The sequence below is a fragment of the Devosia sp. Z11_6 genome, from assembly GCF_058133665.1.
On sequence record NZ_JBYUNQ010000001.1, the window covers coordinates 167,975 to 281,979 of the forward strand.

The 114,005-nt window shown below is 62.7% G+C and carries 99 protein-coding genes and 3 pseudogenes (2 of these 102 running past the window's edge); 60 read left to right on the forward strand and 42 right to left on the reverse strand.

Annotated elements, in window-relative coordinates; translation table 11 throughout:
- The 6 genes in view from AC3YMN_RS00825 to AC3YMN_RS00850 are tightly spaced (at most 57 nt apart) and all read right to left on the reverse strand, a layout consistent with a single transcriptional unit that may run on beyond the window.
- Window positions 1-171: the start of an amidohydrolase gene (locus AC3YMN_RS00825; RefSeq protein WP_489888563.1), read on the reverse strand. The gene continues 1,257 nt to the left of window position 1, outside the view; the window shows 171 of its 1,428 coding nt (coding positions 1-171); its start codon is at window positions 169-171; its stop codon lies beyond the left edge, outside the window.
- 11 nt (window positions 172-182) lie between these two features.
- On the reverse strand, window positions 183-908 hold the full coding sequence (locus AC3YMN_RS00830; protein WP_489888564.1) for a copper homeostasis protein CutC: 726 nt from the start codon (window positions 906-908) through the stop codon (window positions 183-185).
- A 4-nt stretch (window positions 909-912) separates the two neighbouring features.
- The gene (locus AC3YMN_RS00835; protein ID WP_489888565.1) at window positions 913-1,887 is read right to left on the reverse strand and encodes an ROK family protein; all 975 of its coding nucleotides are present in this window, start codon (window positions 1,885-1,887) and stop codon (window positions 913-915) included.
- Window positions 1,884-2,750: an ABC transporter permease gene (locus tag AC3YMN_RS00840; RefSeq protein ID WP_489888566.1), complete on the reverse strand. Its 867-nt coding sequence runs from the start codon at window positions 2,748-2,750 to the stop codon at window positions 1,884-1,886. The genes AC3YMN_RS00835 and AC3YMN_RS00840 overlap by 4 nt, the downstream gene beginning before the upstream one ends.
- Window positions 2,751-3,671 (reverse strand): ABC transporter permease, encoded by a 921-nt coding sequence (locus tag AC3YMN_RS00845; RefSeq protein WP_127754138.1) that lies wholly within the window; start codon window positions 3,669-3,671, stop codon window positions 2,751-2,753.
- 57 nt (window positions 3,672-3,728) lie between these two features.
- Window positions 3,729-5,270 (reverse strand): ABC transporter substrate-binding protein, encoded by a 1,542-nt coding sequence (locus AC3YMN_RS00850; protein WP_489888567.1) that lies wholly within the window; start codon window positions 5,268-5,270, stop codon window positions 3,729-3,731.
- 104 nt (window positions 5,271-5,374) lie between these two features.
- Between AC3YMN_RS00850 and AC3YMN_RS00855 the strand changes: the two genes are divergently transcribed.
- The 5 genes from AC3YMN_RS00855 (at window position 5,375) to denD (ending at window position 11,730) form a co-directional block, all read left to right on the forward strand.
- Entirely contained in the window at window positions 5,375-6,496 is a 1,122-nt protein-coding gene (locus AC3YMN_RS00855) for an ROK family protein (RefSeq protein ID WP_489888568.1), read from the forward strand.
- Between the two features lie 14 nt (window positions 6,497-6,510).
- Entirely contained in the window at window positions 6,511-7,956 is a 1,446-nt protein-coding gene (locus tag AC3YMN_RS00860) for a M81 family metallopeptidase (RefSeq protein ID WP_489888569.1), read from the forward strand.
- Between the two features lie 21 nt (window positions 7,957-7,977).
- Complete coding sequence (locus tag AC3YMN_RS00865; protein WP_489888570.1) at window positions 7,978-9,789, forward strand: ABC transporter ATP-binding protein; 1,812 nt, start codon at window positions 7,978-7,980, stop codon at window positions 9,787-9,789.
- 109 nt (window positions 9,790-9,898) lie between these two features.
- Window positions 9,899-10,654 carry a glucosamine-6-phosphate deaminase gene (locus AC3YMN_RS00870; RefSeq protein ID WP_489888571.1) on the forward strand — a complete coding sequence of 252 codons (756 nt, stop codon included), beginning with the start codon at window positions 9,899-9,901 and terminating at the stop codon, window positions 10,652-10,654.
- An 89-nt stretch (window positions 10,655-10,743) separates the two neighbouring features.
- Window positions 10,744-11,730: a D-erythronate dehydrogenase gene (gene denD / locus AC3YMN_RS00875; protein ID WP_489888572.1), complete on the forward strand. Its 987-nt coding sequence runs from the start codon at window positions 10,744-10,746 to the stop codon at window positions 11,728-11,730.
- A gap of 12 nt (window positions 11,731-11,742) precedes the next feature.
- Here denD and AC3YMN_RS00880 read toward each other — a convergent pair whose 3' ends face one another.
- Window positions 11,743-12,000, reverse strand: coding sequence for a hypothetical protein (locus AC3YMN_RS00880; protein ID WP_489888573.1), 258 nt, complete (start codon window positions 11,998-12,000; stop codon window positions 11,743-11,745).
- Between the two features lie 70 nt (window positions 12,001-12,070).
- Here AC3YMN_RS00880 and guaD point away from each other — a divergent pair, with 70 nt between their 5' ends.
- Entirely contained in the window at window positions 12,071-13,471 is a 1,401-nt protein-coding gene (guaD, locus tag AC3YMN_RS00885; protein WP_489888574.1) for a guanine deaminase, read from the forward strand.
- A gap of 89 nt (window positions 13,472-13,560) precedes the next feature.
- Window positions 13,561-14,487 (forward strand): non-homologous end joining protein Ku, encoded by a 927-nt coding sequence (gene ku / locus AC3YMN_RS00890; RefSeq protein ID WP_489888575.1) that lies wholly within the window; start codon window positions 13,561-13,563, stop codon window positions 14,485-14,487.
- A gap of 42 nt (window positions 14,488-14,529) precedes the next feature.
- Here the strand turns inward: ku (AC3YMN_RS00890) and AC3YMN_RS00895 are convergent, their stop codons facing one another.
- The gene (locus AC3YMN_RS00895; protein ID WP_489888576.1) at window positions 14,530-15,516 is read right to left on the reverse strand and encodes an MDR/zinc-dependent alcohol dehydrogenase-like family protein; all 987 of its coding nucleotides are present in this window, start codon (window positions 15,514-15,516) and stop codon (window positions 14,530-14,532) included.
- An 818-nt stretch (window positions 15,517-16,334) separates the two neighbouring features.
- On the opposite strand from AC3YMN_RS00895, the gene AC3YMN_RS00900 reads away from it, so the two are divergent.
- From AC3YMN_RS00900 to AC3YMN_RS00955, 12 genes and pseudogenes are all read left to right on the forward strand, one after another.
- Window positions 16,335-17,441 (forward strand): NAD-dependent epimerase/dehydratase family protein, encoded by a 1,107-nt coding sequence (locus tag AC3YMN_RS00900; protein WP_489888577.1) that lies wholly within the window; start codon window positions 16,335-16,337, stop codon window positions 17,439-17,441.
- Between the two features lie 38 nt (window positions 17,442-17,479).
- A pseudogene (locus tag AC3YMN_RS00905) lies at window positions 17,480-18,547 on the forward strand (NAD-dependent epimerase/dehydratase family protein); the annotation flags it as partial.
- A gap of 62 nt (window positions 18,548-18,609) precedes the next feature.
- The gene (locus AC3YMN_RS00910; protein WP_489889180.1) at window positions 18,610-19,680 is read left to right on the forward strand and encodes a glycosyltransferase family 4 protein; all 1,071 of its coding nucleotides are present in this window, start codon (window positions 18,610-18,612) and stop codon (window positions 19,678-19,680) included.
- Between the two features lie 9 nt (window positions 19,681-19,689).
- Window positions 19,690-20,820, forward strand: coding sequence for a CgeB family protein (locus AC3YMN_RS00915; protein ID WP_489888578.1), 1,131 nt, complete (start codon window positions 19,690-19,692; stop codon window positions 20,818-20,820).
- On the forward strand, window positions 20,817-21,908 hold the full coding sequence (locus AC3YMN_RS00920) for a CgeB family protein (protein ID WP_489888579.1): 1,092 nt from the start codon (window positions 20,817-20,819) through the stop codon (window positions 21,906-21,908). Before AC3YMN_RS00915 ends, AC3YMN_RS00920 begins: the two co-directional genes overlap by 4 nt.
- Window positions 21,905-22,972: a CgeB family protein gene (locus AC3YMN_RS00925; protein ID WP_172124372.1), complete on the forward strand. Its 1,068-nt coding sequence runs from the start codon at window positions 21,905-21,907 to the stop codon at window positions 22,970-22,972. Before AC3YMN_RS00920 ends, AC3YMN_RS00925 begins: the two co-directional genes overlap by 4 nt.
- Before the next feature lie 186 nt (window positions 22,973-23,158).
- The gene (locus tag AC3YMN_RS00930; RefSeq protein WP_489888580.1) at window positions 23,159-24,766 is read left to right on the forward strand and encodes an OpgD/OpgG family glucan biosynthesis protein; all 1,608 of its coding nucleotides are present in this window, start codon (window positions 23,159-23,161) and stop codon (window positions 24,764-24,766) included.
- Window positions 24,756-24,893: a hypothetical protein gene (locus tag AC3YMN_RS00935; RefSeq protein ID WP_164854880.1), complete on the forward strand. Its 138-nt coding sequence runs from the start codon at window positions 24,756-24,758 to the stop codon at window positions 24,891-24,893. The genes AC3YMN_RS00930 and AC3YMN_RS00935 overlap by 11 nt, the downstream gene beginning before the upstream one ends.
- Before the next feature lie 41 nt (window positions 24,894-24,934).
- Window positions 24,935-26,692, forward strand: a complete 1,758-nt coding sequence (gene mdoH, locus AC3YMN_RS00940; RefSeq protein WP_489888581.1) for a glucans biosynthesis glucosyltransferase MdoH — start codon at window positions 24,935-24,937, stop codon at window positions 26,690-26,692.
- Entirely contained in the window at window positions 26,679-27,908 is a 1,230-nt protein-coding gene (locus tag AC3YMN_RS00945; RefSeq protein WP_489888582.1) for an OpgC family protein, read from the forward strand. Before mdoH ends, AC3YMN_RS00945 begins: the two co-directional genes overlap by 14 nt.
- A 177-nt stretch (window positions 27,909-28,085) precedes the next feature.
- Window positions 28,086-28,862 carry an SDR family oxidoreductase gene (locus AC3YMN_RS00950; RefSeq protein ID WP_489888583.1) on the forward strand — a complete coding sequence of 259 codons (777 nt, stop codon included), beginning with the start codon at window positions 28,086-28,088 and terminating at the stop codon, window positions 28,860-28,862.
- 236 nt (window positions 28,863-29,098) lie between these two features.
- Window positions 29,099-30,952: a polysaccharide biosynthesis protein gene (locus AC3YMN_RS00955; RefSeq protein ID WP_489888584.1), complete on the forward strand. Its 1,854-nt coding sequence runs from the start codon at window positions 29,099-29,101 to the stop codon at window positions 30,950-30,952.
- On the opposite strand, the gene AC3YMN_RS00960 is transcribed toward AC3YMN_RS00955, so the two are convergent.
- From AC3YMN_RS00960 to rfbA, 8 genes are all read right to left on the reverse strand, one after another.
- The gene (locus tag AC3YMN_RS00960; RefSeq protein ID WP_489888585.1) at window positions 30,949-31,989 is read right to left on the reverse strand and encodes an MraY family glycosyltransferase; all 1,041 of its coding nucleotides are present in this window, start codon (window positions 31,987-31,989) and stop codon (window positions 30,949-30,951) included. The genes AC3YMN_RS00955 and AC3YMN_RS00960 overlap by 4 nt on opposite strands.
- A 232-nt stretch (window positions 31,990-32,221) precedes the next feature.
- Window positions 32,222-34,120, reverse strand: coding sequence for a sulfate adenylyltransferase subunit CysN (gene cysN, locus AC3YMN_RS00965; RefSeq protein WP_489888586.1), 1,899 nt, complete (start codon window positions 34,118-34,120; stop codon window positions 32,222-32,224).
- On the reverse strand, window positions 34,120-34,971 hold the full coding sequence (gene cysD, locus AC3YMN_RS00970; protein WP_489889181.1) for a sulfate adenylyltransferase subunit CysD: 852 nt from the start codon (window positions 34,969-34,971) through the stop codon (window positions 34,120-34,122). Before cysD ends, cysN begins: the two co-directional genes overlap by 1 nt.
- 85 nt (window positions 34,972-35,056) lie before the next feature.
- Window positions 35,057-35,881, reverse strand: coding sequence for a 3'(2'),5'-bisphosphate nucleotidase CysQ (gene cysQ / locus AC3YMN_RS00975; RefSeq protein WP_489888587.1), 825 nt, complete (start codon window positions 35,879-35,881; stop codon window positions 35,057-35,059).
- Between the two features lie 325 nt (window positions 35,882-36,206).
- Window positions 36,207-37,088 carry a dTDP-4-dehydrorhamnose reductase gene (gene rfbD, locus AC3YMN_RS00980; RefSeq protein WP_489888588.1) on the reverse strand — a complete coding sequence of 294 codons (882 nt, stop codon included), beginning with the start codon at window positions 37,086-37,088 and terminating at the stop codon, window positions 36,207-36,209.
- Between the two features lie 3 nt (window positions 37,089-37,091).
- Complete coding sequence (rfbB, locus tag AC3YMN_RS00985; protein ID WP_489888589.1) at window positions 37,092-38,150, reverse strand: dTDP-glucose 4,6-dehydratase; 1,059 nt, start codon at window positions 38,148-38,150, stop codon at window positions 37,092-37,094.
- Between the two features lie 29 nt (window positions 38,151-38,179).
- Entirely contained in the window at window positions 38,180-38,731 is a 552-nt protein-coding gene (gene rfbC, locus AC3YMN_RS00990) for a dTDP-4-dehydrorhamnose 3,5-epimerase (protein ID WP_489888590.1), read from the reverse strand.
- Window positions 38,732-38,742: 11 nt separating this feature from the next.
- Entirely contained in the window at window positions 38,743-39,615 is an 873-nt protein-coding gene (gene rfbA, locus AC3YMN_RS00995; protein ID WP_489888591.1) for a glucose-1-phosphate thymidylyltransferase RfbA, read from the reverse strand.
- Window positions 39,616-39,774: 159 nt separating this feature from the next.
- On the opposite strand from rfbA, the pseudogene AC3YMN_RS01000 reads away from it, so the two are divergent.
- Together AC3YMN_RS01000 and AC3YMN_RS01005 are read left to right on the forward strand one after the other, a co-directional pair.
- A pseudogene (locus AC3YMN_RS01000) lies at window positions 39,775-39,991 on the forward strand (hypothetical protein); the annotation flags it as partial.
- A gap of 122 nt (window positions 39,992-40,113) precedes the next feature.
- Entirely contained in the window at window positions 40,114-40,293 is a 180-nt protein-coding gene (locus tag AC3YMN_RS01005; RefSeq protein ID WP_489888592.1) for a hypothetical protein, read from the forward strand.
- 4 nt (window positions 40,294-40,297) lie between these two features.
- On the opposite strand, the gene AC3YMN_RS01010 is transcribed toward AC3YMN_RS01005, so the two are convergent.
- The gene (locus tag AC3YMN_RS01010; RefSeq protein ID WP_489888593.1) at window positions 40,298-41,278 is read right to left on the reverse strand and encodes an MraY family glycosyltransferase; all 981 of its coding nucleotides are present in this window, start codon (window positions 41,276-41,278) and stop codon (window positions 40,298-40,300) included.
- 228 nt (window positions 41,279-41,506) lie between these two features.
- Between AC3YMN_RS01010 and AC3YMN_RS01015 the strand changes: the two genes are divergently transcribed.
- The 7 genes from AC3YMN_RS01015 to AC3YMN_RS01045 are packed head-to-tail and all read left to right on the forward strand — an operon-like array spanning window position 41,507 to window position 48,781.
- Window positions 41,507-41,959: a GtrA family protein gene (locus AC3YMN_RS01015; protein WP_489888594.1), complete on the forward strand. Its 453-nt coding sequence runs from the start codon at window positions 41,507-41,509 to the stop codon at window positions 41,957-41,959.
- A gap of 58 nt (window positions 41,960-42,017) precedes the next feature.
- The gene (locus AC3YMN_RS01020; RefSeq protein WP_489888595.1) at window positions 42,018-42,878 is read left to right on the forward strand and encodes a glycosyltransferase family 2 protein; all 861 of its coding nucleotides are present in this window, start codon (window positions 42,018-42,020) and stop codon (window positions 42,876-42,878) included.
- Complete coding sequence (locus AC3YMN_RS01025; RefSeq protein ID WP_489888596.1) at window positions 42,875-43,885, forward strand: NAD-dependent epimerase/dehydratase family protein; 1,011 nt, start codon at window positions 42,875-42,877, stop codon at window positions 43,883-43,885. Before AC3YMN_RS01020 ends, AC3YMN_RS01025 begins: the two co-directional genes overlap by 4 nt.
- Before the next feature lie 39 nt (window positions 43,886-43,924).
- Window positions 43,925-44,677: an NTP transferase domain-containing protein gene (locus AC3YMN_RS01030; RefSeq protein ID WP_489888597.1), complete on the forward strand. Its 753-nt coding sequence runs from the start codon at window positions 43,925-43,927 to the stop codon at window positions 44,675-44,677.
- A complete protein-coding gene (locus AC3YMN_RS01035) occupies window positions 44,677-46,590 on the forward strand; it encodes a lysylphosphatidylglycerol synthase domain-containing protein (protein WP_489888598.1) in 1,914 nt (637 codons plus the stop codon). Before AC3YMN_RS01030 ends, AC3YMN_RS01035 begins: the two co-directional genes overlap by 1 nt.
- Window positions 46,587-47,153: an HAD family hydrolase gene (locus AC3YMN_RS01040; RefSeq protein ID WP_489888599.1), complete on the forward strand. Its 567-nt coding sequence runs from the start codon at window positions 46,587-46,589 to the stop codon at window positions 47,151-47,153. Before AC3YMN_RS01035 ends, AC3YMN_RS01040 begins: the two co-directional genes overlap by 4 nt.
- 38 nt (window positions 47,154-47,191) lie before the next feature.
- On the forward strand, window positions 47,192-48,781 hold the full coding sequence (locus AC3YMN_RS01045; protein WP_489888600.1) for a hypothetical protein: 1,590 nt from the start codon (window positions 47,192-47,194) through the stop codon (window positions 48,779-48,781).
- On the opposite strand, the gene AC3YMN_RS01050 is transcribed toward AC3YMN_RS01045, so the two are convergent.
- Window positions 48,778-51,000, reverse strand: a complete 2,223-nt coding sequence (locus tag AC3YMN_RS01050; RefSeq protein WP_489888601.1) for a hypothetical protein — start codon at window positions 50,998-51,000, stop codon at window positions 48,778-48,780. The genes AC3YMN_RS01045 and AC3YMN_RS01050 overlap by 4 nt on opposite strands.
- Window positions 51,001-52,303: 1,303 nt before the next feature.
- On the opposite strand from AC3YMN_RS01050, the pseudogene AC3YMN_RS01055 reads away from it, so the two are divergent.
- Window positions 52,304-52,510, forward strand: a pseudogene (locus AC3YMN_RS01055) (hypothetical protein); the annotation flags it as partial.
- Window positions 52,511-52,745: 235 nt separating this feature from the next.
- Here AC3YMN_RS01055 and AC3YMN_RS01060 read toward each other — a convergent pair.
- From AC3YMN_RS01060 to AC3YMN_RS01070, 3 genes are read right to left on the reverse strand one after another with little or no spacing between them, the layout of a single operon-like run.
- Window positions 52,746-53,684: an NAD-dependent epimerase/dehydratase family protein gene (locus AC3YMN_RS01060; protein WP_489888602.1), complete on the reverse strand. Its 939-nt coding sequence runs from the start codon at window positions 53,682-53,684 to the stop codon at window positions 52,746-52,748.
- The gene (locus tag AC3YMN_RS01065; RefSeq protein ID WP_206524632.1) at window positions 53,681-54,445 is read right to left on the reverse strand and encodes an ABC transporter ATP-binding protein; all 765 of its coding nucleotides are present in this window, start codon (window positions 54,443-54,445) and stop codon (window positions 53,681-53,683) included. The genes AC3YMN_RS01060 and AC3YMN_RS01065 overlap by 4 nt, the downstream gene beginning before the upstream one ends.
- A complete protein-coding gene (locus AC3YMN_RS01070) occupies window positions 54,442-55,227 on the reverse strand; it encodes an ABC transporter permease (RefSeq protein ID WP_489888603.1) in 786 nt (261 codons plus the stop codon). Before AC3YMN_RS01070 ends, AC3YMN_RS01065 begins: the two co-directional genes overlap by 4 nt.
- 244 nt (window positions 55,228-55,471) lie before the next feature.
- Here AC3YMN_RS01070 and AC3YMN_RS01075 point away from each other — a divergent pair, with 244 nt between their 5' ends.
- From AC3YMN_RS01075 to AC3YMN_RS01090, 4 genes are all read left to right on the forward strand, one after another.
- Entirely contained in the window at window positions 55,472-57,244 is a 1,773-nt protein-coding gene (locus AC3YMN_RS01075) for a type I secretion system permease/ATPase (protein WP_489888604.1), read from the forward strand.
- Window positions 57,245-57,267: 23 nt separating this feature from the next.
- Window positions 57,268-58,596, forward strand: a complete 1,329-nt coding sequence (locus AC3YMN_RS01080) for an HlyD family type I secretion periplasmic adaptor subunit (protein WP_489888605.1) — start codon at window positions 57,268-57,270, stop codon at window positions 58,594-58,596.
- A 319-nt stretch (window positions 58,597-58,915) separates the two neighbouring features.
- Complete coding sequence (locus AC3YMN_RS01085; RefSeq protein ID WP_489888606.1) at window positions 58,916-61,258, forward strand: hypothetical protein; 2,343 nt, start codon at window positions 58,916-58,918, stop codon at window positions 61,256-61,258.
- A 68-nt stretch (window positions 61,259-61,326) separates the two neighbouring features.
- A complete protein-coding gene (locus AC3YMN_RS01090; RefSeq protein WP_489888607.1) occupies window positions 61,327-62,175 on the forward strand; it encodes an alkaline phosphatase family protein in 849 nt (282 codons plus the stop codon).
- A gap of 30 nt (window positions 62,176-62,205) precedes the next feature.
- Here the strand turns inward: AC3YMN_RS01090 and AC3YMN_RS01095 are convergent, their stop codons facing one another.
- A complete protein-coding gene (locus AC3YMN_RS01095) occupies window positions 62,206-63,405 on the reverse strand; it encodes a glycosyltransferase (RefSeq protein WP_489888608.1) in 1,200 nt (399 codons plus the stop codon).
- 69 nt (window positions 63,406-63,474) lie between these two features.
- Between AC3YMN_RS01095 and AC3YMN_RS01100 the strand changes: the two genes are divergently transcribed.
- Complete coding sequence (locus AC3YMN_RS01100) at window positions 63,475-64,692, forward strand: glycosyltransferase family 4 protein (protein ID WP_489888609.1); 1,218 nt, start codon at window positions 63,475-63,477, stop codon at window positions 64,690-64,692.
- Here the strand turns inward: AC3YMN_RS01100 and AC3YMN_RS01105 are convergent.
- Entirely contained in the window at window positions 64,689-65,633 is a 945-nt protein-coding gene (locus AC3YMN_RS01105) for a glycosyltransferase (protein ID WP_489888610.1), read from the reverse strand. The two genes, AC3YMN_RS01100 and AC3YMN_RS01105, sit on opposite strands and share 4 nt — an antisense overlap.
- A gap of 91 nt (window positions 65,634-65,724) precedes the next feature.
- On the opposite strand from AC3YMN_RS01105, the gene AC3YMN_RS01110 reads away from it, so the two are divergent.
- A complete protein-coding gene (locus tag AC3YMN_RS01110) occupies window positions 65,725-67,407 on the forward strand; it encodes a glycosyltransferase (protein ID WP_489889182.1) in 1,683 nt (560 codons plus the stop codon).
- A complete protein-coding gene (locus AC3YMN_RS01115) occupies window positions 67,391-69,169 on the forward strand; it encodes a glycosyltransferase family 2 protein (RefSeq protein WP_489888611.1) in 1,779 nt (592 codons plus the stop codon). Before AC3YMN_RS01110 ends, AC3YMN_RS01115 begins: the two co-directional genes overlap by 17 nt.
- A gap of 11 nt (window positions 69,170-69,180) precedes the next feature.
- On the opposite strand, the gene glf is transcribed toward AC3YMN_RS01115, so the two are convergent.
- Window positions 69,181-70,332, reverse strand: a complete 1,152-nt coding sequence (gene glf, locus AC3YMN_RS01120; RefSeq protein WP_489888612.1) for a UDP-galactopyranose mutase — start codon at window positions 70,330-70,332, stop codon at window positions 69,181-69,183.
- Between the two features lie 210 nt (window positions 70,333-70,542).
- Between glf and AC3YMN_RS01125 the strand changes: the two genes are divergently transcribed.
- A complete protein-coding gene (locus AC3YMN_RS01125) occupies window positions 70,543-71,523 on the forward strand; it encodes a glycosyltransferase family 2 protein (protein WP_489888613.1) in 981 nt (326 codons plus the stop codon).
- Here the strand turns inward: AC3YMN_RS01125 and AC3YMN_RS01130 are convergent.
- The 4 genes from AC3YMN_RS01130 to AC3YMN_RS01145 form a co-directional block, all read right to left on the reverse strand.
- The gene (locus AC3YMN_RS01130) at window positions 71,474-72,916 is read right to left on the reverse strand and encodes a hypothetical protein (protein WP_489888614.1); all 1,443 of its coding nucleotides are present in this window, start codon (window positions 72,914-72,916) and stop codon (window positions 71,474-71,476) included. The two genes, AC3YMN_RS01125 and AC3YMN_RS01130, sit on opposite strands and share 50 nt — an antisense overlap.
- Complete coding sequence (locus AC3YMN_RS01135) at window positions 72,913-74,076, reverse strand: glycosyltransferase family 2 protein (protein WP_489888615.1); 1,164 nt, start codon at window positions 74,074-74,076, stop codon at window positions 72,913-72,915. The genes AC3YMN_RS01130 and AC3YMN_RS01135 overlap by 4 nt, the downstream gene beginning before the upstream one ends.
- The gene (locus AC3YMN_RS01140; RefSeq protein ID WP_489888616.1) at window positions 74,076-76,082 is read right to left on the reverse strand and encodes a sulfotransferase; all 2,007 of its coding nucleotides are present in this window, start codon (window positions 76,080-76,082) and stop codon (window positions 74,076-74,078) included. The genes AC3YMN_RS01135 and AC3YMN_RS01140 overlap by 1 nt, the downstream gene beginning before the upstream one ends.
- A gap of 180 nt (window positions 76,083-76,262) precedes the next feature.
- A complete protein-coding gene (locus AC3YMN_RS01145) occupies window positions 76,263-77,057 on the reverse strand; it encodes a metallophosphoesterase family protein (RefSeq protein WP_489888617.1) in 795 nt (264 codons plus the stop codon).
- Window positions 77,058-77,375: 318 nt separating this feature from the next.
- Between AC3YMN_RS01145 and AC3YMN_RS01150 the strand changes: the two genes are divergently transcribed.
- The 6 genes from AC3YMN_RS01150 to AC3YMN_RS01175 all read left to right on the forward strand — a co-directional run bounded on the left by AC3YMN_RS01150 (window position 77,376) and on the right by AC3YMN_RS01175 (window position 83,355).
- The gene (locus AC3YMN_RS01150) at window positions 77,376-78,164 is read left to right on the forward strand and encodes a sugar transferase (protein ID WP_489888618.1); all 789 of its coding nucleotides are present in this window, start codon (window positions 77,376-77,378) and stop codon (window positions 78,162-78,164) included.
- 183 nt (window positions 78,165-78,347) lie between these two features.
- Complete coding sequence (locus AC3YMN_RS01155; RefSeq protein WP_172124306.1) at window positions 78,348-79,373, forward strand: sulfate ABC transporter substrate-binding protein; 1,026 nt, start codon at window positions 78,348-78,350, stop codon at window positions 79,371-79,373.
- 298 nt (window positions 79,374-79,671) lie between these two features.
- Window positions 79,672-80,598, forward strand: coding sequence for a polyprenyl synthetase family protein (locus tag AC3YMN_RS01160; RefSeq protein ID WP_489888619.1), 927 nt, complete (start codon window positions 79,672-79,674; stop codon window positions 80,596-80,598).
- Window positions 80,595-81,551 (forward strand): ABC transporter ATP-binding protein, encoded by a 957-nt coding sequence (locus AC3YMN_RS01165; RefSeq protein WP_489888620.1) that lies wholly within the window; start codon window positions 80,595-80,597, stop codon window positions 81,549-81,551. Before AC3YMN_RS01160 ends, AC3YMN_RS01165 begins: the two co-directional genes overlap by 4 nt.
- The gene (locus tag AC3YMN_RS01170) at window positions 81,548-82,750 is read left to right on the forward strand and encodes an ABC transporter permease (RefSeq protein ID WP_489888621.1); all 1,203 of its coding nucleotides are present in this window, start codon (window positions 81,548-81,550) and stop codon (window positions 82,748-82,750) included. The genes AC3YMN_RS01165 and AC3YMN_RS01170 overlap by 4 nt, the downstream gene beginning before the upstream one ends.
- Window positions 82,751-82,830: 80 nt before the next feature.
- Window positions 82,831-83,355 (forward strand): sterol desaturase family protein, encoded by a 525-nt coding sequence (locus AC3YMN_RS01175; protein WP_127754078.1) that lies wholly within the window; start codon window positions 82,831-82,833, stop codon window positions 83,353-83,355.
- On the opposite strand, the gene AC3YMN_RS01180 is transcribed toward AC3YMN_RS01175, so the two are convergent.
- The 3 genes from AC3YMN_RS01180 to crtY are packed head-to-tail and all read right to left on the reverse strand — an operon-like array spanning window position 83,352 to window position 86,946.
- Entirely contained in the window at window positions 83,352-84,275 is a 924-nt protein-coding gene (locus tag AC3YMN_RS01180; RefSeq protein WP_489888622.1) for a phytoene/squalene synthase family protein, read from the reverse strand. The genes AC3YMN_RS01175 and AC3YMN_RS01180 overlap by 4 nt on opposite strands.
- Window positions 84,272-85,768 (reverse strand): phytoene desaturase, encoded by a 1,497-nt coding sequence (locus AC3YMN_RS01185; RefSeq protein ID WP_489888623.1) that lies wholly within the window; start codon window positions 85,766-85,768, stop codon window positions 84,272-84,274. The genes AC3YMN_RS01180 and AC3YMN_RS01185 overlap by 4 nt, the downstream gene beginning before the upstream one ends.
- Window positions 85,765-86,946: a lycopene beta-cyclase CrtY gene (crtY, locus tag AC3YMN_RS01190; RefSeq protein ID WP_489888624.1), complete on the reverse strand. Its 1,182-nt coding sequence runs from the start codon at window positions 86,944-86,946 to the stop codon at window positions 85,765-85,767. The genes AC3YMN_RS01185 and crtY overlap by 4 nt, the downstream gene beginning before the upstream one ends.
- Window positions 86,947-87,188: 242 nt before the next feature.
- Here crtY and AC3YMN_RS01195 point away from each other — a divergent pair, with 242 nt between their 5' ends.
- Both AC3YMN_RS01195 and AC3YMN_RS01200 read left to right on the forward strand, forming a co-directional pair.
- Entirely contained in the window at window positions 87,189-87,809 is a 621-nt protein-coding gene (locus AC3YMN_RS01195) for an alpha/beta hydrolase (RefSeq protein WP_489888625.1), read from the forward strand.
- Window positions 87,810-87,906: 97 nt separating this feature from the next.
- A complete protein-coding gene (locus AC3YMN_RS01200) occupies window positions 87,907-88,947 on the forward strand; it encodes a DUF3298 domain-containing protein (RefSeq protein WP_489888626.1) in 1,041 nt (346 codons plus the stop codon).
- 3 nt (window positions 88,948-88,950) lie between these two features.
- Here AC3YMN_RS01200 and AC3YMN_RS01205 read toward each other — a convergent pair whose 3' ends face one another.
- The gene (locus AC3YMN_RS01205; protein ID WP_248305123.1) at window positions 88,951-89,247 is read right to left on the reverse strand and encodes a GNAT family N-acetyltransferase; all 297 of its coding nucleotides are present in this window, start codon (window positions 89,245-89,247) and stop codon (window positions 88,951-88,953) included.
- Between the two features lie 117 nt (window positions 89,248-89,364).
- On the opposite strand from AC3YMN_RS01205, the gene AC3YMN_RS01210 reads away from it, so the two are divergent.
- On the forward strand, window positions 89,365-89,739 hold the full coding sequence (locus tag AC3YMN_RS01210) for a RidA family protein (RefSeq protein WP_127755291.1): 375 nt from the start codon (window positions 89,365-89,367) through the stop codon (window positions 89,737-89,739).
- A gap of 110 nt (window positions 89,740-89,849) precedes the next feature.
- Here AC3YMN_RS01210 and AC3YMN_RS01215 read toward each other — a convergent pair whose 3' ends face one another.
- Window positions 89,850-90,698 carry a fumarylacetoacetate hydrolase family protein gene (locus tag AC3YMN_RS01215; protein WP_489888627.1) on the reverse strand — a complete coding sequence of 283 codons (849 nt, stop codon included), beginning with the start codon at window positions 90,696-90,698 and terminating at the stop codon, window positions 89,850-89,852.
- A gap of 42 nt (window positions 90,699-90,740) precedes the next feature.
- Window positions 90,741-91,490, reverse strand: a complete 750-nt coding sequence (locus AC3YMN_RS01220; RefSeq protein WP_489888628.1) for a GntR family transcriptional regulator — start codon at window positions 91,488-91,490, stop codon at window positions 90,741-90,743.
- A gap of 124 nt (window positions 91,491-91,614) precedes the next feature.
- Between AC3YMN_RS01220 and AC3YMN_RS01225 the strand changes: the two genes are divergently transcribed.
- Both AC3YMN_RS01225 and AC3YMN_RS01230 read left to right on the forward strand, forming a co-directional pair.
- Window positions 91,615-93,165, forward strand: a complete 1,551-nt coding sequence (locus AC3YMN_RS01225; RefSeq protein ID WP_489888629.1) for a UxaA family hydrolase — start codon at window positions 91,615-91,617, stop codon at window positions 93,163-93,165.
- A gap of 104 nt (window positions 93,166-93,269) precedes the next feature.
- Window positions 93,270-94,457, forward strand: coding sequence for an alpha-hydroxy acid oxidase (locus AC3YMN_RS01230; RefSeq protein WP_489888630.1), 1,188 nt, complete (start codon window positions 93,270-93,272; stop codon window positions 94,455-94,457).
- Between the two features lie 5 nt (window positions 94,458-94,462).
- Here AC3YMN_RS01230 and AC3YMN_RS01235 read toward each other — a convergent pair whose 3' ends face one another.
- The 3 genes from AC3YMN_RS01235 to AC3YMN_RS01245 are packed head-to-tail and all read right to left on the reverse strand — an operon-like array spanning window position 94,463 to window position 96,177.
- A complete protein-coding gene (locus AC3YMN_RS01235; protein WP_489888631.1) occupies window positions 94,463-95,263 on the reverse strand; it encodes an anti-sigma factor family protein in 801 nt (266 codons plus the stop codon).
- Window positions 95,260-95,766 (reverse strand): sigma-70 family RNA polymerase sigma factor, encoded by a 507-nt coding sequence (locus tag AC3YMN_RS01240; RefSeq protein ID WP_489888632.1) that lies wholly within the window; start codon window positions 95,764-95,766, stop codon window positions 95,260-95,262. The genes AC3YMN_RS01235 and AC3YMN_RS01240 overlap by 4 nt, the downstream gene beginning before the upstream one ends.
- 18 nt (window positions 95,767-95,784) lie before the next feature.
- Window positions 95,785-96,177 carry a COG4315 family predicted lipoprotein gene (locus tag AC3YMN_RS01245; protein WP_489888633.1) on the reverse strand — a complete coding sequence of 131 codons (393 nt, stop codon included), beginning with the start codon at window positions 96,175-96,177 and terminating at the stop codon, window positions 95,785-95,787.
- Between the two features lie 250 nt (window positions 96,178-96,427).
- On the opposite strand from AC3YMN_RS01245, the gene AC3YMN_RS01250 reads away from it, so the two are divergent.
- Window positions 96,428-97,528 (forward strand): TRAP transporter substrate-binding protein, encoded by a 1,101-nt coding sequence (locus AC3YMN_RS01250; protein ID WP_127754066.1) that lies wholly within the window; start codon window positions 96,428-96,430, stop codon window positions 97,526-97,528.
- A 77-nt stretch (window positions 97,529-97,605) separates the two neighbouring features.
- Here AC3YMN_RS01250 and AC3YMN_RS01255 read toward each other — a convergent pair whose 3' ends face one another.
- Window positions 97,606-98,994: a TRAP transporter large permease gene (locus AC3YMN_RS01255; RefSeq protein WP_489888634.1), complete on the reverse strand. Its 1,389-nt coding sequence runs from the start codon at window positions 98,992-98,994 to the stop codon at window positions 97,606-97,608.
- Window positions 98,994-99,557, reverse strand: coding sequence for a TRAP transporter small permease subunit (locus tag AC3YMN_RS01260; RefSeq protein WP_489888636.1), 564 nt, complete (start codon window positions 99,555-99,557; stop codon window positions 98,994-98,996). Before AC3YMN_RS01260 ends, AC3YMN_RS01255 begins: the two co-directional genes overlap by 1 nt.
- 222 nt (window positions 99,558-99,779) lie before the next feature.
- Here AC3YMN_RS01260 and AC3YMN_RS01265 point away from each other — a divergent pair, with 222 nt between their 5' ends.
- The 5 genes from AC3YMN_RS01265 (at window position 99,780) to modB (ending at window position 103,489) form a co-directional block, all read left to right on the forward strand.
- A complete protein-coding gene (locus tag AC3YMN_RS01265) occupies window positions 99,780-100,739 on the forward strand; it encodes a carbohydrate kinase family protein (protein WP_489888637.1) in 960 nt (319 codons plus the stop codon).
- Window positions 100,740-100,803: 64 nt separating this feature from the next.
- Window positions 100,804-101,310, forward strand: a complete 507-nt coding sequence (locus tag AC3YMN_RS01270; RefSeq protein ID WP_489888638.1) for a hypothetical protein — start codon at window positions 100,804-100,806, stop codon at window positions 101,308-101,310.
- A 93-nt stretch (window positions 101,311-101,403) separates the two neighbouring features.
- A complete protein-coding gene (eda, locus tag AC3YMN_RS01275; protein WP_489888639.1) occupies window positions 101,404-102,039 on the forward strand; it encodes a bifunctional 4-hydroxy-2-oxoglutarate aldolase/2-dehydro-3-deoxy-phosphogluconate aldolase in 636 nt (211 codons plus the stop codon).
- Window positions 102,040-102,066: 27 nt separating this feature from the next.
- Complete coding sequence (modA, locus tag AC3YMN_RS01280; protein ID WP_489888640.1) at window positions 102,067-102,801, forward strand: molybdate ABC transporter substrate-binding protein; 735 nt, start codon at window positions 102,067-102,069, stop codon at window positions 102,799-102,801.
- A 7-nt stretch (window positions 102,802-102,808) separates the two neighbouring features.
- The gene (gene modB / locus AC3YMN_RS01285) at window positions 102,809-103,489 is read left to right on the forward strand and encodes a molybdate ABC transporter permease subunit (RefSeq protein WP_489888641.1); all 681 of its coding nucleotides are present in this window, start codon (window positions 102,809-102,811) and stop codon (window positions 103,487-103,489) included.
- Here the strand turns inward: modB and ligD are convergent.
- A complete protein-coding gene (gene ligD, locus AC3YMN_RS01290; RefSeq protein WP_489888642.1) occupies window positions 103,486-106,170 on the reverse strand; it encodes a DNA ligase D in 2,685 nt (894 codons plus the stop codon). The genes modB and ligD overlap by 4 nt on opposite strands.
- Before the next feature lie 3 nt (window positions 106,171-106,173).
- Complete coding sequence (gene ku / locus AC3YMN_RS01295) at window positions 106,174-107,079, reverse strand: non-homologous end joining protein Ku (protein ID WP_489888643.1); 906 nt, start codon at window positions 107,077-107,079, stop codon at window positions 106,174-106,176.
- Between the two features lie 135 nt (window positions 107,080-107,214).
- On the opposite strand from ku (AC3YMN_RS01295), the gene AC3YMN_RS01300 reads away from it, so the two are divergent.
- The 3 genes from AC3YMN_RS01300 (at window position 107,215) to AC3YMN_RS01310 (ending at window position 110,083) form a co-directional block, all read left to right on the forward strand.
- On the forward strand, window positions 107,215-108,192 hold the full coding sequence (locus AC3YMN_RS01300) for an SPFH domain-containing protein (RefSeq protein ID WP_127754056.1): 978 nt from the start codon (window positions 107,215-107,217) through the stop codon (window positions 108,190-108,192).
- A 10-nt stretch (window positions 108,193-108,202) separates the two neighbouring features.
- On the forward strand, window positions 108,203-108,679 hold the full coding sequence (locus tag AC3YMN_RS01305; protein WP_489888644.1) for an NfeD family protein: 477 nt from the start codon (window positions 108,203-108,205) through the stop codon (window positions 108,677-108,679).
- 198 nt (window positions 108,680-108,877) lie between these two features.
- Entirely contained in the window at window positions 108,878-110,083 is a 1,206-nt protein-coding gene (locus AC3YMN_RS01310) for an outer membrane beta-barrel protein (protein ID WP_489888645.1), read from the forward strand.
- 3 nt (window positions 110,084-110,086) lie between these two features.
- Here AC3YMN_RS01310 and galU read toward each other — a convergent pair whose 3' ends face one another.
- On the reverse strand, window positions 110,087-111,016 hold the full coding sequence (gene galU / locus AC3YMN_RS01315; protein ID WP_127754053.1) for a UTP--glucose-1-phosphate uridylyltransferase GalU: 930 nt from the start codon (window positions 111,014-111,016) through the stop codon (window positions 110,087-110,089).
- 52 nt (window positions 111,017-111,068) lie between these two features.
- Between galU and galE the strand changes: the two genes are divergently transcribed.
- The 3 genes in view from galE to AC3YMN_RS01330 are tightly spaced (at most 47 nt apart) and all read left to right on the forward strand, a layout consistent with a single transcriptional unit that may run on beyond the window.
- Window positions 111,069-112,055 (forward strand): UDP-glucose 4-epimerase GalE, encoded by a 987-nt coding sequence (galE, locus tag AC3YMN_RS01320; protein WP_489888646.1) that lies wholly within the window; start codon window positions 111,069-111,071, stop codon window positions 112,053-112,055.
- Window positions 112,056-112,068: 13 nt separating this feature from the next.
- Window positions 112,069-113,280: a lytic murein transglycosylase gene (locus AC3YMN_RS01325; RefSeq protein WP_489888647.1), complete on the forward strand. Its 1,212-nt coding sequence runs from the start codon at window positions 112,069-112,071 to the stop codon at window positions 113,278-113,280.
- Window positions 113,281-113,327: 47 nt separating this feature from the next.
- Window positions 113,328-114,005: the 5' portion of an SGNH/GDSL hydrolase family protein gene (locus AC3YMN_RS01330; protein ID WP_489888648.1), read on the forward strand. Its footprint extends 564 nt past the window's final position; only the first 678 of its 1,242 coding nucleotides appear in the window; the start codon lies at window positions 113,328-113,330; its stop codon lies beyond the right edge, outside the window.

Consider the following 114,005-nt stretch of genomic DNA (forward strand, 5'->3'; position numbering starts at 1 on the left):
GAGGCCCGTGCGAACCGAAAAGCCGTGCTCGCGCAGCGCCGCTTCATGGGCCGCGGCGGAGCGCGTTTCCATGTAGCAGGTTTCGGGCGTTGCCCAGACGGTGTCGGCCAACGTGACAAAGGAAGCGCGGTGCTGGTCGACCAGGTCCCAGATGGCTTGGGTGTTTTTCATTTTGTGGTTCCTCAGGCCGAGTGTTGGGAAAGAATGGCGCGCATGCGCTCCACAAGCACTGGGTCGGTTTCGCCTTCGTCGGCGGGCTGGAAGCCGAACTGGACGGGCAGCGATTGCGGATCGAGCCCGAGCGGGCTGCGGCAGGAGGCGTGGATCTCGTTGATGCCAGGCACGGCCAGCATCTGCTCGACATTGGCCGGCTTGATGCCACCGCCGGGCATGACGGTGATGCGGCCGCTGGCCTGCGCCAGCAACTGGGCAATGGTGGGGGCCGCATCGAGCACCGAGCGCTGGCCGCCCGAGGTCAGTACCCGATCAAAGCCCAGCTCGATTGCCGTTTCCAGCGCCGCCGGTTGATCCGGCGTCAGGTCAAAGGCGCGGTGCAGCGTCGTGCCCATGCCCTGCGCGCGGGCGATGAGACGCGCCAGCAGGTCGACATCGAGCGTGCCATCGGGGCGATTGGCGCCGAGCACAACGCCGGCAATGCCGTGGGCGCGCAGCTGGTGGATCTCGGCCAGCATGGCGGCTTCGTCCGCGGCATCGAAGATGAAATCGCCGGGGCGGGGGCGCACCATGGCGTAGACCGGGACCGCCGCCTTGCTCGCGAGCGCAACCAAACCCGGATTTGGCGAGAGGCCGCCGAGCGCCAGGGCCGAGCAGAGTTCGATGCGATCGGCACCCGCCTCGACCGCGCTATGCAGACCGCGGGGACTATCGACGCAAACTTCGAGGATCATGGATTCAAGCCCTTGGGGTTTGTTGGACCAGCACCGACATGCCGATGAGACCGCCATTGTCGAGGAACTGACCCGGACGGACCAGCGGTTCGGCAAAGCTGTTGAGGGTGCGGGTGCGCACCTGTGCGTCGAGCGCCGCGATCAGCGCGGTGCGGGCGGCAAGGCCCCCGCCAACGGGCACCACCGAAGCGCCGGTGATGTTGACGGCAAAGGCCAGAGGTTCGCTCAGCAGCGCCAGGTAGACCTCGACAGTGCGGGCGGCAGTCGCGTCGCCGGCTTCCCAACCGTCGAGGATTTCGTGGCTGGTCTGTTCTTGCCCGTGCAAATGGGAATGCAGCCGTTCGATGCCGCGCGCGCCCCCGATCGTATCGGTGCAGCCGATCTGGCCGCAACCGCAGGCAAAGCGGGGGATGGTCAGGGTTTCGCCCGAAGCCAAGGTCAGCTGGGTCTGGGTGATGGGGCCGTGGCCCCATTCGCCCGTGACGCCGCGATGCCCACGCACGGTGCGGCCATCGACCACGAGGGCGCCGCCGACGCCGGTGCCGAGAATGGCGCAAAACACCACGTCATGGCCGCGGCCGATGCCGAGATTGGCTTCGGCCAGCGCAAAGGTATCGGCGTCGTTGGCGATCACGACCGGACGGTCGAGGGCTGCGGCAAGCTCGCCCGCTACGTCATGGCCCTTAAAGGCCGGGATATTGGCGGCGTTGACGGTGCCGTTGCGGTGATCAAAGAGGCCGGTGGTTGATATGGCCAGCGGCACCGCGGCGCCGGCGCCGTTCCAGCGCGTGGAGAGCCCGGTGAGGGCTTCGACGAGAGCCGGCCAGTTGTCGGCCGGCGTTGGCACTTCGTCGACCCGCTGCACTTGGCCGGGCCCGAAGGCCTGGCCGAACTTGATGAAGGAGCCACCGATATCGGCGCAAAGCGCGGTGGCTGGCGCAGCCGGATCGCGCAGGAAGACGCTTGTTGGTGTGCTCATTTGCGCGGATCCAGCAGGTCGCGCAGGCCATCGCCGAGGATGTTGAAGCCCAGAACGGTCAGCATGATCGCGAGGCCCGGGAACAGCGACATGTAGATGTTGACGCCGAGATAGTTGCGGCCAACGCTCATCATCGCGCCCCATTCAGGCGTTGGCGGCTGGGCGCCAAGCCCGAGAAAGGACAGACTCGCCGCGGACAGGATCACGGTGCCGGCGGTGAGCGTCGACTGCACGATGATGGGGCCGATGGCATTACGCAGAATGTAGTGCACCAGAATGCGGTGCTGCGGGATGCCGAGGGCCTGGGCCGCCTCGATGAACTCCATGCGCTTGAGGCCAAGGGTCAGATTGCGGCTGAGGCGGGCGTAAACCGGCACGGAAAAGATGGCGATGGCGATCAACAGGTTGATGAGGCTGGGCCCGAGCACACTGACGATGAGGATTGCGAGCACGATGCCGGGAAAGGCAAAGAGCACGTCCATGATCCACATGATGGTCTGATCGAGCACGCGACCGCCCATGCCGGCAATGATGCCGAGGGGGACGCCGGTGCAAACGGCAAGAGCGACGGCGAGCACCACTTCAAGCAGGGTGATGCGGGCGCCATAGATGACGCGCGCAAAGATATCGCGGCCATTGTCATCGGTGCCGAAGGGATGCTCCCAGGAGGGAGGCAGGAGGGTCGAGAGCAGGTTCTGTGCATAAGGATCGGCCGGGGCGATCCACGGGGCGAAGATGGCGGCGATGACGATGAGGCCGACGAGGACCCCGCCGATCACGAGGTTGGCGTTGCCGGCAATCCAGCTCAAGGCCCGCGCCGTCCCGTTGGGGCGACGAGCCGGTGATGTCATGGGAGCGGACATCTATTCGAACCTTATTCTGGGATTGAGAACAGCGATCAGCATTTCGGCGAGGAAATTGACGATCACGACGCCGAAAACGGCAACGAGCGCCACGCCCTGGATCACGGGGTAATCGCGGTAGCGCACGGAATCGACCATCAGGCGCCCAAGGCCAGGCCAGTTGAACACGGACTCGGTGACCACGGCGCCGCCGATGAGGCTGCCGAAATTGAGCCCCACAATGGTGACGATGGGAATGAGCGCATTGCGCAGGGCATGGCTCCAATAGACCTGGCGGGCGGGCAGGCCCTTGGCGCGGGCGGTACGGACATAATCCTGGCCCAGCACCTCGATCATGCTCGAGCGCGTCATGCGGGCGATCACGGCGGTGGGCAAAACGGCAAGGGTGACGGCGGGCAGGATATAGCTTTGCCAGGAGGTGGCGCCGAGCAGGGGCAGCCAGCCGAGCTCGACGGAAAAATAGTTCATCGCCATCAGCGCCAGCCAGAAATTGGCAATGGAGGCGCCGCCAATAGCCAGGATCATCACGAGGTAATCGGGCCAGCGGTTGCGGTTCATGGCGCCGGCCATGCCGGCGGGAACGCCCACGGCTACCGCCAGAAGATAGGCGAGCGCGGCAAGGGACAGCGTATAGGGCAGGCGGTCGGCGATTTCCTGCACCACGGGGAGATTGGAGCGGATGGAATTGCCGAAATTGCCCTGCAGCGCATTGGTGGCAAACAGCAGATATTGCTCGGGGATGGAGCGATCGAGCCCCAGCCTGACGGTCATGGCGTCCACCGCTTCCTGGGTGGCTTCAGGCCCGGCCAGCACACGGGCGGGCTCGCCCGGCAGGGCGCGGATGGCGATAAACACCAGCAGCGACACGCCGATCAGGATCAGCGGCAAGGATGCCAGCTTGCGCAGGAAATAGGATTGCATTGGGCTCTCGAGGCAAGGGCCGGGCGAGTGAAATGCTCGCCCGGCCGGAGACGGTTGTTAGTCCTTGGTCGCGGTTTCGACGCGCACGAAACCACCCGGCACCATCCAGGCGCCCGACACGCCGTCGCGGGTCGCATAGAGGTCCTGGTTCACATAGAGGAGGACGTGAGGCGCCTCGTCATTGATGAGCTTTTGGGCTTCCACATAGACTTCGTTGCGGGCCGCTTCGTCGGTGGTGGCAGCAGCCTTGTCGAGCAGGGCGTCGAAGTCGTCGTTCTTGAAGAAGCCGAGATTGGCGCCGCCGGGCGAGAAGCTCGAGGAGTGGTAGAGCGGGCGCAGCTGCAGGTCAGCGCCGTTGACGCCCGAAGACCATGACGCGATCACGGCGTCGACATTCTGGTCGGCCTTCTGGGCGACATCGCCAAAGGCGGCCTGGGACCAGACGCCGCTTTCCATGCGCTGCACGTTGAGCTTGACGCCCAGCGGCGCCCACATGGCCTGGAGCACTTCGCCGATGCGCGCTTCGGGTTCCTGGACCACGACATCGATCTCGAAGCCGTCGGCAACGCCGGCTTCGGCAAGGAGCCCCTTGGCGCGCTCGAGGTCGAGCGGATAGGGGTTGAGCGAGGGATCAAAGCCGGGTGTGATAGTGGCCAGGGGCGACGTCGCCGGAATAGCGTAGCCGGCCATGATCGCCTGGACGAGACCGTTCTTATCGGTGGCGAAGTTCAGCGCCTGGCGGACGCGCACGTCGCTGAGGGGCTCGGACTCGGTGTTGAGCGCGACCCAGAACACGGCCGAGCCGTCCGAGACATTGAGCGCGAGCTCGGGATTGCCCTCGATCTGGCGGGCAAAGGCGGCCGGAACGGGGTTGATGATGTCGGCGTCGCCGGTCTGGAGCGCCATGTTGAGCACGGAGGTTTCGCTCGACCAGGTCCAGCGGATCTGGTCTTCCCCGGCTTCCTTGTCGCCCCAATAGTCAGCGAACTTTTCCTGCAGGACATAATCGCCCGAGCGGTATTCGGCGAGGCGATAGGGGCCGGTGCCTACCGAGGAGGACCCGAGATTGCCGGCTTCGTCGGCAGCCGGGCTGACCTGCCAGCCGGCCTGGGTGGTCAGGAGGGCCAGAAAGGCCGGGTAGGGCGACTTGAGGGTGATTTCGAGGGTGTATTCATCAACGGCGCGCACGCCTGCCATGAAGGTGCGCAGACGGCCGCTGGCGGCAAGACCGCGCTCGGTGTCGAGGTGGCGGTTGAAGTTGTAGGCGGCAGCTTCGGCATTGAATGGGGTGCCGTCATGAAAGACAACGCCTTCACGCAGCTTGAAGGTCCAGACCAGGCCCGCTTCGTCCGAAGTCCATTCGGTGGCGAGCTTGGGCACGATCTGCTGGTTGGCGTCGCGATCGGTCAGCCCTTCGAACATCGGGCGGAGCAGCGCATTGGTGAAGGTCGCGCTTTGATCGCCCGGATCCATGGAGCGGGGGGCTTCGCTCTGCATAACGTTGAGAACGTCAGCCATGGCGAGGCTGGGGGTAAAGGCAAGCACGCCGGCAAGGGCAATGCGAGCCATGAGGCTGCGGGTAGTAGGCACAAACTTCATCCAACGCGCTCCGGGGTCGACCTGTGAAAGTTTTGTTAGTGAGTGAACTAACCTGGCTTGAGTAGTTCACTCATAGGACTTAGTGTCAAGGGATAGAGGTTCATTTGCTCACACCCACCCACCATCGCATTCTGCGCAGCCTGAATTCCTCGGGTCCGCTCACCCGGGCGGAGCTGGGCAGTCAACTCGCGCTCAGCAAGGCGGCGATGAGCGGGCTAACGCGCGAGCTGATCGAGGGCGCGCTGGTGGAGGAAACCACGAGCGTGCAGCGCCAGGGGCGGCCGGCCGTGTTGCTCGACCTGCGGGCGGACGGGGCTTATTTCATCGGCATTTCGCTGTTGAGCCGGCCCGCGCAGATCGCGCTGACCGACCTCAAGGGCAATATCTTTGCTCGGGCGGCGCTGCAGTTCGATCCCGACCCCGAGCGATTCGCCGATAATGTTGCGGCCGCGTTGCCGGGGTTGATCGATGGCATCGCGCGCGAGCGGCTGGCCGGGATCGGGGTGGCGCTGTCGGGCCTCGTGGATGAAGAGCAGGCGCGCTGCATCAAGTCGACGCTCCTGGGCTGGCAGGATGTGCCGCTGGCGCAGCTGATCGGCAAGCGCGTCGGGGTGCCCACATTTGTCGAGAACGACGCCAAAGCGCTGGCGATCAGCGAAAAGCATTTCGGGGAAGCGCGCGAGTTCAACAATTTCAGCGTCATCTCGCTGGGTGGCGGGATCGGCTCAGCCCATTTTATCCATGGGCGGCTGTATCGCGGGGCGCATGGCGGGGCGGGGGAAATTGCCCATTGCACTATCGAGCTGCAGGGGCGGCCGTGCCGGTGCGGCAAGGTGGGGTGCCTCGACACCGTGGCCTCGCTCAATGCGCTGGCCGAACTGGCGCGCGAGGACGGGCTGCAGATTTCCTCGCTGAGCGAGCTTGAGCACGAGGCGACCAATGGGTCATCGGCCGCCATCCGGATCCTGCATCGCGCGGGCTCGGCGCTGGGGCTGGCGATCGCCACTGTGATCCAGATCAACGATCCGCAGATGATCCTGATCGCGCATCAGGAAAAGAGCTTTTCGGGGCTGTTTGCCACGGTGATGCAGCAGGCGATCGAGGCCAATGTGCTGCCGCGCCTGTCGGGCCGTACCCCCATCCGCACCGAGCGGGTGGACAATGATGTGTGGAGCCGGGGTGCCGCGAGCGTGGTGGCCGAAAGCTTCTTGAATGGTCTTATTTAATGGAAGGAAGATGCATGCGCATTGCCGTTGCCGGTCTGCATGTCGAATGTAGCACATATAATCCCGTTCTGGCGCGCGAGGCCGATTTCCGCGTGCTGCGCGGGCCTTCGATGATCAAGGACGGCTATTTCGAGTTCCTGACCCATTTCCCGGCCGAGTTCATCACCGTGCTGCATGCCCGCGCTATCGCGGGCGGCCCGGTGGAAGGGGCGATCTATGCGACCTGGAAGGCTGAGATCCTCGAGGGCATTCGCGCGGCGCTGCCGCTCGATGGCGTTTATCTCGCCATGCATGGCGCGATGTTTGTCGAGGGTCTGCAGGATGCCGAGGGCGACCTGATCAGCGCGGTGCGCGAACTGGTGGGGCCCGATGTGCTGATTTCGGCGAGCTATGACCTGCATGGCAATGTCAGCCAGCGCATCATCGACAGCCTCGACATGTTCTCGACCTATCGCACTGCCCCACATATCGATGTGGCCGACACGATGCGCCGGGCGGTGACCATGCTGGTGCGCGCGCTGTCGAGCGGCGAGCGGCCGCACCTCGTCTGGTCGCCGGTGCCGGTGCTGCTGCCCGGCGAGCGGACCAGCACGCAGGACGAGCCCGCCAAGACCTTTTATGCACAGATGCAGGCGGTGGAAGACCCCACGGGCATCTGGGATGCGTCGTTCCAGGTGGGCTATGTCTGGGCCGACGAGCCGCGCGCTACGGCCTGCGCGGTGGTGACGGGCGTCAATCGTCCCGCAATGGAAGAAGCGGCCAAGCATCTGGCGCAGGACTATTGGGATGTCCGCGAAGAGTTCCGCTTCGGCCCCAAGACCGGCAGCATCGATGAATGCGTCGACTGGGCGGTGAGTTCGCCCACGGCGCCGGTGGTGCTGGCCGAGGCGGGGGACAACCCCACCGGCGGCGGCGTCGGCGATCGCGCCGAAGTGCTGGCGGCGCTGATCGGGCGCAACGCCCAAGGCGTAGTGTTTGCCGGGATCACCGACAAGGCGGCGACCGATGCCGCCTATGCGGCGGGGATCGGCGCCAAGCTGCATCTTCGCATCGGGGCGAGCCTTGATGTGTCGAGCACGCCGGTCGAGGCCGAGGTCGAGGTGGTCAATCTGCTGGAAGTCGAGCAGGAGCGGCTGCGGGAAGCGGTGGTGCGGATCGGTGGGATCGAGCTGGTGCTGACCGCGCGCCGGCGGCCCTTTCACTATATCGCTGACTTCACCAAGCTCGGGCTTAATCCCGTGGCGGCCAAGATCGTGGTGGTCAAATCGGGCTATCTCTCGCCCGAGTTGAGCCCGATCGCCAATCCCAATTTGATGGCCCTGTCGCCGGGGGTGGTGGACCAGTTCGTGGAGCGCCTCGAGCGCAACCACAAGCCGCACCCCACCTATCCGTTCGACAAGGATTTCTCGTTCGTGCCGGAAGCCGTGCCTTCCGCCCGCGCCGAGCGCGCCAAGCGCTAAGCAATTCGGAGCTATTTGCCCATGACTACGCCCGCGCCCGTCCTGTCCGTTCGCAACCTCTCCACCTCCTTCCGCACTGGCGGGGAGTGGAACAGCGTTGTGCGCAATGTATCCTTTGACGTCATGCCCGGGGAAACCGTGGCCATTGTCGGGGAGTCGGGGTCGGGCAAGAGCGTGACCTCGCTGTCGGTGATGCGGTTGCTGCCCCCGGGCAGCAGCCGGATCGAGGGCGAAATCCTGCTCAATGGCCGCTCGCTGCTGGCATTGAGCGAAGAAGACATGCGGCGGGTGCGCGGCAACGAGATCTCGATGATCTTCCAGGAGCCGATGACGTCGCTCAACCCGGTGTTCACGGTGGGGCGGCAGATCGCCGAAGCCCTGACTTGCCACAATCCGATGAGCGCGGCCGAAGCGCGGGCGGAAACCATTCGCCTGCTCGAGCGGGTGCGCATTCCCAATGCCGCGGGGCGCCTCAAGGAATATCCGCACCAGTTTTCGGGGGGGATGCGGCAGCGCGTGATGATCGCCATGGCGCTCGCAAGCCGCCCCAAACTGCTGATCGCGGACGAGCCGACCACGGCGCTCGACGTGACCATCCAGGGGCAGATCCTCGACCTGATCAAGGCGCTGCAGGAAGAAGAAGGGATGTCGGTCCTCTTCATCACGCACGATATGGGCGTGGTGGCCGAGATCGCCGACCGCACCGTCGTGATGTATCGGGGCGATGCGGTGGAAACCGGCGCCACGGCCGACCTGTTCCGAGGCGCGCAGCATCCCTATACGCGCGCGCTGCTGGCGGCCGTTCCACAATTGGGCGCGATGAAGGATGAGCCCAAGCCGCGCCGCTTCGCCATTATCGACCCGCAAACGGGCGCAGCCAGCGAGCCGGCTCCGACCACGCGGGAAGTGGACCGCACGGCCCCAATCCTCAAGGTCAAGAATCTCGTCACCCGCTATGATCTCAGCGGCCGGTTCCTGCGCGGACCTGGGGGCGCGGTGCATGCGGTGGAGGATGTGAGCTTTGAGCTTTATCCCGGCGAAACCCTCTCGCTGGTGGGGGAATCGGGCTGCGGCAAGTCAACGATCGGCCGCTCCATCACCCGCCTCACCACACCCCGCAGCGGGGAAGTGGATGTGGAAGGGCGCGATATCCTCAGCCTCTCCGGCAGCAATCTGCGCGAGCTGCGCCAGACCGTGCAGATGATTTTCCAGGACCCGTTTGCCAGCCTCAATCCGCGCATGCGGATCGGGGAAGCGCTGATGGAGCCCTTCCTCGCCCATAAGCTGGGCACCCGGGCCGAGGCGCGCGACAAGGCGTTGCACCTGCTCGAGGAAGTGGGGCTATCGCCCGAAATGGCCAAGCGCTTTCCCCACGAGTTTTCCGGCGGGCAGCGCCAGCGGCTCTGCATTGCTCGGGCACTGACGCTCGATCCCAAGGTGATCGTGGCCGATGAAGCGGTGTCGGCGCTCGATGTGTCGATCAAGGCGCAGGTGATCAACCTGATGCTCGACCTGCAGGAGCGGCTGAACCTTTCCTATCTCTTCATTTCGCATGATATGGCGGTAGTGGAGCGGGTGAGCCACCGCGTGGCGGTGATGTATCTGGGCGAGATCGTCGAGATCGGGCCGCGGCAGGCGATCTTTGCCAATCCCCAGCACGCCTATACCCGCAAGCTGATGGCGGCGGTGCCGGTGCCCGACCCGGCGCGCCGGCAGGTGCGGCGGCCCGTTTCCAATGACGAATTGCCCAGCCCGGTTCGTCCGGCCGGCTTTGTGCCGCCCAAGCGGCGCTACGAGGAAGTGGCGCCGGGTCATGTGGTGCAGGTCGCCTAGGGACGGCGAATAATTTGTTGGGTCTGCCTCTCCGGCTGGCCTAACCAGCTTGATTTGCCGCGCGAAAGGCTTTCCAAGCGCGGGACGACCAGATTTTGGAGACAATGCAGTGAGCAGTTCGACCCCGATGCCGGAAATTCGTGTGTTCCCGACAGCGGAGGAAGCCGAGATCAGTGTTGCAGCGGAGCTCGGGGCGCAGCTGCGGGCGGCTCCGGCGAGCGTTTTGGGCCTCGCCACGGGCAATTCCATGATCGGGGTTTATCGTGAGCTCGTGCGGCTGCACCGCGACGAAGGTTTGTCCTTTGCGGGGATGACGAGCTTCAATCTCGATGAATATTGCGGGCTGGCAGCGGACGATCCGTCGAGCTTTGCCGCCTATATGCACCGGCACCTGTTCGACCTGGTTGATGCCGATGCGAGCAAGCTGCACCTGCCCGATGGCAACTCGGCCGATGCCGGGGCGGCCTATGAGGTCTCCATCACGGCGGCCGGCGGGATCGAGTTGCAGCTGCTGGGCATTGGTCGCAATGGTCATATCGGGTTCAACGAGCCCGGCTCGCCGCAGAATTCGCGCACGCGGATCGTTGAGCTGGCGCAGCGCACCCGCGAGGTCAATGCGGCCGATTTCCCGCCCGGCGCCGAGGTGCCCCACCACGCGGTGACCATGGGTATCGCCACCATTCTCGACTCGCGCCGCATCATCCTGTTGGCAACGGGCGCGGCCAAGGCGGAAGCACTGGCCGATGCGATGACGGGAGCTGTGCGGGCCGAAAACCCAGCCTCGTTCCTGCAGACCCATCCGCGCGTCACCCTGGTCTGTGACGAGGCGGCAGCGGCGCTGTTGCCGGCCCAGTTGCGCGGCTAGCCTCAACCGGGGCCAGCCGGTGCAGGAAGCCCGTGACAGGGCGCCACAATATCGCTAGCCAATAGCCTCTTACCGGAGGAGGCTTAGGCATGCGGGTATTGGTGATTGGCGCGGCGGGGATGGTCGGTCGCAAGCTGACGGAGCAATTGGTGCGCTCCGGCAAGGTGGGCGAGCAGGCGATCGAGCAGCTGACCCTGGTGGATGTGATCGAGCCGGCGCGTCCCGAGGGGCTGGCGGTGGAGTTGCGTGCAGCGGACCTGTCGGACCCCGGGGTGGCCGAAGAGCTGATTGCTGGCCGGCCGGACCTGATCTTTCACCTCGCCGCCATTGTTTCGGGGGAAGCGGAAGCGGATTTCGAGAAGGGCTATCGCATCAATCTCGATGGCACGCGGGCGCTGCTGGAGGCGATCCGGCTAGCGGGCGCGGGTGGCGGTTACTGCCCGCGGGTGGTGTTCACCTCCTCGATTGCCGTATTTGGCATGCCATTCCCCGATGTGATCGGGGACGAGCAGATGCTGACCCCGCTCACGAGCTATGGCGTGCAAAAGGCCATCTGCGAATTGCTGCTGGCCGACTATTCGCGGCGCGGTTTTCTCGATGGGGTCGGCATTCGCCTGCCCACGATCGTGGTACGGCCGGGCAAGCCCAACAAGGCGGCGTCCGGGTTCTTTTCGGGGATTTTGCGCGAGCCGCTCAATGGGCAGGAAGCCGTGTTGCCGGTGGATGAAAGCGTGCGCCACTGGTTCGCGAGCCCGCGTTCGGCAGTGGGGTTCCTGCTGCATGCCGCGACCATGGATACGGCGCCCTTGGGCAATCGGCGCTCGCTCAACATGCCGGGCGTGAGTGCCACGGTAGCCGAGGAAATCGCGGCGCTGCAACGGGTGGCGGGGGATGAGGCGGTCGCGCTGATCCGCCGCGAGCCCGATCCGACTGTAGCCGGCATGGTCAGCGGCTGGGCGCGCAATTTCGATCCGCAGCGGGCAAAGGCGTTGGGGTTCCGGGCCGAAAGCTCGTTCGACGAGATCGTTCAGGTGTTCATCGAGGACGAGATGGGCGGCAAGCCGAAGCTCGGCTAACCGCCTGTTACGTCAGGGTTCTTCGCCAAAGGTGGTCTTGGTGTCGTCCAGCACATGGGCGGCCGGGACCGCCGCTTCGTTGGTCTCGACGGTTTCGCCGGGCTCCTGAGGGATGGGCATATAGCCCTGGGCCATGAGCCAATCCTGGACCACGACATTGACCGCTTCCTCGCGGGACAAGCGCGGGGTGGGGGGCTCGTCGGACTTGTCGATGAAGCGATCAAGGGCGGCGAGAGTCTCGGCGTCGAGGAAGGCGAGGTCGTTGGTCATGGGTGTAGGTTCTCGGGGGCAATGCGCTAGCATAGCGGCCTCCTAGGCGGCGGCAAAGCGGGGATGGGTGATGACAATGGATGTGCGGGGCGGTGCGGTGTTGGGGACTTTCCTGCATGCGCCGGGGCCGGAGCGGCTCGACGTGCTGGCCGATACGATGATTTGCGTGGACGAGGCGGGGGTGATCAGCGCCGTTCTGCCCCAATCCAGCCATGAAGGTGAACGGGTTCTGAACGAATTGGGCGAGCGCGTCATTCGGCTGCCGGACGGGCATTATGGTTTGCCCGGTCTGGTCGACCTGCATGTGCATGCGCCGCAATATCCGCAGCTGGGATTGGCGCTCGACGAGCCGCTCGAAGTGTGGCTGCAAAAATATACCTTCCCGCTCGAGGCGCAGTATCGCGACCTCGATTTTGCTCGCGAGCGCTATAGCGTGCTGGTGGATGATCTCCTGGCGGGTGGGACGACCACGGCGCTGTATTTCGCCACGCAGGATCGGGCGGCGACGGAAGTGCTGGCCGATCTTTGCATCGAAGCGGGGCAGCGGGCGCTGATCGGCAAGGTGGCAATGGACGATCCGGCGGCGTGCCCGCCCGATTACCGCGACGAGAGTGCGGAAGCGGCGGTGCGCGATACCCGCGCGGTGATCGACTATATCCGCGGGCATGCCGAGAATGGCGAGGGGCGGGTGCTGCCGGTGGTGACGCCGCGCTTTGTGCCCTCCTGCACCGATGCGGCGCTCGAGGGGCTGGGGCAGCTGGCGCGCGATTGCGATTGCCATGTGCAGACCCATTGCTCGGAAAGCGACTGGGCGCACCAATATGCCTTTGAGCGGTTCGGCATCAGCGATGCGGCTGTCTTGGACCGGTTCGGGTTGCTGGGGCGGCGATCCGTGGTGGCGCATGCGCCTTTCCTATCGGAAGCGGATATGGACCTGCTGGTCGAGCGGGGATCGGCGGTGGCCCATTGCGCGCTCTCCAATATCTATTTCGCCAACAGCGTCTTTCCGCTGCGCCAGGCGCTGGAAAAGCAGCTGCATGTGGGGCTGGGGACCGATATTTCGGGTGGGCCCAGTGCCTCGATGTGGGAGGCGTGCCGCACAACGGTGCAGGTGTCGCGCATGCTCGAAGAAGGGGTGGACCCGGCGCTGCCGGCGGCCGAGCGCGGGCGTGGCACGGGACGGGTGGATCTCGTCACCGCCTTTCACCTGGCAACGGCCGGGGGCGGGGTGGCGCTCGACTTGCCGATCGGGGTGTTTGCGGAGGGCTACCGGTTCGATGCACTCGCCATCGACACCGGGGCGGTGGATGGCGGAATACGCCTCTTCGGGCAAACCGAGCCCGCGGCAGTGTTCGAAAAGATCGTTTATGGCGCCAATCGCAGCAATGTTGCTGGCGTCTGGGTGGACGGGATTTGCCGCCTTAACCGGGGCCAGCGGGAGGGTGCCGGGAGCGGCGGCAATCACGCCTAAACCATTGGGCGCAGATTCATTTTTGGAGGCGGAACGAATCACCGGGCGCGGGATTGAGTCGGCCTGTTAGTGATTCGAGAGTACCCGCCATGCCTGCTTCGCGCCCGGCCTGGAGGGGCCAGATCCGCCTCTCCCTGGTCTCGATTGCCGTCGAGCTTTATCCGGCCCAAACCGAAGCACGCACCCGATTCCGAATGATCCACCAGCCGACGATGCAGCCGGTCCACTATGAAAAAGTGGTGGACGGGATCGGCGCGGTCGAGCCCGAAACCATCATCAAGGGTTTTGAATATGAAAAGGGCGAGCATGTGCTGCTGAGCGAAGACGAGCTCGACGCGGTCAAGCTCGAAACCAAGCGCACGCTCGAGTTGTCGCAGTTCGTTGAACTGAGCGAAATCGATCCGGTGTATTTCAGCAAGGCCTATTACGTGCAGCCGGCGGACGATCTGGCCGAGGATGCCTATGTGGTGATCCGGGACGCGTTGCAGCAAGGGCAGAAAGTTGGGATCGGGCAGATCACCATGAATGGCAAGGAGCATCTGGCAGCGTTGCAGGCTTCGGGCGAGGGGCTGGTGCTCAATACGCTGCACTATAAGGAAGAGCTCAAGGATGAGCGCGAGTTCTTTGGCCGCATCGACGCGGCGCCCGCCGACGAGGCGGCCGTCAAGATGGCGATGGCGCTGATGGAACGGCAAACCGAAAAATTCGATATCGCCGCCTTCCACAATCATTACGAGGACAGCGTCAAGGAGCTGATCACGGCCAAGCTCAAGACGCATACCAAGCGCAGCAAGCCCAAGGCGGAGCCGGCCGAACCCATCAAGGGCAGCAGCAATGTGATCGATTTGATGGCTTCACTCAAACGCTCGATCGAGCAGGCGCCGGCCGCTGAAGCCAAGCCGAGCGCACCGCGGCGGGCGGCGGCGGCGAAGGCACCCAAGGCGCCTTCCACATCGAGCGAGGCGCCCGCCAAGCGCGCCCCTGCCAAACGCGCGCCGGCCAAAAAGGCGGGCTAGCGTTCAGCGGGTCAGCAGTGCCCGGCTGGCACAGAAACTGGCTCAGCCAAAGCGGATCAGCGCCTTGAGGAAGCCATCGGGACGATCCCGAGTGGTGTCGAGGGCGGTGTCGAGCTCTTCGAGCGCAAAATCATGGGTGTAAAGGCTCGAGGGATCGAGCTTGCCAGCCATGATGGCGTCGGCGGCGTCGCGGATGCCCTGAATATAGATCCTGGGGTCGCGCTCATGGGCGTTGATCACGTCGAGCCCGCGCCAGTTCCAGAGCTGCATGTTGATCTGGCGGGGGCCGTCCTGGTGATAGCCGGCAACGATCAGCTTGCCGCGCTCGCGAGTCAGCTCGGCCGCCAGATCAAGCGGCCATTGCTTGCCCACCGCTTCAATGACGCGATCGCAGAACTGGCCATCGGTCAGCGCCTTGACCTGCTCGATGATCTGCCAGTGATCGTTCATCGGGATCACTTCGGCGGCGCCCATGGACTTGGCGATATCGAGGGAATAGGGGCGGCGCGAAATGGCGATGACCCGGGCGCCGGCGCGGGACGCGAGTTGGGTGAGGAGCGCGCCCAGAAAACCGATACCAACAATGGCAACGGTCTGGCCGGGCTGGATGTCGCTGCGCTTGAAGATGTTCATGGCGCAGCCCAGCGGCTCGCCGGGGAACGGCTGGTTGTCGAGAGCGGCGGGCAGCTTGACCACGGCATCGGCCTCGGCCACGTCGTGGGTAGCATAGCTATGATAGGAAAGCGCGGCCACGCGGTCGCCGACCGCCAGGCCAGTCACGCCTTGGCCCAGCGCATCGATGCGCCCCCAGCCTTCATGGCCAAGCCCGCCGGGCTCGGTGGGGAACTGCATCCATTCGGGGCCCGCCCAAGGGGTGAGATTGGACGCACAAACGCCGCAGCCTTCGAGCGCCACGCGGACCTGGCCGGGGCCGGGCTGGGGCGCTGACTGGCGATCAATGCGAATGGTGCCGGGGCCGGTAACCACTGCGGCCGCCATCTCGGGTGCTGCTGCCTCGATCTCGCTCATGACCTGCCTTTCGGTTGAGTTTCAGGGCGCCCAAAGGGGCGCAATCAGGGGTGTCTTGGTAGCGCAAGGCGGGGCGGTTGTCCGCAAGTTTTGCTGCGGGGGAGCTGCGTCAGATGGGGCCAGGGGAGGAGGGCCGCTCTTGGGTGGGTGGTTGGCGGAGGGACCCCCTCCCTAGCCCTCCCCTCAAGGGGGAGGGGACGATAGTGCCGGGCTTCGGGGCGAACTGAGGTGGATGGGGATGAAGTGGCTAATTATGGACCATGCGGGCTTAGCGTCTTGACCTTCTTGCTTCAAAGCGCTCCACCGGAGCGGTTTGCCCTGCGGTGGGCTCAAAGCCCCACAAGGGGACGAGCCGCGTGTCTGCTGTGGGGGCCGGGTGTATTGAAGGGCCTGAACCCCACCCTAGCCCTCCCCTCAAGGGGGAGGGGACTGGATCCGGGCTGACGACAATTCAGCTTAACGGCAGGACAATGTGAAGAAAGAATCAGGGGAGCGGAGGAGAGGTCGCGCCGGGGCCAAAGAGCATAAATGCGCGTCGGTATTATTTGGTTCCACCACGCGGTAAACAAAATAGGTTATAAGTAACTTGGGTTAATTGGACTGCCTCAAGGGGTGCGGAGCGGGCTGGTGTGCTTGACCTGAAAGCATCATCTAAGTACATGAAGCTGAGGCAGCTTTGCTGCTGCGCTGGTTTCCTTGGTGGCGATTTTCCGGTTCATGCAGCCCCTAGGGTTGCCCGGTTGCCGCAATCGGGGGAAACTGGCTTTGGTTGTTCTTTTCTGCCGAAATCTCGGCAGATCTTCAAGCGTCAGGTGCACATGACTCACGTTCTTATCACTGGTGGTTGCGGCTTTATCGGCCGGTATGTGGCGCAGGAATTGCTGGCCAATAATTACCAGGTGCGCGTTCTGGACGCGATGATCGACCAGGTGCACGGGGATGCCGCAGCGCCAACCCCCGCCGGGGTCGAGGTGATCCGCGCCGATGTGCGCGACAAGGATGCGGTGAACGCGGCGCTCGAGGGTATCGACAGCGTCATCCACCTGGCCGCCGAAGTGGGCGTGGGCCAATCCATGTATGAAATCGCCCGCTATGTCGGGGGCAATGACCTCGGCACCGCGGTGCTGCTGGAAGCCATGATCGATCGCCCGATCAAGCGCATCGTCGTGGCCTCCTCGATGAGTGTTTATGGCGAAGGCGTTTATGTCGGCCCCGAGGGGCAGCGCTTCGAAAGCATTCGCCGCCGCGCCGCCAGCGTCAAGACCGGCGCCTGGAACCCCACGGGCCCTAATGGCGAAACCCTGACGCCCGCGCCCACCGACGAGCAAAAGCCGGTGGACCTGGCCTCGATCTACGCGCTGACCAAATACTCCCAGGAACGGCAGGTGCTGATCTTTGGCGAGGCCTATGGGGTCGACGCCGTGGCGCTGCGCTTGTTCAACGTGTTTGGCCCGGGCCAGGCGCTGTCCAATCCTTATACCGGCGTTCTGGCCAATTTCGCGTCGCGCCTGACCAATGGGCAGCCGCCCATGATCTTTGAGGATGGCGAGCAGCGCCGCGACTTCGTGCATGTGCGCGACGTGGCCCGCGCGTTCCGCCTGGCGCTGGAAGGGGCGGAAGCCCCCGGCCATGTGATCAATGTGGGCAGCGGCAATGCCTATACGATCACCCAGGTCGCAACGCTCCTCGCCGAAGCGATGGGCGTGCCCCAGATCGCCCCAGACATCATGGGCAAGGCGCGCTCGGGCGATATCCGCAACTGCTTTGCCGATATCTCCAAGGCACGCGAGCTGCTCGGCTTTGAGCCGCAGCATCGCCTCGAGGATTCGCTGGGCGAGCTGGCGGACTGGGTGCGCGAGGCGCAGGCGATCGATCGGGGCGCCGAGATGAAGCGCCAGTTGGAGGAGCGGGGTTTGGTTTCGTGACAGCGGGCAAACCACTCAGCGCCAACCCAATGAGCAAGGCCCCCGCTGCCGGCACCATTGTGGTGGTGGGCGGGAGCGGCTTTGTTGGCTCCAATCTCGCCGACAGCTTTTTGCGCGATGGCGAACAGGTGGTGGTGCTCGACAATCTCAGCCGCCCCGGCGTCGAGCAGAACCTGGCCTGGCTCAAGCAGAACCATGGCGAGCGCGTGCAGCTGGCACGCGCCGATATCCGCGACCTGGCGGCCATCAAGCCGGTGTTTGCCGAGGCCAAGGCGGTGTTTCACCTGGCCGCGCAAACTGCGGTGACGACGAGTCTCCTCGATCCGCTCGATGACTTCGAGGTCAATGCGCGCGGCACGATCAATGTGCTCGAGGCCGTGCGTGCGGCCGGGCGCAATGCCCCGGTGGTGTTTTCGAGCACCAACAAGGTTTATGGCGGTCTCGAGGACATGGCCATGGCCGAAAGCGATGGGCGCTATCTGCCTGTCGACGAGGTGATGCGGGCCCGCGGCGTGTCGGAAGACCGCAAGCTCGATTTCTGCACGCCCTATGGCTGCTCCAAGGGCGTGGCGGACCAATATGTGCTCGATTATGCCAAGAGCTTTGGCTTGCCCACGGCGGTGCTGCGCATGAGCTGCATCTATGGGCCGCGCCAGTTCGGCACCGAGGACCAGGGGTGGGTCGCCCATTTCCTGATCCGGGCGCTCAAGGGCGAGCCGATTACGCTTTATGGCGACGGCAAGCAGGTGCGCGATGTGCTCCATGTCAGCGATGCCGTGGCCGCTTATCGCAGCGTGCTGAGTAATATCGGCAAGGTTTCGGGCCGGGCCTTCAACCTGGGCGGGGGGCCGCGCAATGCGGTCAGCCTCAACATGGTGCTGGCCGAGATCGAGCAGCTGGTCGGGCGCAAGGTCGAGATCGGCTTTGGCGACTGGCGGGCGGGCGACCAGCTGTATTTCGTCGCCGATACCGGCCGGCTCGAAGCGGAACTGGGCTGGAGCGCGCGGATGGGCTGGCGCGACGGGATAGTGGATCTGTGCAATTGGCTCGCGCCACAGCACGCCATTGCGGTGCCCAAGGCCAGCCAGCAGCGGGTGCGGGCATAATGGCCGAGGCAATCGGGGCCGCCAATGGCAACAGCGCCGGGCCGCAGCCGCGGCGGGTGCTGATGTCGCTGGATGCCGTGGGCGGGGTGTGGCGCTATGCCATGGACCTGGCTTCGGCACTGCGCGAGCAGGGCTTCAGCTTTGTGTTTGCCGGGTTTGGGCCGGGGCCTTCGGTGGCTCAGGTCGAGGAAGCCCAGCGGCTGGGCACGCTGGTGTGGCTCGAAGCGCCGCTGGACTGGACCGCCCAAAACGAGGCGGCGCTGGATGGCGTGCCCGGGCTGATCGCTGCGTTGGCCGAAGAGCATCAGGTGGATCTGGTGCATCTCAACCTGCCCTCGCAAGCCTATGGACTCAAGCTGGATGTGCCGGTGCTGGTGGTGAGCCATTCCTGCGTCGTCACCTGGTTTGCGGCAGTGCGCAATGGGCCGGTGCCGCTGGACTGGCACTGGCAGCAGCGGCTCAACCGGGGCGGGTTCGACCATGCCGATGCGGTGGTGGCGCCCAGCGAAACCCATGCCGACATGCTGCGCCGCAGCTATGGCCCGATCAAGGGGCTGCAGGTGATCTATAATGGCGCCCATCCGAGGCCGTCCGAGATCGACAAGGCCGAACTGGTGTTTGCCGCCGGGCGCTGGTGGGATGATGGCAAGAATGGCCGGGTGCTGGACCAGGCGGCTGAGCACACGGTGTGGCCAGTGGTGATGGCGGGGGCCAATAGCGGGCCCAATGGGCAGTTCCTGGCCATCGAGCATGCCGATCATCGCGGCGAGCTGACCCATGGCGGGGTCAAGGCGCTGATGGCGGAAGCCGCCATTGTCGCGTCGCCCTCGCTTTATGAGCCATTCGGGCTGGCGCCGCTGGAAGCGGCGGGGGCCCGGGCGGCGCTGGTGCTGGCCGATATCCCGACCTATCGCGAACTCTGGGATGGGGTGGCGCTGTTTGCCGGCCCGCATGACCCCAAAGCCTTTGCCGACCGCATCAACCAGTTGGCGGGCGATCCCGCGCTGCGGGCGGAACTGGCGGCCAAGGGGCAGGAGCGCGCCCAACGCTTCAGCGTTGCCGCGCAAGCGGGCGCGATGGGCGAGCTGTATCGCCAGCTGTTGTCGGCCGGTGCCGTTGCGGGCCGTGCCTAAGGATTTCTGATGCGTTTTGTTTTTTATACCCACTCGCTGGTTTCCGATTGGAACCACGGCAATGCCCACTTCCTGCGCGGGGTGATGCGCGACCTGGTCCGGCGCGGCCATGAGGCGCTAGCGCTCGAACCCGAGGGTGCCTGGAGCCGGCAGAACCTGCTGGCCCAACAAGGGCCGGGGGCGGTCGAGCGCTTTGCCAGCGATTTCCCGATGCTGCGCTCCGAGCAATATGGGGCCGGGTTCGACCACGAAGCGGCGCTGGCCGAGGCCGATGTGGTGGTGGTGCATGAATGGACCGAGCCGGCGCTGGTGGCGCGGATCGGGGAGTTGCGGCGCGATGGTGCGCCCTGGACGCTGTTGTTCCATGACACCCATCACCGCGCGGTTTCCGCCGAAGGCGATATTGCCGGGCTCGAGCTCGAGCATTACGACGCGATCCTCGCCTTTGGCGAAACGCTGCGCGAGCGCTATTTGCGGGCGGGCTGGGGCAAGCAGGTGTTCACCTGGCACGAAGCGGCGGACGATGCGCTGTTCCACCCCATGCCCGAGATCGAGCGGACGCGCGACCTGATCTGGATCGGCAATTGGGGCGACGATGAGCGCACTGCCGAGATCGCCAGTTTCCTTGTCGAGCCAGCGCGGCAGCTCAAGTTGACGGGCACGGTGCGCGGCGTGCGCTATCCGGAATCGGCGCTCGCGGCGCTCAAGGCGGCCGGGCTCGATTATGGCGGCTGGATCGCCAATGCCGATGCACCGCGCGCTTTTGCGCAGCACCGCGTCACCGTCCATATTCCGCGCCGCCCTTATGTGCAGAACCTGCCGGGCATCCCGACCATTCGCATGTTCGAGGCGCTGGCCTGCGGCATTCCGCTGATCTCGGCGCCCTGGAGCGATGCTGAAGGGTTGTTCCGGGCAGGCACGGATTTCCTGTTTGCCCGCGATGGCGCGGACATGCAGCGCCTGCTGGCGCAAGTGCTGGCCGATCCCGACCGGGCGGCGGCGCTGGCCGCGGCGGGCCTCGAAACCATTCAGGCGCGCCATACCTGCCGGCACCGGGTCGACGAATTGCTGGCCATCCTGGGCCAGCACGGCACGGCCCGCGTTTCCAACCAACTTGCCCCCGGGGAGGCCGCCTCTTGAAGATCGCATTTTATGGCTCGAGCCTGCTGTCCGCCTACTGGAACGGCGCCGCCACCTATTATCGCGGCCTGCTACGGGCGCTGGCGGCGCGCGGCTATGACATCACGTTCTACGAACCCGATGTGTATGACCGCCAGAAGAACCGCGACATCGATCCACCGGAATGGTGCAAGGTCGTCGTTTATGACGGCACGATCGAGGCGCTGAAAAAAGCGGCCGCCCATGCGGTGGAAGCCGATATCGTGGTCAAGGCCAGCGGCGTTGGCTACGAGGACGATCTGCTGCTCGATGAAGTGCTCAAGGCCTCGCGGCCGGGCGCGCTCAAGATTTTCTGGGATGTGGATGCGCCGGCGACCCTCGCCGAGTTGCGCGCCGCGCCCGAACACCCGCTGCGCCGGGCGCTGGAGCAGATCGATCTGGTGCTGACTTATGGCGGCGGCGACCCGGTGGTTGCGGCCTATAAGGCGGTGGGCGCCAAGGAGTGCATCCCGGTTTATAATGCGCTCGATCCGCAGACCCATCATCCGGTGGCGCCCAATCCGCGCTTCACCGCCGATCTGGGATTTCTGGGCAATCGCCTGCCGGACCGCGAAGCCCGGGTGGAACACTTCTTCCTTGAGCCGGCGGCCCGCACGCCCGGCCAGCGCTTCATGCTGGGTGGCTCGGGCTGGCACGACAAGCCGATGGCCGGCAATATCAACTATATCGGCCATGTGCCGACGGGCGAGCACAATGCGTTCAATGTGACGCCCAAGGCCGTGCTCAATATTTCGCGCGAAAGCATGGCCAGCAATGGCTTTTCGCCGGCAACGCGCGTGTTCGAGGCGGCAGGCGCCGGAGCGTGCCTGATCACTGACTTCTGGGAAGGAATCGAGTTGTTCCTCGAACCCGAGACCGAGGTGCTGGTGGCGCGCGACGGGCAGGACGTGGCCGAGATCATGGCAGCCCTATCTCCCGAGCGGGCGCAGGCGATCGGGCAGGCGGCGCTGGCGCGGGTGCTGCGCGAGCACACCTATGATCATCGGGCGGTGGAAGCGGACCGGATCTTCCGGGAGTATAGCGAGCGGGTCGGAGAGGCCGCCCAATGACCGAGCATTTCGATCTGGTCGTTGTCGGGCTGTCTCTGAGCTCGTCGTGGGGCAATGGGCATGCGACGACCTTTCGGGCACTGTTGCGCGGCGTTGCCGCAGAGGGCAAGCGCGTGCTGTTCCTGGAGCGCGACGTGCCCTGGTACGCCAATAACCGCGACCTGCCGGACCCCGACTTTTGCGAACTGGCTTATTACAGCAGCGTCGATGACCTGCTCGCGCGCTTTGGCGCGACGCTGCAGGCAGCCGATGCGGTGCTGGTGGGCTCTTATGTGCCTGAGGGCGTTGCCGCCATCGATGCGCTGTCGAGCCTGGGGCTGACGCGGTTCTGTTTTTACGACATCGACACGCCCGTGACCCTGGCCAAGCTCGACCGGGGCGACGAGGAATATCTGGCGCGCCGGCAGATCCCGCTGTTTGACATCTATTTCTCGTTTTCGGGCGGGCCGGTGCTGACGCGCCTTGAAACCGAATATGGCGCGAAGCGCGCCGAGGCGCTGTATTGCTCGGTGGACAGCAAGCGCTATGGGCCCACTGGCTCGGCGATCCGCTGGGACCTGGGTTATCTCGGCACCTATAGCCCGGATCGGCAGCCGACGCTGGAGCGGCTGCTGATGGAGCCGGCGCGGCAATTGCCGGAGCGGCGCTTTGTGGTGGCAGGGCCGCAATACCCGGCCGAGATCGACTGGCCGGCCAATGTGGAGCGGATCGAGCATTTGCCACCGGCCGAACATGCCGCATTTTACAGCGCGCAACGCTTTACCCTCAATGTGACGCGCGCCGACATGATTGCGGCGGGTTGGTCGCCCAGCGTGCGCTTGTTCGAGGCGGCGGCGTGCCGCACGCCGATCATCAGCGATATCTGGCCGGGCCTGACCGAATTGTTGCCGGAAGGGGAAGCCATCGTGCTCGCCCGCACGAGCGACGATGTGATCGATGCGCTGGAATCGCTGAGTGAAGCGCAGCGCGAAGCCATGGCGGCGAAGGCCCAGAGCCTAGTGCTGGCGGGTCATACCGGAGAAGCGCGGGCGCGCGAATTGCTGGCGGCGCTGGCCTCACTCTAGCGGGCAGGGCAGCGCTTGGCTCACGAACCTGTGTCCTTCTTGCCACAGATTGGGGCTTGCAAACGGGTGTGACGGGTCCGCCCAAGTTATGCCGATGTTGCATATCATCCATGCGTCAACTTTTACGGCTATGCGCCATTCGGAATTTGCCGAAAGAGCATAGAGCCAAACCTATTGGGTACTGAGTTGACGCGTTCACGCCTTGAGCTGCCGAATCGACGCCATTTTCTGCACATCATGGGCGCCGGCCTGGCGCTCCTGTCGACGACTTCGCTTTCGAGCACGGCTTATGCCGCACTCGAGGAGCGGCAGGAATTTGCCTTTGATTTCGACGCGTTCAGCGCGCGCATGAAGGATATCGGCGCAGCCCCTTACCAGAAGCCGGTGTTCAACCTGCCGGAAAGCTTTACCGGGCTGGATTACGACGCCTATCGGCGCATCCAATATCGTGGCGAGCGCGCCAAGTGGGCCGGCGATGACCACGGCTACCAGGTGCATGGCTTCCATCTGGGCTGGTTGTTTGCCGAGCCGATCCGCATTTACGAGATTGAAGGCGGGGTGGCGCACCCCATGGAATTCAGCGCCGACGATTTTGAGTATCACGATACCGAAGTGGATGCCGCCGCCCACGCCCAGCCATTTCCCGGCATTGCGGGCTTTCGCCTCAACTATCCACTCAACCGCCCCGAAGCATGGGACGAGCTGATTTCGTTTCTGGGCGCGAGCTATTTCCGCGCGCTGGGGCGGGACAATGTGTATGGGCTGAGCGCACGCGGTGTGGTGCTTAATTCCTGGGTCGAGGGGCCAGAGGAGTTTCCGCGCTTTTCTGAATTCTACCTGCAAAAGCCACAAGGCGACGAGCCGCTGGTGGTTTATGCCGCGCTCGAGGGCCCGAGCCTTGCCGGCGCTTACCGCTTTGTGTTCACCCCGGGCAGCGACACCAACCAGGCCACGGCCATGGATGTGACGGCGCGGCTTTATTTCCGCGAGGACGTCAAGGAACTCGGTATAGCGCCGCTGACCTCGATGTTCCTTTATGCCGAAGCCAATCGCGCCGGCTTTGACGATTACCGGCCGCAAGTGCATGACAGCAATGGCTTGCTGATTGAGCGCGAGAACGGCGAAGTGCTGTGGCGCGCGCTCAGCAATACCGATGCGCTGGGCAATTCCTATCTTTGGGAAAACAATCCACGTGCGTTCGGTCTTTATCAGCGCGGCCGCGATTTCGAGACTTACCAGGATGCCGGCGCCCATTACGAGCGCCGCCCTTCGGTGCGCATCGAGCCAATTGGCAATTGGGGCGAAGGGACGGTCAGGTTGATCGAAATTCCTTCGACACTCGAGGTGGACGACAACATCGTTTCGTTCTGGATCCCCACCGAGCCCGTTGTGGCGGGGTCGGAACGCGAATTCAGCTACAAGCTGATCTGGGGCGATCTTGATCCGAGCGAAGACGCGCCAATTGCCTATGTCGCCGAAACCCGGGCCGGGCAGGGCGGGGTCTCGGGCGTCGCCAATGCCGCAAATCTGCGCAAATTCGTCGTCGACTTCAAAGGCGGTGAACTCGCCGGCATGCCCGAGGACGCCCGCATCGATGTGCTGGCGACAGTCTCGAGCGGCGTGGTGCGCCATTCAGCGCTTTCCAAAGTGCCGGCCAATGGCACATGGCGGCTGGTGCTCGATATCGAGGCGGACGCTTTGAACCCGATGGAAATCATGGCCTATCTTGTGGGCTCCGGCCGCAAGCTGACCGAAACCTGGCTGTATCAGTGGAGGCCAACCCATGAAGTATGATGGCGACCTCTTCTTTGCCAGTGCCTTGCCTGACGCTCCCCTCCCCATGCCCAAGCAGCAGCTGGAGCGGCGCCGCTCCTTGTTCCAGGCTCTCCGCAATGCCATAACTGCCTTCTCGTGGCTCTGAGGGGAACTGGCGCCAACCATGCGGTTCATGGCTTACCTGCGATGATGAGGCCAGTCCTGGTGCGGGGTCTGGCGCTCCTGGTTGCTGCCGGCTCCAGCTTGTGGGGCGGCTATCTTTTTCTCCAGTATACGGGCGCGGACGGCATTTCGGTGCTCGATCTGGTGCGCGTGGCGCTGGTGGGGCTGAGCGGGTTCTGGCTGGTCTGGGGCGCGACGGCGGCGGTGCTGGGCGTGTTCACGCCGGCGCGGCGGCCCGCATTTGATGCGCGCGCCAAGCCCAAGGGGCTGACCGCAATCCTGGTGCCGATCTATAACGAGGACCCCGTGGCGGTGTTCGCGCGCATTGCCGCGATGAACCGCAGCCTTGTGGCGCTGGGCATCGCGGACCGCTTCCATATCGCCGTGCTCAGCGACAGCAATTCGCTGGAAGCTGCGACGCAAGAAGCGGTGTGGTTCGAGCAGTTGATCCGCGAGCCTGGGGCGGCTGGGCGGATTTTCTATCGGCGGCGCCAAAACAATGTCGGCAAGAAAGCCGGCAATATCGAGGACTTCATTTCCCGCTCGGGCGCGGCCTATGACTATGCGCTGATCCTGGATGCCGATAGCCTGATGGAAGGGGAAACCATTGGCGAGCTGGCGCGGCGCATGGATGCGGACGCGAGCCTAGGGCTGCTGCAGACCGTGCCGCGCGTCATCAATGCCAGGACCCTGTTCGGGCGTTGCATGCAGTTTTCGGCCGGCTATCTGTCGCCCGCTTTTGCGCGTGGCGCGGCTCTGATGCAGGGCCGCGAAGGGCCCTATTGGGGGCACAATGCCATTGTGCGGGTGAGCGCCTTTGCCGCCAATTGCGGGCTGCCGGTGCTGTCGGGCAAGCCGCCGCTGGGCGGGCACATCCTGAGCCACGATTATGTGGAAGCCGCGCTGCTGTCGCGCGGCGGCTGGACCGTGATGGTCGATCCTGCGCTCGAGGGCTCCTATGAAGAGGGGCCGGAAAACCTCATCGAATATGCCAAGCGCGACCGTCGCTGGTGCCAGGGCAATCTGCAGCATTGGCGGCTGCTGGCGGCGCCAGGGCTGAAATGGTGGAGCCGGTTCACCTTTGTGCAGGGGGTCATGGCTTACATGGCTTCCCCGTTCTGGCTGCTGCTGCTGGCGGCAAGCATTATTGCAGCGGTGTTTCCGCGCCAGCCGATCGTGTTGCCGGCGCTGCCGCAGGCGACGGGCGGCATCTGGGGGCTGGGGCTTGCCGTGGCGCTGGTGCTGGTGTTGCCCAAGCTGCTGATCCTGTTGCGCGGGATGGTCGACGGGCAGAACCGGCGCGTTGGCGGCACGGGCGCGGCCCTGCTGTCGGTGCTGGGCGAGATCGTCTTTTCCACGGTGCTGGCGCCGGTGATGCTGCTGTTGCAGAGCCGGGCAGTGGTGCAGGTGCTGCTGGGGATCGATGGCGGCTGGCCCGCCACGCACCGGGCGCAAACCGGGTTGACGCTGCGGCAGGCCTGGTCCGCAAGCTGGTGGATCGTGCTGACGGGCGTGGTGACGCTGGGGCTGACCCTCGCCCTCGCGCCCGGGGCGGCGCTCTGGCTGGCGCCGGCGATGCTGCCCGCGATCCTTGCGCCGGTGTTGATTGCCGCGAGTTCGCATGCCTCGAGGAAATCGAAACTGCCAAGGCTGTTCCGCACGCCGACCGAGCAGTGCATCACCCCTGTGATGAAGGAGCATGTGGCCATCATGGAGCAATGGCAGGGCAAGCCGGAAACGGACCTGACAGCGAGCAAGATCGGCCAGCATGTCCACGCTTGAGCCGGCGGTCAGCCGGAGCCAGGCAGGGCACACCTTAAGGACCAGGGGCACTGCGAGCGGAGCGCCGGCGCGGGAGGCGAGTGCCCCCGCCAGCCGGCGCGATCCCCGGCTCGACATGTTCCGCGGCCTGGCGCTGGTGATGATCTTCATCAACCATGTGCCGGGCACGATCTACGAGAATTTCACCAGCCGCAATTTCGGCTTTTCCGACGCGGCGGAAGCCTTTGTGTTCATGTCGGGTTTGGCGGCGGGGCTGGCCTATTCCAATAGTTTTCGCACCGGCTCGTTCTGGGCGGGGCTGGCCAAGGTTTGGGCGCGGGCGCGCCAGCTTTATCTCGTGCACCTGACCATGACGGTGGTGACGCTCGCGATCTTTGCCGCCGGCGCCTTGTGCTTCGGGCTGCCCAATATGTTGCTCACCAACAATGTGGCGGCATTGTTCAAGCAGCCGCTCGGGGTGATGATCGGCATTCCGCTGCTGAGCCACCAGTTGGGCTATCTCAATATCTTGCCCCTATATTTTGTGCTGCTCCTGGCGACGCCGGCGCTGCTTTGGGCCGGGCTGCGCAAGCCGCTCTGGGTGATGGCGGGCTCGGTGCTGGTCTGGATAGTGGCGGGGCAGTTCCGGCTCAATTTCCCCAGCTATCCCGCCCCAGGCGGCTGGTTCCTGGGACCGCTGTCCTGGCAGATCCTTTTTGTTGTCGGCTTGCTTTCGGGCGCGGCAATGAAAGCGGGGGAAAGCTTGGTGCCGGCCAACAAGACCTTGTTCCGGGTGGCGCTTGGCTTTGTGCTGTTCGTGCTGCTGTGGGCGCGCATTCCGGCGCTGGCGGAAGCGGGGCGGGGGGTATTGGGGGCGCTGAGCCGGGCCGGGCTGCCGTTCTACATCACCTGGTTCGACAAGACCTATCTGGCGCTGCCACGGCTGCTGCATGCCCTGGCGCTGTTTTATGTCTTTGCCTGCCTGCCCTGGACCCGACAGATCGCGGGGTCACCCTATGCCGCGCCCTTGCGCTGGATGGGCCAGCAGGGTCTTGCGGTTTTTGCCACCGGCACATTGATCAGCATGGCGCTGCAAACGATCAAGACCGGGGTTTCGCCCGATCCGCTGCTGGATGGGGCCATGTTGCTGGCGGGCCTGGCCATGCAATTGCTGCTGGCCTGGACGCTGGTGCAAACAGCCAAGCTGCGGCGTCGGGCATCACCTGCTCCCGCCTGAGTTCTTGGCGAAAGCCGCCGCCGCAGCCTGAGCTCTTGCGCAGCGAATTTCTCGCGGCGGGTGCAAAAGACGCTTTCACGCTCCCTGATCGGCCGTATATCACCGCGCGTGCAGAACGTTGATTGCACCGGCACCTATGGCCGCCGGTTTCGCGCAGACCAGATGGAGATGGCAGGGATGACGCAGGCTTTCTTGGGGCTTGGGGGCAAGACGGTGCTGATTTCGGGCGCTGGCGGCGGCATTGGCCGGGTACTGGTGGAAAAATTCGCTGCAGCGGGCGCGCAGGTGGTTGGCGCCGATCGCGACCTGGGCATGCTGGAAGGCCTGCCGCTCGCCGCTCGCATCCTCTTTGACCAGACCGATTCCGCGGGCACGCGCCAAGCCGTCCAGGCGCACCTGGCGACCAATGGCGTGCCCGATGCGGTGATCGCCAATGCCGGCTACACCCGCGCCGAGCATTTCGGCCAGCTCGATGATGCGGTTTGGGCCAGCGAAATGGCCATCAACCTCAATGGCGCTTATGCACTGGTTGACCCCATCGCTGCTGGCATGGCCGAGCGGGGCGCGGGCAATGTGGTGTTGATTTCCTCGGTCAACGGGCTGCAGCATTTCGGCAACCCGGCCTATGCCGCGGCCAAGGCCGGGCTAATCGCCTATGGCAAGGCCATCGCAGTGGAACTGGGTGCGCGCGGTGTGCGCGCCAATGTGGTGGCGCCGGGCTCGGTGCGAACGGCTGCCTGGGACCATCGCCTCCAAGCCAACCCGCATCTGCTCGACAAGGTGCTGCCGCATTACCCGATGGGCCGCATGGTGGTGCCCGAAGAAGTGGCCAATGCCGTGCTGTTCTTGGCTTCGGACGCCGCGTCAGGCATCACCGGCGTCACCATCCCCGTGGATGGGGGCCTGACTGCCGGCCACTATCGCTTCATCAAGGACGTGCTCAATACGCCATAAAGCCAGGGGCCGGTGCCCGCCCTGACTAGCTCTTTTGACGCAGGTTCAGCGCTTCCACCGCGGCATTGAGAGGGGGCTGCGTCCTATTTAAGCCCAGGTGTGTGCCGCATACACTTCTCCTGGACGCCCCGTCGGGGTAACTAATGGCCAGGTGGTGCGTCGGCGGCTTGGCGTATGCATGGGAATTTGAGTTGATCTTGGCGCTTTTGGAACGGTTCAGAACGGCCCTAGGTGCCATGCCTCGTCCGGCAAAGCGGGTCCTGCTGATCGGCTTTGACGCCGTGGTTCTGGCCGGCGCGGTTTGGGTGAGCTATTCGCTGCGCTACAGCGCCCCCTTTGTGCCCACGCCCGCGCAATGGCTGCTGATTGCGGCTGCGCCACTGGTGGCCATTCCCATCTTTATCCGGCACGGCCTTTATCGCGCCGTGATCCGCTACCTGCCCGAGCGGGCAATCTGGACCATGCTGCAGGCCATGACCCTGGCGGCCCTGGCTTGGGTGGCGGTGGTGTTCGTAACCGAAATGGCCGGCAATGGCATTGTGCCGCGCTCGGTGCCGTTTTTTTACTGGATGATCGGGCTGCTGTTCATCGCTGGCAGCCGCTTTGCCGCCAAGCAGTTCATCTGGGCGCCGCGCGACGACCAGCTGAAATCGGGGCAGATCCTGATCTATGGCGCGGGGGAAGCCGGCTCGCAGCTGGCCATGGCATTGCGCTCGCAAGGGCGGCGCTTGATCGCCGGGTTTCTGGACGATAGCCGCGCGCTGCAGGGACGTGACGTAGCGGGGCTGCGGGTTTATTCGCCGGACTATCTGCCCCAGCTGATCGCCAATTTCGGCATTCGGGAAGTGATCCTGTCCATGCCTTCGGTGACTTCGGCCGAGCGGCAGCGCATCGTGGCCGATCTGACGCGCCACCCCATCAAGATCCGCACGCTGCCCCATATCGCCGATCTGCTGGCGGGCAAATATCTGGTCAACCAGATCCGCGAGATCGACATCGATGAGCTGCTGGGGCGCTCCTCGGTGCCGGCCGATGCAGAGCTTTTGGGGGAGATGATCCGTGGGCGCTCCATTCTTGTCACCGGGGCGGGCGGCTCGATCGGCTCGGAATTGTGCCGGCTGGTGGCGCGCTGGTCACCGCAAAGGCTGGTGCTGCTGGAGCAGAACGAATTTGCGCTTTACAACATCCACCGCGAACTGATCGAGCAGACCGATGCCGAGATCGTGCCGGTGCTGGCTTCGGTCACTGACGAAGCCGCGGTGCGCCGCGCGCTGAACTGCGCCCGGATCGATGTGCTGTTCCATGCCGCCGCGCACAAGCATGTGCCGCTGGTGGAAGCCAATGCGCTCGAAGGCATGCGCAACAATGTGTTCGGCTCGCTTTGCATCACCCGCGCCGCCTTTGAGGCGGGGGTGCAGCAATTCGTGCTGATTTCCTCGGACAAGGCGGTGCGGCCCACCAATGTGATGGGCGCCACCAAGCGCTGGGCCGAGCTGATCATGCGCCATTATGCGGGGCTGGCGGAAGCTGCCGGCACCGGGCAGCGCTTTTGTGCGGTGCGCTTTGGCAATGTGCTGGGCTCCAACGGCTCGGTAGTGCCGCTGTTTCGCGAGCAGATCGCCAAGGGCGGGCCGGTGACGCTGACCGATCCGGCGATGACGCGCTATTTCATGTCCATCCACGAGGCGGCCGAGCTGATCGTGCAGGCCGGGGCGCTTTCCGACGGCGGCGACGTGTTCTTGCTGGAAATGGGGGCGCCGGTCAAAATCTCGGACCTGGCGCGCAACATGATCCAGCTCGCCGGTCAAACGGTGCGCGACGGCGACAATCCGGGGGGCAGCATCGAGATCGTCACTGTCGGCAGCCGGCCGGGCGAAAAGATGTTCGAAGAACTGTTCTACGACGCCAGCAGCGCCCACCCGACGCGCCACCCCAAGATCCTGCGCGCCACGCTGCGCAACGGCGCCCATGAAGTGCCCGACGCCCTCGAAGCGCTGCAAGCCGCCATCAAACGCGGCGACGAGGCCGCGGCGCGCACAGAGCTGTTTGGGCGGATCACGGAGACTGCGCCCATCCGGATGATCGCCTAGGCCACCCGGAGCGACGTTTCTGCGGCGCTACCGGCACCGGCTGCGGTGGCAACTACGATCAGGGGAGCATAAGCCAGCAGCGCCAGTGGCCATTGCCATGCGGGGAGCATAGCCGCCGCTGCCGCAAGGGGGACGGTCCATAACGCGGTCAGAGCGGCAAACAGGAGCGTCACCGTTTGGTGGCCCCAGCGCCGGGCCAGTTGTTGGTAAGCGTGGCGGCGGTGTGCCTGCCACGGCTTTTCCCCGCGCGCCAGCCGGCGCAACAGGGTAACGGTCGCATCTGTTACCGTGGCTGCGGGCAGGATCAGCCAGCTGGCATAGGGCAGGGCTCCGTCCGCAATGGTGAGCAGGGCAATGGCGAACACGAGGAAGGCCAGCCCGTAGGAGCCGGCATCGCCCATGAAAATGCGGGCCGGTGGCCAGTTGCGCTGCAAAAACCCGGCCGCCGCCGCCGCGATTGCGAGAGACACCCAGAACACCGCGGATGGCGCCGTCGCGTCGGCCGTCAGGCACCAGATGCAAGCTGCCCCCAGCAGCACCAGAATGGCCTGGCTTGCCGCTATTCCGTCAATGCCATCGATGAAGTTGAAGAGATTGAGCCACCAGACGCCCATCAGGACGACCAGAATGGCCAGCAGAGCGCCGGCAAGGATCCAATGGGGGCCGAGGGCCAGTGCGGGTAAGGGTGAAACAAGGACGTATAACAGGGCAAATAGCGCGATCTGCAGCGGAAAGCGCAGGGCAGGCGAAAGATCCAACAGATCGTCGGCAAAACCCAGCGCCGCCGCCGCGGCAGCTAGAGCTGCTACAGGCACTAGCAGCGGGGTGCCGCCAAGGCCAAAGGTCAACCCGGCAACAACCGCCGCGACGGCTATGGCAATACCCCCGCCGCGTGGCGTCGGCAGGGCATGGGACGAGCGGACATTTGGGGCCTGGACAAGGCCCCAGCGGCTGGCATGGCGTTCCACCAAGCGGGTGCCAAGCCATGAAGCGATGCCAGAGGCTAAAACGACAAGGAAGGAGAGAATCGTGTGCAATGGCGGGTTTTCTGCTGCGGGGAAGCCGTCTCTTTAGCCCATCCGTCAAAACGGCTCAAATCTGGTCCTCCATAACCGTAGGGTTCCTATTGTCGCACGGGCCAGCCACACGACGGGGCAGTGGCTATTTGTGGATGGCGGCTATACGCACCTCGACTGGGCCTTGATGTATCAAGGACTTAGCTGGAATACGAAGGGGGGCGGCTCCGAGTGGCCCGCCCCCTTTGTTCGGTCAGTCCAGATAGCCTCTGGCTTGCAGATGGGCGACGACTTCTTCGGCGAGGTCGCTGGGGTCGCGCGTGCCGCCGGCGAGCACCAGTTCGGGGTTCTCCGGCGCCTCATAGGGGCTGTCGATGCCGGTGAAGTTCTTGATCAGGCCGGCGCGGGCGCGGCCGTAAAGGCCTTTGGGGTCACGCTTTTCTGCCACTTCCAGCGGGGTGTCGACAAAGATTTCGATGAACTCGCCCGGCTCGAGCGCCTCGCGGGCCATGTTGCGCTCGGCGCGGAAGGGGGAGATGAAGGAGGCGAGGACGACGAGGCCGGCGTCGACCATGAGTTTGGCGGTTTCGGCGACGCGGCGGATGTTTTCCACCCGGTCGGCTTCGGTGAAGCCGAGATCGCGGTTGAGGCCGTGGCGGACATTGTCGCCGTCGAGCAGGTAGGTGTGCTTGCCCAGGGAGGCGAGGCGCTTTTCGACGAGGTTGGCGATGGTGGATTTGCCAGCACCGGAGAGGCCGGTGAACCACAGCACCACCGGCTTTTGGCCCTTGGCGGAAGCGCGAAGTTCCTTCGACACATCAAGGGCTTGCCAATGGATATTGGTGGCGCGGCGCAGGCCGAATTCGATCATCCCCGCGCCGACCGTCAGGTTGGATAGCCGGTCGATGACGATGAAGCCGCCCATGGTTTTGTTGAGGGCGTAGGGCTCGAAGGCGATGGGCTCCTGAGTCGAGAGATTGACGAGGCCGACTTCATTGAGCTCAAGGGTTTTGGCGGCTAACTTGCTGAAATTGTTGACGCCTATCTTGTGCTTGATTTCGGTGAAGCTGGCGGCAACCGTCTTGGTGCCGATTTTGATCCAGTAGGAGCGGCCGGGATTGAGTTGCTCGTCACTCATCCAGATGACGTGGGCGGCAAATTGATCAGAGATTTCAGGGCGTTGGGTGGCATCTGCCAGCACGTCGCCGCGGGAGATATCGACCTCGTCTTCAAGGGTCAGGGTGACGGCGGAGCCCGCAGAGGCACTGGGCAACTCGCCATTGGCAGTGACGATCGAGCGGATGCGGGAGGTGCGACCACTGCCACAAACCACAATCTCGCCATTTTGATGAACGGTACCTGAACAGATCGTGCCGGCAAAACCGCGGAAGTTGAGATTGGGCCGATTGACCCACTGCACCGGCATGCGGAAGGGCGCGTCTGCGGCGGCCGTACTCACCGGTACACTTTCCAGATGCTCCACCAGTGTAGGGCCGGTGTACCAGCCAAGATTGGCGCTGCGCGTCAGGACATTGTCGCCAAAGCGGGCGGAGAGCGGGATCGGGACAATGGAGGCGAAGTTGAGCCCGGCCGCGAAGCTCTGATAGTCGGCGACGATGCGGTTGAAGACGTCCTGTGAGTAATCGACCAGATCGATCTTGTTGACGGCCAGGACGATGTTGCGGATGCCGAGCAGAGACGCGATGAAGGAATGGCGGCGGGTTTGGGTGAGAACGCCCTTGCGCGCATCGATCAGGATCACGGCCAGATCGGCGGTGGACGCGCCCGTTGCCATGTTGCGGGTATATTGCTCGTGGCCGGGGGTGTCGGCGACAATGAACTTGCGCTTGTCGGTGGCAAAGAACCGGTAGGCCACATCGATGGTGATGCCTTGTTCGCGCTCGGCTTCGAGCCCATCGACGAGGAGGGCGAAGTCTATGTCCTCGCCGACGGTGCCATGCTTGCGCGAGTCGCGCTCGAGAGTGGCAAGCTGGTCTTCCATCAGGAGCTTGGTGTCAAAGAGCAGGCGGCCGATCAGGGTCGACTTGCCGTCATCAACGCTGCCGCAGGTCAAAAAGCGCAGCAGGTCCTTTTCCTCGTGGCGGGTGAGGTATTGCGCGAAATCGCTGCCGGGGGCTGCAAGCTCGTTCATCAGAAATAGCCCTCGCGCTTCTTTTTTTCCATCGAGCCGGATTCGTCATGGTCGATCAGCCGGCCGGAGCGCTCCGAGGTGCGCGCGACCAGCATTTCCTCGACGATTTCGGGGAGGGTGGTGGCGTCGGATTCCATGGCGGCGGTCAGGGGGTAGCAGCCAAGGGTGCGGAAGCGGACGCGCTTGAGCTGGGGCTGTTCGCCGGCGCCGAGCGGCAGGCGCTCGTCATCGACCATGATCCATTGGCCGCCCCGCTCCACCACCGGGCGCTCGGCCGCGAAATAAAGCGGCACGATGGGGATGGCTTCCTTGAGGATGTATTGCCAGATGTCGAGCTCGGTCCAGTTCGAGAGCGGGAACACCCGGATCGATTCACCAGGCTTGATCTGGGCATTGAAGAGGTTCCAGAGCTCGGGGCGCTGGTTCTTGGGATCCCAGCCGTGGTTTTCGGTGCGGAAGGAAAAGATGCGCTCCTTGGCGCGGCTTTTCTCTTCGTCGCGGCGGGCGCCGCCAAAGGCCGCGTCGAATTTGTGCAGCGTCAGTGCCTGCTTGAGCGCGTCAGTCTTCATCACCCCGGTATATTGCGAGGAGCCGTGAGTGAACGGGGTAATCCCCTGGGCGAGGCCATCCTGATTGGTGTGGACGATAAGCTTCATGCCGGCGCGGGCGGCCGCTTCGTCGCGGAAGCGGATCATTTCGCGGAACTTCCAGGTCGTATCGACATGGAGCAGAGGAAATGGGGGCGGGGAAGGAAAGAAGGCCTTCTGCGCCAGATGCAGCATGACCGAGGAGTCCTTGCCGATCGAATACAGCATCACCGGGTTGGCGAACTCGGCCGCCACCTCGCGCATGATGTGGATGGACTCGTCTTCGAGCCGCTTGAGATGGGTCACTTTGGGGTCGGACACGTAAAAGCTCCGGGGCGGGTGGCGCCGATCACTGACCCAAAGGGGCCAGGGCCGATCGGGCAACAAGTTTGGGATCGCCAAAGGCGATGAAAGGGCAATTGGCGAAATCGACGTCATCGGCCTGATTGCGCTTGTTGTACAAAAAAGGGCTGCCATCGGGGCGGGTGACGATGCCGCCCGCGGCGCGCAGCACGGCGTCACCCGCTGCAGTGTCCCATTCCATGGTGCGCCCGAAGCGCGGATAGATGTCGGCTTCGCCGGCGGCCAGCATGCAGAATTTGAGCGAGGAGCCGCGGGTGACATAGGAGGCCACATCATGGCCGGCCAGCCATCGGTCGGTTTCGGGTGTCGCATGCGAGCGACTGGCCACGGCAATGGCGGGACCACTGGCCGGGCGCACCCGGATGGGGTGGCGCTCGGCGATGGTGAAATCAACCACCGTTCCGGCGATCGCCTCGGCATGGGCGCCGCCGTAAATGAGCCCGAGCGCCGGTGCGAACACCACGCCCAGGACGGGTATGCCCCGTTCGATCAGGGCGATATTGACGGTGAACTCGCCATTTCGGGCGATGAACTCCCTGGTGCCATCCAGCGGATCGACCAGAAAGAACTTTTCGCCCGTGGGTGGGATGCGACCGGCAGAGGCTTCTTCCTCCGCGACTACGGGAATGGAAGGCGCCAGACGCTTGAGCCCGGCAAGGATCACGGCTTCGGCGCGCTTGTCCGCTTCGGTGACGGGCGTGCCATCGGGCTTGCCGGCAACCGCAATCGGGCCGTCGCCATAAACGGCCATGATCTCGCGCCCGGCGGCCAGGGCAAGATCGAGCAGGGCATCAAGGCTGGGTTTAGTCATGGCGCAATCGTTGATCCCTCAAGGGGGCAGGAGTGGGGCGGCAGCTGGTGGTCGCAAGGCAGGTTCGTGACCGCATCAAGACCTGCCCCGCGGGGCTGTCAAGTTGACGGAGCAGCGCCAAGCCCTGGTTTGCCACTCCGGCGCGGCATGGAATTTCGGCGACCGGGCGAGCGGCGCACTGGGCCTGAACAATGGGTGCGCGGCCGAGGCCGGTTGTGCCTCTCCCCGGCGCCAGCTGTAGAAACTTGTCCCCATTTGGTGCGGAGCGCGGATTGGGGTCGCGGTGGCGCCGCGCTGCAACAATGGCGGGATGAGCAGGAATGGTTCAGGCACGAAGGAGCCGCTCAACGGTGTGCTGGGTGGATTGCTGCCAGGGGGGCATGACAACGCCGTGCGTCGCGCGCAGCTTGCTGCAATCGAGACGCGAATTGGCGGGACGGGGCGCCGGGGTCGGATAGGCGCTGGTTGGGATCGGGTGGATGGTGGCGGCGGGGCCGCCCAGGCCTTCCGAGATGGCCATGATTTCAGTCGCGAAATCGGCCCAGCTGGCATCGCCCGTGCCGGCGCAATGAAAAATCCCGCGCAGTGCCTCATCAGGGCTGGCGACGAGATTGCCCGCGACCCGGAGAATGGCATCAGCCAGATCGAGCGCGGCGGTAGGATTGCCCAACTGGTCGGCGACAACATTGATTTCGGGGCGCTCGGCGGCGAGCCGGAGCATGGTCTTGAGGAAATTGGCGCCAAAAGGGGAATAAACCCAGGCCGTGCGCAAGATGGCGTGATTTGGGGTCGCGGCGGCCACGGCGTGTTCGCCGGCCAGCTTGGAAGCACCATAAATGCCGAGCGGCGCCGTGGCGTCAGTTTCGCGATAGGGACGGGGCGAGGCGCCGTTGAAGACGTAGTCGGTGGAGATGTGGATCACGGGGACGTCCAGCTGCGCGGCGGCCGCGGCGACCGCCCCGGCACCGGTGGCATTAACGGCAAAGGCCAGCTCGCGCTCGCTTTGCGCCTTGTCAACCGCGGTATAGGCCGCGGCCGAGATGATGGCATCGGGTTTTGCCGCGGCGATCGCGGGCGCGATGGTGGTGGGGTCGGCGAGGTCGAGCTGAGGACGCCCGACGGGGATAATCTCGACCCCGGCGGCGGCGCCGCGCTCGAGCAGGGCCGTGACCAGCTGGCCTTTGCTTCCGGTGACAAGGAGGCGCATGGCTCAGGCCTTGCCGCCGGCGATGACGCCCAGGCGTTGGCCGGCATAGCGGTTTCCGAGGGGCTGCCACCACCAGCTGTTGTCGAGATACCAGCGCACGGTTTTTTCTATCCCGCTGTCGAAGGTCTCCTCTGCCCGCCAACCCAGTTCGGTTTCGAGCTTGCTGGCATCAATGGCATAGCGCTGGTCGTGGCCGGGGCGATCCACGACGAACTGAATCAACTCGGCATGGGGTGCGGTTTCGGGGCGCAGCGTGTCGAGCACCGCGCAGATGCGCGTGACGACATCGATATTGCGCCGCTCATTGCGCCCGCCGACATTATAGGTCTGGCCCGGCCGGCCGCGCTCGGCAATGAGATCGAGGGCGCGGGCATGGTCCTCCACGTAAAGCCAGTCGCGCACATTCTCGCCCTTGCCATAGACCGGCAGGGGCTCGCCGCGCAGCGCCTTGAGGATGGTCAGGGGAATGAGTTTTTCGGGGAAGTGGAAGGGGCCGTAATTGTTGGAGCAGTTGGAAACGACGACTGGCAAGCCATAGGTGCTATGCCAGGCATGGGCCAGATGATCGGAAGCAGCTTTCGACGCCGAATATGGGGAGGAGGGATCATAGGGCGTGGTTTCGCTGAACAGGCCCTCGGGTCCGAGCGAGCCATAAACCTCGTCGGTCGAGACATGGAGGAAGCGGAATTTTTCTCTGTCTTCGCCCTCAAGGCCTGACCAGTATGCCCGCGCCGCTTCGAGCAGCGCAAAGGTGCCCATGACATTGGTGTGCATGAAATCGGCGGCCCCGGTGATGGAGCGATCGACATGGGTTTCGGCGGCCAGGTGCATGACGCGGTTGGGCGCAAAGCTCGTGAAGGCGTCAGCCATGGCGGCGTGGTCGGCAATATCGGCGCGCAACAGGCGATAGCCGGGGTGGTCCTCGACGGCGCGGAGGGAGCTCAGATTGCCGGCATAGGTGAGCTTGTCGACATTGAGCACCTCATATCCGCGATCGAGCACCAGATGGCGCACCACGGCCGAGCCGATAAAGCCCGCTCCTCCCGTTACCAGAACCCGCATGGTCTTGCCTCCTTCGCGCCCGCGGCGCCCTAGAACGGATTGCCGATTTGCGTCAGGGTCGGTTGCGCCCGATCCTTGGCCGACAGCACCGCCGCCTCGGGCGCGACGGGCCAGGCGATGCCCAGCGCCGCATCGTTCCACAACAAGCCCTTGTCATGCTCGCGCGAATAGGGCGCGCTGACCTTGTAGAGGATTTCGGTATCGGGCTCGAGCGTGGCAAAGCCATGGGCAAAGCCGATGGGCACAAGGATCTGGTTGCCCTCGGCAGCGGTGAGAACAGCGCTCACATGCTGGCCGAAAGTGGGGGAGGCACGCCGCAGATCCACCGCCACATCGATGATGGCGCCGCGCAGCACCCGGACGAGCTTGGCCTGGGCAAAGGGGGCGGTCTGGAAATGCAGGCCCCGCACCGTGCCCTGGGGGACTGAGAGGGACTGGTTGTCCTGCACAAACGGGATATCGATGCCGTGGGCGAGGAGCGCGGCCCTGTTATAAACTTCCGAGAAGAAGCCGCGCTCATCGGCATGGCGCACGGGCGTGATGATCTTGACGTCTGGGATGGCGAGGCTCTGGATCTGCATGGGATGCGGCCTCAGCTGTCTTCGGCCAGGATCTTGAACAGGTAGCGGCCGTAGTCGCTTTTCCCCAGCGCTTGGGCGCGCCGTTCAAGGCCGCAGCGATCGATATAGCCCATGCGAAAGGCCACTTCCTCAGGGCAGGAAATCTTGACGCCCTGGCGCTTTTCCAGCGTGCCGACGAATTGGGAGGCATCGAGGAGGCTATCGGGGGTGCCGGTATCGAGCCAGGCATAGCCGCGGCCCATCAGCTCGACGGCGAGCTGGCCGCGCTCGAGATAGGCGCGGTTGACATCGGTGATCTCGAGCTCGCCCCGGGGCGAGGGCTGGAGATTGGCGGCAATGTCGACCACCTGGCTGTCGTAGAAGTAGAGCCCGGTCACGGCCCAGTTGGATTTGGGCAGGCGCGGCTTTTCCTCGATGGAAAGGGCCTGCATGGCGCCATCGAATTCCACCACACCGTAACGCTCGGGATCGGCCACATGATAGGCAAAGACGGTAGCGCCAGTTGGCCGCGACACGGCGGAGCGCAGCAATTCGGGCAGGCCGTGGCCGTAGAACACGTTGTCGCCCAACACGAGGGCCGAAGGGCCGCCGGCCAGGAACTGGGCGCCAATCACAAAGGCTTCGGCCAGGCCATTGGGCTGCGGCTGGACGGCATAGTGCAGAGAGAGGCCCCATTGCGCGCCATCGCCGAGGAGGCGCTGGAAGCTGACCTGGTCATCGGGCGTGGTGATGAGGAGGATCTCGCGGATTCCCGCCAGCATCAGGGTGGCCAGCGGATAATAGATCATCGGCTTGTCGTAGACTGGCATCAGCTGCTTGGAAACGGCCTGGGTCACCGGATAAAGCCGCGTGCCGCTGCCGCCAGCCAGAATAATGCCCTTCATCGCCTTCTCCTCGGCGGTCCCCGCCTTCCACAAAGCTGATACGGCGCAGGGGTTGGATGGTCAAGGCAAGCAGACCGGCTACGAGGATGCCGCCGCATATTACCCCCACACAATTGTTCCTTTAGGAGGCGGGGCGTTGGCGTGGATCGCCGACGGGAACTGCAGATCGTCAAACGTTCCGATGTGGCCAGGGGCTTCGAACTCTTGCCGCGCCGCTGGATGGTCGACCGCATGCCTGGCTCGGACGCTGCCAGCCCTTGGCAAAGGATCGGGAAAAATCCGTGGCCAGCGCCCAAGCATGGATACTATAGCCCACATCTCGGACCTAACGCTGGATAAGATGGTGCCGGCAGAGGCTGCCCGGGGAAACTACTAAGCCCCGCTCGCCACTACAATAAGATGCGGCTCCAATTTTTCGATCGGGTATAAGCCGCTGCACCAGAGGCCATAACCGGCCGGGCGAAAAGATGTTCGAGGACTTGTTCTACGACGCCAGTAGTGCCCAAGCGACGCGGCACCCCAAGAACCTGCGGGCTATCGGGTCGGCGATCAATCCGAGAGCTGCCCGAAGCGCTGTTGGCGCTGGAAGCCGCCATCAAGCGGCAGGATGAGCGGGGCGCCGGGGTCGAGCGGTTCGGGCTGATAACTGAAATGGCGCCGGTGCCGGTGCTGGCCTAGACGGTTAGGGAAGGGATTTCGTCGGCGCGGCACCCCCGCCAGCCAGCACCAGGCCGATGAGCGGAGCATAAGCCAGCAGCACCAGCATCCATTGCCAGGCCAGCAGGACCGCGGCAGCCCCGGCCAGGGGAATGGCCCACAAAGTTGTAAGTCCGGCAAACAGCAGCGTGGTCGTGCGGTGGCCCCAGAGGCGGGCCAATTGCTGACAAGCGTTGCGGCGATGCGCCTGCCAGGGACGCTCCCCGCGCAACAGCCGCGGCAGCAGGGTAACGGTTGGGTCGCTGACGGTTGCTGCGGGCAGGATGAGCCAGCTGGAATAGGTCGGGACGCCGCTGCCCAAGGTCAGCAGGGCAAAGCCGAACACCAGGAACGCCAGCCCGTTGGAGCCTGCATCACCCATGAAGATGCGCGCCGGCGGCCAGTTGCGCAGGAGGAAGCCGGCAGCGGCGGCGCCGACGGCGACGCCGAGCCAGAGCATGTCAGATTGAGGGGCGTCGGGGCGGGTCAACCACCAGATCCCGATGGCGCCCAGCAGCACGAGGATGGCCTGGCTGGCGGCAATGCCGTCAATGCCATCGATGAAGTTGAACAGGTTCAGCCACCAAACGCCGACCAGCACAACCAACACGGCGAGTGTTGGGCCAGCAAGGCTCCACCCGCTCCAGAGCGGCAGCGCAGGCAGGGGTGAAACGATCCAGCAGAGCAGCGCAAAAAGGCCGATCTGCACGGCAAAACGCAGCGCGGGCGAAAGATCATGCAGATCATCGGCAAACCCCAGCGCCGCGGCGCCAGCACCCAGCGCTGCGAACGGCAACAGCAGCGGCGAGCCCCCAAAACCCAGCAACAGGGTTGCAGAGAGGGCGGCGAGGGCAATCGCTATCCCACCGCCGCGTGGCGTTGGCCGGGTGTGAGAGGAGCGGCCATTGGGCGCCTGCACCAGGCCAGCCGGCTGGCATGGCGTTCCACTATTTGGGTGCCCAGCCAAGCGGCGATGCTAGTGGCGAGAACAAGGAGCGTGGCAAGAATCGGGTGCAAGGTCTGGTTTCTGTTGGTGCGGTGTTTGCTGGGCTTAGCCGATCCGGCAGGCGGGCTCAAATCCTGCCTTATTTTGTTCAAGAACGAGGTTTGGCTTGCTGAATACTACACCGCCCGTTATCTGGAGCCAACGAAACTGCACGCCCCTGCAGCTTTCAGTCGGTGCCCAAGGCGTATCATGGCAATCTCCACTTCTCCGGCTGTTACCACTGCTGTGGCACCGGGCTCAAAGCTGATGCGGTTCGTCGCCGTTTCCGGCCTGGGTTGGCTGCTGGATACCGGCGTTTATACGCTGCTCGCCATTGCGGGCGCGCGCATCTTCTGGGCCGGTCTGGCCGGCGGCTTGTGCGGGGCGAGTTTTTCGTTCCTGGTGTCGAGCCGCTTTGTGTTCGTCCATAAGGGCGGCGGACTGTCGAGCAAGCTGGTGGTTTACCTGGTTTATTCGATTGCCATGATCCTGGCCGGTGCGGCGGCAGCCGAAGCGGTGACGGGGCTGCTGGTGCGCTTGGCCGAGAACCAGAACCTCGCTTTGGGTGTGCCCCTGCTGGCCTTTGTGGCCAAATGCGCGATCACCCCCTTTCTGCTGGCGACAAATTTCTTTGTCGCCCGCTTCATTTTGCAGCGCGGATGACGCATGGACTGCAACATCCCGATTCTGCGCCCGTGCAGAGCGAGCAATGGAGAGACCCGTGGCCAACCTTCTTGACCAAGCGCCTCGAGCAACAGGGACGGCAAGCCAGCGCCGCATCCTTGTCGCCATTCCTGCGTATAATTGCCGCAATCAGATCGGCCGGGTGCTCCGGCAGTTCAACGCCGCTGCCGCCCCGTTGTTTGCCGAAGTAGTGGTGATCGACAACCGCTCCAAGGACGATACCGCTGAGGTGGCATTGGCTGAGATCGGCGAAGTTCGAGCACTGCCCATGGCGGTGCTGCGCAACCGAGACAATTACAACCTGGGTGGTACCCACAAGGTCGCCTTTGCGCGCTGTGTTGAGAAGAACTATGATGGCGTGGTTATCCTGCACGGGGATGACCAAGGCCAGATCGCCGACTTTTCCGATCTTCATGCCCAGATCGAGCGCACCGGCGCCAGCTGCATTCTGGGCGCCCGCTTTGAAAAGGGCTCGCGCATCACCGGCTATTCGGCGTTCCGATTGTTCGGCAACCATGTGTTCAACACGATCTACTCGCTGTGCGTCGGCAAGCGGGTGTCGGATATGGGCTCGGGGCTCAACTATTACAGCCGGGCGCTGATCGATGCGGGCATTCACATCAAGATGCCCGACGATCTCACCTTCAACAACTGCATGCTGCTGGCAACTTATGCCGCTGGGCAGAAGGTGGCCTTCCACCCCATCAGCTGGCGTGAGGAGGACCAGGTATCCAATGCCAAGCTGGTCAGCCAGTCGCGCCGACTGCTGAGCTATCTCTTTCTTTATCTGTTTGAACGGAAAAAGCTGCTGACTAAGGATTTCCGAGCCATCCCGCGCGATGCTTACCTATCGGACGAACTGGCCAGCAACCGGCATCTTCTGGAGTTCCACTCGTGAGCCAGCGTATTTTGATTACCGGCGGCGCCGGCTTTGTTGGCTCGCAGTTGGGCTATCATCTGAGCCAGGAAGGGCACGAGGTGATCCTGCTCGACAATATGTCCGATGGGCATGAGGACAACCTGAAGGTCGAGGGGCGTAGCTTTGGGCGATTCGTACAGTTCGATGCCCGTTCGTCCGAGGTCGCTGGAGTGCTCGAAGGCGTTGATGTGGTGTTCCATTTCGCCGGAACCTCGTCGCTGCCCAAATGCCAGATCGATCCAGCTGCGGCGTACGACAACAATGTTACAGCCGTCGCCAACATGCTTGAGCTCAGCCGCCGGGCCGGCGTGCGGCGCTTTGTGTTTTCCTCGACCTCAGCTGTGTACGAGAACACCAAGACACTGCCTTTTGCCGAAGCCGACGACGCAGCGCCGGACCTCGTATATGCCTCCACCAAGCTGGCAGCTGAGCGGGTCTGCGCAGGGATGGCGGCCACTTATGGCATGGATGTGATTGTTGCCCGGTTCTTCAATATCTTTGGCGAGCATCAGGACATTCACCGCACCATGCCGCCATTCATCTCCTATCTGGCGCGCGAAGTGTTCTATGGGCGTCAGCCGGTGTTGTTCAACAACACGCCGGTGGAGCGCGATTATGTTTATGTCGGGGATGTGGTGGCGTGCCTTTCTAGCATGATGAACTCGCCGCAGCGTTTTGCGGGCGACGTGTTCAATGTCTGTTCGGGCGTCGGTTATTCGGTGCCGCAGATCGTTGAGCTCTATGCCAGCATCTCGGGCAAGCCCGTCACGCCGGAATATCGGGATCCTTCCGCCTTTTGGGACAAGTTCCCGAGCCTATTCGAGGGCACCTATCCCCTCAACCGCGAGCGGATCCGCGCCGAGGTTTACAAGCGTTCGATCGGCGATCCTTCCAAGACACGGGAGACGTTCGGCTTTGAGGTTGGCACCACGTTGGAGGCGGGGCTGCGGCGCTTTTATGATTATTCCGTTGCCTCGCTTTCCTGATGCAGCAACTCTTATCCACGAACTGGACGGAGTGATCGCGTGACCCCATTGTCGCTCGTGATGCCGATGGCGGGGCGGGGTTCGCGGTTTTCGCGGGCGGGGCAGTTGCAGCCCAAGCCGTTGATCGATCTTGATGGCATGCCATTTTTCTGGTGGGCCACCGAGAGCGTGCGCCGCGCCGCGCCGGTGGGCGAGATGGTGTTCGTTGTGCTCGAAGAGCATTGTCGTGATTTCGCCATCGATCAGCGGATCGCAGCTTTCTATCCTGACGCCAGGCTAGTGCGGCTCCCCGAGGTTACGGCGGGCGCCGCTGAAACTGCGATGGTGGGAATTGAAGAACTTGCAGGTACTGGACCCCTCGCCGTCAATGATTGCGATCACGCTTTCCTGTGCTCGGGCCTGCCTGACGCGGTAGCAGCTTTGAGCAGCAACGCTGCGGCCGGGTTAGTGTGCTTCCGCTCCGATAGTCCGGCCTATTCCTATGCGCGAATGGATGACGAAGGCTTTGTCGCCGACACGGTGGAAAAGCAGGTGGTTAGTCCCTTTGCGATCGCCGGGTGCTATTTGTTTGGGAGCCCGCAGACGGCAAGTGGCGCGATGGAAGCTTATCGCGCATCCTGCCCTTATGATGAGCTCTTTATCAGCGGCTTGATGAACACAATTCTGCAGAGCGGGGACAGCATCACCAAGACTGATCTTGATCTGCACCTCAGTTTTGGCACGCCCGAGGAACTCGAGGGGGTGGATATTGCGGTGCTGCGTCGCCACATGGCCTGGCGATCATTGTCTTGATGAGCGGGGTTGATGCGCTTTTGCTGGTTGCAGCCAGCGTTTTGCTGCTGTTGGGGCATTTTGCCCGCGCACTGCGCTGGGGACTGTTGTTTCCACGCGATCACGTCAAGCGTTTCAACCTGTTGGTTGGGTTGGGGCTCGGCTACGCCGTCAATGCACTTATTCCGTTTCGCCTCGGGGAATTGCTGCGAGCATATTATGTCAGCCTGCGCGAGCAGGTGCGGCTGGGCTATATCGGCGGCACCGTGCTGGCCGAGCGGGTCAGCGATTTGTTCGCAGTTGGCATCGTGGCTGCGGTGCTCGGGCTCGCCGGAATGCAGCCGAGCGTTCCGATCGTCACCGTCGCGTTCAGCATGCTGGCTTTCGGCTCGCTGGCGGTGGCCTTTGCGTTTCTGTTGCGGGCTTCGCGCGATGTGCGTCGCCTCGTCTGGTGGGTTGCCTCCGCCTTCAACGATCGCGTGCGCTTCGCCCTTGTGGATTTCGTGTGGAGCTTTAGTGAGTTGATTGCCGCCGGGACGCTGCTCAAGCCGCGCTTCCTGCTGGCAACCCTTGGCATGTGGATTCTTTATGGGGCCGCCTATCTCGTTTTTGGCGCGGTGGCCGGAGAAAACATTGGCAGTACGCTTTATGCGGTGTTTGGAACCCCGCTACGTTCGCTGGCCGATTATCTTTTGAACGGCAGCCTCGATCGGCGCGAACTGGCCATGTTCCTGTTTACCGTGCTGCCGCTGCTCGGCATTCTGGGCTACGGCATGGTGCGGCAGGGGTCGGTGATCCGCCGTCTGGTCCTGGCGCTACGCTTTTATGGTGGCACACCCGCTGACCGCTCGCCGCCGCAAAGCCGCAACCGCTTCAAGCGGGAAGCGGAATACGAATACTTCTTGGCCTCCCTGTTCAGCGGCGATGATCACGTGGTCACCGGCTTTGGTCTGCGCGCGGTGGAAGACGGGCTGGTGCACAAGCTGTTCAATGGCGGCTCCGACGCCATCACCGCCCTGGTCGAGGTGGATGATCGCTTACTTATCCGCAAGTTCGCGTTGGGAGCGCCGGGTCGTAAGCTTAAGGTGCAGGCCGACTGGCTCAAAGCGCATCGGCACGACCAGTTCTCATTGGTGGATGTGGTTGGTGAACGCGATGGGGAAAGCTTTTACCGCTACGACATGCCCTTGGTCGTGCCCACGGCAGATCTTTACGACGCCATTCACACCACCCCCCTCGCGAATAGCAAGGCCTTGCTCGAGCAAGTCACGGCTCGGGTTGCAGCCTTTCATGAACTCAACAGCGGGCCTGATGCTGATCCCAAGCTGATTGCCGCCTATCTTGAGCAGAAGGGAAGCGAGAACGCGCGCAAAATCCTGGATTTTGTCCGCACTATGCTCCCCGGTGAGCGGTTTGAGATCAACGGCACACCTTACGATCTGGGGGAGTGGGAGTGCCTGCTCGATCCCGGATGGCTGGCCCAACAGGTTACCGACCGGCGCACCAGCACCATTCATGGTGATCTTACGATCGAGAACATAATTGTTTCGCCCGACCGCCCGGAAGGCTGGTTCATTATCGATCCTAATCCGGAAAACGTCTTTGACTCTCCGTTGATCGACTGGGCCAAGCTGATGCAGTCGCTGCACCTGGGCTATGAGACCCTCAATCGGGGCGTGCTGTGCACGGTGAACGGAGCCAGCATCAGCCTGGGTCAGACTAAGTCGCATGCTTATAGTGCGCTCCACAGCCATTACGAGGCCATCCTCGAGCGGGCGGGTGGGCCGGAGCGGCTGCGCGAAGTGTATTTTCATGAATTGATGCATTATCTGCGGTTGACCCCCTACAAGATCCGCCAGGACGCGGCCAAGGGGCTGACCTTTTTCGCCTGCACCTGCCTGCTGCTGCGTCGCTACCGTGAGATGGCGCTGTGACGCCAATCCGCGCCATTCTGGTGGATCTCGACGGCACGCTCGCCGATACCGCTGCGGCTAATCACGCCGCCTATGCCGCTGCGTTGGCCGAGCATGGCGTTGTAGTTGAACAGGAGCGCTTTCACGCACTCAGCTTTGGCCGTAACTGGCGCCAGTTTCTTCCGGTCATGCTGGAGGAAGCGGGCGTAGGCTCCGATCCGGCGGTGATCGCAGCGCGCAAGGCACAGCTTTATGCAGGTATGATGGGCATGGTAGCCATCAACACCCCGCTCGTGCGGCTGTTACAACTCAATCGCGCACTCTGCCGCACGGCGTTGGTGACCACAGCCTCCGCCGCTAACGCTGGCGCAATTCTGGCTCATCATGGCCTCGTTGATCTGTTCGATACCATTGTCACGGGCAGCGACGTGCAGCGCCACAAGCCTGACCCGCAAGCCTATCAACTTGCCGCCGAACGCCTTGGGGTCCTGCCCGAGGAGTGCCTGATCTTTGAGGACTCCGATATTGGCATGGCCAGCGCCAAGGCATTTGGGGCGCAGGCCATACGGGTGGTGCTGGAGTGATCGATCGCAGCGAGATGTTCCATTTAAGGAGCTAGGCAATGCCAAACAAATTATGGACCAAGTCATTTAGCTGGTTCTTAGGCGCGGTTGTGTTGGCCCGCATCGTCTTGGTCTCCAACACAGAGATGGTGGGCCCTCCGTTTGACGCGGACGGGCTGGCTTGGCTGGCCCTCAATGGCTTTTGGGAGCGGCCAAGCGACTCCATGCGTCCACCTATTCTGCCGCTGTTGGCAGAGTTGGTGATGCACTCAGGCCTCCCCTGGCGCATGTTCCTCGAGGCTGCGTTCCTCGGTTCGGTCGTATTGCTAATCTCGCGGTTGCGCCCTTACCTCGGGGTGGCCACAAGCGTGATCTCCGCTACTGCTGTCCTCTTTCACCCCTATACCTTGCGCAGCTTTACCGAGTTCCAACGCGAGCCACTGCTGCTAGTGCTTTATCTCGGCTGGTTCTGGTCCATACTAGTGGTGCTGGAGAGCAGCACCTTTCCGACCCGACAGCGACTCTGGAGGGCCGTTCCTTTTGCCTTTTTAGGTGCTGCCATTATCCTGACGCGCGAAGGCGAAGAAGTTTTTGTGGCAGTTGGTTTGGCCCTGACTCTTCTGGCGCTGTGCTATCTAGCGCGGAAGAATGGCAGCCGCATGCGCTCTGCACTACTGCAAGGCGCAGGCGTGCCAATCGTTATCATTGGCCTTTGCTTGATGCTGATCGCCCAGATCAACCACGACACTTTCGGTATTTGGAACTATCGGGGTATCCTGCCAAGCTACCAAGCTTTGCTCACGCAGATGCACCGAATAGAGGTGGACGACTCGGTGCGTTACGCGCCTGCCACTCGGAAGAGCTTCGAGGTTGCTCTTAAACTCAGCCCAACCTTCGCCGAATTCGGGCGGCCCGCAGTCGCTGACGATGCAGTCGCTCATGGCGGGATCAACACTTGGCGGGCGCATTCCAGCGTCTTTGTTGGTCGGCGCGAAATCGACCCGACTAGAACCATTTGGCTGATGTCGTTACTGCTCAACAGCGTCTACCCGCCCGATGATCGGCTACAATCTGAAAAACTGCTGACCGCCGCCGCTGAAATCAAAACAGCTTTGGATAAAGGTGATTGGCCCAGCCATTCTCCAGGCCTGCCCTACCCGCTGGACCCAAATTTTCGCAATTGGGTGCCGTATGTTCCCTCGGGCTTGGCGTCGAGCCTCCTCATGCTCTTGGCTCCCACTCCTTCTCAAGCGGGCTTTCGGGACTCTCAGGATCACCACGCCGAGTTGTTCAACGAGAGCCTGAACCGCCGGGTCAGCCTTATTCAGGATCAATATGGCGGGCTGCGCGATTACTGGCGCGAAGCCATAGTCGCGCACTACTGGATCTTGTTGACGGGGTTGGGGATTGCGGCGACGCTTGCTGGTGTTTTCGGCAAAGCTGTTTTTTCACGACCAGTGGTAGTGGCCTTCGCCATTTATGGGGGCGTCTTTCTCGTTCGCTACGCGGTTTATAGCGCCATGTATGTATCGGTTGCACCGGTGGACCGCTACCAGGTGTTCTTCTCGCCGATCGCGGCGTTCCTCGTGCTGATCCTGGTGTGGACGCTGGCGTCGGCAGGCACGGGGAAATGGCGACGTACCGCTTAGGCCTTTGTTGTATCGGCAAGGGGTTGCGAGCCGGTAGCGCTGGCCAGGAGGCGGCGGTGGGCCAGCATGCCGGTGAGCACTAGGATCAAACCCAAGGCGATGCCGATAAGCCCGGCTGTAAGGTGTGGCGGTACGTAGAACAGTTTCAACTCACCTTTCGTCATAGGTGGAATGTCGACCGCCGTGAAGATTCCCGAAATGGCTCGGGACTCAATGGGTTGCCCGTTCAATTCCGCTCGGTAGCCCGGCCACCAAACTCGTGCGAATACCAGTGTGCTTGGCTCGATTCCTGTGTTCTCGACCATCAAGTCAGCGTGCGTGAAGGTAGCAGGTCCGGTCTCCTCAGCCGTCATGCCAGTCGACATCCAGGCCAGCGACCCCGGCATCCCCGGCAGTTCGCGAGCAAAACGCTGAGTGTATGCACCATCAAAGACCAACTGCCACTCGGTACCAAGCTGTGGAAGCAGGGCCTCGAGGTGCTCGCCCTTGTGCGCGATAATGCTGTTGATCCGGAACAGATCAACATAGCGTTGCCCGGTTTCCGGTTCGGCGGCAAAAAGGCGCGCTGCCGCATCGGGGCAGGTGGAGCCGTTCCAGGGCATGCAGAGCAGGTCCGCCAGAGGCTGGTGGCCGATGGCGCTGTAGCCATTGATCCGGTTCTTGCCTTGCTCAAAGAAGATATAACCGCTGACGAATTCGGCGGCGCGTTCAGGGTTGGTGCCGTAGCCTGCCGGGCCGAGCAGGATTTCATAAGCTGGCGGTGCCGCCGTGGTCAGCGCATTGGCGGCACCAGAGGAGTAGCGCGGAAAGTTCACATCCTCAAAAGCGCTGTTCTCTCGTATTACCCCGTGCGTCACGATGAAAAGCAGCAAGGTCACGGCCGCTGCCCAGCCCAGCATGGCGACTTTTCGGTGGCGAAGCACTGCCAACACACCGAAGCCCACGACACAGACCACGAGCGAAAACACAATGGCTCGTCCGCGCCCGGGCGTCATCTGCCAGGAGGTCAGGTGCATCAGGGCGAGCAGGGCACCAGCGACCATGAACCGGTGCCGCGACCAGAGGAAGCCGACCTGGCTCGCAAAGAGCGAGAAGAGCAGCAGCACTGCCAGATGCAGAAACGGAATCCAGCGCACTAAGAAATGCAGCAGCGAAAATTCCTCCGGGCCCTGCAGGGCCACCAGTACCAGGCCTGTAAGCATCAAGAGCGAGAGCACAGCCGGCTGCTTCCAGTTCACCGCCTTCCAGTCCAGGAACACCGCCAAAGGCGCCAAGAACCAAGCCAGATAGAAGATCGGTGTCTGGGCTGGCTGGTAACCGTGCCAGAGCTTCAGAAATCCAAAATGCAGGGGTGCACTGACCTGCAGCACATCGGCCAAATTAGGCATCATGAAGCCGTTGTTGAACACGGCTGTTGTACGGGTGGAGACGCTGCCTGCACCCACCAGCGCCAGTAAAGGTATGGCAGCCAGCAGCAATGCCGCGGCGAGCGGCAAGATCGACAGAAAGGCCCGGATCCAGGATCGGTCGCGCCGGTATTGCTCAAGCAGATGCAGGGCGGCGACGAAGCCCAGCAGCAGGATGGCATAGGGAAAGCCCATGGTGACGGTCAGAAAGCAAAACAGCACTGCCCCCAACCAGTAACGGCGCCCATGCAGCGACAAACGCAGGAATGCCCAGGCCCAAACAAACCAGGCGAAGGACGAGAACATGGGGAACCAGTTGGAAGCGCCCCAGTAGCTCAGAAAATTGCTGGTGGTGACGCACAAGGCGAGCAGGGATGCCCAGCCGCGGTCGATCCCAAAGCTGCGTGCCAGCACAAAGCAGCCTGGGGCCAGGATAACGTAGTAGGCGCAAGCCAGGAACGCCGCCCCGGCTTCATAATCGGAAAAGGAGGGCAACACGGCATTTAGGGCGAGGCTTACGGGATTGAACAGGGCGAACTGAAATTCGCTGACAATGTTGCTGCCGAACCAGCTCGACAGCGTGAGGATCGGAAACTCACCCAGGCGCAGCAATCGGCCCACATGGTAGAACATGGGCAGGAACTGGTGCTCCATGTCGTCCTTGAGGTAGAATCGATGGTTGAACAGCAGGGGGATCAAGCCAACCAGGAGGCCTATGGCGGCATGCGCGGCGAGGAGGGTGATAGACCGAAGGCCGGAGGTGTTCTTAACTGGCAAAGTGGTGATCGTCATTGTACCGCCTCCGAGCACCAAGCATCGCCCGCTTGATTGTCTCAGGGGCTCACCAGTTTAGTCGCCTTCAGTCCCGGCTGGGAGCATGAAGAATCACCGCGCCAATTCGGCAGCGGCCGGGGCGCAGGACGACTACAAGCGCTACACGAACGCAAGCTCAAGATGAAGGGGTGGGGCGTTCTGGCCGGGCCATGCGCCAGGGGCGCTCCGGATCCGTTGTTCCGTGAAGAGCCTGTTATCGAGGTACTCGGGAGGCGCAAATTTCCCCGTCAGTGTACGGAGCAGTAGCCTTGCTGGCCATACGCTTACTGCAAGATCACAGTTGAACTATCGAGGCGGAGCGCTGCACTGCAACGGCTGACGCCGGGTGTGCCGGTGGGCTGCCGGACAAGTTTTCAGCGGTGGGAGCCAGGTTCGGCTCTTAGCCTCGGCTAAGGGCGACCATAGTTCGGAATGGCAGCGGTACACAGCCGCTACCCAAGCCGTCATCGGCAGCGGATGGTGGATGTCCATCTTCATGCTGGCGAGTTCGTCGGCAATTTTGTCTCCGAGGCTGCAATTTTTTGGCGATCCAGGGAGAAATCCAGGGCAAATCCTCGAGCGCGAACATGTCGATCGGGGATCGGGGATGCGGGGAATTCTAGTTCCATGGTGAACTTCTGTCAGGCAAACACAACGGCGCCTTCCGGCCGATGTTCCGCGGCTAGCGAAAGCGTGAATATGAACAAGTGGATCAAGCTAACCTGCGCCTGCTCACGCACCTACTCAGCGGATAAACGGCCGTTCGCGAATTGTCGTTGGCTTCTGAGCACGCTCTGGTTGCCCTAACTCTACTGCCAGAGGCCACCCGCGGCGGCACAGACGCAGACCAGCGTTGCCGGCTTTTCGAGCCAGACTAATGGGCTGGTTCACGGGTAGCCCACAATGGCAGGTTTTCGTAGATCCAGCGGGAGTTCATCCTGTTCTGGAAGGCGGTCGTGGTCCGTTCCCGCGGTAACAGCCTCATGGTACGAATCCAGAGAAACCGCGAACCAGTTCTATGCATGCATTGGTCGCGCTGATGCTTGTTCATTCGGGCACTACAGCGGCGGTCTTGAGCCTTTCCTTGGAGACGAACTAGTTCGCGTGAAGCGCCTTAGTCGCGGTTCGACATGCGGTGCCACCTCTTCGCTTTCTTGCTGTAAAAGATATTGTTGGAGGGTGGAACCTTTTTAAATAGACTTTAAGCTGGCCCTATACGGCAAGGCAACGGGGTCTCCACCCGCGGCCGCGCCGGTGCAGATGTGGTCTCGGCAATGACGAGGTCAATGGCGGGCGTGGCAATGACGAACTGACCGGTGGCGAAGGCGCCGACCTGTTCGTGTTCAACGCTGATCAGGGTGACGACGTCATCACCGATTTCGATTTCGACGCTGGCGACCGGCTGACCTCGATGGGCAAAGCTACTTCGTGGCTTCGCCGACGGCGAAAACACGATCCTAGACCTGACCGGCGGTGGCTCGATTGTTTTGGCCGGCATTTCACTCGATGAATTCAGCAACCACGTCATCGTTTGAACTCACAAGCTCATAGATTGATTGCAGCGCCCGCCGTTTCCACGGCGCGCGCTTTTTATTTCAAGCAATTGGCTCATTGCTTAGCCAAATCCGCCTACTCACAGCCGAGGGCAACAGCACGCTTAACCCTTAAGCGGGGCGTAGGTGCCATCGATCTACTGAAGGGGCTCGTTGCTGGCGCCTGGCTGGCTTGGCAGTTCGTTTGATGCCTTAGCGGCCGATCTGCTGCGTATGGGGCTCCGAACCGCTCGGGAGATCCGCTGCAGTCAGCGCAAACCCGCGCGGCCTGAACCCCAAGTCTCGCGCCGCCTCATCATGGGGAAATACCATGTCGGCGTTCATGCGGCGCGCCATCTCGAGGGACAGCCTTTCAAACCCGGCGTGACGGCGCATGATAGCAAAGGCGGCACGGTAGAGAAGGGGCGGGATGCTCACCACCTTGGGCTGGCGGCCCATGGCGGCGAAGATGCGCTCCACCATGGCGCGGTAGCTCAGGGTTTCTCCGCCCGAAAGCACGTAGCCGCGCTCGGTGAGCCTTGGCGCCATGAGAGCGGCGAGCGCCGCGTCGGCTACGTCGCGGGCATGCACCGGCTGGCGCAAGCCCGAGCCGGCGCCGTAAAGCGGGAAAAAGCCATGCTCGCCGATCCAGCGAGCAATCTGGGAGACATTCTTGTCCCGGCCATTGCCGTAAACCAGCGTCGGCCAGAGCACATGGGTGTCGATGCCTTCGCTTTCGCCCCAGGCATGCAAGCGCTCTTCGGCAACAGCGAGCGATTGAGCCACGTGGCGTTCTGTGGGGTCGCCCGAATTGACCTTGGTGAAACGCGTCGTGGAGGACAGCATGATCACGCGCTCGGCCTTGGCGGCGCTGAGCGCATCAAGGTGGTTGGTGAGGATGTAAGCCGGCGCAAAGCTCAACCACAGTGGAATGGGCGGGCGTTCGGGCGGCGGATAGATCTCGTCCATGGTGCGCCAGCGCAGCGTTTTCTCGATGGTTTCGTGAGGCTGGCGCGAAAAGGCGATCACGGCGGCGCCCCAGGCATTAAGCTGGGGGATCAGCAACTGGGCGACCGGGCTCGTGGCGCCCAGAATGCCCACTCGCGCGCCGTTAAAGAAGATGCTGGGATCGGGCAGGGATGGGGTGCTCATGAGGTTGCCCGCGGTTTCTTGGAAAACTCCACCGCTTCGGCGATGGGGCCGTCGAATAGCACTTCGCCCCCGCCCATGACGAGGCCCCGATTGCAGTTGCTCTTGAGCACCTGGTTGTCGTGGCTGGCCATGACCAGAAGGTCGGCCTGGCTCATCAGTCCATGCATGCGTACTCGCGCCCGCCGCTGGAACGCCGCGTCGCCTACGCCGATCACTTCGTCGATCAGCAAGATATCGGCGGGGCGGGCCGTTGCCACCGCAAAGGCGAGGCGCAACTGCATGCCCGAGGAATAGGTGCGCACCGGACGGGCAAGCGCGTCGCCCAGATCGGCGAAGGCGACGATGTCGGGCGTGAAAGCCGCGATTTCGGCTCGCGACAACCCTGCGGCAACGCCGAGCAGCACCAGATTCTCAATGCCGGTGGCCTCGGTGTCCATGCCGGCCTGCACGTTGAAGAGGCTGGCCTTGCTGCCCCGCGAGTGGACGACCCCGGTTGTGGGCGGATAAACCCCCGCCAGGACTCGCAGCAGCGTGGATTTGCCCGAACCATTATGGCCGATCAGGCCAACCCGGTCGCCCGGATGGAATTGAAGGCTCAAATCGCGGATGGCGTGGACATGAGCCGGCCCCGCCGAGCGGCCGCTGCCCAGACGCAGGGCAGTTTGGCGCACCGACCGGCTTTGATAATCAAAGACCGGAAAGGTGATCGAGACCTTGTCGAGCGACAGGCTTGCGGGGGAAGTCGAAGAGAAGGTGTTCACAGCCAGTAAGCCAGCTTCTTGCTGGTCATCCGCATGGCCAGCAGGCCCAGTGCGGTGACAACAGCGGCGATCATCAGCACCACGAGCCAGGTCGCCGGATCAAAGGGGCGGCCCAGGAGGGGATCGCGGATGATGGCGATCAAATAAGCAAAAGGATTGAGATGGAGGATCAACTCGGAATTGTCGCCCAGCCGGTCGCCCGTCCATAATACCGGGGTGACAAAAAACAGGACGCTCACCAGCGATTGGACAATGGGGGGGACATCGCGATAGCGGGCGCTGACAATGCCAAAGATCATGCAGAGCCAGAACGAAACATAAGCCAGCAGTAACAGCCCCGGAATGACCCAGAGTGCCTCAGGTCCGAGGCCGATGCCGAACGCCAGCCAGACCGCCACGACCACAAGGGCGTTGTGCATGAGGATCAGCAGCTCGCGCGCGACCAGCCGATAAGCGTGCACGCTAAACGGAAACACCCGCTGCTGCATGATCGCGGAGGCATCGATGAAGGTGCGACAGCCGCCAATGATCACGGTGGAAATAAAGGTCCACACCACATAGGCCACCGCGACCCGCGGCATGTATTCGGCCATCGGGATGCCGAAGATGCCGCTATAAACGAGGCCTACTCCCAGCACGAACAAGCCCACGCTGATGGTGATCCAGAACTGGCCAATGCGCGAACGCCGATAGCGCGCCTTGACGTCGTTCCACGCAAAGGTCGTCCAGAATTCCCGCTGGCGCAGGCCTTGCCAAACATCTTGCAGCGGCGAAACCGCCATGAATGCTCCACTTCCAACATGCGCTAGCCAGCAGGGGCTAGCCGCGCCGGCCGTCAATGGACAAGAGGCGGATAACTGTCAACAGCGGAGGAATAAAGGCCCGGAGGTCGGATGAGGTTCTTGTCACCTTAGAGCCACAATGGTTTGAAATGTCGAGATTGAAGCTCAAACTTGTGCTAGATGCTTAGCCAACACGCACCACGGTCCTTATACGACCTCCACTTCCCCTTCGAGTTCTTTGCTGATGGCTGACGTTCACAACAGTATTCGCGCTCAGCGCCTCAAGCCGCTCCATACGGCTGTAGCGGCATATAAGCCTGTCTTGATCGCCGCAGTTGTTTTTAGCTTGGCGATCAATCTGCTGTTGTTCGTCTCGCCGATCTACATGATGCAGATCTACGACCGCGTGCTGTCGAGCCGCAGCGAACCCACCCTGCTTATGATTTCGATCATCGCCGTGATGGCGATGGTCATCTATGGCCTGCTGGAATATGTACGTTCACGCATGCTGGTTCGCGTCGGGATGGACTTCGATACCGTGTTAAGCGGACCGTTGTTCGATGCAGCGGTAACCAGTGAGCTGACCAATCCGCAGGGGCAGGCAGGTCAGGCTGTGCGGGACATGGACACTGTACGCGAGTTCCTGACGGGTTCGGGCCTGATCGTATTGTGCGACGTACCTTGGGCGCCGCTGTTTATCGCGCTGGGCTTTTTCCTGCACCCACTGCTCGGTACCGTTTCGCTCGTTGGTGCCATAGTGATCTTTGGCCTCGCCATTCTCAACGAGGTGATGACCCGTAAACAATTGAGGAAGGCCGGAGAGGCCTCGAATGGCGCCGCGCAATATGTTTCGACGACTTTGCGCAACAAGGAAGTTATTCATGCCATGGGCATGCGGGGCGCTATCCGCAACCGGTGGATGAGCCAGCACCGGGATGTGATGGGTTGGCAGGCCTCCGCCAGTGACCGGGCTGGTGTCACCCTTACCGCGACCAAGTTTACCCGCATGGTGCTGCAGACGGCAATTCTGGGCGTGGGGGCATGGCTTGCAATTCGGCAGGACATCTCCCCTGGCGCCATGATTGCGGCATCCCTCCTGATGGGCCGCGCACTCCAGCCCGTGGAGCAAGCTGTTTCCCAGTGGAAGGGATTTGTCGCGGCGCGCGATTCCTATGCACGCCTCAAGGACATGTTCCTGAGTTCGGGCCACCAACACGAAACCATGGCATTGCCAGCGCCCAAGGGCGCGGTATCGGCGGAGGGGGCGTTTGTTGCTCCCCCAGGCGCCAACAAGCCCACTTTGCGCAATGTCAGTTTTGCCATAAGCCCGGGCGAAGTCCTGGCGATCATCGGGCCGTCGGGCTCGGGCAAGACGACCTTGCTGCGCGCTCTTGTGGGCGTTTGGCCGGTTGTCGCCGGTGCGATTCGGATTGATGGCTCGGCGCTGCAGCACTGGAATTCCGAGCAGTTGGGCAAGCATCTGGGCTATCTTCCCCAGGATGTGGAGTTGTTTGCCGGCACAGTGGCCGAAAACATTGCCCGCTTCACCGATGCCGATCCCGTCAAGGTCGTACAAGCGGCCGAACTGGCCGGCGTGCATCAGCTGATCCAGTCCCTGCCGCAGGGCTATGATACCCGCCTCGGCGCCGGGGGCGGTACGCTCTCGGGCGGCCAGCGCCAGCGGGTGGGCCTTGCCCGGGCGCTTTATGACATGCCGGCGGTGATCATCCTGGACGAGCCCAATTCGAACCTTGATTCGAGCGGCGAAGATGCCTTGGCCGCGGCCATCCGCGCGATCAAGCAGGCCGGCTCAACCGTGATCGTTTCCACCCACAAGCGCAATCTGCTGGCCGCCGCCGACAAGGTCCTCCTGCTGCAGGATGGCGGGGTGCAGGCCTTTGGCCCGCGCGACCAGGTGCTGCAGCAGTTCACTGGCCCGCGCGTCGTGCCGGCGCCGGCGGCACAGATTCCGCAGCCCGGTGCGCCCAAGCCGCCCACCCAAACCGCTTCTGCCTGACCTTTGTCTGAGAACCCCTTGCCATGACCGTAGCGCTTCCCTCGCCCGCCGATGCCAAGCCCCAGATCAAGGGCAGCCCCAAGTCGTTTGCGCGCGCCGGCTATGCCATTATCCTTGTCGGCATGGTGTTCACCGGCACCTTTGCGGCTTATGCCAATATTTCATCGGCCGTGTTCGCGCCGGGCGTGGTGGCGGCCGAATCGGGGCGCAAGGTGGTGCAGCACCTTGAAGGCGGGCTGGTGCGCGAGATCCTGGTCAAGGATGCCGATCCGGTGGAAGCCGGGCAGGTGCTGATCCGGCTCGATCCGATTCGCGCCAAGGCCACGGCCGATCTTTACCGCAACCAGCTGTTTGCCCTCCTTGCCGCGCAGGGCCGGCTCGAGGCCGAGCAGATCCAGTCCCCCCAGATGAGCTTTCCCCAGTTCCTGGCCGCCTCGGCCAACAACAAGGAAGCGGCCCGCATCATGGCCGAGGAAGAAAAGGTCTTCGTGCAGGGCCGCGATTCGCTCGCCAACCAGATCGCCATCCTCAACAACCGTATTGTCCAGCTCGATCAGCAGGTGATCGGCTATCAAAGCCAGGTCTCCTCGCTCGAAACCCAGATCGCCTCGCTGTCCGAGCAAAACACCAATCTGACGGGGCTGAGCGATTCGGGCCTGGTTGCCGGCAATGATCTGCGCCAGTCGCAGCGGCAGCTGGCGGCGCTCGAGGGCCAGCTTGGCGCCGCCACCGCCCAGCTCGCCACTGCCCGCGGCAATATCGAGGAAGCGCGCCTGCAGATCGATCAGCTCCAGCAGGATTATCGCCGCGACGCCGCCAACACCCTTGCCACGATTCGCCCGCAGATCACCGATCTGCGCGAGCGGCTGACCGTGGCCGATGATGCCCTGGCCCGGCTCGACATTCGCGCGCCCCAAACCGGCATTGTGCAAAATCTCTCCATCCGCACCGTGGGCGGCGTAATCGCGGCCGGCGCGCCGCTGATGGAAATCGTGCCGACCGGCGATGATCTGGTGATCAATGCCCAGGTCGCGCCCACCGCCATTGATTCGGTGCATGCCAATATGGAAGCCGAGGTGAAATTCACCGCCTTCCATTCCCGCACCATTCCCATTCTTCTGGGCACCGTCGTTTCAGTTTCGGCCGATGCCATCACCGATGAGCGTACCGGCAATTCCTATTTCCAGGCCCGGGTCGAAGTCGACCCGTCAACGATTCCTGACGATCTCCGCGACAAGCTCCAGCCCGGCATGCCCGCTGAAGTTGTGATCGGCACCGGCGAGCGGACCGTGATGGATTACTTCACCCGCCCGCTGACCGACTCGCTGGGGCGCGGCATGCGCCAGGAATAACGTTACTCTGCCAAGGCAATTTCCAGTCGTACGCCGAATACGGTTGCTTAACTAGCAGCGCTTGTGGTCGCCTCCGTGCATAGTTGGCACACCGAAGCGCCTTCCATTATGAAGTATTTGGAGCCTGTTGTGACATTTGTTGACGCGGCCCCGACCTGCCGTTGCCTCAAAGACACAAGAAGCCTTATGCGGTTGGTTCTTTAAGTGGTGTCATCGACTTGGGGATTGTCTCGTCAGTCAAAAAGTGCTTTACGTGCCGAACGGCTGGGTCTGCGCTGCGCAGTTGCAATCCAGCATGCGCGACCCCTTAGGAGGCAAAATGGCTACTACTGTTTTTACCGGCTCGGAAGATCTCTCGATCACCGATTTCGACCCTGCAAATGATACCGTCGTCATCGACGGCGTGACGAGCGAAGACGTTGCATCTTTCACCGAAAACGAGTCTGGCGTTACGCTTACCCTGCGGAGCGGCGTCGTGCTGTTTCTGGGTGGTGTTGCTCTCACCGATCTGACGGATGACAGCCTGTTCGTTTCGCCCACCTCTGAAGGCCTTGTGCTCGACTTTGGTACTGACGCGGTTGATACAGAAGCTGGCAACATCCTCGTTGGTAACTCTGGCAACGACATTCTGACCGCTATTGCTGCTGATGCGATCATCTACGGCAACGAGGGTGACGACGTGATCAACGGCGGCGGCCTCGCAGAGCTGCAGCTGTATGGTGGTCAGGGTGCCGACTCCATCACTGGTTTCGGAACTGGCTCAGTCGTTTATGGCGGTGACGGTGTCGACACTATCACTGCTGCTGCCGATGCTGATGGCGTGACCATCTATGGCGGCGCGGAGGGTGTTGACACCGACGATGAAGGTGACACCATCACCGGCAGCACCGGCGCTGACGTAATCTACGGCAATGCCGGCGATGACAGCATTGCCGGGAACGGCGGCGCGGACACCATCTATGGTGGCCTTGGCGATGACACAGTCACCGGTTTTGGTGCTGCTTCCGTTGTCTTTGGCGGTCTTGGTGCCGACGAGATCACTGCTGGTGCTGTTGCCGATGGTGAAGCCGGCGTGACCATTTATGGCGGTAACGGCGACGTTTCCGCTGAGGATGGTGCCGATAGCATCACCGGCAGCGAAGGCGCTGACGTAATCTACGGCAATGGCGGCGATGACTCGATCAACGGCGCTGGTGGCGAGGACACCATCTATGGCGGTCAAGGTGATGACGCCGTCTCTAACTTCGGCACCGGCTCCCTTGTTTACGGTGGTCTGGGCGAAGACGAGATCACCGCTGGTGCTCTTGCCGATGGTGAAGCCGGTGTGACCATCTATGGCGGCAACGGCGACGTTTCTGCTGAAGACGGTGCCGACATCATCACCGGCAGCGCAGGCGCTGACGTAATCTACGGCAATGGCGGCGATGACTCGATCAACGGCGCTGGTGGCGAGGACACCATCTATGGTGGTTCCGGCAACGACACGATCACGCTCAACGCGATTGGTGCCGCTAGCGAGGCTGTTGTTTACGGGGGCCTTGGTTCCGACAGCATCGTAGCCGGAGCTGATGTCGCTGCACTTGATGCTGCCGCCGACGCGGCGGAAGCCGCTGACGTAGCGGCGACGGAAGCTGCAACTGCTGCAACTGCTGCCGACGAAGCCGCCGATGCGGCCGAAGCCGATGAGGCGGAGGACGCCGAGGCGCTACGTGCAGCCGCCGTGGCAGCTGCCACGGCTGCGGCAGCCGCTCAGGCGACGGCTAACGCGACCGATGCCGATGCTCTGCGCACGGCGGCTAACGCCGCTGCGGCTGGGGAGTTCGGTTCCGTTACCATCTATGGTGGCAATGGCGACAATGACTCGGCTGATCTTGCTGACACCATCATCGGCGGTGGCGGCGATGATGTGATCTACGGCAATGGTGGTGACGACGTGATCACCAGCGGTCTTGGTGCCGATGTTGTCTATGGCGGGCAGGGTGATGACAGCATCACTGCGGCTGGTGCTGACAGCGTGGTTTATGGCGGCCTCGGTGAGGACACCATTACCAGCACAGCCACCGAGTCGGTCACCATCTACGGCGGCAGCTCCGATGCTTCCGCTAACGACGATGCTGACGAGATCACCGGCGGTGCCGGCGATGACCTGATCTACGGCAATGGCGGCGATGACATCATCATCACTGGTGACGGTGCCAACGTGGCATATGGCGGCCAGGGCAACGACAGCATCACTGGCGGTGCCGACAATGACGTGTTGTATGGCAATCTGGGCAACGACACCATCAGCGGCGGTGCCGGCAACGACACCATCATTGGCGGTCAGGGCGTAGATAGCCTCACCGGCGGTGCAGGCGATGACGTGTTCGTCTTCAACTCGGCTTCTGCTTCCAGCGCGGCCGACGGCGTTGACGTGATCACTGATTTTGTCACTGCTGACGACAGCATCGACTTCGTTGGTACCGTAACTAACGTTCTCACCATCAACGGTGGTAGCGCTGCTACCCTCGCAGAGGTTGAAGCCTTCGCGTCGGACGTCGATGGTGCCGCTTCGGTGATCACCGTCACTGGCGCAGAAGCAGGTACTTATATCGCCTTCGAAGGCAACCTGATCGAAGTCACCGGTGTTACCGGCGCCTTCACCACCGAAAACTTCATCTAATAGTCTGAACTCAGGCGGTTTAAGGGGGGGGCAATTGCCCCCCCTTTTTCTTTGTGGCAGGCACACAAATGCAGAACGTCATTTTCATCTCCCTGGATTCCTGTCGGTTCGACAGCTTTGCTGCCGCTCATGTCCCCCGAATAGCTGCGGTTGGTTCGCTGCACCGCGCCCAGGCACCGAGCTACTTCACCTACGCATCGCATTCGGCAATGTTTGTCGGCTTCACGCCCGGCATTGCGGGCTCTGCCCAACCCTTCTTCGACCCAAAATTTGGTAAGCTGTTCAAGCTGACCACCGGCGGTCACCCTGGTAAGGGCACCGAGGGTTACACCCTCCAGGGCCGCAACATCGTCGAGGGCTTTCGCAATCTCGGCTATACCACTATCGGCGCTGGCGCCATGGGCTGGTTCGACCCGAACACCCCCACCGGAAAGCATCTGAGCGAAAGCTTCGAGCACTTCTTCTTGCCCGGTCCCTATCATCTGCGCCAGCAGCTGGAATGGATCACCGAACGCCTCGACGAGGCGACCGGCCCCACCTTCACCTTCCTGAATGTCGGTGAGACCCATGTGCCCTATTGGCACGAAGGCGCGCCCTGGTCGCCCGACGATAATCCTTGCATCCCCTACCAGACCGTGGATCGCTCCGAGGATTGCCGCATCCGCCAGCGCGCCTGCTTGGAATATGCCGATCGTCTCCTCGGGCCGCTGCTGGAGCGCCATATGGATGGCACCATCATCATCTGCGGCGATCATGGTGATTGCTGGGGTGAAGATGGCCTGTGGGAGCATGGCATCGCCCACCCCATGACCCTGACCGTGCCGCTGCTGATCCGCTACAAGGGCAAGCCAATGGAATTCATTCCCCCCAAACCCCGCTCACCCTGGCAGCGCCTGCGCAACCTGTTGCGCGCATAAGCTTACCGGGCCGGGCGGTGAGCGAAGTGCTCAGCTCGGACCGTGCCGAGCAATCGTCTGCTCACACGCGCTGAGAATCAGTTCCAGCCCCGTCGGGCCCTTGCGCTTGGCGATTTCCCGCGCCAGTGCCTGCACTTTCTCGCGCAGCGTGAGCGAGGTCGCTACATGCCGCGCCGCCGCCGTGGCGTGATGCAGCTCGAACGGCGCCGCTAGGCGCACCCCAATGCCTTGTTCGCCCAGCCGCTTGGCATTGAGCGTTTGTTCCAGATGCCGGGGCAGGAGCAATTGCGGCCGGCCGGCCGCCAGCGCCGCTTCCATCGTGCCGATGCCGCCATGATGCATAATCGCCACGGCGCCTTCCAGCTCGCGCTTGAGATTGGGCACTTCGTCATGCACGAAGATGCCCATGGCTCGCCACGCTTCGCGCTGTTCGGGCCGGGAATCGCGGATAAAGGCCCGCACCCGAACGCCACAATCCACCGCGCCTTCCAGTGCCTTGGCCGTGTGCTCATGGTCGGCCGCCAGATAAACGAACAGGCAGCCGGCATCTGACAGGGGCATATAGTCCTGCCGGTCCAGCGGCCCAACCGCGCCCTGGTTGCCGCGGTGCTCGGCATACACATCCAGTTCGGGATAGGTGCAGATGACCGAGCGGTCGCCGTTCATCAGCACGCCAAGCGAGGTGATGCGGCTATGGATGTCGTGGCGCGCCCGGAGCACCGCCTCGCCATTGCGGATCAGCTCCCGATCGTCAGCCCGGGGGGCATCGAATTGGCGCAACAGGGGCAGGGTAGGGCCGTGGCTCGGGGGCACCACGAAACCATCGCCGAACACCAAAGTTGGAAAACGGTTCAATGTCGCGAGCGGCAGGATAGGGCAGTAATCGGCCACCACCAGCGCGGGACGAATCAGCTCCAGCAGCCCATCCCAGGCATGCACCGCCGCATGGAGCGCTTCTTCTTCGTCCCAGGCGCAGGTGGCCATGATATCGGCAAAGCTCTGCGCCCGGTAATTCCTGGCATCGCCGACAAAGCCCCGGTGCATGGGCGCCTGCAGCACCTGGATTCCGGCCGAGCGATAGTCCGCCTGCGCTGAGCCGATCTCGCGCGCGGCGACCACGGGTTCATAACCGCGCGCCTGCAGCCCCAGGGCAACCTGGAGGATGCGCTTGGCATGCCCCAGCCCGGCGCCGTTCTCCCAGGCCAGCAAAACCCGCTTATTGCCGTTCATCCCATCCGCTCCCTAGTCAAATAGCCCTGCGCTCAGTATGGAAAGCGCATCATCGGGGACCCTGCCGCCATGCTCAAGAACAAGACGCTGTTGTTTATTCACCAGAATTTCCCTGGGCAGTTCCTGCATCTGTGCAAGGAACTGCGTCGCGACAACCGGCTCTTATTCATCACCAAGCCCAACGGCAACCGCATTGATGGCGTCACCCTTTATACCTACCAACCCCATCGCCAGCCCAAGGCCGATCAGCACCCCTATTTGCGCCCGGTGGAGGACAATGTCCTGCATGGTCAAGCCGTTGCGCGCATTCTCCTCCAGCTCAAGCAGCAGGGGATAACTCCTGACCTCATCATCGGCCATTCCGGCTGGGGGGAAACGCTCTTCGCCAAGGACATCTTCCCCGATGTACCGCTGCTGAGCTATTTCGAATTTTACTTCCACACCTTCGGCTCGGACGTCAATTTCGACCCCGCTTATCCCAGCGACCCGGAGATCGCCTTCAAGCTGCGCCTGCGCAATCAGGTGACCCTATCCTGCCTCGAATCAACCGATCAGGGATTGGCCCCGACCTGGTGGCAGCAGAGCCAGGTTCCGAAGGTGTTCCAAGGCAAGATGAATGTCGTTCATGAAGGCGTAGACACCGTTCATCTTCGTGGCGACAACATGGCAACGGTTGCGCTCTCGCCGGATTTGACCCTTTCGGCCGCAAGTAAAGTCGTCACCTATGTGGCGCGAAACCTCGAGCCGTATAGAGGATTTCATATCTTCATGCAGGCGCTGCCTGGCATCCTCGAGCAAAATCCAGATGCCCATGTGGTTGTTGTCGGCGCTGAGGGAGTAAGTTACGGCGCCAAACCCGCGGACGGCAAGTCCTACAAGGATCAGGAACTTGCCAAGTTCAAGGGAGACTTGTCGCGCGTCCATTTCATGGGCCGGGTGGATTATGACGTCTTCAAGAAGATCCTGCAGATCTCCAGTGCGCACATCTACCTGACTTACCCCTTTGTCCTCTCCTGGTCGATGCTCGAAGCCATGTCTTGCCAATGTCTCGTCATCGGCTCCGCCACCCCGCCGGTAGAAGAAGTGATCCAGCATGGTGTCAATGGTATGTTGGTCGACTTCTTCGACCACAACGCGCTAGTAAAATCCGTCACCGATGCTCTCACCCACCCCGATCAATACACCGAAATCCGCCGCGCCGCCCGCCAGACCATTGTGGATCACTACGACCTCCACCGCGTGTGCCTGCCGCGGCAAAAAGCATTACTGTCCTCCATGGCCCACTAGCGCGGCGGCCCAAACCGGTAATTCAACCCATCCCAAAACGCCCCCCACCACTGCCGCAAACCCAGGTAATCCCCGCGACGAACTACAACGAAAACAATGGGATAGCCGACCAAATCCACCAAAAGGCTGCGGATCCGCCGGTGCCTTCTCGCCAGGTACCCCCGATTGCGGAAAAAGTAGTAGCGCTTGAATTCTCCTTCCGGAACAAGGGCTTGCATGCCCTTGGTGACTTTGTGGACCTCTCCCCACCCCGGAGGATGGCTCATCGCCGCACCAGTAACAGTCCCAAACCGAATCCCCGCCCGCCGCATGCGGAGCAGAAAGTCCACTTCGTCGCCGCGGATAAATAATTTCATATCCGGCAGGCCGACGGTGAAGAACACGTCCTTGTGGATCAGCAGGCCATTAAAGAGTTGGGCGAAGCTGGGGATGAAGGGCGTTTGTTCGATTTCCTTGCGATCGTAAGTTGGCCCGCCCGCATGGGGGTAGGGGAAGGCCAGCCGGCTCGAATCGGTAGGCGCCACGATGATCGGCGACACGGCCTCGAGCTCTCGCTCCGACATCGCTGCGAGGAGGGTCGCCAGGCAGTCTGGACCTTCGGGGCACGCATCGTCGTCCATGATCCAGATATGTTCTGCCCCCGTCGCGATCGCCAGCAACATAGCCAAAGAAAAGCCACCGGCTCCCCCCAGATTGCTGAGGGACGGCACGTATCGGACTCGACCATGGCGACTGCAGATCTCTTCGGCTTGAGGAGTCGCGGCGGTGTCTACAACGATGATGTCCTGTAGGGGCACTGACTGTCTCGAGAGGGCTTGCAGGGCGCGGGCGAGGTCCTGAGGGCGGTTATTGGTCAGCAGGGCCGCAGCAACGGAATGAGGCTTTGTTGACCCGTTTTCATTATCATGCGACACGGCGCACACTCCTTCCTTTTCAGCCATTCAGCCCTTTCCGCGCGGTCTGTCATCGGTTAGGGAGCGCCGGCAAGGTTGGTTACATGACCGACCAGGAAAGGGAAAGCAGATGGTGAGCATGCAGGCCGTTCAGGAACGGCTAGAGCCGATTGCCCGCGAGTTCGGCGTAACCCTTACCTGGGGAATGGTAGCGGATCAGATCGGACTGCGTGGCGAGCCTAGCGCCCGCGTAGTGGCTGCCGTTGTGGCGCAGTTCGAATCTGCTTTGCGCACATTGCTGATCTACACCGGGGGCGCGCCGCAGAGCGTTGTTTTTGCGCTCGCTACTGATGGGCAGCCTCGGCATGCTGCCAATATGTTGGTCGAAGGCGTTGCGCGCCAGATTGGCACCAATCAGATTGCCACGCTGGAAATTGCCCCGCTTCCCTCGAGTTCGCAAATGCTCGGAATCGACCCGATTTTGCTGTGGATCGATGATCCAAGCGTGGCGGAGCCGGAAAATCTCGCCCTTTACACGGGCGTCAAGGCACTGGCGTTCGAACGTTATCCTTGGCTGATGGATGAGGCCCGCCAGCGGATGGCTGATCGCAAGCACGCGGCCAAGATGGCCGAGCTTCCGGGTTTGCGCGGGTCAGTAGCACCAGTGTCGTTCAACGCGGGGTCGCCGGCATCCGCCGAGGGTGAGGGCCGAACGATACTCTTTTCACTGTATTGGCTGGACTTCGGCGGTGCCGAGGCGTTCGCACTCAAGATGGTGCAGGCAGCAAAGGCTGCAGGCTACACGGTGGTCGTTACCTGCGATGAAGCCGGGCGTCACCGAGTGATCGAGCAGGCCGCACAGTTTGCTGATGCCGTCTACCTGCTGGGTACTTGCCAGTTCGGAGGCAGCAAGGAACAGGCGATGTTACGGATCATCCGCAAGCATCAGCCAAACGTAATTCACATTCATCATTCCTGGGTGTTGTACCGCTTACTGCCGGCTTTGCGCGCCCTGCGCCTGGTAGAGGCGGTGATCGACAGCACTCATATTCTTGAATACCGTTTTGGCGATTTCGTCTCCGAATCGATCCGTTATTCACCCTATATCGACCAGCACCATGTCATCAGCGCCGATCTACAGCACGCCATGACCCAAAGGGCCGCTATTCCCTCGGGCCAGGTGCGGTTGGGCAAATTGCACGACATGTCGCGCAATTTTGCCCCGGCCCCAGGCAAGTGGGACAGTATGACGCCGCTGCATGTTTCGTTCGTGGGGCGCTTCACGCAGCAAAAACGGCCCTACCTCTTCGTGCAGATGGTGCAGCAGCTCATTAAGCGCTTTGGCCGGCAGCAGTTCGTGTTCGAGGCGGTCGGAGAGGGGCTTCTCGGTCCATCAGTGCGGGCGCTGGCGCAAAAGCTTGGCGTTGCCGATGCCATCTCCTTTCTGCCGGCCGGAACGCCAGTGGCGGATGTGCTCGGGCGTGCCCATGTTTTGGTGATCTGCTCGGACAACGAAGGGCTGACGCTGGTCGGCTTCGAGGCCGCTCGCGCACAGGCAGTCATTATCTCGACCGATGTTGGCGCGCAGCGCGAGATCGTTGCGCCAGAGATGCTGGTGCCGCGGCATCCGATTTCCTGTGTATCACAGACCGTCAAGTTGATCGGCGAGATCGTTCAGGGCCGGCGAGATGCCGCCCGTATCCTGGCTCAGCAGGACGAACTGCTCAAAGCCAATCTCGATCAGCCCACAGGGACCGAGGTTTGCCTCGCCTTTTACAACAGCGTCACCTCACCGAAAGCCCTTGATGTATCCGCTTCATAAGCTCGCTTTTCCCCACAACACCGACAAGGCGGAAGCACTTTACCTGCGGCCGATTGGTGATCGGGTTCCCGACTTGCAAGGGGAAGCGATTGCGCTGGAGCCGGGGCAAGGTGTGCGAGGCGACACCTATTTTGGGTTATTTCCTCTGGCACAATGGCGCAGAGTAGCTGCCTTGCGCAGCTATGGCATCGTCGTGATGGGCGAGGGGGCAGCTACGCTGCTGCTGCGGGCACTCGATCCCGCAGCAGCAGAAGATCCGGTGCTGCTGGAGCTCAACATCGAGCTCGGATCCGGGATGATCGACGTGTCCGGGGTGCTTGCCCAAGCCGAGGCGGAAGGCGTTTACCTGGAAATCGTTGCCCGTTCCGATGTTTCGCTCCGCAGCGCGGCTTTCGTGACGAAGGACGCCCCACGGCGTCGCGTCGAGCTAGGCCTTTCCATTACCACGTTCGGGCGCGCAGCCATGGTGGCGCAAACCATCGACAAGCTTACGCACTTCATCGAGCGTGATCCCGAGCCGGAATTGGGTGCGTTCTCGCTGCTTGTGGTCGACAACGGCCGTGAGCTTGATGCAGCATCCTATCCTGGCGCCACGGTGCTGCCGAATGCCAATCTAGGTGGAGCAGGCGGGTTCGCACGCGGGCTCTCCCATTACGTCGATACATCGGCGACCACCCATGTTTGCTTCATGGATGATGACGCGGCGACTGAGGACGAGTGTCTGCTGCGTACTCGACGCCTTCTCGCCTATGCCCAGAACGAGCGGACCGCGGTGAGTTCAGCTATGCTGCGCGCGGAAACCAGCTTCATGATGCATGAACAAGGTGCCTTGTTCGAATGGGGCGAGAATCACCGGATCATCTCCCGCAAAAACGGGCTTGATCTGCTCAAGCGCGAACACCTAGCCGAGGCACTGCGGCAAGAACCCTTCAGCTATGGCGGCTGGTGGTTCTTCGCGTTTCCCATCCGGGGTGAACTGGTCTTTCCGTACCCCATGTTCGTGCGTGGCGATGATTGGCTGTTCTCCTACCTCAACAATTTCAGCCTCGAGACCATGCTCGGGGTCGCTTCCTGGCAAGAGGGGTTCGAAGGCAAGATCAGCCCGGGAGAACAATATCTCGCAACCAAGGCGTTCCTTGTTGCCGAACTGATCTTGCGCGATCCACCCAATCCGCTCGCGACGGCGCGGTTCTTTGGCCGTTGGGCTCTGCGCAACATCTTCGGCTATTGCTACGATCGGGCTGAACTCAACTGCGAAGCCATCAGCGATGTGCTCAAGGGCCCCGAGTTCTGGGCCGAGAACGCAGCATTGGGCAAGCGGCTTGGGGAGTTGAGGGGAATGGTCAAGGCCGAAATCCTGCAACCGCTGCCAGATGCGGGCGAGCACGTGCTGGCGCGCGCATCACGCCCGGAACGGCGGACCAAGACGGCTCTCCGGCTATTTACGTTGAACGGGCATCTGCTGCCGCGAGGTCTGGTCGGGACTAGCGTCACCGAGGAAGTCAGCCTTCCTCGCGTCGACGCGCCGCAGCCTCGTTTTGCCTTCGGGCGCAAGCAGGTGCGCTATGTGGACGAGCATCAGGGCAAGGTGTTCCTAGCCGTCAAGGACACTGCGCGGGCTTTGGAGCTCATGGTCCGCCTGACCATTCTGCTCACGCGACTGGTGTTCTCCTATGACCGGTTGCGCAAGGAGTACCGAGCGGCGATCGGCCGCTTCGGCACCAAGGCTTGGTGGGATCAGACGTTCCAGCGGGCCGCCTGACCTCGCAAGGCCTAGGCCCGGCTCAGCCGGGGCTGCACTTCGGTGTCGAAGGCCTTGAGCGCCGCGCCGATCGCCTGGTGCATGTCGAGATAACGATACGTCCCGAGGCGACCGCCAAAGATCACGTTCTCTTCGCCTTCAGCGAGGCTGCGATAAGCCTGGTAGACCTTTTTATCCTCGGGCGTATCGATGGGATAATAGGGCTCGTCCTCGTGCCGCGCGAAGCGGGAATATTCGCGCACGATATAGCTCTTTTCGGTCTGGTAATTCCGCTCGGGATTGAAGTGGCGGAACTCGAGGATGCGGGTAAAGGGGATATCCTCGTCGGCATAGTTCATCACTGCCGTGCCCTGGTAGTCACCGACACCCACGATCTCGGGTTCGAAATCGATGGTGCGCCAGCTCAACTCGCCCGCCCGGTAATCGAAGTAACGATCGATCGGTCCGGTGAACACAACGAGCTTGTCCTTGGGGATGGTGTCCTTGATGGCGAAATAATCGACCCCGGTCTGGATCTCGATCAGGGGATTGTCGAGCATGCGCTCGAAGATGGCGGTGTAGCCGTCAACCGGCAGGCCTTCATACTTGTCGCTGAAATAACGGTTGTCGAAATTATAGCGGACCGGCAATCGGCTGATGATGCTTTCGGGGAGCAAGGTGGGATCGGTCTGCCATTGCTTGGCGGTGTAGCCGCGGATGAACGCCTCATAAAGCGGCCGGCCAATCAGCGAGATCGCCTTTTCCTCGAGATTGCGCGGGGCAGCGTCGCCGAGCTCGGCCGATTGTTCGCGCACCAGCGCCCGCGCTTCGTCGGGCGACATCTGTTTGCCGAAATACTGGCAGATGGTCGCGAGATTGATGGGCATAGGGTAGACCTGCCCCTTGAAGGAGGTGAACACCCGGTGCTGGTAGCCAGTGAAGGCAGTAAAGCCGTTCAGATAATCCCATACGAGCTTGTTGGGCGTATGGAACAGATGGGCGCCATAGCGGTGCACCTCGATCCCGGTTTCGGGGTTGATCTCGGAATAAGCGTTGCCCCCGATATGGTCGCGCCGGTCGATCACCAGCACCCGTTTGCCCAGAACATTGGCGACGCGCTCAGCGATGGTCGCGCCGTAAAAACCCGCGCCGACCACAAGGATATCATAGGAGTGAGGAGCCATTTATAACCGACCGTTGGATTGGGGAGGCGCCACGGGCCGAGCTAAGTTGGCGGTGAGGCGCACTGACAAAGAACAAAGCGGCGGTTGCGCCACGTAAGTTGCGATACAGGGGCCACTTGAGCTTGGCAAGTCGCAGGGGCTGGCGGTTTTGACGTCGCAGGGCAAATAGCGTACTCCATCGGCGAAACACGGAGCGGCGCAGAGCCTACCATGCAGCCTACCGCCAACGTCGCCATTGTGGTTGTCACCTACAATAGGCCCGATTTCCTCCGTCAGTTGCTGGCCTCGCTGCAGGCTCAGTCCGTGGCGCCACGATGGATCATCGTGGTTGACAATGCTAGTTCTGACCATACTCCGGAGGTCGTTGCGGCTGCGGCTGCGGCGGCAGAGGGGAGCAGGACGCCAATCGTCTCGCTGCCTCAACCCGCCAATATCGGCGGGGCAGGCGGGTTCTCAGTGGGGGTGAGCAAGGCCGTCGAGCTCGGAGCCGACTGGCTTTGGTTGATGGATGATGATGTGGAGGCGCTTCCCTCGGCAGTGGAAGTGCTGCTCAACTGGGGCGAGCGGTTCAAATGCATCCATGGGCGGCGCTACGATGCGAACGGCCAGCCCTTCTTCTTTCAGCCAGTTTTCAGCGAATGGCTGGGCGTGCCATTGCCGCGGCTTGGCGATCCATTCGCCGACGCCGACCACATCACCATCAATGCCGGGTGTTTTGAGGGCATGTTCGTTCACCGAACCGTAGTGGAGCAGGTCGGGCTGCCTGATCCCCGGTTCTTTATCACTTGGGATGACGCAGTTTATGGATGGCTCGCGTCCAGGATCACACCTGTCGTCCTGGTCAACGACTTCGTGCTGAAACGCCTTCGGCAGCAGCGGCAGATCAGCCTAGGCATAAGGCATCTTAACGATAGCAGCGACTTGTCGCGCTTCCACGTGATGCGCAACCGCGCATATGTAGCCAACTATTTTGCGCAAGCTGGCGTGTTCAGGCCCTTTGGCTTTGCCCTGGGAACTATGCTGACAGCGCTCAAGGAGCTGACGCGCATTGTGGCGATCGAACGGCGGGCCGAAGGGGTCATTCCCTTGTGGCGGGGCTGGCGAGCGGCGCGACGGATTCGCCGGGAGAAAAATTGGCGGCCTATGCCTCAACTTGCTCATCGGCAGACGCCTTCTTCCCGGGCTCAGTGAGTAGGGCTTGGGCATAGAGCCGAAGACTTTCCGGTAGATCCTCGATCAGCGACCCCCCGTCACTAATTCTGTCGGGTAAGCTCTGCAGAATGCTGCTCGCCTCATTGTCATAGGCGGAGAAGGCGGCGTCTCCAGGATCGGGACGGCTTGCCAGGAGTGAGCTTAGGATTAGGCGCAGGCAGCAGTCATCGCAGAAACGCGTACCCAGTTGTAGTGCTCGCCGAGATACGGCCGCAGCTGTTGTTGCCAGTTCATTGCCGGACATGGGGCGGTGGGACGGCTCTTCCCCTTTGCGCCTTGCTCGCACGACTTCGGGGTTCAAGAGCAAGGTTTCCGCAAGCAGTGCTGGCGCGGCGCTCTCGGCGTTGCCGAGGTCAGGCTCCAGATTGTGGAACTCCAAAAAGGAGCGGCGGAACAGCGCTGGTCGGACTAACGGCTCGGTGCACAGGCTCTCGGCTGCACTGCGTTGAACATCCACGACAAGATGCTCCTTGCCCTGAGCGGTGCCAAGGACCGCAAGATCCGCATTGCCGATGATCGCAGCCTCGAACAGTCGCGCTGTTAGCGGCAGGGAGAGATGGTGTGCCAACATCCCAAAACCAAGATATCGGCCGCTGGCGAGCGAGACGGCCTTAGCCAGCGCTTCGGCCGTTGTCGGCGCTTCTGCAATCACGATCTTGACGCGTTCGGACGCACGAGATTCCAGCCGGCTCCGGGTTTCCTGGTTGAGATCAGTTGCAGCAAGAACCAGCTCGACGGTGAAGGCGGTCGGCTCGTCTTCGAGAGCCAGAAGCCTGTCGGCGTTTGCAACGGGCAGGATCAACGAGATGTCGATCGCGTCAGCGGGCCCGGCATGGATCAAGGTGTGCAGGCTTGCATCGCGGAGGCGGAAGTGGCGCGCGAGGGACTTCAGGCGCGGGTAAATACCGCCTGTAGGGTAGCGGAGCGACTCAAAAGCCCCAATCAGCCAATCAATGATGGTGTGCGCCGCAATCTCTTCCACCATGGCCAAATCGAAGCAGCTCTCATCGATATAGACGTTGACCAGCTTGTTCTTGAAGGCTTCTAGCTCGGAAAGGCTCCCTAGTATCGTAATCCCGGGCATTGCCTCTAGGTAGGACCGCTGCTCAGCTCTTACATAGGGACTTGGGTGGAATAGCAGTGCCTGCGAGCCTGGACGCGCATGGACAAAGTTTATGGCCCGCTCCGCGCCTGCGGGGCCAAGATGGACGAGAATTTGGGCGGCACTCGCGTCCAGGAATGCCTCACCATTGTAAGAAACCGCCATCGAACTGGTGGCGTCATGAACCCGTGCAGTTAGCTGTTCCGGCAACCACAAGCTACGGGCAGAATGGGAGGAAAAGGCGGGCAGATGATCGGAAAGGGCGGTCATGGACGGCTCCATTGCCGCGCACGCGTGAGGGCACGCTGTAGCAGTCCGCTCGTCCCGGCGCGGTCCTCCGGGCCCAAAGCAATTTCCGGCTCAACTTGCTCGGGCTCGCGGCGGTGTGTCGCGATCATGAAGTCGGCCTGAGTTTCCGGCTCGGCGGTGCTGGAGTGCACCTGCTCAAGACGGGCAGCATCTTTTTGCAGGAACAGCCATGTCATAAGGGCACGGTCAGTTGGCAGCGCCCCTGGTTGCAGAGCGGCCGCTATCCACTCATCGGGCAGCTTTTCGAACTGGTCGCCAAGTAGTGCCACCAAGTTGGTGCGCAGAACCGGCGGCACCGACACGGCGCACCAAAGGGCGAATTGGGCGAGGAATGACACAGCATGAACGCCGGCGAGGGAGTGACGATGTTCTGCGAACACCCCCTCATTCATGATTGCCATCGACCGCACCAGGTCAAAGCGGCTCAGGTCGTTGCGGTCGGTGATCTTGCCCTGTCGTTGGGTTCGATAGAAGTAGCCGGTCTCGCCAGTAAGCACGATGTGGTCTGCAGCAAATAAGGCGTCGAAGTGAAAAGGCAGGTCCTCGTAGACGATGCCTTCGGGAAAGCGTGCCACCCTCTCGCGCAGGAATGCACTTGAATAAACTCTGTTGCAGCACTGCGGCTCCATACCACCCAAGATGGGGTGTGCCTCAATGTTGGTAACCGCCAGCTGCCGCCCGTTCAGCACGGCTGCTCTAATGCCTTCATCATAAAAGGGCCAGAACTCGGCCTTGCGTTCATGAAAAACAATGGCTCGGAGCCAACCGAAGTCGGCCTTGTGCCGATCCATCAGTATCACGAGATTGGCGTAGGCAGCCGCGTTTATCCAATCATCGCCATCCACAAAGGCGATCCTAGGCGCCGTTGCGTGTTTCAAGCCCAGATTGCGGGCAAAGCCGGGCCCTTTTGGCTCCAGCGAGCCAGTGTTCAGCAGACGAATATTTGCATGCGGATGAGCGGCGGCAAAGGTTTGCACCTTGAGCGCCGTATCATCCGCGGATGCATCGTCCACAACGATGATCTCGCTCGAGATGACCATGGGAGCCGTGACGCTGGCAAGGCAGGCTTCGATATAGCCGCTCAGATTGCGTGCGGGAACGATGAAGCTTAGATCCGCCATTAGCCGGTAACAGTTCCTTCGAACAGAGTGGAAGTGTCTTTGGTCTTGATCGATTTGGAGCTTACGGGCATGAGGCCCTGCGCTTGAAGAATGCCGCTCATGGCGCGCTCAAACCGATTGTCCTTGTGCGCCACAAACTGGCGAATGGCAGCTTCCCTCGTGGCATAATGCGCCGCATCGTTCAGCAGTGGCTCAATGGCCTGGGCCATCGCATCTACATCGCCGAGTTGCACGAAGTCGACGATACCAGCCAAGGTACCATGCTCCGCTTGGTCTGCTCCCACTTCACTGATCACCGGCGTGCCGAGCGAAAGAGCCTCGAGCAGCCGATTGGTTTCAAGCAGACCGTTCTCGTAGAAGTGGATGTTGAGCACCAGCTTGGCGCGCCGGATTGTGTCGCGCATGGCATCATCAAAGAGATCATTGATGATCGTCACGTTGAAGCGCCTTCCGAGCGTCTCGAGTATTCGGAGTCTTCGAGGGCAGTTTTCGTTGCCGTAGAACAAAACATCGATGTCTTTTTGCTGAGCGGTGTCGAGCAGCAATTCCGGGTTCGTGTCTAGCGGCATGAAGGCAAGCCGTTGAGCAGGGACGCCTTGTGCCTCTAGGTAGGCAATGTTCTGTTGGGAATAGTCGAGAATAAGTTCGGCGCGTGAGAGCAACCCGAAGTAACCTGATGTGAACCAGCGACTAGCCACGTGCTGTTCCATCTGCACGGCGTAATACCCGTCCGGCAGATCGGGGAAGTTTTGCGGGCAGACCGCGAACACGGCTCGGTACGGGCTGGGGTCCCCGACGCGATCACGAACCATGTCGACCGCGAAGCCCGCCTGCCGCAGGCTCCTTGCGATAAGCTCAGCGGTGAAAAGCGCATGCGCCGTCGTGGCAACAAGGCAGCGCTCGGGTTTCTGATACTCCGCAGCCGTGCTGGATCCTTTGCCGGTTTTTAGAGCCTGCCCGGTGCGCAGGAGGCCAAGCTTAAGCTGCCGCACGGGTGCCGTGAGGCGCCAAGAGGTGCTCGCGCGCATCTGCGCTAGTTCACGCTCGGCACGCTCGGCGCGGATGGAAAGCTCATGGACTTGCCGGCGTGCTGTTTCCACTTCCTCCCCCAACGCGATTTCGCGACGACTTGCCTCATCGGCTGCAACTTTCAGGCGGGCGGTCGCTTCCTCGGCGAGCACAGGCCCAAGCAGGGCTGATGCAGGATCAAATTGCGCCCGGATTTCGCTCAATCGATGCTGAGCCTGAGGGCGCTGCCCTATGTCGCTCAGCAATCTGCTGGCGAGATAAGCGTCACTGACCGGACCGGGCAAGCGTGCCAGATCTTCGGGAGAGTAATTAAAGTGAGCCAGATCCGACCGCAGCGAAGCAACAATTTCAGCATCAGGAGTGCTGGAGGTGATACGCGCCTCCTCCATCCAGCTTCGCAAGCGGCCGATATGTGCTGCGGGCTCAGCTAGCAGTTGCTCGAACTCCACGTGGAACGGCTTGAAGCTACGGCTGTGTGCTTCTGCATCCAATTGGTGGCGCAGCCAAAGCAGGGAAGCGAACCCCTCGGAGAAGCCGTTACGGTGTACCAGCGAGGCGGCAACCGACAGCGGATTGCGCAAGGTCAGCGCGATCCGTACAGAGACGTCCATCTCAGATAGCAACTCGATGAAAAAGGGAACGAAACGGCAGATGCGCGGGTCTTTGACGATGAAGACGGGGGCATTGCCGTATTCTTCAAGCAACAGCGTCTTAACGCGCGTCTTAAACTCCTCCAGCTTGGGCAGCCCCAAACGCGAAAGATCGAGTGGACCTAAGTCGTCCCAGCGGCTCCCTGCGGCTTCCAGCAACTCGTCATGGAGAGCCAGCAGTTTTCTGGGCTCCCAATGTCCCGCGTCATTGCCCAATTGGGCCCCAAGCAGGTTTGTGGGTAGCTGGGCGCCCAAAAGGTTCAAGATACGCGTAAGCGCACTGGTTCCAGAACGATGCATTCCAAGAACAAGAATGCAGGTGCGCATGCTGGTTTGCTCTCCTCTACAGCAAGACTGCAGCAGACTATGCTGCTTTGCGTCGCTCGTTCAAAATCCAGCATGGGCCGGAGCCTCATTTATGGGGGTGCGAGCGCTGGCGACGAACTAGCGCTTGTAAGACCAAGATTGCCTTAAGACAACCTTCGTCATCCCTTCGGCCTAGTCTGCTTAGCTATGACGATAGGCTCCCGTTGCAGTCAGCGTGACTGGGGGATGGCCCACTACGAGCCGGACGGCGGTGAGGCGGGCGGTGGCGAAGGCTCCGGTGTCGATATTGATGTGGGAGGGTAAGAGGAGGGGAGTGGGGAGCGGAGTGTGGCCATGCACCACGACCTTGCCGAAGGCGGTGTAATCTGTGGCGGCGTCGGGGCGGTACCAGAGCAGGTCATCTTCGCTTTGCTGCTCGAGGGGCAGGCCGGGGCGCAAGCCTGCATGCACGAAGATGGTGGTCGGTGTTTCGATCACGCTGGGGGCGGCTTCGATGAACCGTCGGTGAGCCGAGGGAATAGAGCTTTCCAATAAGGCGCGGGCGCCTTTGCTGGATAGGCCGCGAAGCGCACCGGCAGTCAGCCCGTAGGACTGCAGTGTTTGCGTCCCGCCAAGCCCCAGCCAATGGTGCCGCTCGGAAGGGGCGGCCAGGAAATCAAGCATCATGGCTTCGTGGTTGCCGGCCAGGGCCAGCCGCGTGAAGCCATCCGGCGGGGGCGCGAGCAGATGCTCGATCACGCCAGCGGAGCGGGGACCGCGATCAACATAGTCTCCCAACATCACGAGCCATTTCTCGCCCGCATATGATGCGGCGTCAGCAAGGATCATGCCTTCCAGTTGCTCGAGCAGATCAAGACAGCCGTGAACATCGCCCACGGCATAGACGACTGCCGGATCAGTTGAAGCGCGCAGCCTTGGCCGCTCCCCTTCGGCGGTGAGTGCAGATCGATCAAGCAGCCGCTGCAGGAACTTCATCTTGTGCACCATCCGCGGCACAAGTGCCGGCTTGGGTCAGGGGCGGTTCGGCTTAGGTGAGCCAGTTCTCTTGTAACACCAGTATTGCAGCAAAGGCTGCCAAGGAGATCGTGCCGACGCCACGATTTGAAACTGGTCAGGACTGTTCATCACATCGTGCCGACGGCGATGTGGTCACCCGCTGGCCCACATTCAGCAGTGCAAGCGCGCAAGATTAACTGGAACAGCAGAGTCTTGAAGATTCAAGTTGGCTAGCAGTTCTACATACGCAATACTCTGTTTACCACGCGAGCTATCAGGCCTGCCATGAACAATGTCATGCGTCCTCTTGATACCCAGACAGCAAAGTACATTACCGAACTTTTGCTGGAGGATACGGGCGCTGAGGGCGCTCTTGTTCAAGTGGTTCCTGAAAACGACAATGAACCGCCCGTACAAACGGAACATGGAGGCCTGCCGCTGCTCTGGGAAGACGGCTGTCCCGTCGCGGCTGTTCCGAGCTCGTCCCAATTGCAGATCAAGCGAGTGGTCGATGTAACCCTCGCCCTCGCGGCGCTTGTTGGGCTGGCTCCGCTCTTGCTCCTTGTCGCAGTCCTTGTGGCCGCCACCAGCCCGGGTCCCATCCTGTTCAGGCAGCGGCGCGAAGGGCTGGGTGGGCGCTTGTTCTGGACATTGAAGTTCCGATCCATGCCGGTGGATCGCTGTGACAAGAGCGGGTTGCAGCAAACCAGGCGGAATGATCCGCGGCTCACGCCTTTTGGCGCCTTTATCCGCCGGACCAGCATTGATGAGCTGCCGCAATTGCTCAATGTGCTGTGGGGAGAGATGTCCCTGGTCGGGCCTCGTCCGCATGTGCCGGGCATGTTTGCCGGCGGCATGCCCTACAAGGATCTGGTGCCCTATTACGATTGTCGGCTTGCCGTGCGGCCGGGGATCACTGGCTGGGCACAAGCCAATGGCCTGCGCGGGCCGACGGGTGATGCGGAGGCGGCACGGTCCCGCATCGAGTTCGACCTGGCCTATATGCAGAACTTGTCCGTGTGGCTTGATCTCAGGATACTGGGTCTTACCCTGCGAAACCAGTTTTTGACCGGGTCCGGCCACTAAGCTGGTGGTGAATGGCGGGGGTGACCTCATCGTGTCGGAGCGGTGAGAGCAGTTGGTGTGCGTGCGAGGGCCAGCCAAGGGCAAGAAATTTTACCCGGGCTGCTGCGCGCCCCACGCGACGATCTCGTTTAACTCTACTCTCCTGCTAGAGTATTGCGCGCAACGTCTTCAGGGAGACTCAGATTGAGAACGACAGCCAGACTGCTTGCCTATGGCGCCTTGGGCGCTTCTCTGGTGCTGGGCTTTGCCGTTACGGCGCATGGGCAGGATCGGACCATCATCAATGTCTCGTATGATCCGACGCGTGAGCTGTACCGGCAGTTCAACGAAGCCTTTGTGCGCCATTGGCAGGAAACTACGGGCGAAAACATTGCTGTACAGGTGACCCATGGCGGTTCGGGCTCGCAGGCGCGCACGGTGATCGACGGGCTTGAGGCCGATGTGGTTACCTTGGCCCTCGAGAGCGACATCAATGCCATCGCCGACGGAACCGATCTCATCCCCGACGACTGGCGCGGGCGGTTCGAGAACAACAGCGCACCCTATACGTCCACAATCGTGTTCCTGGTGCGTAAGGGCAATCCGGACGGCATCGTTGATTGGGGTGACCTGATCAAGGAGGGGGTGGAAGTGATTACGCCCAATCCCAAGACTTCGGGCGGCGCCCGTTGGAATCTTCTGGCTGGATGGGCCTGGGCGCGCGCCCAGGAGGGCGGGAGCGACGAAACGGCGAAGGCCTTCATCACCGAACTTTACCAGCATGTGCCGGTGCTCGACACCGGTGCGCGTGGCGCGACCACGACCTTTGTGCAACGCGGCATCGGCGATGTCTTGCTGGCCTGGGAGAACGAGGCCTACCTCGCGATGGAGGAGCTTGGCCCCGATGCGTTCGATATCGTGACCCCCTCCGTTTCGATCCTGGCCGAGCCGCCCGTCGCCCTGGTGGAAGGCAATGTGGACCGCAAGGGGACGCGGGACGTTGCGGAGGCTTATCTGCAATATCTTTATTCCGACGAAGGGCAGGCCATCGCCGCTGCGAACTATTATCGCCCATTCCGCCCCGAGGCTGCGGCTCCCGAGGATGTTGCGCGGTTTGGTGAGGTCAATCTTGTGACTATCGAGGAGTTCGGCGGCTGGCGCGAGGCGCAGCCGGCGTTCTTTGCCGATGGGGGCATCTTCGACCAAATTTACTCAGGCCCTACACAGTAGTTTTGGAGGATCGGCCGGGCAGCCGGCCGATCCCCGCCTTGTTGATCCCTTTTTCGCCCATCCCGAGGTGGTGCGGGTCTATCCATTCGCTTGCGTCACTATGCCCGACTAAGGTATCTCGCGCATAAGCGTCGGGCGAGAAGGCGAAGAGCATGATCAAAGACGGCGGCGTCGGCACGGGAGTGCCCGAGGAATTATTCGTAATTGCCGATCGGCCATCGGCTCACTGCGCCAGCCTCCCAGTAGCCGACAGCCGTAGCCTTGTCGCAGTGGGCCCGCGGGCCAAGCGGGAGCAAGCATGAGCGCGGCCGGGAACAGCTACAGCATGCCGCTCCCTGATCAGCAACTCGCAGGGATGCTTTCCGCACGGGACGCAATCGAGGGCCGGCTGGAGCAGTTGCTTGCCAGTCCAACAGGTGTGCCGCCCAATTTGAGCGCGGCGTTGCGTCATGCGCTGCTTGCCCCCAGCAAACGCATACGGCCCTTGCTGGTTTATCATGTGGTGGAGCCCCAGGACGCGCAGATTGCCGGCGCACTTGACCTGGGCTGCGCGGTGGAGATGGTCCACACCGCCTCGCTCATCCTGGATGATCTGCCCTGCATGGACGACGCGCTGATGCGCCGGCAACGGCCGACAACGCATATGGCGTTTGGGCAGGCGACCGCCATTCTGGCGGCTATTGCCCTTTTGAGCCAGGCCTTTGGGATATTGGCGGCGCTTGCCGGCGTTGACGATGCCACCAAGGCCCGGCTTGCGGCGGAGTTGTCGGCGGCGGTAGGCTGGACCGGCTTGGTGGCGGGCCAGGAGCTCGACGTCAATGAGCGCGCCAGCATTGTTGCCGTGGATGGAATCGAGCAGCTGAATTGGCTCAAGACAGGCGTGTTGTTTGTGGCGGCCGCCCGGATGGGCGCCATGCTGCGCGGCCTGCCCGATAAGGAGGTTGAGGCCGTTGGCTTGTTTGCTTCCCATTTGGGACTGGCGTTTCAAACTGCCGATGACCTGCTCGACAGCAATGCGACGGCCGACGAGGCAGGCAAGGATGTCGGCAAGGATGGCAACAAGACCACGCTCGTGACCTTGTTTGGCGAACAGGCGGCGCTGCTCAGCTATCGCGAGCATTTGGACAAGGCGGAAGCTGCGCTGTTGCAGACTCGGATCAATGCCCGACCTTTGATGGCCATGATCGCCCGCCTGTTTGAACGACGCGAGACCCCGACGCCGTGATCTCGCAGCCAGCGGCACTACAAGTCCAGGCGCTGCGCATCAGCTATGGCAAAAGACAGGTCCTTAACGGGGTCGATCTCGTGGTGAACGCGGGCGAGATCTTCGGCTTGCTCGGGCCCAATGGCGCGGGCAAGACAACGTTGATCCGGTCGATCTGCGGGCGCTGCAAACCCGATGCGGGGCAGATCTCCATCGCCGGCAAAGTGGGCCGGAGCAGGGATGTGCGCCGCCAAATCGGCCTCGTGCCGCAGGAGATCGCGCTTTATCCCCATCTCACCGCGCGCGAAAACCTGCTGGTATTCGGGCGATTGATGGGGCTTTCGGCCGCCGAGGCGAAGGCCGCTGTGGTCTGGGCGAGTGCTGCCACCCATATCGAGGCGCGACTGGCCGATCAGGTGGGGATCCTGTCAGGTGGCTGGAAGCGCCGCGTCAATATCGCGTCGGCTATTCTGCATCGCCCGGCGCTGCTGATCCTCGATGAGCCAACCGTCGGGGTCGATGTGGAAGCGCGTAACCATCTGCACGAAGTGATTGCCGAATTGGCGGGTGCGGGCATGGGAGTGCTGCTGGCGACCCACGATCTCGATCAGGCCGAAACCATTTGTTCCCGGGTGGGCTTTTTGCGCGGTGGCGTGATCGGGCCGCAGGGCGCGCCACGGGCCCTCGTGGATGAGGTGTTTCAAGGGCGCCAACAGATCATCGTCGAGTTGCGGCGCGCCCCGACACCAGAGCAGATCGACTTCCTCAATCAGCGTGGGTTTGAGCCGGTGCAGGCAGCGATGATCTGGTCGCGCATGAGCGGGGCGACGCCGATACCGGCTGCAGACCTGGCGAAATGGCTGGCCAATGCCGGCATCGAAACGCGTGAATTGCGGCTGCGTGAGCCAGGGTTGGACAGTCTTTTTCTCCACCTGTCGCGGCAAGGGCAAGTAGAGCCGGGGGCAGCCGCATGATCGTGGCCATGCTGCGCGTCATGGTGCTCAGTCTTGTGCGTGATCGCGGTGCGCTGGCGATGGCCTTTGTGCTGCCGCCGATGATCTTTGTGATCTTTGCCGCAATTTTTGCAGGGACCGGGGGGGAGGAAATGCGCCTCCAGGTGGGGTTCGGGGTGGCTGATGCTGCGTCCGTCGATCCCCGGTTCGAGGCGGCGTTACGTGAAATCCCCGCGCTTCGGGTGCTGGAGGGCAGCATTGGCTCGGAAGCCGAGATGCAGGCATTGGTGCAGGCAGGCCACGCCGATGTGGGACTGTTTCTGCGTGATGGGCTGGCGCGCACCGATGCCGCACCCGTGGTGATCTTTGCCGACCCGGCCAAGAGCATGGCCCCGGCCATATTGATGGGCCATGTGCAGCGCATCCTGGCCCAGGATCTGCCCGATGTCGCGGTGTCGAGAACGGCACCCCTGGTGGGTGAGCTCGTGGGCGGCTTTTCACCAGAACAATCCCAGCGTCTTACCGCGGCTCTCAACGCGCTGGCCGCAGCGCCGGCGGAGGGCGGTGCGAGCGCCGAGCTCAGCGAGATCCATACGGTGGGTGAGGCCAGCGATGGCAGCGCCGCCGTCACCTATTATGCGGGTGCCGTCGCGATCCTGTTTCTGCTGTTTTCGGCGATGCAAAGCGCGGCGACCCTGATCGAGGAGCGCAATTCGGGCATTGTCGATCGACTGGCGGTGGGGCCAGCGGGAACCGATGTCGTCGTGATCGGCAAGTTCCTGTTCCTGATCGGGCAGGGCGTGGTGCAGGCCGGCTTGATCTTCGCGCTCGCCATCCTGCTCTACCAGGTGCCGGTGTTGCAGCATTGGTGGCCATGGTTGCTGACCACTGTTGCCGCGGCCGTGGCTGCGGCGGGGCTGGGGCTGGCCGTGGCGGCATTTTGCACCAGCAAGCAGCAGGCACAAACCATTGCAACCTTTCTGGTGCTGGTGTGCTCCGCGGTGGGTGGCTCGATGGTGCCTCGGTTCATGATGCCGCCCTGGCTGCAGGAACTGGGCTGGTTCACCCCCAATGCCTGGGCCATCGAGGCGTATCAGGGTGCGATGTGGCGGGGGGATGCCCTGGCGGCATTGGCGCCGAGCCTCGCCGTTCTGGTCGGGACCGGGCTGGTCGGGGTGTCGTTGGCGGTGGGGATCTCGCGGTTGCGGCTGCGCTTTTAGGCCGCGCGAGCTCTTGCCCTCACTTCAGCCGCGTTCTGGGCTATGCTAGACTAGACATAGGCGCCTGATCGAGTTTGAACATGGACACGCTTCTCCACTTTCTTGTGCCGACCGTGCTGGTGGTGGCAACCACCGCCTTCATGGAATGGTTCGCGTCCTGGTCCCATGAGCACATCATGCATGGCTGGGGATGGGGCTGGCATCAGTCACACCACGAGCCGCACGACGACGCGCTGGAAAAGAACGATCTCTTTGCGGTCGTGTTTGCCGGCTTTGCCATCGCCTTGTTCGCGCTGGGGGCCTTTGTGTGGTGGCCACTGACCTGGATTGCGCTGGGCATCACCATCTACGGCGCCTTGTACTTTTTCATGCATGACGGGCTGGTGCATCAGCGCTGGCCATTCAAGCATGTACCGCGCAAGGGTTATCTCAAGCGGGTGTACCAGGCGCACCGCCTGCACCATGCGGTGCAGGGCAAGGACGGCTGCGTGTCCTTCGGCTTTGTTTATGCCGAGCCGGTCGACAAGCTGGTCAAGAAGCTCAATACGGGGCGCCGGCCATTCGATGCCGAGGCGCTCAAGGACGAAGAACGTCCCACCGCCTAGGGGCGCTGCCAGAGCCCGTCGCGATCGGCCTGGGGCCGGGGTAGGCGGGAGGCGGCCACATCGGCGAGGCTCGCGAGAACCAGCAGGGTTTTGCGGGTGCCCGAGGTTGAAACCCGGGCGTCCCAGGCGTTGGGGCCACCTTGGCGCAATTGGGTGCCGATGGCGCGATAAACCCGGCGCGCGGCAGCAATGGCCCAGGCCGAACGGGGTGGCAGCGCCGCCATTCCCGATCCTGCGGACGCATAATAGCGCTCAGCCAGGTCGAGCAGTTCAAGCGCCGCACGATGCAGCGCCGGGCGCTGTTCGGCATTGTCGGGCTCGATGGTCGTGATGCCATGGCGGGCGAGCAGGTCGGCGGGCAGGTAAACCCGGCCGGCGCGGGCGTCTTCAACCACATCGCGGGCGATATTGGTGAGTTGGAAGGCGATGCCGAGGTCCGAGGCACGATCCAGCACGCGGCTGTCGCGGGCGCCCATGATCATGGCCATCATCACGCCGACGACGCCAGCAACGTGATAGCAATAATCGAGGGTGTCGTTGATGGTAGCGTAACGGCGCTCGGCGGTATCCATGGCGAAGCCGGCCAGCAGTTCCTGGGGGTGGCGCGCCGGGATTTGGTTGCGCTCGACGACGCGGCGCAGCGCTTCAAAGATTGGATCGTTTCCCGTTTCGCCCCGCAGTGCGGCGGCGGTCTGTTCCTGCAGCTGGTGCAGCCGCTCGGCTTGGCCGCGCCGGAATTCGGGATCCTGCGCATGGCCCAGGGTCTGCCCGTCGATGACGTCATCGCAGTGGCGGCACCAGGCATAGAGCATGACGGCGTCGTCGCGGGTTTGCCGATCGAACAGGCGCGCGGCGGCGGCAAAGCTTTTGGAGCCCTGGGCGATGGCAGTTTCGCTTTGGGTAACGACCGCATCGCTCATGGGGCGGCATCCGCAATCATCAGGCCCGCGGTGGCCTTGGCCGAGCCGACCACGCCGGGAATACCAGCTCCGGGATGGGTGCCGGCGCCCACGATATAGAGATTGCCGAAGTTGTCGTCGCGGTTGTGCGGCCGGAACCAGGCGCTCTGGGTCAGGATCGGCTCGACCGAAAAGGCGGAACCGAGATGGGCGTTGAGTTCGTCGCGGAAGTCGAAGGGGGTGAAGTGGCGAACGGTCACCAGATCCTTGAGGAGATCGGGGATGTAGTGATCGTTGAGGTATTGGAGGATGCGGTCGCGATAGATCGGTCCCTGCACGTCCCAGTCAATATCGGCAGTGCCCAGATGGGGCACGGGCGAGAGCACGTAATAGGCGCTGGAGCCGGCCGGGGCGAGGCTGGGGTCGGTGACTGACGGGGCGTGCAGATAAAGCGAGAAATCATCGGCAAGACCATCGGCCTTGAAGATTTCCGAGATCAGCTCGCGATAGCGGGGCCCGAACAGCACCATGTGGTGGCGCAGCTCAGGATGTTCGGTCTTGAGGCCGAAATAGATCACGAAGAGCGACATGGAGAAGCGCTTCTTTTCGAGCGCCTTGGCTTGGGCGGGCCCGCGCTGGGTGGCGCGCAGCATGTGCTTATAGGTGTGCACCACATCGGCATTGGAGGCGACCATGTCGAAGCGCTGGGTGGTGCCATCTGCGAGTGATACACCGGTGACGCGGTCGCCCTCGGCTTCGATGCGGTCGATGGCGGCGTTGAGATGGACCTTGCCGCCCAGATCCTCGAAGAGGCGCACCATGCCCGCGATCAGGGCGCCCGTGCCCCCTTGAGCAAACCAGACGCCGCCCTTGCGTTCAAGGGCGTGGATCAGGGCATAGATGGAAGAGGTCTCGAAGGGATTGCCGCCAACCAGGAGCGAATGGAAGCTGAAGGCCTGGCGCAGTTGGTCGTCCTTGATGAACTGGGCGACCTTGGAATAAACGCTGCGATGACTTTCGAGGCGCACCAGCTGGGGTGCGGCCTTGATCATCGACCAGAAATTGAGGAACGGCACGGTGCCCAGCTTCTCGTAGCCCTCGCGATAAAGGTCTTCGGAATAGCGCAGGAAGCGGTGGTAGCCAGCCACGTCCTCGGGGGACTTGGCGGCGATCTGGCGATCGATATCGGCCTGATCATTGGCGTAGTCGAAGCGATAGCCGTCCTCCCAGCAGAGCTGGTAGAATGGGGTGACGGGCAAAAGGGTGACATAGTCCGAGAGCTTGCGTCCGCTCAGCGCCCACAGCTGCTCAAGGCAATCGGGATCGGTGATGACGGTGGGGCCGGCATCAAAGGTGAAGCCGTCGTCGGTATAAACATAGGCGCGCCCACCGGGCTTGTCGCGCTTTTCGAAAAGGGTCGTGGCAATGCCGGCGCTTTGCAGGCGAATGGCAAGGGCCAGTCCGCCAAAGCCAGCTCCGATCACTGCCGCGGTTTGGTTGGGCTTGGCGCTCACGAGTGCTCCTGGGACAAGAAGGGCGCTTCCCGCAGACAGGGCAGGGCGCGATGAATGGGGACCGGCGGCTTGCCCATCAGGATGCGCGCCATATCGGCCGGCGTGGTCTGGCCGGCATAGAAGCGCTCGATCAGCGGTTCGCCAAGGCGATAAAACCGCTGCAGGACGAGGTGGCGGCGCTCGGGCCGGGCGGCGCGAAACAACATGCGGTTGAGCAGGCGATAGAATTTTTGCGCATGGGCGCGCGTGATGGCGTGGGCGCGGATGCGCGCCGCGAGTTCGGGGCTGGCGGAGGGCCAGGTGTCGGCCACAAGATTGGCAACGCGCACCGCTTCGGGGAGGCTATAGCCGGTGGTGGGATGAAAGAGCGCGGCCCGCATGCCGGCCTGGGGGATGTCGCGCGGACGATCGGCCCAGAATTGCTCGGCATCATAGGCGAGCGCGATCGGGAGGACGCCATGTTCCTCGCGAACCACTGAGGCGATAGTCCAGCCGTGCGCCTGCGCGTAGGCAGCGATGTCGCGGGCCAGTTCGGCGCGGTCGAGATTTTCGCCATCCGAATAGCGGGTGTCCTCGATGAGGATGCGCCTGGGCGAAAAGGGCAGGAGATAGACAAAGCGGTAGCCGTCGCGCTGGTCCACCGACGCATCCATGATCACGGGATAGGTGATCCCGTGCGGCTCGGTGGTTTCGACCTCCTGGCCGACGAATTTCTGGAAACCGAGCGCCAGCGCCGGGCTGGGGCTGAAGCCGCTGGTGTCGATGACGCATTGGGCCCGCAGCTCTTCGCCGCTGGCGAGGGTCACTCCATCCGGGCGGAGATCGGCGACGGGGGCGGCGCTGCGGATCGTCAGGTTGGGAAGAGCTTGCATGGCCGCGGCCACGGAAGCCGAGGACAGGCTCGCATAGCCGGAGCGAAGATCGCGTGAAAAGGCCTGGAAGCGGACGGATTGGCCGGCCCAGCGATGGGCGACGAGCGGGGACAGCCAATGCAGGTCGGCAGGGCTGACATCGCCGGTGTGGAACGACCAGGTATGTTCGCCAAAGGGCTGGTCGCTGGCTTCGAGCATGAGGACGGGCGGGGGATTGGCCGTGTTGGCGAGACGTTGCGCAATCAAGGCGCTGGCCAGTCCCGCACCAACGAGAATCAGCGGATCGGTGGTGGTGCCTTGCTGCATGAAGAAGGTGCGGTCCGCTCGGTGTTGCGGCCGGACAATAGGGGATTGGCGGGCAAAGTCATCAAGCTTCGTTGCAGCGGCGCTAACATCTTCGAGCGCGAAGTTGTCAGATGCTCCCGACCAGCGGGCGTTTGGCGCCATCGTTGCCGCTGGGGCAACAGAGTGTAGCGCTAACGCGCGGTTGCGCCGCCGCCGGTCGGTGGCCGATATTCCTGGCCATGACAAGCCCGAGGAGTGAGGCCATGGCTATCGAACATTATCGCGACGCGCCGGGTGCGGGAGCGGAGGCACCGCTGTTTGTGCTGTTTCATGGCACGGGCGGGGACGAGAACCAGTTCTTCGGGCTTGGGAGCCAGCTTTTGCCGGGCGCGCGGGTGGTCACGCCGCGGGGCGATGTCAGCGAAGGCGGGGCGTTGCGGTTTTTCCGCCGCACCGGCGAGGGTGTCTATGACATGGACGATCTTTGGGCGCGGGTGGCTGGTATGGCCGCGTTCATCGAGGGGCGACGGGCGGAAAGCCAGCCAAGCAAGCTTGTCGGGCTGGGTTATTCCAATGGCGCCAATATTCTCGCAGCGCTGCAGTTTGTCCGGCCCGAGCTGTTTGATGCCAGCGTGCTGATGCACCCACTTATTCCGTTTGCGCCGCCCGCGAGCCCGGGTCTGGCAGGGCGGCAGGTGCTGCTGACGGCGGGCCGCCGCGACCCGATGGTGCCGGCCGGAGGCACCGAGGCGCTCGAGCAGTACTTTGCCGGGCAGGGCGCGCGGACCCGCCTCTTCTGGCATGAAGGGGGCCATGAGTTGCGGCAGGAAGAACTGCTGGAAGCCCGGGATTTTCTCAGCCCCTTTGCCCCAGCCCAGGCCTGAGCGCAGCCGGGAGCCGGGCGATCAAGCTTGTCGAAGGCAGGGCATTTGCCGAACCGGATTGTCGTGCTAGCACATGACGATCCGGGGGAGGACTTCGATGAGCCGTATCGCTGTTACAGCCTTGACCATCGCCATGCTGGCCGTGCCGGCATCGGCCGCCAGCTTTGATTGCAGCAAGGCGAGCACGCCTTTCGAGCGCGCCATTTGCGAGAACCCCGAGCTGTCGCGCGCCAACGAGACCCTTGCCAAGAGCTTTGCCACGGCGACCGGTGGGCTGACCACCCAAGCAACGGATGCCCTGCGCGCCGACCAGCGGAGCTGGCTCGACTTTGCCCAGCGCGCCTGCAGCGATGATGCGCAGCCCTTGACCACGGGGAGCTATGACGAAGAAGGGGTCGCGTGCCTGCGCACCCTGTTCGAGAACCGGGGCAAGGTGCTGGAAGGCAGCCGCATGCTGGGTGGCAAGCGGTTCTATCCCACGAGCAACTACGCAGTGCTGCCCGACCCGGACGCGGCAGGCGATCCGGATTCCTTCTGGAAGGTGGCCACCCATGAGCTGGCTCTGCCCCTGCTGGACAGCGACGATCCCCTAGCCGCGGGGTTCAATGAGTTCGTGGTTGCGCAGGCCAATCAACTGACGCCCCTGCGCACGCTGGCAAACGAGGGTGAAGCCGAAGCGCTGGAAACCAGCAGCGACAGCGATGTCGCCATCACGGTCCAGGAGGTCACGCCCAGCCGGATCAGCCTTGATGTGTCGACCTTCTGGTATGGGCATGGCGCGGCGCACGGCAATTGGGCGACCACCTATCTGCATTACTATGTTCCCGAGAACCGCGCGCTGGAGGCCAGCGACTTGTTCACGGGTGAGGGCTGGCAGGGCAAGCTGCTCGACCTGGTCTGGCAGCAGCTGCAACAAGAGCATGGCGAGAACCTGCAACTAGAGGGGCCGCAGGACCTGGCCGAGGTAGTAACCGATCCCCGCCGGTGGAGCTTTGAGAATGACCGCGGGCTCACTGTGCAGTTCGAGCCCTATGAGGTGGCCGCCTACGCCTATGGCGCCCCGACAGTCACCATCGGCTGGGACAAACTCGAGGACCTGCTGGGCCCCAATGCCAATGCGGTGCGCTACGGCTCCTGAGGCTCAGGCGCGCAGGTCGGCCCATTCGGGATGGCGGCGGAACTGTGCCACCACATAAGAGCATAGCGGGGTGATCTTGAAGCCCTCGGCGCGCGCATCGCTGATCGCCGCATTGACGAGGCGGGCGGCAATGCCGCGGCCTTCGAATTGCGGCGGCACGCCGGTATGGTCGATGACCATGGAGCCATCGGGTCCCGTGCGGTAGGTCATTTCCGCCTCTGCCCCGCCATCGAGGCGCACGAGGTAGCGCCCGCTCTTGGGACCATCTTCACGTTCCACTGTGTATTGGGTGTCGCTCAAGGGGCTCGTCCTTGGTTGGATTGGGCTCGGATCATAAAACGCCGCGGGGCGCCGGCAAGTTGCCGGCGGGGTGGCCGCGAGAAACTGGAGACGCAGATGTCCATGCCTATTCACCACATGATTGCCGCCGGCCCGCAACCGGTGGCGCCGTTTTCCCATGCGGTGGAGGCCGATGGCTGGGTGTTCGTCACCGGGCAAATGCCGACCGACCCGGCGGCGCCCGATGCACCGCTGCCGGAGGGGATCGAGGCGCAGACGCGTCGGGTGGTCGAGAATTTGCGGGTGGTGTTGGCCGGGGTCGGGCTGGGGCTCGAGCACGTCACCATGGCGCGGATCTACCTCACCCAGTTCGAGCGGGATTACGCGGCGCTCAATGCGCTGTGGCCGACATTTTTCGAGGCAGGGAAACTGCCGGCGCGCACCACGGTGGGGGTGACGGCACTCGCGGTGGGGGCGCTGGTCGAGATCGATCTGGTGGCACGGCGGCCTTAGGACGTTGGTTGGGGCGGCACCGGTGAAGAGTGCCTTGCGTCGGAGCTCTCGCCCCCCGCCCTTGATCCCTCCCCGCGAGGGGGAGGGTCTCGACTGCGGGTCCGGTGGGCTTAGGCGGTGTAGGCTTTGACGGTCTGCTGCTGCTCGCCGAGGCCTTCGATGCCGAGGCGCATGACGTTGCCGGGCTTGAGCCAGACGGGCTCGGGCTTGATGCCCATGCCGACGCCGGGAGGGGTGCCGGTGGTGATGATGTCGCCGGGCTGCAGGCTCATGAACTGGCTGACATAGCTGACCACATGGGCGACGCCGAAGATCATGGTCTTGGTGGAGCCGTCCTGGTAGCGCTTGCCGTCCACTTCGAGCCACATCTTGAGGTTTTGCGGATCGGCAACTTCGTCCTTGGTCACGAGCCAGGGGCCGATGGGGCCAAAAGTGTCGGCGCCCTTGCCCTTGTCCCAGGTGCCACCGCGTTCGGTCTGGAAGTGGCGCTCGGACACGTCGTTGCAGACGCAATAGCCGGCGACATAATCCATCGCATCGGCTTCCTCGACATAGCGGGCTTCCTTGCCGATCACGACGGCGAGCTCGACTTCCCAATCGGGCTTGATCGAATTCTTGGGAATGATGACGTCGTCATTGGGGCCGATGATGGCGCTGGTGGCCTTCATGAAGATGATGGGCTCTTCGGGAATGGCCGCGCCGGTTTCGGCGGCATGGTCGGCATAGTTGAGGCCGATGCAGATGAACTTGCCCACATTGGCCACGCAGGGGCCGATGCGATCGCTTTGCAGCTGGGGCAGGGCGTTGATGTCGGCCGCACGGATGCGTGCCAGCCCTTCGTCCGAGAGGGTTTGCCCGCCGATATCGGCCACAATGCCGGTCAGGTCACGAACCGTGCCGTCTTCGGCCAGAATGGCGGGCTTTTCGGCGCCCTTAGGCCCAACGCGCAGCAGTTTCATCGGCGAACTCCATGGTTGTAAGTGGCTTTGCGCGGATTGCGCTCAGCCATAGGGAAAGGTGTTGGGGGTGTCGGCACTCTCGTCGCTGTCGGCGAAGAGGTGTGGGTATTCGCGGGCAAAGGCGAAGAGTTCAACCATTACCGCATCGATATGGGCGCGGATGGCCGAGGTGGCTTGGTTCTGGTCGCCCGACAGGATGCCGTCAAAGATCGCCTGGTGCTCGGCAATGGTGAGGGCAAGGCGCCGCGGGGTGATGATGAGGCGGCGGGCGCGGTCGAGATTGGCGCGGGCCGAATCGATGATGCCCTTGATCTTGGTGAACCGCATGGAGCGGAAGATGATGTCGTGGAAATCAATGTCGAGCCCATGGAAGCGCTCGCTGTCTTCCTCAAGGGCGGCGGTGCGTTGTGCCGCCATATTGGCGTGCAGCGCCGCCATCACCTCGGCGTCGTGATTGCCGATCAGCACGCGCAGGGCTTCGCTTTCGAGGCCCTTGCGGATCAGCATGTATTCCCGGACATCGGCAATACGTACGAGGGACACGGTGGAGCCGCGTTGCGGGGCAATTTCAACGAGGCCCTCGATCTGCAAGCGGCCCAGGGCTTCGCTGACCGGAAAGCGCGAAACGCCCAGTTCTTCGCAGATGGCTGCCTTGTCGAGAGTTTCGCCGGGAGCCAGTTGCAGCGAGACAATCGCCTGGCGCAGCGAATTGGTCACATCAAGGGTGACGCTGCCACGCGCTGGGGCATGGCTTCGCTGCAGAAATTGGTAGGGACGGGCTTCCGAACTCATGCTAACATGTTAGTCGCAGTCGAGGTTCCTGGCAAATCCAACGCGCGGAGCGGTTTTCCCGTGCCGCAGTCTGGCGGCAAGTCCGCAGGCGAGAGCGCCCAGAGACCCATGAGTGGAGCCAATTATGTCTGAGACCATGATTCGTCCGGAAGCCAGGACCCTGGTGCTGAACCCTCGCGACAACACGGCCGTGGCGCTGTCCAATCTGGAAGCCGGGACGGTGACGCCGCAGGGCGTGGTGATCGGCAAGCGCGTGCCTAAGGGGCACAAATTCGCGGTGCGGCCGATCCGCGCCGGCGAGGCCGTCACCAAGTTCGGGCAGATCATCGGCTTTGCCAAGGACGCGATCGCGGCGGGCGACTGGGTGCATGAGCACAATTGCGGGATGGGTGGCGCCGATGGCACGCTGCATCACGACTACGCTTTTGCCGAGGGGGCGGTGGCGCCCGAGATGGTGCCGGTGGCCGAGCGGGCGACCTTCCAGGGCTTCCGCCGCGCCAATGGGCGGGTGGGAACGCGCAATTATATCGGCATCCTGACCTCGGTGAACTGTTCGGCGACCGTCGCCAAGTTCATGGCCGAGGAGATCAATCGCTCGGGCATTCTGGCCGACTACCCCAATATCGATGGTGTGATCCCGTTCGTGCATGGCACGGGCTGCGCCATGGATATCCAGGGCGAGGGCTATCAGATCTTCCGGCGCACCCAATGGGGCTATACTGCCAACCCGAACCTGGGCGCAGCGCTGCTGGTGGGGCTGGGCTGCGAGGCGTTCCAGATCGGCAAGATGAAGGAAAGCTACGGGCTGAGCGAAACCGACACCTTCCAGACCATGACAATCCAGGAGATCGGCGGCACCCGCAAGATGGTGGACTGGGGCGTCGAGCGGATCAAGGAAATGCTGCCGGTCGCGGCACGGGCGCAGCGCGAAACGGTGGATGCGTCCGAGCTGATGCTGGCGCTGCAATGCGGTGGCTCGGACGGATATTCGGGCATCACCGCCAATCCGGCGCTCGGTTATGCGGTCGATCTGCTGGTGCGGCAGGGCGGCACGGCGATCCTGTCCGAAACGCCTGAGGTTTATGGGGCCGAGCACATGCTCACGCGCCGTGCGGTTTCGCGTGAGGTGGGCGAAAAGCTCATCGAGCGCGTCCACTGGTGGGAAGACTATACCCGCCGCAGCGGTGGCGAAATGAACAACAATCCCTCGCCCGGCAACAAGCTGGGCGGGTTGACCACCATCCTCGAAAAATCGCTGGGCGCGACCGCCAAGGGCGGCACCACGCCGCTGACGGCGGTCTATGAATATGCCGAGCAGGTGCGCGAAAAGGGCTTTGTGTTCATGGACACGCCCGGCTTCGATCCGGTTTCGGCGACCGGCCAGGTGGCGGGTGGCGCCAATATCCTGGCCTTCACCACGGGGCGCGGTTCGGCCTATGGCTGCAAGCCGGTGCCCTCGATCAAGTTGGCCACCAATTCCGATGTTTATGCCCGCATGACCGAGGACATGGACATCAACTGCGGCGATATCATCGAGGGCGTCTCGATCGAGGAAAAGGGCCAGCAAATCTTCGATCTGCTGCTGCGCATCGCTTCGGGCGAAAAGAGCAAGTCCGAACAGCTGGGTTATGGCGACAACGAGTTCGTGCCCTGGCAGGTCGGCGCGACCATGTAGAGGCGCGCTGCGTCCTCCCAAGTGGCCGCCCGGAGCCGGGCGGCCTCGATGAACCGCCAAAATCCAAGTTGCTCGGCCACGCCGCTCGCCCGGAGCTTTTACCCATGTCCGCCCTCGACAAAGCCCTTACCATCAATGAACTGATGGCAATCGCCAAGCGGCGGGTGCCCAAGCAGTTCTTCGATTATGCCGATTCCGGTTCCTGGACCGAGGTAACCTATCGCGCCAATAGCGAGGATTTCAGCCAGATCAAGTTGCGCCAGCGCGTTGCCGTGAACATGGAAGGGCGCACGCTCGCGACTACCGTTTGCGGCGAGCAGGCCTCCATGCCGGTGGCGCTGGCGCCGACGGGCTTTACCGGCATGCAGAGCGCCGACGGGGAAATCAAGGCGGCGCGGGCGGCCGAGAAGTTCGGCGTGCCGTTTACGCTATCGACCATGAGCATCTGCTCGATCGAGGATGTGGCGGAGAACACGGGCAAGCCGTTCTGGTTTCAGCTTTACATGATGCGGGACCGCGGGTTTATCGAGCGGCTGATCGACCGGGCCAAGGCGGCCAAATGCTCGGCGCTGGTGCTGACCATGGACCTGCAGATTCTTGGGCAGCGGCACAAGGACTTGCGCAACGGCATGTCGGCACCGCCCAAATTCACGCCGCGGTTCGTCTTTGAAATGGCGCGCAAGCCGCAATGGGCCATGCAGATGCTGGGCACCAAGCGGCACACCTTTCGCAATATCGTGGGGCATGTTGATGCTGCGGGGGATCTCTCCAAGCTGTCGGCCTGGACGGCATCCCAGTTCGATCCAGCGCTGAGCTGGAAGGAGATCGCCTGGGTCAAGGAGCGGTTCGGCGGGCCGGTGATAGTCAAGGGCATTCTCGATCCCGAGGATGCGCGCGAGGCGGTGGCGCATGGGGCCGACGGGATCATCGTGTCCAATCACGGCGGGCGCCAGCTCGATGGCGCACCATCCTCGATCCGCGTGCTGCCCGAAATTGTCGATGCCGTTGGCAACAGCACCGATGTGTATCTCGATGGCGGCATTCGCTCGGGCCAGGATGTGCTCAAGGCCATGGCGCTGGGCGCCAAGGGGACCTTTATCGGCCGTGCGTTCCTGTGGGGGCTGGGTGCTGGAGGCGAGGCCGGCGTGACGCGGGCGCTCGAGATCATCCGGCGGGAACTCGACATCACCATGGCGCTCTGCGGAGAGCGCGATATCAAGGCGGTGGGTCTGCACAATATCTATTCCATCGACCTGCCGCCGCGGAACTCGCCGCTAGGGGCGAATGGCTGACGCCGCTAGCTGCGATAGTGTTCTTCAGGTTCGCCGTCAGCGGTCAGTTGCCGGTAAATCGCCTGCGAGACGGTTTGCATCTGCGGCGGGGGCAGGGTGCCCACCACGGTGCAGGTGATGCGGGCATTGGCCCAGTAAAAGGCTTCCGCCCCTTCTAGGCTGGCGAATTCGTAGGCGTGTTCGCGGTCGGGCAGGGCTGCGGTGACATAGATGGTTACCCGGTCACGCGCAGCATTTTCGTACATCAACTGAGCGGCGCGACCGCCGGCCGCGGCCGTGCCGGGCAGCAGACGGCCACCCACCAAGGTGAAACCTTCGGCCGCGAGGTCGGGCGCGGCGAGGGGCGTTTCCAGCCGGTTGGAAAGCCAGGAAGTCAGGTGATCCTCTTCGCTGGCGGCGACCTCCACGGCGTGGCGGTTCTCAGCCACAAACACGTCATGGGCGCGCACGGCATCGGCGATCAGCACAGTGCTGGGCTGCGGGGCAGGCGACCAGGCACGGGCGAACCAGCCTGCGCCCAGGCCCAAACCCACAAGGAGGACGGCGGCGAGGGCCTGCCGCCAGAGGCGGTGGCGGCGGGTGGTGAGCTCGGCGGCCATCCGCCGGGGATGCAGCCTCACCGGTACCGGCTCCGCCCCTGCTGGCTCGAACAAGGTGCGAATGGCGTCGTTTTGGCGGGCCCAATTTGAGACTTCAGCCGCGACGTCAGGATTGGCGGCCAGATAGGCCTCGACCTGCTCGCGCGTTGTGGGGTCGAGCTGCCCGTCGGCAAAGCCCATCAGCGTATCGCGGCTGGGGGCGTTCATTTCACAGTCCTCAGATGCGGCTCGGCCGGGGTGCCGGTCAGAAGGCGCAGGGCGGCGCGGGCGCGGCCGAGGCGAGACATCAGCGTGCCCAGCGGAACTCCAAGGACAGCAGCGGCCTCGGCATAGGAGAGGCCTTCAAGGGCAATCAACAGCAAGGCTTCCTTTTGTCCGGGCGGGAGGGTTTCGATGGCCCGCGCCATTTCGGCCAGGGCGAGATGGCCGGGCTGGGGCGCGGCGGTTGCTGGTTCGGCGATGGCGTCGAGCGGCATCATCGCGCCTTCACGGTGACGGGCGCGCAGGTCATTGCGATAAAGGTTGAGCAGAATGGTGAAGAGCCAGGCGCGAACCGGTCCAGAGCGCCGGAACAGGCTGCGACGCGAGATGGCGCGTTCGAGGCAATCCTGCACCAGATCATCGGCGAGGTCGGCACTGCGCGTCAGCGCCCTGGCATAACGCCGGAGAGCTGGCACGCAGGCTTCGACCTCGTCGAGGAACTCGGTCACCCCAGGCTTCCGCTGTCCTTATTCGATTGCAAGATGCCAGACGCCGCCCACGCCGTCACCGGTGATATCGCCGGGCTCCATGTCGTCCTTCCAGTAGTAAAGCGGCCAGCCTTTATAGGCCCACATCTGGCCGCCATCGGTGCGATCGACCAAAGTGAACTCGCCCTCGGGCGTGGCGCCGTCCTCGGCCATGAGTGGGGGCCAGTTGGTGGCGCATTTCTCGTAGCAATTGGTGACGCCGGGCTCGTCCTTATCGAAGATATAAAGGGTCATGCCATCGGCATCGGTCAGGACCATCTTGCCCTCGATATCGGTGGATTGTACCGCGCCGCCCAGATATTCGGCGGCGGCAAGAGGGGTGGCGAACAAGGCGAGTGCGGAGGCGGTGGCAACAAACATGCGGATCGACATGGAGTTTTCCTTCCGGTTTGGCGGGGCGGCAAAGCGGCCCTCAGCAGCGTCAACACCGCCCGAAGCGGTTTAATCCCGGTGGGCCAAAAAAACCTTTGCAGAGACGATCTTGCTGGGATTGCAACAAGATACTGGACAGGCGGCGTGCCGGCTGATTTTTTACTTCAACTTGTCACGGACACGGCCAAAGGCTGGTCTCGGCGCGACAACGGTATTTGTGCAGCAAAGCTGCACCTTTGGGAGGAAGTGCATGAAAAGACGCGAGTTTTTCAAGTCCGCATCGGTGGCCACGATTGGTGCTGCAGCCGCAACTACGTTGGCTGCTCCGGCAATTGCGCAGGGCACCATCAACTGGCGCATGGTTACGACCTGGCCCAAGAACTTTCCGGGCCTGGGTGTCGGCGCGCAAAGGCTGGCGGACCGGATCGGCCGCGCTTCAGGCGGACGGCTCAACGTTCAGGTTTTCGCCGCCGGTGAAATGGTGCCGGGCCTACAGGCGCTGGACGCCGTGATCGATGGCTCGGCCGAGATGATGCATGGCACGCCCTATTACTGGCAGAACAAGAGCCAGGGCCTGTCGTTCTTTACCGGCGTGCCGTTCGGGCTGACCAGCCGCGAGCACACCGCCTGGATGCGCTATCTCGGCGGCCAGGAAATCTGGGACGAGATCTACGACCAGTTCGGCGTCAAGGGCTTCATGTCGGGCGACACCGGCACGCAGGCCGGTGGCTGGTTCCGCAATGAGCTAACCGGGGTTGCCGATGTGCAGGGCCTGCGTTTCCGCACGCCGGGCCTGGGTGGTCAGGTCTGGGCCAAGCTGGGCGCTTCGGTGACCAATCTGGCGGCAGGCGAAATCTTTGCCGCCCTCCAGTCGGGTACGCTTGATGCTGCCGAGTTCGTCGGGCCCTATAACGACATGGCGCTGGGGCTCTACCAGATCGCCAAGAACTACTACTTCCCCAGCTTCGTTGAGCCGGGCCTTGCCACTGAACTGGTGGTGTCCAAGTCCAAGCTCGCCGAACTGCCGGAAGACCTGCAGGAACTCGTCGCCACCTGCGCCCAGGCGGCTTACGACGACGTTGCTTCGGACATGTATGCCAATGAGCCTCGCTCGCTCGCGGCGCTGGTCAGCGAACATGGCGTTCAGGTCCGCGCTTTCCCCGAGGAGATCGTCGAGGCTGGTGCCAAGGCGTCGGTTGAACTGCTGACCGAAATCCGTGAAGGCGGCGACCCGCTGACCAAGAAGACGGCGGAGAGCTTTATCGCCGCGTTCAACCTGCTGCGCACCCGCACCGAGAACACCGACATGCCTTATCTCGTGGCGCGCGAAAAATACGTCCAGTACAGCTAAGCGGCATCGGTTGGATGCAGAAAAGCCCGGGCAATTTGCCCGGGCTTTTTGTTTGTGGGTCAGTGATCGACCACAGGTTAATACAGCATGCTGGGCAACCAGGTGATCAGTTGGGGGAAGAAGAACAGGATAAACAGCGCCAAAATCTGTAGCAGCACGAAGGGGATGATGCCGCGATAGATCATGCCGGTGCTGACCCGCGGTGGGGCCACGCCGCGCAGATAGAACAAGGCAAAGCCGAAGGGCGGGGTCAGGAAGCTGGTTTGCAGGTTCACGCCAACCATGACGCCAAGCCAGATCGGATCCACACCCAAGGCCAGCAGCACTGGCGCCGTGATCGGGATCACGATGAAGATGATCTCGAAAGTGTCGAGGATAAAACCCAGCAGGAACATGATCAACATGACGATGATGGTGGCGCCGATTGCGCCCCCCGGCATGTTGGACAGGAATTCATGCACCAAATTGTCACCGCCCATCATGCGGAACACGACGGAGAACACTGCCGCGCCAAACAGGATGATGAACACCATTGAGGTGATGGTGGCGGTCGAGATCACCGCCTGCTTGAGGACCGAGAAGCTCAAGCGCCACCGCATTGCCGCCAGGATCATGGCACCGACGGAGCCGACCGATGCCGCTTCGGTAGGGGTCGCCATACCGGCCAGGATCGAGCCCAGAACCGCGATGATCAGCAGGAGCGGCGGCACCAGGGCGACAAAGACTTCGCGCAGCAGATGCTTTTTCTCATCTTCGGGCACGGGCGTAGCCGGCGCCGACTTTGGATCGATGATTGCCTTGATGATGACCCAAATAGCGTAAAGCCCGACCAGCAGCAGGCCAGGCAGAATGGCGCCGGCGAACAAGGCGCCGACCGAGACCGGCTCGGGGGCAAAATTGCCCTTTTCCATCTGCACCTGGGCATTGATGCCCGAGAGCATGTCCCCCATGAAAATCAGGACGGTTGAGGGCGGGATGATCTGGCCCAGCGTGCCGGAAGCGCAAATCACGCCGGTGGCCAGCTTTGGATCGTAGCCGGCCCGGAGCATGGCGGGCAGGGAGATCAGGCCCATGGTGACAACGGTTGCGCCGACCACGCCGGTGGAAGCTGCGAGGAGGGCACCAACCACGATCACCGAAAGGGCGAGGCCGCCGCGCAGATTGCCGAAGAGCTTGCCCATGGTGAGGAGCAATTGCTCGGCAATGCCGGAGCGTTCGAGCATGACGCCCATGAACACAAAGAGCGGCACGGCAACTAGCGTTTCGCTGGTCATCAGGCCGAAATAGCGGCCGGCCAGGGAGCCGTAATTGGAGGGGTCATAAACGCCGAGCCACCAGCCGACGAGGCCAAAGATCAGCGCGGTGCCGGCAAGCGAAAATGCCACCGGAAAGCCAAGCATCAGGACGCCGACCACGCCCACAAACATCAAGGCGGAGAGTATCTCCCCGATCAGTACAGGGTCCATCAATGCGCTTCCTTGACGTCGTTAGCGCCGTAGCGCAGATCGGTGGGCAACAGGTTCTCGTTGTTGGTGAGAACAAGGATCGAGCGCAGGGCCATGGCGATGCCTTGCAGCCCGACAAGGACCGCAAAGACGATCACAAAGCTCTTCAGCACGAAGAGACCGGGCATGCCCCCGATATTGCTGGAGCCTTCATAATAGCCCCAGGAGCGGGCGACGGCGGGATAGGTGTAGGCCAGCACCACATACATGAAGGGCAGCAGGAAGAAGACGACACCAAACAGATCTGCAGTCGCCTTCCAGCGTACCGAAGCGGGGCGGTAGAAGATGTCAACGCGCACATGGTCGTCGCGGAGCAGGGCAAAGCCGGCCACCCCGGTGAACATGGCGCCACTGAGCCAGACATAGAGATCCTGCACCCAGAGCGTTGATGTGTTGAAGAAGTAGCGCTGCACCACAACGGTGAAGCATACGAGGACACAGGCCAAGGCGAGCCAGGACAGAATTTGTCCCACAAGCCAATTGATGGCGCTGATGCCCCTGACGAGCATGGCGAGCAATAGCAATCGATATCCCCCAGCAGAGTTTCCGCACGGCTGCGGATCTTTGGGGACCCAACTCCTTGCCGAGCACGGAAATTTTGATGCTGCGATTGAACAGCATCGACGCTTTGCGTCAACTTGTTAGTAATCGCTAGAAGGGGCAAAACTGCACTCTGCTGGTGACAAGGTCGCCCTAGATGCTATGGCGCTGCAGAACGGCAGCAAAACGCCGACAAAGGAGCGCGCATGTTTGTTGTGGGTGGGGAAAGCCTGATTGATCTCGTATCCGAGCCGCGCCAAGGGGGTGAGGAGATCCGGATGCAGGCGCATCCGGGTGGTTCGCCCTATAACTGCGCCATAGCGCTCGCCAAGCTCGGTAACGCGACGGGTTATCTGTGTCCCATCTCCGAGGATGGGTTTGGCTCCTACCTGCTCGAGCCACTGGCGCAGGCGGGTGTGCAAACCCTGCTGCAGGAGCGGGTCGCGGCGCCGACCACGTTGGCCGTGGTGACGCTCGACGCGCAGGGCAAGGCGAAATATGAGTTTTACCGAGGCGCAGATCGCGCATTTACTGCGGCGAGCATGATCGCGGCTTTGCCCGAGGATTTATCGCTGTATCAGATCGGCGGTTTTTGTCCGATCCTGCCCGAGGACGCGGCTGCGTGGCTCGACGTGGTACGGGCGGCAGTCGCCAAGGGCGCCACGATCTCGATCGACCCTAATGTTCGCCCATCGCTGGTGGATGACTTTGAGAGCTACAAGCAGCGGCTGTCGTCCTTTCTCGATCTTGCCCATGTGATCAAGGTTTCGGAAGAGGATCTGGAGGCGCTGGATGCGGGCAAGAGCATCGAGGCGCATGCCGCCGAGTTGTTGGCGCGACCCAATTGCGAGCTGGTGGTGGTGACCCTGGGCGAAAAGGGATCGCGCGCCTTTACGGCGTCGGGCACCGCGCAGGTCGGGATTTATGCGCCGCCGGTGTTTGGCGACACGGTGGGGGCAGGGGACAGCTTGATGGCAGGTATCCTGACCTGGCTGGGCGAAACCGGCGCCCTGCGGGCAGGCGCGTTGCAGGGGCTCGATGATGCGGCGCTCGCAACCACGCTGCGCTTTGGCGCCGTGGTGGCCGGTCTCAACTGCGCCGAAAAGGGCTGCCGGCCGCCGGTTCGTAGCCAGGTGGACCGGGTGCTCGCAGAGGCACAATTCTGATCCGCCTTTTAGCTGCGGCTAATTACGTATAAGCTCCGGCAATCCAATCCGGAAAGCTCGGTACGTGGTTGACGGCGGCGATGATGACAGCAATCGCGGGATCGACGATCCCGGCAACCCGGCCTATTGGCTGCGCGGGCTTGAAGAGGCTGCGGTGCCCTTTGGTGGCTTCGAAGCTGAGCCGCTGGAGAGCTATACGGGGCTCTTCCAGAGCGTGCTCAGCCAATATGGCCATCGTTGCGCGCTGACCGGAGTCGAAGCGGGGGCAGAGAGTGCGCCTTCGCGGTTGGAGGTTACGCCCCTGCGGCCACGCGACGCTGGCGGCAGTTTGCAGGTCAGCAATTTTCTTTGCCTCAGCACTGAAGCGCATCAGGCCTTTGAGGCGGGGCATCTGACCATTGGGCCGGGCTACGAGATCATTGTTGATCTCAGCCGGCTTGATCGTGAATTGCTGACCAGGCTCAATGCCGATGGCCGGCTCGCTTTGCCCAGCGACCCCGAGGCGGCTCCCGATCCGGAAGGTTTGGCATTTCACCGGATGCAGGTTTTTATGCGAGCTGCGGCGCGATAGGTCAAATCGGCGGCGTTTGCTGCGCAACGGGGTTGCAGGCAGGCCGGCAAGCTCATAACCCTGTGCTATCGTTCCTTTGCCGTGAGAGTTCCCATGCCGCAAGACGCACAAGCCATGCGCTCCATTTTGTCGCTCGCGCCCGTGGTGCCCGTAATCATCCTCGATGATGTGGCGTTGGCGCGGCCGTTGGCCGAAGCGCTCGTGGCGGGTGGACTGCCCATTCTCGAAGTCACCTTGCGCACGCCCAATGCGCTCAAGGTGATCGAGGAAATGGGCAAGGTCACCGGGGCCATTGTCGGCTCGGGCACGGTGCGGACCGCCCAGCACATGAAGCAATCGGTGGATGCCGGGTGCCGGTTCATGGTTTCGCCGGGCATCTCGCCACGTATCCTGGATGCGGCCGACGATATGGGTATTCCGCTGTTGCCCGGCATTGGCACCCCGAGTGAAGCCATGACGGCGGCGGAACGCGGCTATAGCTTCCTCAAGTTCTTTCCCGCCGAAGCGTTGGGTGGCGCGCCGGTGCTCAAGGCCTTTGCTTCGCCGCTCCCCGACATCACCTTTTGCCCTACAGGCGGCATCGATCCGGCCAAGGCCAAGGTTTATCTCGGACTGCCCAATGTGATCTGCGTCGGGGGCTCCTGGATCATGCCGGCCGATGCGCTGGCCGCCAATGACTTTGGCCGGATCGAAGCGCTGGCGCGCGAAGCCTCGACGCTGCGCGGCTAAGCAGCACCAGGAACCGGAGCGGCGGCGATGAAGCAGATGGTGCTGGTTGTCGCCGCCTGGGGAGCGCTGTTGGTCGGGCCGGCCAAGGCCGAGTTGGCCCGGATCGCCGTTGCGGCCAACTTCACCAGCGTTGCCGAACAGTTGGCCCCGGTGTTTTCCGCGCAAACCGGGCACCAGGTGCAGTTCAGCTTTGGCGCCACGGGCTTGCTGTATGGCCAGATCACGCAAGGGGCGCCCTTCGACGTGCTCTTGGCCGCCGATGACGAGCGGCCAGCACGTGCGGTGGATGAAGGCTTTGGCGTGGGGGGCAGCGTCTTCACCTATGCCACCGGTGTTCTGGCGCTGTACAGCATGAGCCTCGATGTGACCGATGGGCCAGCGGCGCTAGGTGGCGGGTTCGAAAAGCTCGCCATCGCCGATCCGCAGGCGGCGCCCTATGGGCAAGCGGCGGTTGAAACCCTGACCTCGCTGGGGATCTATGACGCGCTCCGGCCCAGGCTCGTTCTGGGCGAGAACATCAGCCAAGCCCTGCAGTTCATTCAAACCGGCAATGCCGAGCTGGGCTTTGTGGGTTTGAGCCAGGTGCAGGGCCACTCCGGCGTGTGGATTGTTCCGAGCGAGCTGTATACGGCGATCAGGCAAGATGCCGTGCTGCTCAAGCCGGGTGCCGACAATCCGGCGGCAACCGCATTTCTCGAGTTCTTGCGCAGCGATGCGGCTGTGGCGCTGATCGAGGCGGCGGGCTACCGGATCGAGCAGTGAGCCGGCGATGAACATGGCCGAGATCCTGCAACCGGTCGGGTTGAGCCTGCTGTTGGCGACGGTTACAACAGCCATTCTCGTTGTTGCCGGCACGCCTATAGCCTGGTGGCTGGCGCGCAGCCGCAGGCGCTGGGTGGAGCCGGTGGCGGCGCTCTTGACCCTGCCACTGGTGCTGCCGCCGACTGTCCTCGGATTTTATCTGTTGCTGGCGCTCGGGCCCAATGGGCCAGGCGGGAGCCTCGCCGCCCTCTGGGGTGGGCGGACGCTCGCCTTTTCGTTTGCCGGGCTGGTGATTGGCTCGGTGCTGTCCTCGCTGCCGTTCATGATTGCGCCCTTGCGCGGGGCCTTCGCCGCGATCGGCAGTGAGCCCCTGGAATCGGCGCTGTGCCTGGGCGCCAGTCCCTGGCAGCGCTTCTGGCGGGTGGCGGTGCCGTTGGCGCGGCCGGGCTATGTGGCGGGAGCCGTGCTCAGCTTTGCCCATACGGTGGGGGAGTTCGGGGTCGTGCTGATGATCGGGGGCAATATTCCCAGGCAGACCAAGGTGTTGTCCATTGCCATCTATGACTATGTGGAGCGGCTGGACTGGAGCACCGCTCACCTGCTGGCTGCGGGCATGGTGGTGTTCGCTTTTTTGGCGATCGTGCTGACCACGACGCTTGGGCGGGTGCGGGTGCAAACCGCGCCCTAAGCGTCGGGGGTGCCGACCTCCTTGCGCATGGCCGGAGTGATGGCCTGGTCCACATCGAAATAGCCGGTCCACGGGTCGGGTCGTTTCGCCCGCTCGGCGGCCAACGCCAGGGTAAACTGATTGGCCGCGTTAACGGCTTCGAGTTCCTCCCAGGTGACAGGCACGGCAGCTGGAGCGCCTTCGCGCGACCGGCTGGACCAAGGCGATACGGCCGTCGAGCCACGCTCGTTGCGCAGATAATCGACGAAGAATTTCCCCTTGCGCTTGGCCTTGCTCATATTGGCGATGAACCGGTCGGGTTCGCGCTCGGACAGCACTTGCGCCACCCGCTTGCAGAAGGCCTTGACCTCGGGCCACTGCGCCTTTGGGGTTAGCGGGGCGATCACATGGATGCCCTTGCCGCCACTGACCAGTGGATAGGTCTTGAGGCCCAGCTCTTCCAGTAGTTTGGCGATGTCCCGGGCGGCGGCGCGCACATCGGCAAAGGCCAGGCCTTCATCGGGGTCGATGTCGAAGATGATGCGTTCGGGCCGCTCCACGTCGTCCTTGCGGGCGCCCCAGAGATGCCACTCCATGACGTTCATTTGCGTGCCGGCGAGCAGGCCCGCGACCGAGTCGATATAGAAGTAATCTTCCTCGCTGCCATCCTTTTCAGTCAGCAACACCGATTTCATCGCATCGGGAAAGCCGCCGGAATCGTGCTTCTGGAAAAAGCAGTATTTGGCGCGTCCCTGCGGGCAGCGCACGAGGCTGAGCGGGCGATCGGCAATATAGGGCAGCATGCGATCGGCGACCGCGGCGTAATAGGCGAGCAGATCGGCTTTGGTCACGCCTTGGCCGGGATAGATGACGCGATCGGGCGAGGTGATGTGCAGCCCGGCCTTTTCGGCGGCGGCAAGGCCCGCCTCGCGATCGAGTTTGGCGGGCTCAGCGGGCTCTTGAGCCTCGGCTTTGGCCGCCGGTGCCGATTTGGCCGCGCTGCGTTTGCTCGCCTCGGCCGGCAGCGCGGCGGGGGCTTCGATGACAACTTCGCTGGCCGGCTTGTCTTCGCGCAGGCCCATGAAGGAGGGGTGACGCAAAACGCCATCGGGAGTGAATTCGGTGAAGGCAACTTCGCCCACCAGCTCGGGCTTGACCCAATTGGCGCCGCGGGTGGCCGCCCGGGGGATATTGCTGAAGGGGTTGGTCTTGCTGGCACGGGCATCGAGCTGTTGCTGCAGGGCCTGGGCTTCGTCGCGGGTGAAGCCGGTGCCGACGCGGCCGCGATAGATCAGCTTGCCGTCTTCCCAAGTGCCTAGCAGCAGGGACGCAAAGGATTTCTTCTTGGTCGAGGTGCTCCAGCCGGCAATGACGAATTCCTGCCGCTTGGAGCATTTCACCTTGAGCCAGGAGCGGGAGCGCTCGCCGCGATAGGGCGCGTCGGCCTGCTTGGCGATCACGCCTTCATGGCCGGCGCTGCAGATGCTCTGGAACACGCGCAGGCCGTTGCCGACGACGTGGGTGGAGAACTGAATGGGACTATCGGGCCCGGTTTCTCCGAGCAGCGCCTGCAGACGGGTCTTGCGCTCCGTCAGCGGGAGCGTGGTGAGATCCTCGCCATCCTGCTCGAGCAGGTCGAAGGCGAAGTAGACCAGGGACTCGCCCGTGGAAAGCGCGTTCTTGAGGGTGGAGAAATCGGTGCGGCCCTTGTCGTCCAAGGCGCAGAGCTCCCCGTCAATCAGGGCCGAGCCGGAGGTGACCTGGCTAAGTGCTGGAACGATGGCGGCGAACTGGGTGGTCCAGTCATTGGCGTTGCGGGTGTAGAGCCGCACCTGGTCGCCTGACAGCGCGGCGAGACACCGGTAGCCGTCATATTTCATCTCGAACACCCAGCCATTGGTCTGCGGCACCTCGTCAACCAGGGTGGCGAGTTGGGGTGGCCGGAACTCGGGCAGGGCGAGCGATTTGGCGGATGATTTGCGCGCGGGCTTGGTGGTTTTAGTCGGCTTGGCTTTTGATGCCGCGTCGGGGGTGGGCTCGCGGTTGGAATGCCAGACGGCGTCGGCCGGTGTGGCACTGGCTTTCTTGGGCTTGAGCCCTTTGGCGATGCCGGCAAGGTCGCGACCGGTCGAGACGGAGGTGGTGAAACGGGTGGTGAGGGTTTCCTCGGGCTTGGCGTAATCGTCCTTGTGCTTGATCAGCAGCCAGTTCTCGCGGGCCGGGCCGGATTTGCGGGCGGTATCGCGCCCTTTCATGTGCACGAGCACCCATTCGCCCTTCATGCGCTTGCCGTTGATGCGCATTTTGAGGTCGCCGTTTTCGAGGCCCTCATGGGGATCGCCGATCGGCTCCCAGGTGCCTTCGTCCCAGAGCATCACGGTGCCGCCGCCATATTCGCCTTCTGGGATCGTGCCCTCGAAAGTGCCATAGTCGAGCGGATGATCTTCCACATGGACAGCCAGCCGCTTGTCGGCAGGATTGTCCGATGGTCCCTTGGTGACGGCCCAGCTCTTGAGCACGCCATCGAGCTCGATACGGAAATCGTAGTGTAAGCGGGTGGCATCGTGCTTTTGCACGACAAAGCTCAGGGGGGCGCCGGCCTGCTCCTGCTTGGCGGCACTTTCGCCGGATGGCTCCTGCGTTTTGGCGAAGTCACGCTTGGCGCGGTAGTCCTTGAGCAGCGTGTCGGACTTGGTAGCCATTGGTTAGCTCGCCTTTTTGCGAGAGGCTGCGGGTTTTTCCGCCGTAGAGCGTGACTTGCTGGTCTTGGGCGGCGCCTTTGCCGTTCCTTTGGCCGGAGCCTTGTCCGAGCCGTTGCTCCCCTCAAGGCTGCTTTTGAGCGCGGCCATCAGATCAACCACGTTGGAGGTATTCGGCTTGTCGTCGGGCGCGTCATCGCTGGCCTCGACCTTCTTGCCCTTGGACTTGAGCTTTTGCGCGATCAGATCGCGGAGCGCCGCCTGATAGTGATCCTTGAACACGCCCGCGTCGAACTTGGCGGTTTTCTTGTCGATAAGGGCGGTCGCGACCTCGAGCAGGTCCGGGTCGGCCTTTTTGGCGGAAATTTCGGCGAAGAACGGGTCGGCCTTGCGGATTTCCTCTTCGTAGTGAAGCGTTTCCATGAGGAGGCCCGTGCCGGTGGGCTTGATGGCGACGAGATATTCCTTGCCGCGCAGAGCGAGTTGACCGAGCCCGACCTTCTGGCTTTCGCGCAGCGCATCGCGGATGACGCGGAAGGCATCCTCGGCCAGGTCGTCGGCCGGGACCACGAAGTAGGGCTTGTCGAAATAGATGGGGTCGATCTCGCAGGCACCAACGAACTGGGTCAGCTCCAGCGTCTTGCGCGTGTCGAGCTTGACGGCGTCGATCTCCTCGTCGGTGAGGAGGACATAGTCGCCCTTTTCGTATTCAAAGCCCTTCATGATCTCGTCGGGGTTCACGGGTCCGACGCCCTCAACCACTTTTTCGTAGTGGATGCGCTGGCCGGTGGGCTCGTGGATCTGGTGGAAAGACGGCTTGGCGTTGCTCTTGGTGGCCGTATAAAGCTCGACGGCAATGGACACGAGCGACAAACGAAGCTGACCTTTCCAGACGGGACGTGACGCTGCCATGGGATACTCGCGCGCGGGGAAACTTTGGCGGTAAACGAGTCCGTGATGGGCTTTGTTCCCGCCCACCCAATTGCGTCAGGCCAGTGCGCCCCCTAAGGTCCATGACCAAGACGAGGCGGAACCAAGGATGGATCAATGGACGGATTTGCGCTTGATGGGCTCAGCATCACGCTGATTGTGCTGGGCATCCTGGCCCTGCTTGTGCTGTTCGCCGGGGCAAAGACGGTACCCCAAGGGTACAACTACACCATCGAGCGGTTCGGGAAGTATACCCGCACGCTCAAGCCGGGTCTAAACCTCATCGTGCCGTTCATTGATGGCGTGGGGAAACGGATCAATGTCATGGAGCAAGTGCTTGACGTTCCTCATCAGGAAGTGATCACCCGTGACAACGCCACGGTGACGGCGAACGGCGTCACCTTCTACCAGATCCTGGATGCGGCGGCGGCGGCCTATGAAGTCACCGACCTGCAAAACGCTATTCTCAACCTCACCATGACCAATATCCGCACGGTGATGGGGTCGATGGATCTCGACGAGTTGTTGAGCCATCGCGACGAGATCAATGAGCGTCTGCTGCGGGTGGTGGATACGGCTGTGTCCCCTTGGGGGGTCAAAATCACCCGCATCGAGATCAAGGATATCGATCCGCCTAAGGATCTGGTTGAATCTATGGGCCGGCAGATGAAGGCGGAGCGCGAGAAGCGCGCGGCGATCCTTGAGGCCGAAGGGCGCCGGCAAAGCGCGATCCTGCAGGCCGAAGGCGCCAAGCAGGCGCAGGTTCTGGAAGCTGAGGGGCGCAAGGAAGCCGCGTTTAGGGACGCGGAGGCTCGCGAGCGGTCCGCTGAAGCAGAGGCCAAGGCCACCCAGATGGTCAGTGATGCCATCGCTTCGGGCAGCGTGCAGGCGATCAACTATTTCGTGGCCAACAACTACATCGAAGCACTAGGCAAGATCGCGACTTCACCCAACCAGAAGGTGTTGATGTTGCCGGTGGAGGCCGCGAGCGTCATCGGCTCTATTGGCGGCATTGCGGAAATCGCCCGCGAGACTTTTGGTGCGCCGGCAGCACCGCCCCGGTCAGCACGGCCGCCTAGCGCCGGCCAGAGCTGAGAAACAGGCCATGCAAGTCATCAGTTTTATCGCAAGCTATGGACCATGGTCCTGGATCGTCGCGGGACTGGTGCTGCTGGCGCTGGAACTGGTGGTGCCGGGCGGGTTCCTGGTCTGGATGGGCATTGCCGGTATCGTCACCGGGCTGATGCTGTTTTTCCAGCCTATTTCCTGGCCGCTGCAATGGCTGCTGTTCGGGGGCCTGTCCCTGATCGCGATCTTTGTCTGGGTGCGCTGGAGCCGCTCGCGCCCGCCGGAAAGCGACCACCCGCAATTGAATGAGCGCGCCGAAAGCCTGGTGGGGCAGGTCGTGGCGCTCCAGGCCCCGATTGAGGGCGGGTTCGGGCGCGTAGCCCTTGGCGATAGTGTGTGGCGGGTGTCCGGCCCCGATTTGCCGCAGGGCACACGGGTGCGGGTGACCGGCAGCAATGGTCCGGTGCTGCGGGTAGTGCCAGCTGACCAGGTTGCTCCCTCAACCAACGCATAGACGCCCGCGTTCAACCTGTTGCCGACACGCCGCCCCGAACGGTTTTTTAACCATACACTGACAGGTTGGCCGCAGCGACAACCCTCGGGCGCCGCGAACAGGCGGGTGGAGCGGGATTTGAGCGTGCGGTTCAAAATGCAGCGGCGGCGATCAGCAGGAGCATGCTTGCTTGGCGTGCTGTTGGCTGCCGGACCGGTCATGGCTGCGTCCGACCATGCCGCCGGCGATGGCTCCGAGACCAGCAATGAGCGGCTGCTCCCCGATGTTTATCCAGCCGAGCCGGTGCTGGCGAGCAGTGCGGGGCTAGCTGAACCCGCGCATCCGTTTTTCGACGTGGATTGGGCAACTGCGCTGCGGGGAACCTATACCAAGTCTACGGATGCCGAGACTTTCGATATCCGGTTCGTCCCGAGCTTCGCGCTTGAGCATGAGGGGTCGAGATCCCAGCTCGGAGCCTCGGGAGAGCTGGAGCTTATCCGGCCGTCCGATGCCGACGAGGTGGATGTTAGCGGCTTGCGACTTAACCTTGAGGGCGGTTACGCGCTGGACAGCGTTACGGCGCTGAGCGGGGCCGCCGACCTGTCCTACGCGCAGGAGCCGGCAAGCACGCCGGGGCTCGCCAATGATATTGCCGAGCCCGCCGCAACGCTGGTGGGCAGCCTCAATGGTGGCGCCACAAGGCAGTTCGGCAGGTTTAATATCGGCGTCACTGGCGCAGTCGCCCGGTATCTTTATGGTCCCACCGAGTTGGTGGATAGGAGGGTCGAGGACAACGAGGACGACAACTACTGGACGCTCGATGGCGGGTTGCGCCTCGGCTTCCAGGCGACTCCCATCTTTGAAGTCTTCGGGAAGGGCAATCTGGGCCGTGACTTGTTTGCACGGCAGACTGGCATGCCGACGCGCGATGCCACCGATAGTTCAGTCAGTGTCGGGGTGGTGGGGCGCTGGAACGAAACCCTTGAGGCGTCCGCCTCGACCGGTTTGGCGTTACGGCGTTTCGATGATGAGAACCTGGAGGAAGTGACGGCGCAATTGTTTGAAGCTGCTGTCACCTACCGGCCCGATTCCACCTGGCGCTTGACAGGGGCTCTGACCACTGATGTGCAGCCATCGGGACCGGACAATGGCGGCACGACCCGGGTGCAATATAGCGCCAGCGCCGATCTGGGTTACACCGTCAATTCATGGCTGGCTCTGCGCGCGCTAGCGGGATGGCACACGGCCCGCTTCGAGGGGAGCGCCGACACGGAAACCGGTTATGGTCTCGGTGCCGGAGCAGATTATCGGGTAAACGCGCATACTGCCGCAAGCGTCGATTATGGCTATGCAAGGACGGACAGCACTGCCGACGGCCGCGATCGCAGCCATCAGCTCAGCCTGGGTGTCACCCTGCGCCGCTAAGGCTCAGAGCTGATCGGACAGGTCGAGCTTGCGCAATTCCTTGAGGAAGCCGTCGCGGATGTCGGGGCGGTCAAGGGCGTAGACGATGTTGGCCATCAGGAAGCCGTTCTTGGATCCGCAATCGAAGGACTTGCCCTCATACTTCACGCCGGTGAACTGCTGGCCCTGCATGAGCGTCTGCATGGCATCGGTGATCTGGATTTCACCACCCGCACCCTTGGTTTGTTCGGCGAGTAGCGAGAAGATTTCGGGCTGCAGGATATAGCGCCCGGAAATGATGAGGTTGGACGGGGCATCGGCGGGCTTGGGCTTTTCGACCATCTGGGTGATGCGGAAGCCATTATCCTCCCCTGGACCACGGGCAACGACGCCATAGGAGGAAACCTCCTCATGGGGCACTTCCTCGACGGCGATGACATTGCCCCCTGTTTCCTCATAGGCATCCATCATCTGCTTGAGCACGCCGGGCGTGCCTTTGAACAGCATGTCGGGCAGCAGAAGGGCGAAGGGATTGTTCCCGACGATGTCACGGGCACACCACACCGCGTGACCAAGGCCCAAAGGTTCCTGCTGGCGGGTGAAGCTGGTGTGGCCCGCCGAAGGCAGGTCCTTGCGCAACTCGTCGAGCGCGGCGGATTTGCCGCGCAGCTCAAGGGTGGTTTCGAGCTCGAACTGGCGGTCGAAATGGTCTTCGATCACGCCCTTGTTGCGCCCGGTAACAAAGACGAAATGCTCGATGCCGGCCTCGCGTGCTTCATCAACCGCATACTGGATCAGCGGCCGGTCTACCACTGTGAGCATCTCCTTGGGGAGAGCTTTGGTTGCCGGCAGGAACCGGGTCCCCAAACCTGCAACCGGAAAAACCGCTGTTCGTACGCGCTTGTGCAATCGTTCACTCCCGAAAGGGTAAAGGCTATGAAGGGGTGGCAACATCTGCCACATAACCCCATCGTGCAACAGTGGGTTGCCCAACAGGAGTTAATCTATGGCCGTTCTGGTAACGGGAGGCGCCGGATATATCGGCAGCCATATGGTTCTCAAGCTTGCCGATGCTGGCGAAGCCGTCGTGGTGCTGGACAATCTGGTTACCGGCTTTGACTGGGCCATCGATGGGCGTGCCAGTTTCGTGCAAGGCTCCGCCTCCGACCAAGAACTGGTCGGTCGGATAATCGCCGATCATGGCATAACCGAGATCGTGCATTTTGCCGGCTCGATTGTGGTGCCGGAATCGGTGAGCAATCCACTGAAATATTACGCCAACAACACCGCCGCCTCGCGCGATCTGATCGAGGCTGCGGTTGCGGGTGGGGTCAAGCACTTCATTTTCTCCTCGACGGCGGCAGTTTACGGCATGACCGGACTGGCGCCAGTTGTGGAAACCACTCCACTCAACCCGATGTCGCCTTATGGCCGCTCCAAGCTCATGACCGAGTGGATGCTGCAGGACGTGGCGGCGGCCCATCCAATGACCTATGGCGTGTTGCGCTACTTCAATGTCGCTGGTGCCGACCCCGAGAAGCGTTCGGGCCAGTCGACGCCGCTCGCGACCCACCTGATCAAGGTTGCCTGCCAGACTGCATTGGGGCAGCGGGCCAAGATGGACATCTTCGGGACCGATTATGAAACGCCCGATGGGACCTGCGTGCGCGACTATATTCATGTCACCGACCTGATCGAGGCCCATGCGCTGCTGCTGGAGCATCTGCGCGGGGGTGGCGAGAGCACGACGCTGAACTGCGCTTATGGGCAAGGCTATTCGGTTCGGCAGGTGGTGGACACTGTCAAATCGGTGTCGGGCGTAGACTTTAAGGTGGAGGAAGGGCCGCGCCGTCCAGGCGATCCGGCATCCATTACCGCAACGGGCGAGAAGGTTCGCTCGCTGCTGGGCTGGACGCCGCAGCACGACGATCTCACCGAAATCGTGCGCACGGCCTACGACTGGGAAAAGCACCTGATGGTGCGCAATCGCTAGGATCGGAACAAAGATGAAGCGACTGCTGGCGGTTCTGGTGTTGAGCTTGGCGTGGCTGTCCACGGCATGGGGGCAGCCGGCGGAGAGCTTTGACAGCTTTGTGGCGAGCTTTCGCGCCAAGGCACTGGCTGCCGGCGTGAGTGCTCAAACCTACGCGGCGGCCATGGACGGGCTCTCGCCCGACCCGCGTACCCCTGGTCTGGTCACCAGCCAGCCCGAGTTTGCTACCCCCATCTGGGACTATATTGATGGACGGGTGACCGGCGAGCGGGTGACGCGTGGCCGCTCGGCGGTCGAGCGCAATGCGGCGCTGTTCGGTGCAGTGGGGCAGCAATACGGGGTTGATCCCTATCTGCTTGGCGCCATTTGGGGCATGGAAACCGATTATGGCACGGTGCTGGGCAACAACTCACTGATCCGGCCGGTGGTGCGCTCGCTCGCGACCCTTGTACACCAGCGTCGCTCGCGGCTTGCGGAAGATGAGGGCGATTTGATTGCGGCGCTGCTGCTGGTGCAGCGCGGACCGTTGGATGCACAGCGCCTTGTTGGCTCCTGGGCCGGAGCGATCGGGCACCTGCAGGTGAACCCATCCAATGTCGTGAAGTTCGGCACGGATGGGGACGGCGATGGCCGGGTGGATTTGCACAACTCGCTGACCGATGCGCTTGCGACCAGTGCGGTTTATCTGCGCGGGCTCGGTTACCAGCCGGGAGTAGACTGGGGCTTTGAGGTCGAGGTGCCACAGGGCTTCGACTATTTGCTGGCGTCGCGCACCCAGATGCGGCCCATCGCGTTTTTCGCTGAACGGGGGATTACCCGGGCGGGTGGGCGCGCCTTTGCCAATCCGACCCTGCCGGTGTTTTTGTATGTGCCGGCAGGGCAGAACGGGCCCAAGTTCTTGCTGACTCAGAATTATCTGGTGCTCAAGGGCTATAACTTTTCCGACAGCTATGCTTTGGCGGTAGCGCATCTCACCGATAGCCTCAAGGGAGGAGGCGCCTTTGCGGAAGCCTGGCCGCGCGACACGGTCTTCCCCAATCTGCAGCAGCGCGAGGCGGTGCAGGCGGCGCTCAAGGCCCTGGGGCTCTATGACGGGGCGGTTGACGGACGACTGGGGCCGATCACGCAGGAGGCTTACGCGCGCTTTCAGGCGAGCCGCGGTGAGGTGGCGGACGGCTTCATCACGCGCGCTGCTTATCAAGCCTTGGTGTCTGCAGCACGCTGACATCGAGGGCCATGGTTTTGACACTGCGCCTGGGCTAATATAGCGCCATGCGTATCAAGGCTCCTTTTGTCCGTGTTGCTGTGGCCCTGTGGATCGCCGTGTTCATCTTCGTGGACGTGGCGCCGGCCTTGGCACAACCTGTTCCCGACATCTTAGTCGCCCAGCAGCAAAAGCGACGGACCTTGTTTGACCTGCTGTTTGGCGAGGAGCCTCAGGCCGCTCCCCCGGTTGAGCAACCGCGCCGGGTGCAGCCGCGCCAACAGGAGCAACGCCAGCAGCCGCGCCAGGAGCCACAGCAGCAGCAAAGGCGGCGGGAGGCGCCCGCGGCAGCTGCGCCGCCCCCAAAGCCCACCGTCGAAAAAGCGGCGGATGCAACCAAGCTGGCCGTGTTCGGCGACTCCATGGCTGTTGATCTCGCCAAGGCGCTGGAGCGCTTCTACACCGAAGACCCAAACCTGGTGGTGATCGATCAGGGTGTGGGTGATTCCGGCTTTGTGCGACAGGATCATTTCAACTGGACGGCAGAGGTCGAAGAGGAGATCGCCGAGGGCAGCTTCGATCTGGCGGTGGTGATTATCGGGCTCAATGATCGCCAGGAGATCAAGGCGGAAGGCGAGACGCTGGAGCCGCTCAGCGAGCAGTGGAGCCGCCTCTACCAAGGGCGGATTACCGAGTTCCTGCAAAAGCTGCGTGCAGCGCGCAAGCCGGTCCTGTGGGTGGGACTG

What these genes read in the sequence shown, in the direction of transcription:
- rfbD (WP_489888588.1), bottom strand. Translation starts at nt 37,088, where the DNA reads ATGCGCCTCCTTGTCACCGGAAGCAAAGGCCAGCTGGTCACGGCCCTG.
- eda (WP_489888639.1), top strand. Translation starts at nt 101,404, where the DNA reads ATGCCGCAAGACGCACAAGCCATGCGCTCCATTTTGTCGCTCGCGCCC.
- AC3YMN_RS00880 (WP_489888573.1), bottom strand. Translation starts at nt 12,000, where the DNA reads ATGACCAACGACCTCGCCTTCCTCGACGCCGAGACTCTCGCCGCCCTT.
- AC3YMN_RS01160 (WP_489888619.1), top strand. Translation starts at nt 79,672, where the DNA reads ATGAGCGCGGCCGGGAACAGCTACAGCATGCCGCTCCCTGATCAGCAA.
- crtY (WP_489888624.1), bottom strand. Translation starts at nt 86,946, where the DNA reads ATGCAGCAAGGCACCACCACCGATCCGCTGATTCTCGTTGGTGCGGGA.
- mdoH (WP_489888581.1), top strand. Translation starts at nt 24,935, where the DNA reads ATGATGAGGCCAGTCCTGGTGCGGGGTCTGGCGCTCCTGGTTGCTGCC.
- AC3YMN_RS01115 (WP_489888611.1), top strand. Translation starts at nt 67,391, where the DNA reads ATGTATCCGCTTCATAAGCTCGCTTTTCCCCACAACACCGACAAGGCG.
- AC3YMN_RS00910 (WP_489889180.1), top strand. Translation starts at nt 18,610, where the DNA reads ATGTCGCTGGATGCCGTGGGCGGGGTGTGGCGCTATGCCATGGACCTG.
- AC3YMN_RS01125 (WP_489888613.1), top strand. Translation starts at nt 70,543, where the DNA reads ATGCAGCCTACCGCCAACGTCGCCATTGTGGTTGTCACCTACAATAGG.
- AC3YMN_RS00860 (WP_489888569.1), top strand. Translation starts at nt 6,511, where the DNA reads ATGCGCATTGCCGTTGCCGGTCTGCATGTCGAATGTAGCACATATAAT.
- AC3YMN_RS01070 (WP_489888603.1), bottom strand. Translation starts at nt 55,227, where the DNA reads ATGGCGGTTTCGCCGCTGCAAGATGTTTGGCAAGGCCTGCGCCAGCGG.
- glf (WP_489888612.1), bottom strand. Translation starts at nt 70,332, where the DNA reads ATGGCTCCTCACTCCTATGATATCCTTGTGGTCGGCGCGGGTTTTTAC.
- AC3YMN_RS01145 (WP_489888617.1), bottom strand. Translation starts at nt 77,057, where the DNA reads ATGAAGTTCCTGCAGCGGCTGCTTGATCGATCTGCACTCACCGCCGAA.
- AC3YMN_RS00915 (WP_489888578.1), top strand. Translation starts at nt 19,690, where the DNA reads ATGCGTTTTGTTTTTTATACCCACTCGCTGGTTTCCGATTGGAACCAC.
- AC3YMN_RS01215 (WP_489888627.1), bottom strand. Translation starts at nt 90,698, where the DNA reads ATGAAACTGCTGCGCGTTGGGCCTAAGGGCGCCGAAAAGCCCGCCATT.
- AC3YMN_RS01170 (WP_489888621.1), top strand. Translation starts at nt 81,548, where the DNA reads ATGATCGTGGCCATGCTGCGCGTCATGGTGCTCAGTCTTGTGCGTGAT.
- AC3YMN_RS00840 (WP_489888566.1), bottom strand. Translation starts at nt 2,750, where the DNA reads ATGTCCGCTCCCATGACATCACCGGCTCGTCGCCCCAACGGGACGGCG.
- ku (WP_489888643.1), bottom strand. Translation starts at nt 107,079, where the DNA reads ATGGCAGCGTCACGTCCCGTCTGGAAAGGTCAGCTTCGTTTGTCGCTC.
- AC3YMN_RS01300 (WP_127754056.1), top strand. Translation starts at nt 107,215, where the DNA reads ATGGACGGATTTGCGCTTGATGGGCTCAGCATCACGCTGATTGTGCTG.
- AC3YMN_RS01035 (WP_489888598.1), top strand. Translation starts at nt 44,677, where the DNA reads ATGAGCGGGGTTGATGCGCTTTTGCTGGTTGCAGCCAGCGTTTTGCTG.
- AC3YMN_RS00935 (WP_164854880.1), top strand. Translation starts at nt 24,756, where the DNA reads ATGAAGTATGATGGCGACCTCTTCTTTGCCAGTGCCTTGCCTGACGCT.
- AC3YMN_RS01105 (WP_489888610.1), bottom strand. Translation starts at nt 65,633, where the DNA reads ATGGCTGAAAAGGAAGGAGTGTGCGCCGTGTCGCATGATAATGAAAAC.
- cysQ (WP_489888587.1), bottom strand. Translation starts at nt 35,881, where the DNA reads ATGACTAAACCCAGCCTTGATGCCCTGCTCGATCTTGCCCTGGCCGCC.
- AC3YMN_RS00845 (WP_127754138.1), bottom strand. Translation starts at nt 3,671, where the DNA reads ATGCAATCCTATTTCCTGCGCAAGCTGGCATCCTTGCCGCTGATCCTG.
- AC3YMN_RS01060 (WP_489888602.1), bottom strand. Translation starts at nt 53,684, where the DNA reads ATGAGCACCCCATCCCTGCCCGATCCCAGCATCTTCTTTAACGGCGCG.
- AC3YMN_RS00945 (WP_489888582.1), top strand. Translation starts at nt 26,679, where the DNA reads ATGTCCACGCTTGAGCCGGCGGTCAGCCGGAGCCAGGCAGGGCACACC.
- AC3YMN_RS01015 (WP_489888594.1), top strand. Translation starts at nt 41,507, where the DNA reads ATGGCAATCTCCACTTCTCCGGCTGTTACCACTGCTGTGGCACCGGGC.
- rfbA (WP_489888591.1), bottom strand. Translation starts at nt 39,615, where the DNA reads ATGAAGGGCATTATTCTGGCTGGCGGCAGCGGCACGCGGCTTTATCCG.
- AC3YMN_RS00835 (WP_489888565.1), bottom strand. Translation starts at nt 1,887, where the DNA reads ATGAGCACACCAACAAGCGTCTTCCTGCGCGATCCGGCTGCGCCAGCC.
- ku (WP_489888575.1), top strand. Translation starts at nt 13,561, where the DNA reads ATGCCTGCTTCGCGCCCGGCCTGGAGGGGCCAGATCCGCCTCTCCCTG.
- rfbB (WP_489888589.1), bottom strand. Translation starts at nt 38,150, where the DNA reads ATGCGGGTTCTGGTAACGGGAGGAGCGGGCTTTATCGGCTCGGCCGTG.
- AC3YMN_RS01200 (WP_489888626.1), top strand. Translation starts at nt 87,907, where the DNA reads ATGAGCCGTATCGCTGTTACAGCCTTGACCATCGCCATGCTGGCCGTG.
- AC3YMN_RS01140 (WP_489888616.1), bottom strand. Translation starts at nt 76,082, where the DNA reads ATGCGCACCTGCATTCTTGTTCTTGGAATGCATCGTTCTGGAACCAGT.
- modB (WP_489888641.1), top strand. Translation starts at nt 102,809, where the DNA reads ATGAACATGGCCGAGATCCTGCAACCGGTCGGGTTGAGCCTGCTGTTG.
- AC3YMN_RS01135 (WP_489888615.1), bottom strand. Translation starts at nt 74,076, where the DNA reads ATGGCGGATCTAAGCTTCATCGTTCCCGCACGCAATCTGAGCGGCTAT.
- denD (WP_489888572.1), top strand. Translation starts at nt 10,744, where the DNA reads ATGCGGGTATTGGTGATTGGCGCGGCGGGGATGGTCGGTCGCAAGCTG.
- AC3YMN_RS01305 (WP_489888644.1), top strand. Translation starts at nt 108,203, where the DNA reads ATGCAAGTCATCAGTTTTATCGCAAGCTATGGACCATGGTCCTGGATC.
- AC3YMN_RS00850 (WP_489888567.1), bottom strand. Translation starts at nt 5,270, where the DNA reads ATGAAGTTTGTGCCTACTACCCGCAGCCTCATGGCTCGCATTGCCCTT.
- AC3YMN_RS01180 (WP_489888622.1), bottom strand. Translation starts at nt 84,275, where the DNA reads ATGAGCGATGCGGTCGTTACCCAAAGCGAAACTGCCATCGCCCAGGGC.
- AC3YMN_RS01235 (WP_489888631.1), bottom strand. Translation starts at nt 95,263, where the DNA reads ATGAACGCCCCCAGCCGCGATACGCTGATGGGCTTTGCCGACGGGCAG.
- AC3YMN_RS01230 (WP_489888630.1), top strand. Translation starts at nt 93,270, where the DNA reads ATGTCCGCCCTCGACAAAGCCCTTACCATCAATGAACTGATGGCAATC.
- AC3YMN_RS00830 (WP_489888564.1), bottom strand. Translation starts at nt 908, where the DNA reads ATGATCCTCGAAGTTTGCGTCGATAGTCCCCGCGGTCTGCATAGCGCG.
- AC3YMN_RS01195 (WP_489888625.1), top strand. Translation starts at nt 87,189, where the DNA reads ATGGCTATCGAACATTATCGCGACGCGCCGGGTGCGGGAGCGGAGGCA.
- AC3YMN_RS01310 (WP_489888645.1), top strand. Translation starts at nt 108,878, where the DNA reads ATGGCTGCGTCCGACCATGCCGCCGGCGATGGCTCCGAGACCAGCAAT.
- guaD (WP_489888574.1), top strand. Translation starts at nt 12,071, where the DNA reads ATGACAATGGATGTGCGGGGCGGTGCGGTGTTGGGGACTTTCCTGCAT.
- AC3YMN_RS00895 (WP_489888576.1), bottom strand. Translation starts at nt 15,516, where the DNA reads ATGAGCGAGATCGAGGCAGCAGCACCCGAGATGGCGGCCGCAGTGGTT.
- AC3YMN_RS00955 (WP_489888584.1), top strand. Translation starts at nt 29,099, where the DNA reads ATGCCTCGTCCGGCAAAGCGGGTCCTGCTGATCGGCTTTGACGCCGTG.
- AC3YMN_RS01265 (WP_489888637.1), top strand. Translation starts at nt 99,780, where the DNA reads ATGTTTGTTGTGGGTGGGGAAAGCCTGATTGATCTCGTATCCGAGCCG.
- AC3YMN_RS00865 (WP_489888570.1), top strand. Translation starts at nt 7,978, where the DNA reads ATGACTACGCCCGCGCCCGTCCTGTCCGTTCGCAACCTCTCCACCTCC.
- AC3YMN_RS01110 (WP_489889182.1), top strand. Translation starts at nt 65,725, where the DNA reads ATGCAGGCCGTTCAGGAACGGCTAGAGCCGATTGCCCGCGAGTTCGGC.
- AC3YMN_RS00950 (WP_489888583.1), top strand. Translation starts at nt 28,086, where the DNA reads ATGACGCAGGCTTTCTTGGGGCTTGGGGGCAAGACGGTGCTGATTTCG.
- AC3YMN_RS01150 (WP_489888618.1), top strand. Translation starts at nt 77,376, where the DNA reads ATGCGTCCTCTTGATACCCAGACAGCAAAGTACATTACCGAACTTTTG.
- AC3YMN_RS01090 (WP_489888607.1), top strand. Translation starts at nt 61,327, where the DNA reads ATGCAGAACGTCATTTTCATCTCCCTGGATTCCTGTCGGTTCGACAGC.
- AC3YMN_RS01085 (WP_489888606.1), top strand. Translation starts at nt 58,916, where the DNA reads ATGGCTACTACTGTTTTTACCGGCTCGGAAGATCTCTCGATCACCGAT.
- cysD (WP_489889181.1), bottom strand. Translation starts at nt 34,971, where the DNA reads ATGCGCGAGGTGGCGGCCGAGTTCGCCAACCCGGTGATGCTGTATTCG.
- AC3YMN_RS01255 (WP_489888634.1), bottom strand. Translation starts at nt 98,994, where the DNA reads ATGGACCCTGTACTGATCGGGGAGATACTCTCCGCCTTGATGTTTGTG.
- AC3YMN_RS01325 (WP_489888647.1), top strand. Translation starts at nt 112,069, where the DNA reads ATGAAGCGACTGCTGGCGGTTCTGGTGTTGAGCTTGGCGTGGCTGTCC.
- galU (WP_127754053.1), bottom strand. Translation starts at nt 111,016, where the DNA reads ATGTTGCCACCCCTTCATAGCCTTTACCCTTTCGGGAGTGAACGATTG.
- AC3YMN_RS01250 (WP_127754066.1), top strand. Translation starts at nt 96,428, where the DNA reads ATGAAAAGACGCGAGTTTTTCAAGTCCGCATCGGTGGCCACGATTGGT.
- AC3YMN_RS01225 (WP_489888629.1), top strand. Translation starts at nt 91,615, where the DNA reads ATGTCTGAGACCATGATTCGTCCGGAAGCCAGGACCCTGGTGCTGAAC.
- AC3YMN_RS01130 (WP_489888614.1), bottom strand. Translation starts at nt 72,916, where the DNA reads ATGACCGCCCTTTCCGATCATCTGCCCGCCTTTTCCTCCCATTCTGCC.
- cysN (WP_489888586.1), bottom strand. Translation starts at nt 34,120, where the DNA reads ATGAACGAGCTTGCAGCCCCCGGCAGCGATTTCGCGCAATACCTCACC.
- AC3YMN_RS01080 (WP_489888605.1), top strand. Translation starts at nt 57,268, where the DNA reads ATGACCGTAGCGCTTCCCTCGCCCGCCGATGCCAAGCCCCAGATCAAG.
- AC3YMN_RS01245 (WP_489888633.1), bottom strand. Translation starts at nt 96,177, where the DNA reads ATGTCGATCCGCATGTTTGTTGCCACCGCCTCCGCACTCGCCTTGTTC.
- AC3YMN_RS01095 (WP_489888608.1), bottom strand. Translation starts at nt 63,405, where the DNA reads ATGAACGGCAATAAGCGGGTTTTGCTGGCCTGGGAGAACGGCGCCGGG.
- AC3YMN_RS00900 (WP_489888577.1), top strand. Translation starts at nt 16,335, where the DNA reads ATGACTCACGTTCTTATCACTGGTGGTTGCGGCTTTATCGGCCGGTAT.
- AC3YMN_RS01210 (WP_127755291.1), top strand. Translation starts at nt 89,365, where the DNA reads ATGATTGCCGCCGGCCCGCAACCGGTGGCGCCGTTTTCCCATGCGGTG.
- modA (WP_489888640.1), top strand. Translation starts at nt 102,067, where the DNA reads ATGAAGCAGATGGTGCTGGTTGTCGCCGCCTGGGGAGCGCTGTTGGTC.
- AC3YMN_RS01220 (WP_489888628.1), bottom strand. Translation starts at nt 91,490, where the DNA reads ATGAGTTCGGAAGCCCGTCCCTACCAATTTCTGCAGCGAAGCCATGCC.
- AC3YMN_RS01045 (WP_489888600.1), top strand. Translation starts at nt 47,192, where the DNA reads ATGCCAAACAAATTATGGACCAAGTCATTTAGCTGGTTCTTAGGCGCG.
- ligD (WP_489888642.1), bottom strand. Translation starts at nt 106,170, where the DNA reads ATGGCTACCAAGTCCGACACGCTGCTCAAGGACTACCGCGCCAAGCGT.
- galE (WP_489888646.1), top strand. Translation starts at nt 111,069, where the DNA reads ATGGCCGTTCTGGTAACGGGAGGCGCCGGATATATCGGCAGCCATATG.
- AC3YMN_RS01175 (WP_127754078.1), top strand. Translation starts at nt 82,831, where the DNA reads ATGGACACGCTTCTCCACTTTCTTGTGCCGACCGTGCTGGTGGTGGCA.
- rfbC (WP_489888590.1), bottom strand. Translation starts at nt 38,731, where the DNA reads ATGCAGATCCAGAGCCTCGCCATCCCAGACGTCAAGATCATCACGCCC.
- AC3YMN_RS01100 (WP_489888609.1), top strand. Translation starts at nt 63,475, where the DNA reads ATGCTCAAGAACAAGACGCTGTTGTTTATTCACCAGAATTTCCCTGGG.
- AC3YMN_RS01075 (WP_489888604.1), top strand. Translation starts at nt 55,472, where the DNA reads ATGGCTGACGTTCACAACAGTATTCGCGCTCAGCGCCTCAAGCCGCTC.
- AC3YMN_RS00925 (WP_172124372.1), top strand. Translation starts at nt 21,905, where the DNA reads ATGACCGAGCATTTCGATCTGGTCGTTGTCGGGCTGTCTCTGAGCTCG.